Here is a 113,987-nt window from a genome sequence, read left to right as displayed (position 1 = left end):
TCCGGTTGCTGGGCCACCGCCATGCCGCTGGACGCCATGCCGCTGGACGCCAGGGCGCCGGCGGTGAGGGTCAGGGCGGTCAAGAGGCCGCGGGGCGTCATTCGGGTCACCTCCACCGCACCAGAGTGCTGTGATCGGCGGCGGTGTGGGGGTGGAAAGCCTGGCGTTCACCTCATTGTGTGGGGGCGTGTCGGGGGAACGGGTAGGCGGGTGGCGAGGCGGACCGCGTCGTGAGGTGCCACCGCGTCGGTGTCGTTGTCGAAGTACACGTAGACGTCGTGGTCCACGGCCCACGCCTTGATCTTGGCGGCCCACTCGTCCAGTTCGCTGTCGGAGTAGCTGCCGACGTACAGGGCCTGGTTGCCGTGCAGCCGCACGTAGGCGAAGTCCGCCGTGACGTCTTCGAGGTACGGGAATTTGCCGGCGGTGTGGGAGACGACGAGCGCGATGTCGTGCGCCCGCAACAAGTCGTGGAACTCCGGCACCAGGAACGTCGAGTGGCGGACCTCCAGCGCGTGCCGCAGTGGCCGGTCGGTGTCGGTCGTGGTCCAGGCCCGTTCGTCGGGCAGTCGCTCGTCGTGACGCTCGGCGAGCTTGGCCGCGGCCGAGGTGGTGCGGGGGAGGAGGTCGAAGAACGCGGCCAGGCGTCCGGGGTCGTAGCGGAGCTTGGGCGGCAACTGCCACAGGAACGGGCCGAGCTTGGCCTCCAGCGCGAGCACACCCGAGGCGAAGAAGTTGGCCAGCGGGGTCTCCACGTCGCGCAACTGCTTGAGGTGCGTGATGAACCGGCCGCCTTTGACCGCGAAGGCGAAGTCCTCCGGCGTCTGCCGCGCCCACGCCCGGTAGCTGGACGGGCGTTGCAGCGAGTAGAACGAACCGTTCAGCTCCACCGAGGTCATGAGGCCCGAGATGTGCTCCAACTCCCGCCGCTGCACCAGGCCTTTCGGGTAGAACGCGCCACGCCACGCCGGGTAGACCCAGCCCGACGTCCCGATGCGAACCTCACCCGTCATGTCCCAGTGGTACCCATCTGATCCACGCGTACCCCCGTGCCGCGGTGGCAGGCTGCCCAGGCTCAGCTGAGCCGGTCGATCAAGGCGAGGGCGTCGTGCGGTGCCGCGCCGCGCATCGTGTTGTCCAGGTACGCGTAGACGTCCCGGGTGGCCGACCATTCGCGGAATCTGGCGGCCCAGCGGTCGAGGGCGGTGTCGGAGTACGTGCTGATGTACAGCTCTTTGTCGCCGTGGAGGCGGGCGTAGACGAAGTCGGTGGTCAGCTCGCACAGTTCCGGGAAACGGCCTGCCGACTCGGCGACGACGAGCGCGACTCCGTGCCGTGCCAACAACTCCGCCAGTTCGGGCTTGTCCCAGCTCGGGTGCCGGACCTCCACCGCGTGCCGAACCGGTGGGCCGGGCAACAGTTCCAGGAACGCGGCCAGGCGCTCGGGACGCCACGGCAGCGTCGGGGGGAGCTGCCACAGGATCGGCCCGAGTTTCGTTCCCAGGTCGAGCACCCCGGACGAGAAGAATTCCGACACGTCCTTCTCGACGTCGCGCAATCGCTTGATGTGCGTGATCTCCCGATGGCCTTTGACGGCGAACACGAAGTCGTCGGGTGTGCGTTCGGACCACGACTGGAAGTCCGTCGGCTTGCGCAGCCCGTAGAACGAGCCGTTGATCTCCACCGTGCCGAGCCTGCGGGACAGGAACTGCAATTCCAGGCGCTGCTGCAACCCACGCGGGTAGAAGTCACCGCGCCACTCGGGATGGCGCCAGCCGGACGTGCCGATTTTGATCTCACCCACAGTGACCGTGTTGCCCATGAGTAACCGCTGAAACGTGTAGCACAGCTGTAGCACTCCGAGTATGATTGTGTCATGGCTGTCGCAACCACCGGTCACACGATCGGCCAACGGGAACTCCGCAACGACAACGCCGAGATCATGCGGCGGGTCGAGGCGGGGGAGCGCTTCGTGGTGACCCGCAACGGCAAGCCGATCGCCGACCTGGTGCCGCACGCCGAGTCCAGGCCCCGGCACACGCTCGCCGAGACGCAGGCCGAGTTCCGCAAGCTGCCCCGGGTGGACGCGGCGCGTTGGCACGCCGACCGCGTGGCCGACGACGAGTTCTTCGGCGCCGACGACCCGACCGAAGACCCGTGGCGCCGGTGACCAGGCGGATTCTGCTGGACACCGGCGTGGTGATCCGGCTGGAGGACATCGACTTCGGCGACCTCGCCCGCGCCGAGCCCGCGATCAGCGCCGTCACCGCGGCGGAGTTGGCCTACGGGCTGGACGTGGACGACCCGGTCGAGCGGTTCGCCCGCACCGAGCGGTACTACGCCGCGCTGGACCGGTTCGAGGTGCTGCCGTTCGACCTCGCCGCCGCCAAGATCTACGGCACGCTCGCCGCACTGGTCCGCCGCACCGGCCGCAGCGCCCGCCCGCGCCGGATGGACCTGCAGATCGCGGCCACCGCCGCCGCGCACGGCATGCCGGTGTTGACCACCAACGTCAAGGACTTCACCGGACTGGACCGGGTGGTCGAGGTCATCGCCGTCCACCCGGTCGAACACTGACCACCGAGTCGACCACCTCGCGCGGTACTCGTGCGCTATAACGGTGTGCATATCGGAGCCACGGTGGGACGGGCTGCTCAGCGGTGATCCGGGCAGGCCGAACGCGGCATCGACGACTGGGTCGAGGGGATGCGGCAGCGCGCGGACAAGCTGCGGGCGTTGCGCGCCGAGGTGGAGCGGATCCAGGTCACCGAGACCAGCGCGAACGGCGCCGTGGTGGTGACCGCCGACTCCGACGACATCGACGACGTCGCCGGGCACGTGGCCGACGTGCCGAGAGCGGACGGCGGCACGGGGTTCAGCCGCGCGGAGATCGAGCAGATCAAGAACCACGTGTTCGAGGACCTGCACCCGTTGGAGGGCCAGAACGGCGGCACGGTGATGGCACGGTTCGACCCGAACCCCGACATGGCCGAGGCCTGGCTGCGGCTGCGGTCCGGTCGGGCACGGCCGGAGGACGTGGCGCTGTTGGAGCACGAACTGGCCGAGGCCCGATACTGGCAGCAGAACCCGAACGCCTCGTACAAGGACGCCCACGCCGCGGCGAACGAGGTATCGCGGTGGGAGAACCAGATCCCGCCCGTGTCCAACGAGGACTACAGCAAGCCCTGGAGGTAGGCCGTGGCCATGCTCGTGTACCCGCACAAGGCGGAGGAGACCGCGGCCGGCGTGCGCTACCGGTTCCACACCGACTGCGGCGCGGAGCGGTTCCTGGTGCTCGACAAGACGTCCGAGACCATCCAGCCGGACGACGGCAACCGCGACGGCGTGTTCCGCGCGGCGGCGGGAAAGCTGGCCAAGGCGTGGCTGAGCACCCACGAGGCCCCCGACCGCCTGGTGCACCAGAGCTAGAACCCCGCGCCGTCCAGCGCGCCGGTCACCACCCGGTCCACGCGGGCCTGCTGCGGATCACGGGCCAGCGCCTCCGTGCACGGGCAGCGCGCCAGATCGCTGCCGCACAGGTACACCCCGAGCACCCGCAGGCTGCGCGCCGTCTGCCGCAACCGCGCCGCGCCCCTGAGCCGCACCTGCCCGTAGACGGCCTTCGCCAGCTGGTACGGCGCACCGGGCCCGAGATCGACGCACGCCTGGCTGTCCAACTCCTCCGCCACGTGCGCGATGGGCCGGCACCCGCACGCCCGCGCCGACCGCACCAACCGCTGGTCCAGCTTCGCCACGAGCCGCTTGGCCACCTCGTCCCGCCAGGCGCGGTCGGTGCGGAGGAAGGCGACCAGCTCCTCCACGCGCAGGGGATCGGGCTGTGGACGGCGGGCGCGCGCTCTTCGTCGTTGAGGGGTCATGCCACCAACATCGGGCGTTTCAAACCGTTGTGAGGCCCCCTCACCCACCTGCCAGAGGAATGCACTCGCGCGCAGTAACGAGCCGTACGCGCAGAGACACCAGTGCGCCGGCCGCATGAAGCCGGCAACGTGAGCGGTCAGCGGGGCGCTGTGGGTGCTCGGAACAGGGTGCGTCCGAAGGAGAAAGCGATCCCCGCCAACGTCGCGGGCACTGCCGGCAGGACCAGGTAAGCCCACACACCGCCGGTGAACCCGACCTGCCCGCTACCGCTTGTCACCGTCATGACCAGGAGGAACCAGGCCATGACGGTGACGATCACCGAGCCTGCCCAGCCACCCGCCAGCGCGCGCCTGGCCGTCCTCGCGCCGTTGCCGTCGAGGTGCTCACCGTGAACGCAGGACCGTGCCGAAAGCAGGCTCACGCAGGACATCGGTCATGGCAGCAACCCCACTCGGCGCAGCAGTGTGTTCGGATCACTCACCAGGGCGGTGAGTTCGGTGATGGCGGGGCTCTGCGGGCCCTGCGCCAGATCGGTGGGAACGCTGTGGGCCCGTAGGTTCCGCAGCACTTCCAGGAACTCCTGCTGCATCTCGGTCACGCGGGCCGAATGCGTCCAGGCCGGATCGACCTCCAAGTCGAGGACGCGGCCGCGGTGAATCGTGCCGCGCACGTGTCCGCCCCGGCTCTCCATGGTTGTCGGCCGGTCCACGACCTCGGTCATGCGCTGCTGTCAGGACGTCTTGTGCCTCGGGTTCCTTTGGTTCGGATCGAGTGCGCCGGCTCTTCCTCGTCACCCTCTTCGAAGCCGAATCTGAATACGCAGTCCAAGTCTCCCCCTGCTATCCGTGATCAACCAATTCCGCACCGTAGTCGATGGCATGGGCGGTGCGCAGGCGGTTGGCGTTACCGGTCCGGTAGCGGGCGACGTCGGTGAAGTCCGACAGTCACCACTGTGCCCCGGCTGCCGAAGGCAAACCGGGGCACAGTGGGCGAGGAGGCTCAGGCCGGGACCGAGGCCACTCCCGGGGCCAGGAACCGCTTGCCCGTCACCTTCTCCGAGATGCCCGACCGGTCCAGGTACGGGGTGATGCCGCCCAGCCAGAACGGCCAGCCGGCGCCGAGGAGCATGCACAGGTCGATGTCCTGCGCCTCCGCGACCACGCCCTCGTCGAGCATGATCCGGATCTCCTCGGCCAGCGCCTCCAGCGCCCGCGCGAAGACCTCGTCACCGGTCAACGGCTTGTCGCCGAACGACCACAGCGCCTGCACCTCGGGGTCGACGGTCTGCTTGCCGGTCGAGTCCCACTGGTAGACGGCGGTCTTGCCGGCCTGCACGAACGCCTTCATGTTCTCCGACACGCCGAACCGGTCCGGGAACGCGCCGTGCATCGTCTCGGCCACGTGCAGCGCGACAGCGGGGCCGACGAGTTGCAGCAGCACGAGCGGCGACATCGGCAGGCCCAGCGGCTCGGTCGCCTTGTCCGCGACCTCGAACGGCGTGCCCTCGTCGATGGACTTCACGACCTCGCCCATGAACCGGGTCAGCAGCCGGTTCACCACGAACGCCGGCGCGTCCTTCACCAGCACGGACGACTTCTTCAGCTGCTTGCCCACCGCGAACGCGGTCGCCAGCGTCGCGTCGTCGGTCTGCCCGGCGCGCACGATCTCCAGCAGCGGCATGATCGCCACCGGGTTGAAGAAGTGGAAACCCACGACCCGCTCGGGGTGCTTGAGCCCAGAAGCCATCTCGGTGATCGACAGCGACGACGTGTTGGTCGCCAGCACCGCCTCGGCCGAGACGAACTCCTCGACCTCGGCGAACACCTTCTGCTTCACGCCCAGGTCCTCGAACACGGCCTCGATGACGAAGTCCGCGTCCGAGAACGCCGCCTTGTCCAACGACCCCGTGACGAGCGCCTTGAGCCGGTTCGCCTTGTCCTGCGACACGCGCTTCTTGCCGAGCAGCTTGTCGATCTCGGCGTGCACGTACCCGACGCCCTTGTCCACCCGCGCCTGGTCGATGTCGGTGAGCACCACCGGCACCTCCAGCCGCCGCGCGAACAGCAGCGCCATCTGCGAGGCCATCAGGCCCGCGCCGACGATGCCGACCTTGGTGACCTTGCGCGCCAACGACTTGTCCGGCGCGCCCGCCGGCCGCTTGGCCCGCTTCTGCACCAGGTTGAACGAGTACAGCCCGGCCCGCAGCTCGTCGCTCATCACGACGTCCGCCAGCGCCTCGGTCTCGGCCGCGTAGCCGCGGTCCAAGTCGTTGGCACGAGCCAACTCCAGCAGCTCGAGGGCCTTCAACGCGCCCGGCGCCGCGCCCTTGGTCTTGCCCTCGACGATCGCACGGGCCCGCGCCACGGCCGCGTCCCAGCCCGCGCCGCGGTCGATCTCCTTGCGCGGCGGCACGACGTCGCCGCCCACCACGGAGGCCAGCCACAGCAGCGACTGCTCCAGGTAGTCGGCCGAGTCGAACAGCACGTCCGCGATGCCCAGCTCCAACGCCTGCTTGGGGTTGAGCATCTTGTTCTGGTTCAACGCGTTCTCGAAGATCACGGTGACCGCGTCGTTCGGGCCGATCAGGTTCGGCAGCAGCTGCGTGCCGCCCCAGCCGGGGAACAGGCCGAGGAACACCTCGGGCAGCGCGATGGCCGCCGCGTTGGACGCCAGCGTCCGGTAGTGGCACGACAGCGCCAGCTCCAGGCCTCCGCCCATCACCGCGCCGTTGACGAACGCGAAGGTCGGCACGGACGACTCGGTGAACTTGCGGAACACGTCGTGGCCGAGCTGCCCGATCGTCACGGCCTGCGAGCGTTCCGAAGCGCCCTCGACGGCCGTCAGGTCCGCGCCGACGGCGAAGATGAACGGCTTGCCGGTGACCGCGATCGCCGCCGGGGACGCCGCCGCGGCCTCGTCGAACGCCGCGTTCAGGCTCACCAGCGACTGCGGGCCGAACGTGGACGGCCGGGTGTGGTCCAGGCCGTTGTCGATGGTGATCAGGGCGACCTTGCCGGTCACACCGGGCACCGAGATCAGCCGGGTCTTCGCGACCGTCACGACCTCGTCGGGGAAGAGGGCCTTGGCCTCGTCAGCGGTCAACGTGGTCACTTGCCGTCTCCGTTCCAGTGGGGGTTCTCCCAGATGACCGTGCCACCCATGCCGATGCCGATGCACATGGTGGTGATGCCGTAGCGCACGTCGGGGCGCTCGGCGAACTGCCGCGACAGCTGGGTCATCAGGCGCACGCCGGAGGAGGCGAGCGGGTGGCCGGTGGCGATCGCGCCACCCCACTGGTTGACCCGCGGGTCGTCGTCGGCGATGCCGAAGTGGTCGAGGAAGGCGAGCACCTGCACGGCGAACGCCTCGTTGATCTCGAACAGGCCGATGTCCTCGATGGACAGACCGGCGCGCTTGAGGGCCTTCTCCGTCGCGGGCACCGGGCCGACGCCCATGACCTCGGGCTCGACACCCATGAACGAGTAGCCGACCAGGCGCATGCCGACCGGCAGGCCCAGCTCGCGGGCGGTCTCCTCCTCGGCCAGGATGCAGCCGGTCGCGCCGTCGTTCAGGCCCGCCGCGTTGCCCGCGGTGACCCGGCCGTGCGGGCGGAACGGCGTCTTCAGCTTGGCCAGGTCCTCGACCGTGGTGCCCGGACGCGGCGGCTCGTCGGCCGTGGCCAGGCCCCAGCCGTTCTCCGCGGAACGGGTCGCGACCGGCACGAACTCCGGGCCGATCTTGCCGTTCTTCACCGCGTCGGCGTACTTGGCCTGCGAGGCCGCCGCGAAGGCGTCCGTGCGCTCCTTGGTGATGGCCGGGAACCGGTCGTGCAGGTTCTCCGCCGTCGAGCCCATGACGAGCGCGGACGGGTCCACGATCTTGTCGGACAGGAACCGCGGGTTGGGGTCGACGCCCTCGCCCATCGGGTGGCGGCCCATGTGCTCGACACCGCCCGCGATGACGACGTCGTACGCGCCGAACGCGATACCGCTGGCCGACGTCGTCACGGCCGTCATCGCGCCCGCGCACATGCGGTCGACGGCGTAGCCGGGCACCGACTTGGGCAGGCCCGCGAGCAGCGCCGCGGTGCGGCCGATGGTCAGGCCCTGGTCGCCGGTCTGCGTGGTGGCCGCGATGGCCACCTCGTCGACCCGCTCCGGTGGCAGCTCGGGGTGGCGCCGCAGCAGCTCGCGGATCACCTTGACGACCAGGTCGTCGGCACGGGTTTCCGCGAAGATTCCCTTGGGGCCGGCCTTGCCGAACGGCGTGCGCACGCCGTCCACGAAGACCACGTTTCGAACGCGTGCCGGCGCTACTGGTGCGGCCACGGCGTCTCCTCCACTTGTGGTGACGAGTCCCCCGAGCGGCGGGCGCGACTCCTACCGATCGGTAACCCAACTCTAGCCCCTGTTACTGGCGGGTAACCACCGTGGTCGCCCTGTCTCGTGCGTCACAGAACGCGCGGATGGCCAGGAACAGCCCGAACCCGAACGGGGACAGGATGATCGTGAACACCAGCAGCGGGCCCATGAGCAGCGGGTGCAGGCCCAGGCGGCGGCCTTCCCGGAACATCCACGCCCCGATCAGCAGGTCCCACGCGATCACCTGCGCCCAGATCGCGGAGGCGCCCCAGGAGGTGCCCAGGAACTCCCTCAGCGTGTCCAGGTCCGGGCTGCTCATCGTGGCCCACAGTTCGGGGAGGTGGGCGGCGACCAGGACCGTGTAGACGACGAGCGGGGGCACGGCGATCAGCGGGGACGACGTGATCCGGGCCGTGCCCGACCACTTCGGGGCGAAGATCATCAGCCCCCAGAACGGCACGGTGAGCCAGAACGTGAGCTGGAACAGGAACCCGGTCATGCCGGCACCGCCTCCGTCGTGTCGTCCGTCGTGCGCAGAGTCCTCGCGATCACCGTGACGGTCCAGGTCACCACGGCCGGCGCGCCCAGTGCGGTGAGCAGGTCCGGGCGCAGCAGCGGCTGTCCGCGTAGCGCCTGCCACGTCACCAGGGCCGTCAGGCCCGCGTAGCCGATCGCCAGGCCCCAGACGAGCTTCGTGGTCGCACGTCGGCGGAACAGCAGTACGACCAGTGGGATGACCTGGAGGGCGTGGATGCCGACGAAGTGCGGGATGCGCAGGTCGCCGCCTGTGGTGCTCCACCCGGTCAACGCCATCTGCGGGCCGCCGTCCCGCACGCCGACGCTGTGCGCGCCGACGATCCCGGCGGCGACGTCCTCGTCGTTCCGCTGCCCGGTCATGAGGATGCCGAGGGCGAGGCCGATGAGTGCGAGGAACAGGCCCAGTCGGATCGCGAGACCCGTGGTGCGGTCGCTGAACCTGGTGAACAGCAACGCCACCGCGATCACGGCGTGCATGATCCAGAGGGTCAGGATGCTGTAGGTCATGATGTCCCACAGGAGCTCGTCGAACGGCGTGGCGGTGTTGAAGTGGCTCCGCGTGCCCCGGACGACCTGTCCGACGATGACCGCCATCTCGCTGGTCCCCATGAGCGCGACCACCGTGCCCGCCCACCGGGTGGCGCGGCGGAATCGGGTGGTCAGGGTGAGCATCCAGGCGAGCGTGATGGCGTAGAGGCCGAGGGACGCGGCGAACTTGAGCGGTTTGAACCAGATCGGCGACCCGACCAGGATGCGGTCGTCCACGACCAGGCCGACCAGGGAGACCGGTACCAGGGCGGCCATCAGCAGGGCGAAGAGCACCAGCGGTGGGTGCCAACGGAGAATGCGGGTCACAGGTAACTCCCCAGGATGGATAGCGGTGCTTCCTACTATCGGACAGTAGCACTATCCATTCTGGGAAGACCCTCAGGAAGATGGAGCACATGCGCATCGCGGAACTCAGCCGCACGACCGGCGTGCCGGTACCGACGATCAAGTACTACCTGCGGGAGGGGTTGCTCCCGGCCGGTGAGCGGACCAGCCCGAACCAGGCCCGGTACGGCGAGGACCACGAGCGCAGGCTGCGCCTGGTGCGGGCGATGGTCGAGGTCGGCGGGCTGCCGATCGCCGTGGTGCGCGAGGTGCTGGCCGCGCTGGACGACCCGGAGAAGTCGCTGCACAAGTCGCTGGGCACGATCGAGGCGGCCATCGGGCCCGCCGAGCCGTCGACCGACGACGAGGTGGCGGTCCGGCAGGCCGAGGAGTTCATCGCGCGGCAGGGCTGGGACCACAAGCCGCAGGCGCCCGGGTTCCAGGCTCTGGTGAGCGTGCTGGCCACCGCCCGCCAGATCGGGCACCCCGGGTTCGTGGAGCTGCTGGACGACTACGCGCGGGTGGGCCGGACGCTGGCCGAGATGGACCTGGCGTACGTGCTGGGCATGCCGTCCAGGGACGAGGTCCTGGAGGGCGTCGTGGTCGGCTCGTTCCTGGGTGACGCCGCCGTGGCGGCCATCCGCCGACTGGCGCGCCGTGACCTCTCGGCCCGTCGTTCCGCCGAGGTGGACTCCGGCTCGGGTGCGGACGACGCCGCACCCGAGCCACGTCCGGAGTGCTGAACGTTCAACTCGGGTGTTCCGAACGCAGGACAAGCACGTTCCGAACGCAGGACACGCGCTTGGCCGCGCTAGGGGTCGGGGGTCAGGGCCTGGGAGAGGACCTCGGCGGTCAGGTTGACCTGCCAGTTCCGCGCCCCACCCTCACGCAGCGCCGCCGCGACGCCTTCCGGTGAGATGTCCGCCGGCGGCTGCCAGCACGTGCGCCGCACGAGGTCCGGCAACAGCAGGTTCTCGACCGGCAGGGTGTTCGCCTCGGCTACCGCGGTCAACGCGGTTCGGGCCGCGGCCAGGCGGGCTGCCGCAGCCGGGTCCTTGTCGGCCCACCGGTTGGCGGGCGGCGGACCGTCGTGCTGCTGCGACGGCTCCGGCAACTCGGTCCGGGGCAGTGCCGCGGCACGCTGCAACGCGCCCAGCCACACGCCGACCATGCGGCGTTGCGCCCGACCCCGGAACACCGGCAGCGCCGACAGCGCCGCCTCATCGGCCGGACCGCGCACCGCGGCCTCGACCAGCGCCGAGTCCGGCAGCACCCGACCGGGCGCGATGTCGCGTTCGCGGGCCAGCGCGTCCCGCGCCTCCCACAGCGCCCGCACCGCGGCCAGTTGCCGCGGACTGCGGATCCGGTGGATTCCCGACGTGCGGCGCCACGGCTCCGCACGCGGACGCGGCAGGGGAGCCGTGCGGGCGGCCTCGAACTCCTCGAGCGCCCACTCCAGCTTCCCCTGCCGCTTGAGCTCCTGTTCGAGCACGTCACGCAGCTCGACCAGCAGTTCGACGTCGAGTGCGGCGTAGTTCAGCCAGTCGGCGGGAAGGGGGCGGCGCGACCAGTCGGCCGCGCCGTGCCCCTTCTCCAGCCGGTAGCCCAACAGCCGCTCGACGAGCGTGCCCAGCGCCACCCGCTCGAACCCGGCCAGCCTGCCCGCCAGCTCGGTGTCGAACAACGCGCTCGGACGCAGGCCGAGTTCGGCGAGGCACGGCAGGTCTTGCGACGCCGCGTGCAACACCCACTCGGTCCCGTCCAGCGCCTCGACCAGCGGGTCGATTCGACCGCCGAGGGCGATCGGGTCGACCAGCACGGTCCCGGCGCCTTCCCGGCGCAATTGCACCAGGTAGGCACGTTGCGAGTAGCGGTATCCCGAGGCTCGCTCGGTGTCCACCGCAACCGGACCCGTCGCTCCGGCGAGCGCATCAGCGGCACGCCGGAGCGACGGTGCGTCGGCAACGACAGGCGGAACACCGTCAGCGGGTTCCACCAGCGGCACCGGATCAGCACCGGTTGGTTCGGTTGGCTCGTCGGAGGGTACGTCCACGGCGGAAGACCCTACGACGAACGCACCACTCGCGGGTGTGTTCGGCCGGTTCAGTGTGCCGACCTGGTCAGCGGATCACGCCGGCACGCATGGCCAGCGCGACCATCTGAGCCCGATCCCCGGTGCCCAGCTTGCGCCCGATCCGCGACAGGTGGCTCTTCACCGTCAGCGCGGAAAGGCTGAGCGCTTCGCCGATTTCCTTGTTGCTCTGGCCATCGGCGACCAGCTGGAGGACCTCGACCTCACGCGCGGACAGTTCCCGCGGCGTGTTGTCGGTGCCCGGCACCCTCGTGCCCGCGGCGAGCACGGGCGCGACGCTCGGGTCTGCGTAGACGCCGCCGTCGAGGACCCTGCGCACCCCGTCGGTGACCACCATCGGCGAGGCGGACTTCAGCAGGTACGCCTGGGCGCCCGCCTGGAAGGCCGACCTGACCGCGTAGGGGTCGTCGGAGGACGCGAGGACCACGATGCGGGGCCAGCCCTGGGCACGGAGTTCCGTGACCAGGTCGATGCCGGTGCCATCCGGCAGACCCAGATCGAGGATCGCGAGGTCGCACGGTCCGGTGGCGAGTGCCCGCGCCCGAGCCTCCGCAACCGAAGCCGCCTCATGCACTGTCCCGGCTCCCATCTGGGTGAGCCGAGCCGATATCGCCTCCCTCAGCAGTGGGTGGTCGTCGACCACCAGCACTGAAAAAAGCTCCTCCCGCGGGTGCGGGACCATGTTCGCCGGCAACGAGCCGGCTGGCGTGGTACGAACGGCCTGACCTAAGCCGACGGCAGCCACGTCACTACCTCCCTGGAGTCGGTCGTGCCCCCCGACCGGCACCGGGACTTTCGGCCAATCAGCCGCGCCACTGATCGACCGAAAGTGGTGTCGTCTGGGGCAGCGTAGCCGCCCAAGCGGGTCTACGGGACGATCAATCGGGTATCTATCCCGAATGAGTTGTCACTGATGGCCCCCGTTGTCACACGATCGGATGACAACTGAAGAGGTCGCGTAACGCGAGCGGTTCTCACGACGACATCAAGGAGTTGCGGGTGGCGAGCACCACGGGTGAGAGTCGGGCCGAGGAACTGCTGGCCCGCGTGCCGCTGGTGGACGGGCACAACGATCTGCCGTGGGCGTTGCGCGATCTCGTCGCTCCGGGGCAATTCGGTGAAAAGTCAACACGCGTCGATCCGGCCGCGGCCACGTTTGTCGTCGATCTGATGACGCTCCAGTCGGGGTTGCAGACCGATCTGGCGCGGGCACGCGACGGCCGGTTGGGGATGCAGTTCTGGTCCGTGTGGGTCCCTTGCCGACTGGCGGGTGACGCAGCGGTGACCGCCGTCCTGGAGCAAGTGGAGTTGGTCCACGCCCTCGCCGACCGCTACCCCGGGCACCTGCGGATCGCGACGACCGCCGACGAGGCCGAACGGGCGTTCGAGGACGGGCGGATAGCCTCCCTGATCGGCGCGGAGGGCGGACACTCCATCAACGGCTCGCTGGGCGTCCTGCGAGCGCTGAGACGGCTCGGCGTGCGGTACATGACGCTCACGCACAACGAGAACACCGAGTGGGCCGATTCGGCTACCGACGAACCCGTGCACGGCGGGTTGTCGCCGTTCGGGCGGGACGTGGTGCGGGAGATGAACCGGATCGGGATGCTGGTCGACCTGTCCCACGTGGCGGCCTCGACGATGCGGGACGCGCTGGAGGTGTCGTCGCGGCCGGTGGTGTTCAGCCACTCGTCGTGCCGGGCGGTCGCCGATCACCCGCGCAACGTGCCGGACGACGTGTTGACGCAGCTCAAGGGCAACGGCGGCGTGTGCATGGTGACGTTCGTGCCGCAGTTCGTGTCGCAGGCGCACGTCGAGTGGGACACCCGGCTGAAGGACGCGATGGAGGCGGCGGGGGAGAGCCACAACGACCTCGAGGCCCGGCACCGGTTCATCGACTCGTGGTCGGACGGCGGCCCGACACCGCACGTGACCATGGACGACGTGGTCGCGCACCTGGAGCACGCCCGCGAGGTGGCCGGCGTCGACCACATCGGGCTGGGCGGCGACTACGACGGGACGCGCAGCCTGCCGGAGGGCATGGAGGACGTGTCGTGCTACCCGAGGCTGATCGGCGCGCTGCTGGACCGGGGCTGGAGCGAGGACGACTGCGCCAAGCTCGCCGGCCGCAACATCCTCCGCGTGCTCCGCGACAACGACTGACCCCGGCGGGGGTGGTCGGCCGAGCGGGTCAGTGGAGGGTGGTGATGCCCACCGGGGGCAGGCCCACGGCGGTGGCCATGAGGTCGAAGAAGGCGGTGCCGTGGGCGGCCAGGTCGGCGGTCCGGGCGGTCCAGGAGGCGCGCAGTTCCAGGTCGTCGGTGCGGGCCGGGCCGGCGATGTCGCCGAAACGGGCCGACGAGGTCTGGGTGACGGTGCCGCCCAGCGCCAGGAACTCGGCGCCCGCCACCTCCAGCGCCTCCACCAGCCACGACCAGCCCACCTCGGGCAGCAGGGGGTCGGCGGCCAACTCGGCGTCCAACTCCACCCGCACGTACGCGACCAGCCGGAACACGCCCGACCACGCCTCGACCCCGTCGGGGTCGTGCAGCAGCACCAGCCGTCCGGTGGACAGCTCGTCGGCGGGCCCGGTCACCTCCGCGGTCAACGCGAAGGACCAAGGCGCAAGCCGCTGCGGCGGGCGCACCTCGGTCAACTCCAGTTCGGGTCGGGTTCGCACCGACCGGAGCGTCGCCACCGCCCGCTGGAACAGTTCGGGCTCCGTCACACCACGGACTGTAGGCCCCTAAACCTCGGAAAGTGAGCGCGGCACGCCGGGCCTGAAAACGCCTTCCGCCCAACACGTGGGACGATGTCGGGCGAGATGAACGACATCACCGAAGCCCCGTTGCTCGTCGCCGCGCGCGGCGGCCGGCCCTCACGCACGCCGGTCTGGTTCATGCGCCAGGCGGGCCGATCGCTGCCGGAGTACCGCAAGCTGCGCGAAGGCACCGCGATGCTGGACGCCTGCATGGACCCGGAGATGGTCTGCGAGATCACCTTGCAGCCCGTCCGGCGCCACGACGTGGACGGCGCGATCCTCTTCTCCGACATCGTCGTGCCGCTCAAGGCCGCGGGCATCGACCTGGACATCGTGCCCGGCACCGGGCCGGTGGTCGCCAAGCCGATCGCGACCGAGTCGGACGTCCTGGCCATCGCCGAGCTGCACGAGGAGCAGGTGCGGCCGGTGGTCGACGCGATCGGGCTGCTGAACGCCGAGCTCGGCGACGTGCCGCTGATCGGTTTCGCCGGCGCGCCGTTCACCCTGGCGTCCTACCTGGTCGAGGGCGGCCCGAGCAAGCACCACGAGCGCACCAAGGCGCTCATGCACGGCAACCCCGACCTGTGGCACGCGCTGCTCGACCGGCTGGCCGGCATCACCGCCGAGTTCCTGCGGGTGCAGGTGCGCGCGGGCGTGAAGGCGGTGCAGCTGTTCGACTCGTGGGCGGGCGCGCTGTCCGAGCGCGACTACCGCGAGTTCGTCCTGCCGCACTCGACCAGGGTGCTCCAGAGCATCGAGGGCGTGCCGCGCATCCACTTCGGCGTCGGCACGAGCGAGCTGCTGCCCGCGATGCGCGAGGCCGGCGCGGACGTGGTGGGCGTCGACTGGCGCACCCCGCTGGACGTCGCCGTGAAGCGGCTCCAGCAGGCCGCGCCCGAGCTGCCGCTGCCGGTGGTCCAGGGCAACCTCGACCCGGCGCTGCTGTTCGCGGGCCTGCCCGCGTTGGAACGCGAGATCGAGCGGATCAAGCGCGAGGGGCAGGCCGCCGCCGGCCACATCTTCAACCTCGGTCACGGCGTGCTGCCCGACACCGATCCGGACGTGATCACCAGGGCCGTCGAGATGGTGCACCGGACGACATGAGAGCGCTGCGAGTCGCGGTGGTCGGCGGCGGGATCTCCGGCCTGGCCGCCGCGCACCGGCTGCGCCACCTGCTCGGGCCGTCGGCCGAGATCACCGTGGTCGAGCAGGCCGACCGGCTGGGCGGCAAGCTGCGCACCGCCGAGGTCGGCGGGCGCGCCTACGACGTGGGCGCGGAGGCGTTCCTGCACCGCCGCCCCGAGGCCGCCGAACTGGTCGCCGAACTGGGCCTGGCCGACGAGCTGGTCCACCCGACGAAGGCCCCGGCGAGCATCCACGCCGCCGGCGACACCCGGCCCATCCCGGCGCACACCCTGATGGGTGTCCCCGCGTCGGTGGAAGCGGTCCGCCAGGTCCTGTCGCACGAGGGCCTGCGCCGGGTCGCCGCCGAACCCGACCTGCCGCCGATCCGGCTGGACGGCGCGGACGTCGCGGTGGGCGCGCTGCTGCGCGAACGGTTCGGCCCCGAGGTGGGGGACCGCCTGGTCGGGCCGCTGCTCGGCGGTGTCTACGCGGGCCGCACGGAGGTCCTCGGCCTGCGCGCGACCATGCCGCAACTGGCCACCGCACTCGACTCGGGTGTCGGCTCGCTGCTGGCCGCCGCCGCGACCACGATGCCCGCGCCACCCCAACCGAGGGTCACCCGACCGCCCGTCTTCGGCACGCTCCGCGACGGCCTGTCGACGTTGGTCGAACGGCTGGCCGAGGTGACGAAACCCCGGATCAGGCTCGGCCTGCCGGTGCGCGCCCTGATCCGCCGTGGGCACGACTGGCGGCTGGAGATCGGCCCCGCCACCGCGCCGCAACACCTGGACGTGGACGGCGTGGTGCTCGCCGTGCCCGCACCCGCCGCGCGCAAGCTGCTCGCCGACGTCGCGCCCGCCGCGTCCCGCCGCTACGCCGAGGTCGAGGTGGCGTCGATGGCGGTGGTGGCGCTGGCCCTGCCGCCCGGCACCGAGCTGCCCGAGCGTTCCGGCGTGCTGCTGGCCGAGGGCGAGCGGGCACCGGACGGCGTGCCGTTCACCGCGAAGGCGTTCACCTTCTCCAGCCGCAAGTGGGCGCACCTGGCCGGTGAGCCGGTGCTGGTGCGCGGCAGCGTCGGCAGGCACGGCGAGGCGCACCTGTTGCAGCGCGACGACGACGAGCTGGTCACGGCGGTCCGGCACGACCTGGCGCAGCTGACCGGGATCACGGCCGAGCCGATCGACACCGCCGTCACCCGCTGGGGCGGCGGCCTGCCGCAGTACGGCGTGGGTCACCTGGACGTCGTCCAGGCCATCGAGGACGCGGTCGCCGAGGTGCCCGGCCTGGCCGTGGCGGGCGCGACGCTGCACGGCGTCGGCATCCCCGCGTGCATCGCGACGGCGGACGCCGCGGCGGCCCGTGTCGCCGCTCACGTGCTCGGCCGCGTGCGCTGAGTGAGAGGATTGAGGGCATGGCCCGCCTGAACTACAACGAGTTGAACGACACCATCCGCTACACCATGTGGTCGGTCTTCCGGGTCGAGCCCGGTCGCCTGCCCGACGACCGCGGCCCGGCCGCGTCCGAGGCGCAGGAGTACCTGGACGGCCTGGAGTCCAAGGGCGTGGTGGTGCGCGGTGTGTACGACGTGGCGGGTCTGCGCGCGGACGCCGACTACATGATCTGGTGGCACGCCGAGGAGATCGAGCAGGTCCAGCACGCCTACAGCGGGTTCCGCCGCACCGCCGTCGGCCGCGCGTCCACCCCGGTGTGGAGCCAGGTCGCGCTGCACCGGCCCGCGGAGTTCAACCGCAGCCACATCCCGGCGTTCCTGGCGGGCGAGGAAGCCCGCAAGTACGTCTGCGTGTACCCGTTCGTGCGGTCCTACGAGTGGTACCTGCTGCCGGAGGAGGACCGCCGCCGCATGCTCGCCGACCACGGCAAGGAAGCGCGGGACTACCCGGACGTGCGGGCGAACACGGTCTCGTCGTTCGCGCTGGGCGACTACGAGTGGATGCTGGCGTTCGAGGCCGACGAGCTGCACCGCATCGTGGACCTCATGCGGCACCTGCGCGGCACCGAGGCGCGCCGGCACGTGCGCGAGGAGATCCCGTTCTACACCGGCACCCGCGTCCCGGCCGCCGAACTGGTCACGAACCTGCCGTGAGCGCGGCGACGATCCGCTTGGCGTGGTGGCTGCCGATGTGCGCGCCGAACGTGCCGAGCACGATCGACGAGCCGTCCCGGAACGACGACCCGGACGAGGGCGGCTCGATCTTCCGCCAGGACTCGTGGTGACACGGGAGGAGGGGCGCCCGGCCTCGGACGCCCCTCCTCACCGGTCCGCTACTTCGTGATCTTGTAGGCGCGGATCACGGAGTGCTCGAACGTGTTGCCCTTGCTGTCGGAGCCCTTGGCGCGCAGTGATGCGTAGCCTGCTTGGTCGGTGTTGCGCACGAGTGCGGTGTTGCCGATGACGGGGATTTTGGTCCAGGTTGTGCCGTCGTCGAAGGATGCTTCGATCTCGATTTTGCGGACGTGTCCGTTGTCGGCGCCCTGCTGTTGTTCGACGGTCAGCGGGATGCGCAGGACGCGGCCGGCGGGGGTGCTGCCGTTGGCGTCGAGTTTGGGTGTGAACCGGACTACGGACAGGGGCAGTCTGCGGCTTTGTTCACCGGGCACGGTGTCCGAGCGGAACGTCCACGCGCTGGTGACCCGCGATGCGAACTCGGAGACGCCCGGCGCGCGGACGACGTCCACCTCCGCCCGGTAGCGGGCCACGCCGCCGGGCACGGTGAACCGCCCGCCCGGTTCCGCGGTCTCGCCGACCTTCTGCCCGTCCCGGTACAGCGTGGTGCGGGCGGACGAGTAGGCGGACGCGCCGACGTTTCCCCCGCCGTCGTTGAACAGCGGCACGGACACCGTGAGCACGTCGCCGGTCCGACTCAGGTAGTCGAACCGGGTCGGCGGCGCGCCGGGGCCGAACACCGGGAAGTTGAACCGCTCCTCGGCGCGGCTGCCGCCCCGGTAACCGCGGTCCGGCGACGTGAAGTTCGAGACGATGTCGAAGTCGCCCCGGATCTGCAGCATCGACCAGTTCCACTTGACGCCGTCGGCGACGGTCACGTGGTCGACCGCCTCACCGCCCTGCCGCACCGGGAACAGCGCCGCCCAGCCGCCGGAACCGGCGGGCCCGACGGCGTTGCCGCCGTGGATGAACTCGTCGGCGGCGGGGCTGGGGCCGAACTTCGTCCGCACCTCGGCGAGGTCGCCCTTGGCGGGGGTGCGGGTGAAGCCGGTGGGCACCTCGCCGTACTCGATCCACGCGAACCGGTAGTTCACCGGGGTGTCGCCGATCGGCTTGCCCTCGAACTGGGACGTGACCATGACGTTGAGCTGGTCGTCCGGCAGTGCCGGGCCGACGTGGCCGAGCGTCAGGTTCTCCGGGAACCCGCCGAGGAACGCCGCGCCGAAGCCGACCGACCTGCCCCCAAACACGCGGTTGAGGCTGACGTCGCCGATCACCGTGACCGCGTCCGGGTCGGGTGCGGCGATCTTGACCGGTTTGGCGGTGCGGGCGTCGAACGTGATCGTGGCGTCCTTGTCGACGGCCAGGCTCGGCTGCGGCAGCACGGTCATCCGGTGGTCGGCCTCGTCACCGGTCACGATGCTGGCGTAGAGCATGTACTCGCCCTTGGGCAGGCGGGTGGTGACGCTGTTGTCCGTGTCGCCCAGGAACATGAACGTGTCGTTGTCCACGCCCATCACGACACCGGTGTAGACCGTGGGCGCCTGGCCGTTGGCGTCGAGGAAGTCGGTCGTGATCTGGTAGCTCTCGACCTCGCGGTTGACGCTCATCGGTGTGCGCAGGTCGTTGCCGGCGACGACGGTGCCGGAGAACAAGCCGTCGACCGTGCCGACTCTGGTGTCGGCGGTGATCGTCACTTTCGCCTCGCCGCCGGCGGGGACGGTGACGGTTGCCGGGCTGATGGTGAACATGCCGGCGGGTGCGGGCTTGCCGTCCGGTCCCTTGGCGTCGACGGACACGTCGAACGTGACCGGCTCTGTGCCGCTGTTGCGGTAGGTGAGTTCCTTGACGATCGGGGTGTCGTCGGTGTGCGGCCACTGCTGGAGACCCATGGCGAGGCTGGCGGGCTCGGAGGTGACCGTCGTGGTGATCGCCTTGGCCAGGTCGACCCGGCCGGTGCCCTGGTCGAACGCGGTCAGCGCCGGGTTCGCCTTGGCGGAGGCCATGAGCGCGGCCTTGATCTGCGCGCCGGTCCAGTCCGGGTGCTGTTGCGCGATCAACGCCGCCGCGCCGGCGACGTGAGGGGTGGCCATCGACGTGCCGGACAGCGCCACGTGGTTCTCGTCCACCGGCGTGCCGATGCTGCCGGTGGCGGCCTTCGCCGCGACGATGTCCACGCCGGGCGCGGTGATGTCGGGTTTGACCGCCCCGTCGCCGATCCGTGGGCCACGGCTGGAGAAGGGCGCGATGCTGTCGTCACGCTCGACCGCGCCGACGGTGAGTGCGGCGTCCGCGCTGCCCGGTGAGCCGACCGTGCCGGGCCGGCCGGAGTTGCCCGCCGCGATCACGAACAGCGTGCCGCTCTCGGCGGACAGCGTGTTGACGGCCGATTCGAGCGGGTCGATCTCCGGCGAGTCCCCGCCGCCCAGACTGAGGTTGACCACGTCGGCGCCTTGCTCGACGGCCCACTGCATGCCGCCGAGGATCCAGGACTCCGCGCAGCCGTAGAGGACGCAGACCTTGCCGTCGAGGATCTGTGCGTCCGGCGCGACGCCCTTGTACTTGGTGTCGGTGCTGGCGATGGTCGCGGCGACGTGCGTGCCGTGACCGTCCACGTCGGTCGCGTCGGGATCGTCGGTGAAGTTCTGCTCGGCGACTTCCTTGCCGGCGAGGTCGGGGTGCTTGCCGTCCACACCGCCGTCGAGCACGGCGACCTTGACGCCTTGGCCGGTGTAGCCGGCCTGCCAGGCGGTGGGTGCGCCGATCTGGGCGGTGGAGCGGTCGAGGCTGGGCTGGCGCAGGCCGTCCAGCCAGACCTTCGCCACAGCGGGGTCGTTCAGCAGGGCCTGGAACGCTGTCCCCGCCTCGGTTTTCGCGGTCTGCGCGGCCACCGCGTTGACGGCGGGCAGGTCACGCGTGACCGTGGTCCCGGTCGACCGCAGTCGCGCGTCACCGTGCTGGGTGACGATCAGTGGCAGGGTGTCGCGCTTGGCGTCGTCGTAGCCCGCCTCGACCAGCCCGGTCACGTCGAACAGGCGCAGGTCGAGCTTGCCGTTCGCGACCGCGCTCACCGCGTCGCGCGGGACGACGTGCAGGTTGCCGTCTCGGTGGAACGTGTGGAAGCCGACCTTCGTACGGCCGGGACCGGCATGGAACGAGCCGAACGTGGCGCCGTTGAGCACGACCCGGTCACCGGTGATCAGGGTGACGGTCGGTCCGGCGCCGGGCTGGCGCTGCGGTTGGCCCGGTGTCGCGGCGGCAACCCCCGTTGCCGTGCCGGCCGCGAGTACGGCCGCCAGGACGGCGGCCCCCCATCCCAGTCCGCGTCTTCTTGATCTCGACGTCAACTCAGACACCTCCCGAATCTGGTTGTCCGCGTGGCGGAAACGCGCAGTCGGAAGGCGCCGCCGACCCACGGTCGCGGCGATGAACCGGAATGAGACGAAGCCCCCCAACGACTTCGACGCTATCCACCCGTCAGGGTGAGGGCAGCGTCTCTTTGAGGGGAGTTCACCACCCGATCGGGCTAGTCGTTGCTTACTCGTCGTCGTGGGATTAGGGAGAGAGGGCATACGGGTGAGCGAATGCCCCCATCCCGTCACTTGATCTTGTAGGCGCGGATCACGGAGTGCTCGAACGTGTTGCCCTTGCTGTCGGAGCCCTTGGCGCGCAGTGATGCGTAGCCTGCTTGGTCGGCGTTGCGTACGAGTGCGGTGTTGCCGATGACGGGGATTTTGGTCCAGGTTGTGCCGTCGTCGAAGGACACCTCGACCTCGACCCGGCCGACCCTGCCGTTGGCCGCGCCCTCCTGCTGCTCGACCACGAGCGGCACCCGCAGCACCCGGCCGGCGGGCGCGACACCGTTCGCGTCGAGCGCCGGGGTGAACCGGACCACGGTCAACGGCAGCGGCGCGTACCGATCACCCGGCACGGTGTCCGAGCGGAACGTCCACGCGCCGCTGACCTTCGAAGTGAACTCCGCGACGCCCGGCGCGCGCACGGCTTCGGTTTCGAGCCGGAAGTCGGCCGCGCCCGACGGCACGGTGAACAGGCCGCGACCCGGCTGGGTGGTCTCGCCGACCTTCACCCCGTCGCGCAGCAACGTGGTCCGGCCCGACGAGGTCGCCGAGTAGCCGCTGTTGCCGTTCCGGTCGCCGAACAGCGGCAGCCAGAAGTCGACCCGGTCACCGCCCCTGGACAGGTACGGGAACGCGGTGGTGGGCAGGGCAGGCCCGAACACCGGGTGGTGCAACGACTCCCGGTACGTGCGCCCGGCTTGGAGGGTGCGCAGCGGTGTGACCACTTCGGCCTCGATGCCGACGTCCCCGAACTGCGCGAGCGACCACAACCACCGGATGCCCGGCCCTGTGGTGGCGTAGTCGATCGACCTGCCCGGCGTGGTCACCGCCGCGTCGATGGCGAGACCGTTGAAGCCCTCGGGTGTGATCACGAAACCGGCGTAGCCGTACTCCTCGCCGGCCGTGCCGGGACCGAACTCCGACCGGACTTCCGCCAGATCCCGCTTCGCGGGGGCGCGGACCAACCCGGTGGGCACCTTGCCGCGTTCCAGCCACGAAAGCCGGTACGTCACCGGGGTCGTGCCGACCGGGGTGCCGTGGGCCTGCGTGCTCAGCATGGTGGACAGGTCGCCGGCGGGCAGCTCGGGACCGAGGTGCGCCGTCGACACGGTGCCGAAACCGCCCGGGAACAGCGAGCCGGTGGCGATCACCGGACTGCCGTCGCGGTTGCGGCTCAGGAGGATGTCGCCGACCGGCGTCTCCACCTCCGGGTCCGGGAAGGTGATCTCCACCGGCTTGGCCTTGCGGGCGTCGACGGCGATCGTGGCGTCACCGGTGACGCGCAGGCCCGGGTGGGGCAGAAAGGCGGTCTTCGTCTCGTCGGTCGTCACCTCGGACATGACGAAGTACTCACCCTTGGGCAGCCGGGCGGTGGCTTTGCCGCTCTCACTGCTCAGGAACACGGTCTTGTCGTTGTCGAGGCCGGCGACGAACGTGAACTGCGTGGTCGCCGGCTTGCCGTTGGCGTCCACGAAGTCGAACGTGACGTCGTAGCTCTCGACCTCGCGGTTGACGCCCACGGGCACACGCAGTTCGACGCCGCCGCCCGAGGCGACGACGGTGCCGCCGTACGGGCCGTCGACCGTGGCCGCCTTGGTGTCGGCGGTGACGGTCGCCTTGGCCTCGCCACCCGCCGGCACGGTGATCGTGGCGGGGCTGACGGTGAACACACCGGCCGGCACGGGCGCGCCGCCGGGACCCTTGGCGTCGATGGTGAGGTCCAGCGTGACCGGCTGCGCACCGGCGTTGCGGACGGTGAACTCCTTGGTGGTCGGGGTGTCGTCGTCGTGCGGCCACCTCTGCAGACCCAGCGCCAGGCTCGGCGGGGCGGCGGTGACCGTGGTGGTGATGGCCTTGGCGAGGTCGACGCGGCCTGTGCCCTGGTCGAATGCGGTCAACGCGGGGTTGTTCTTCGCCGACGCCATGAGCGCGGCCTTGATCTGCGCTCCGGTCCAGTCCGGGTGTCGCTGTGCGATCAACGCCGCCGCGCCCGCGACGTGCGGCGTGGCCATGGACGTGCCGGAGATCGCCACGTGCTGCTCGCCCACCGGGGTGCCGATCTGCCCGGTGCCGGACTTCGCCGCGACGATGTCCACACCGGGCGCGGTGACGTCCGGCCGGGGCGCGCCGTCGCCGATCCTCGGGCCGCGACTGGAGAAGTCCGCGATGCTGTCGTCACGCTCGACCGCGCCGACGGCGAGCGCCGCGTCCGCGCTGGCCGGGGAGTTCAACGTCTCCGACCCGCCGGAGTTGCCCGCCGCGATGACGAACAGCGTGCCGGTCTGCGCGGACAGCGTCTCGACGGCCTGTTCCAGCGGGTCGACGTCCTCGGTGTCCACGCCGCCCAGGCTCATGTTCACCACGTCGGCGCCCTGGTCGGCGGCCCACTGCATACCGTCGAGGATCCAGGACTCCAGGCACGCGTCGAGGGAGCAGACCTTGCCGTCGAGGAGCTGCGCGTCCGGCGCGACACCCCGGTACTCCCCGCCGGAACTGGCGACCGTGGCGGCGACGTGCGTGCCGTGGCCGACGAGGTCGGTGGTGTCGGGGTCGTCGGTGAAGTTCCGCTCGGCGAGCTCCCGGCCCACGAGGTCCGGGTGGCCCTGGTCCACACCGGTGTCCAGCACGGCCACCTTGACGCCCTGGCCGGTGTACCCGGCCTGCCACGCGGTGGGGGCGCCGATCTGGGCGACGCTGCGGTCCAGGGTCGGTCGGCGGACGCCGTCCAGCCAGATCTTCTTGACGCCCGGGTCGTCGACGAGCGACTGATAGGCGGATTCGGACTTGGCGACCTGTGCGGCCACGGCGCCGACGGCGGGGAGCGCGCGGGTGATCCGGACGCTGTCGCGGGTTTGGGCGCCGGTGATGATCAGCGGGACGTTGTCGCGCCCGGCGTCGTCGTAGCCCGCGTCCACGAGCCCGGTGACGTCGAACAGCCGCGGGTCCAGCTTGCCCTCGGCGAGCGGTCGGGCCGCGTCGCGCGGGATGACGTGCACGTGACCGTTGCGCTGGAAGCGGTGGAACGTGATGTTGTCGCGGTCCCGCCCCGGGGTGACCGAGACGAGCGAGTCGCCCTTGACGACCACCTTGTCACCGGTGATCAGGGTGACGGTGTGGCGTTGGCCGTCGGCTCGGCTCGGTGGTGCGGGCGACGCGGTGCCGGTGGCGGTGGCAGTCGTGGTGCCGGTGGTGAGTCCGGCCGCCAGTAACGCGGCCCCCCCCAGACGACTCCACGCCTCCGTGATCTCGGATTCAACGCAGATACCTCCCGAATCTGGTTGTGCGCGCTGTGGAACGCGCCGCCGGGAGGCGTGGTGCGGTTGAGGTGTACCTGAAACGATGCCGCCCTGAATGACGAGCCCCCCGACACCTGGACGCTATCCACGTCCGGGAGCGGATTCAGCGGCCCAACGTGGTGCGTGCGGGCGGCCGGGTAGCGCAACCGGCGTTGCTCGCCGACGGGTCGGACGATCTTGAAAACGGCGAAGAGGGGCACCCGTTCCGCACGGGCGCCCCTCTTCGGATCAGGCGAATTCGTGAACGTCAGGCGACCTTGTAGGCACGGATCACGGTGTGCTCCAACGCGTTGCCGTTGCTGTCGGTCGCCTTCACCCGCACCGAGCCGTACCCGGCCGCGTTCGGGTTGGCGATCGTGGCCACACCGGCGGCCACCGGCACCGGCGTCCACGTCGTGCCGTCGTCGAACGACACCTCGACGTCGATCCGGTCCACCCGGCCGTTCGGCGCGCCTTCCTGCTGCTGCACGGTCAGCGGCACGCGCAGCGCCTGGCCCTTCGGGGCCGAACCGGCCGCGTCCAACTCCGGCGTGAACCGGACCACCGACAACGGCAGCGGCACGTACTCGTCGCCGGACGCCGTGTCGGAGCGGAACGTCCACGCGGCGCTCACCTTCGTGGCGAACTCCGACGTGCCCGTCGCCCGCACCGCGTCGGTCTCCACCCGGTACGCCGCCGCGCCCGCGGGCACCTCGAACAGCCCGTTGGCCGCGTACGTCGTCTCGCCGACCTTCGTCCCGTTGCGCAGCAACGTGGTCCGGGCCGAGGAGACCGCCGAGTTGCCGCCGTTGCCCGCCCGGTCGGTGAACAGCGGCAGCGCGAAGCTGATGTCGTCACCGTTGCGCGCCAGGTACGGCGACCGCGACTCGGGCAGCGCGGGGGAGAACACCGGGTCGTTGAACCGCTCGTCGTGCTTCCCGCCCCGCTGGTAGGTGCGCTCCGGCGAGGTCAGCGTCGTCTCGACGGAGCCGTCCGCGCCGAACTGCAGGAAACCCCAAGACCACGCCAGATCCGTGGTGACCCGGTTGATCGCCTCACCCGGCGACGCCACGTCCGGCAGCCACGCCCAGCCGCCGACACCGCCCGCGGTGATCGGGTTGCCGCCGTGGCCGAACTTGCGGCCCGCCGGTCCGGGGCCGAACGTCGTGCGTACCTCGGCCAGATCGGCCGCGGCAGGCTCCCGCACGAACCCGGTGGGCAGACTGCCCTGCTGCGACCAGGCGAACCGGTAGGTCACCGGCTTGTCGCCGTCCGGTGCGCCCCGGAACTGCGCGCCGAGCAACGCGGTCACGTCGCCCGCGGCCAGTTCCGGACCCACGTGCGCGATGGACACGTTCGGGCCGAACCCGCCGAGGAACGCGGTGCTCACGCTGGCCTGCCGGTCACCGTGGCTGCGCACCACCGTGACGTCGCCCAGCGCCTCCTCGGCCGCCGCTTCCGGCGCGGTGATCTTCAACGGCTTGGCCGTGCGGGCGTCGAACACCACCGTGGTGTCCGCCGTGACGCTCAGACCCGGCCGGGGCAGCAGCGCCAGCCGCGTGTCGTCGGTCTGCACGTCGGAACTGGTGAAGTACTCGCCCTTGGGCAGCCGCAGCGTGAACGAGCCCTCCGCGTCGTAGGGGAAGACGAACGTGCTGTTGCTCATCCCGATGATCGACGTGTAGTAGTCGGTCGCGGGCGCGCCCGAGCCGTCCAGGAAGCTGAACGCCACGTCGTAGCTCTCCACCTCCCGGTTGACGCTGAGCGCGGTGCGCAGCGGCGTCGGACCGCCAGTCGCCACCACCGAACCGACGTACAGGCCGTCCGCCGAGCCGAACCTGGTGTCGGCGGTGACCGCGGCCGCCGCCTCACCGCCCGCCGGGACGGTCACCTTCGCCGGGGACACACCGATCAGGCCCGCCGGCGCCGACCCGCCGTCGGGACCCTTCACGTCGGCGGTCAACGTCAGCGTGATCGGCGCGGTGCCGTCGTTGCGGTAGGTGACGGTCTTGGTGATCGGGGTGTCGTCGTCGTGCGGCCACCTCTGCAGACCCAGCGCCAGGCTCGGCGGGGCGGCGGTGACCGTGGTGGTGATCGCCTTGGCCAGGTCCACCCGGCCCGCGCCCTGGTCGAACGCGGTCAGCGCCGGGTTGTTCTTCGCCGACGCCACCAGCGCCGCCTTGATCTGCGCGCCCGACCAGTCCGGGTGCTGCTGCGCGATCACGGCCGCCGCGCCCGCCACGTGCGGGGTCGCCATCGACGTGCCGGACATGGCCACGTGGCCGTCACCGACCGGCGTGCCGACGGTGCCGCGGCTCGACTTCGCGGCCACGATGTCCACGCCCGGCGCGGTGATGTCCGGCTTGACCGCACCGTCACCCACGCGCGGGCCCCGGCTGGAGAACGGCGCGATGCCGTCCTGCCGGTCCACCGCGCCCACGGTCAGCGCGGCGTCGGCGCTACCGGGCGAGCTGATCGTCTCCGGGCGCGAGTTGTTGCCCGCCGCGATCACGAACAGCGCACCGGTCCGCGCGGACAGCGTGTTGACCGCTTCTTCCAGCGGGTCGATCTCGGCCGTGTCACCACCGCCCAGGCTCAGGTTGATGACGTCCGCGCCCTGCTCGGCGGCCCACTGCATACCCGCCACGATCGCCGACTCCTGGCAGCCCGCCGCGACGCACACCTTGCCGTCCAACAGGTCCGCGTCCGGCGCGACACCCTTGTACTTCGTGCCGGAGCTCGCGATGGTCGCGGCGACGTGCGTGCCGTGGCCGACGCCGTCGCCGTTGTCCGGGTCGTCGGTGAAGTTCTTCTCCGCGACCTCGTGGCCCGCCAGGTCCGGGTGGCCCTGGTCGACACCGGTGTCCAGCACGGCCACCTTCACGCCCTTGCCGGTGTGCCCGGCCTGCCACGCGGCCGGCGCGCCGATCTGCGCGGTGGACCTGTCCAGGCTCGGCCGGCGCAACCCGTCCAGCCACACCTTGCGCACGCTCGCCCTCGACACGAGCGTGCGCCAGGTGTCCGCCGCCTCGGACTTGACCACCTGCGCGGCGTACGAACCGACCGCGGGCAGGGGATGACCGACGCGCAGACCGGCGGCTGCCGGCTCCTCGTCACCGGTCACGATCAGGGGCAGGTTGTCGCGCCCGGCGTCGTCGTAGCCGGACTCGATCAAGCCGGTGACGTCGAACAGCCTCGGGTCGAGCCGGCCCTGGGAAACCGCTTTCGCCGCGTCGCGCGGCACGACGTGCAGGTGACCGTCGCGCCGGTAGCTGTGGAACACCGTGCGTTCCCGCCCCGGCGCGGCGATCAACGCGTTCACCTCGTCGCCGAGGAGCACCACCTTGTCGCCGGTGATCAGGGTGACCTCGTGGTGCTCGCCCCCGGTCGACGGCGGGCCGTCCTCCGCCCCCGACACCCCTGGACTGCTCGCGGTGAGGCCGGCCGCGATCAGCACGGCCCCCCACGTCATGCCACGCCAACGTTTGCTCTTCAACTCTCGAACCTCCCGGTGAGGTGCCGCGCATGGCGGGACGCGGCCGGAAGGGCGTAGCTACCCGCGGTCGCGGCGGATTTACCGGGAGCGACGTTGCCCTTGACCTCACCGACGCTAGAGGTTTGGTGGAGGACCGACAGCCGCTGATTGGTCGGTAGTTTCTTGACCAATTCAGCCGAGTGAGCGGTTACCTAGCGTTCGGTCACTGAGCCGTCGGAACCAACTGAGATACCTGCCTGCGGCCCACCCGCTGGGCAGTCCGGACCGTTGGGGTAGACCATTTCGGGGCTCACCGCGATCTGGCGGTCGACCAGCACAGATCCGGATTGGTCTAGCAGGCGCACGGTCGCCGTGACGGGCCTGGCGGGCAGCTCCGGGAGGTTCGCGAACCCGGTCATCCCTTCGGTCGGCTCGGTGCGCGCGCCGCACGAGTCGTCCGGGTCGGTGCCGGTGCAGGTGGTCGAGGCGACCTTGCTCGACGGGTGCAGCTCCAAGGCGGGGGTAGCACAGGACGTGTCCCAGCAAACCTCGATCGTCCCCGAAACAACTTCGGGGTGTGTGACGTCCACGCTCACACCCACGGGTGTGCCGATCGCCGTGCAGGGCACACCGTCGCCCGCGTTCGTCGAGCCGCACGCCGTCGCCAATAACAGCACGCCCAGGCCCCAGATCCGTTTCCACATGTCCCTCTGACGGAACCGGACCATGATCAGGTTGCGCGTCGCCACCAACGCTTCTTCGGTGCGGTCGACTCGCCCCGGGCGACGGCCCACTCGGCGAACCGGGCGGCGTCCTCGCGGAACCGCGTGCCGACCTCTTTGGGGTGGGCACGCGCGTAGGCGTCGAACAACGGCCGGAACCGCTCGCCCAACTCGGCGGCCACGTCCGGGCGCAGCATCTCCACGATTCCGCGCCGTTTGTTGAGCAGCGCGCGTTTCTCAATACGCACCCGCTCCTCGTCGAACCCGGCGGGGACTTCGCCGTCGGCGAGCAGCGCCCGCAGCAGCTCGGCTTGAGCCGCGCCCAACCGGTCGCGCTGAGGCTGCGTCACCCCAGCACCGCCCGGATCGCGGCCAGTTCCCCGGCCAGTTCCGCGTCGGCCGGGTAGTCGTCGTCGCGTTCCAGCAGCACGCCGGGCGGGTCGACGCGGGCGCGGAGCTGCGCGAGGACGTCCAGCACTTCGGGGATGACGGCGTGGGCGTGCGTGTCGTGGTAGACGCCCTGGTGCTCCTCGCCGCCCGCTACGTGGACGTAGGCGAGGCGTTCCAAGGGGATCTCGTCCAGGAAGCGGGACACGTCGGTGCCGAGGTTGCGGGCGTTGGCGTAGAGGTTGGCGACGTCGATCAGGAGGTGGCAGTCGGTGCGGTCGACCAGTTCGGCGAGGAACTGGCCCTCGGTCAGCTCGCCGTCCGGCCACTCCAGCAGCGCGGCGACGTTCTCCAGCGCGAGAGGCACCGGCAGGTCTTGTCGGGCGGCCTTGACGTTGGCGACGAGGACGTCCAGCGCGTCGCGGGTCCGGGGGAGCGGCATGAGGTGCCCGGAGTCCAAGCCGCCCGCGCGCACGAAGCAGACGTGATCGCTGACCAGCGGGGCGTCGAGTGCTTCGGCGAGGGCCGCCAGGTGCGCGACCCTTTGCGCGTCTACGGGTTCCGCGCCGCCCAACGACAGCGAGACGGCGTGCGGCAGCACGGGTACGCCGCGTTCCCGGAGCAGCAGAACGGATTCCGGCAGGTGCGAGACGTGCAGGTTCTCCGCGACGACTTCGACGAAATCGACGCCGGGCAACTGCTCGACGGTGAGATCGATCTCCGGCCGCCACCCGATACCGACACCCAGCTTCTCCACGAGCCACCCGCCTTTCCCACCGCTACCGCGCTGATCGTCCGGCCTCGGTTCAGTCACCCCCACCGCCGCCACCGCAACCGCCCCCGCCGCACGACGAGCCGCCGCTGTCCGAGCTGCCGCTGTCACTCCCCGAGCTGCTGGTGGAGCAACCGCCGCATCCGCCGGAGTCCGGCCCGCTCCCACTCGTCCGCCGCCGCAAGGTCGCCGCGGCGGACGGCTCGATGCCCAGCACAGACCACACGTAGCGACGCTCGACCCGGCCCAGCAGCCCGTAGGCCGCCACCAGCACGAGCCGATCCGACGACACCGTGGCCTGCCGCAGCCGCCGCACCGCGAGACGTCCGGCGCCGGTCAGCGGACGCCTCGCCCGTCCGAGCACGAGCGACACCAGCAGCGCACCCACCACCGCACCGCCGGCCACCGCGAACGGCAGGTCCAGCGCGATCTTCGCGAACACCGCGCCCACGGCCGCGGCCACCACCAGCTGCCGTGCCCGCCGCACCGCCCGCCGTCGACCGGGCGAGACCACCAAGCCCCGGGAGATCAGGTGCTGCCGCAGCGCCTGCGCCTCGGCGCTGTCCGCCGTCACGCTGATGAGGTCGCCCAGCGAACGCGGCACCGAGCGGAGCACGCAGGCCTGGAGCGGGGTCCGCGCGCGGCCGTGCCCCTGCACGCCGCTGACCAGGCCCTCACGCGAGATCCGCAGCGCGCCCGCATCGAGCAGCGCCACCACCGCGACCTCGGCCGCCCGGCCCGGACCGCCGGCCAGGAAGGCCTGCTCCTCCGGCTCCAGCGCGTTCTGGCCGAGCGCGTTCTGCCCCGAGCCGTTCTGCCCCGAGCCGTGCCGGCCCAAGCCGTGTTGGCCCAGCCCTGCCTGCCCGTGCCCGGCGTGCCAGGGCTCAGGCGTCGAACCCACCGAAGCCGGCGTCCAGGAATTCGCCACCGTCATCGCCCTCCAACCCGTCGCCCACCAGATATTGGCTGGCCAACCACCCACCCGCGAACCACCCGCCGGCCACCAGCCACCCGTTGCGGCGCTGCCAGCGCTGCGGTTCGACCACCACGGCACGCCTGCGCCGGGGGAGCGGTCCCTGTGACGTTTCCGCAGGTGCGATCGGTTCCGCCCGTTCGCCGTCGAACACCGCCGTCTCCGCCCGTGCCGACCCCCTGAACGGCACGGGCGGGACGGCGGTGCGCGTCAGGCCGTAACGGGCGGTCACCTCGGCCGGGTCGACCGGGGCGAGGCCCGCCGTGGCCTCCTCGTACGCCCGCGCACCCCTCCTGGTCAGGACGGGCGGCGGACCCAACAGCAGCAGAACCGCGAGCCCACCGGTGACGGACAGCGCGGTGACCGTCTCCCACCCGCCAGGACCCGCGAACACCGCCAACACCGCGAGCAACACCAGCGGCACGAGCGCGAGCACCGCCCGCACCAGCCGCCGGCGCGGCGCCACCAGCAGACCACCCGCGACCAGGCGTTGCCCGATCCGCCGGGCCGGACCGCTGGTCGCCGCGCCGACCACGAGTTCGTCCAGATCCCGAGGCCGGTCGAGCCGGGCCAGCACGACCGCCTGCAACGCGGTCACCGGCTGCTCCTCACCGGGCACCGCCGCGACCGTCGAACCGGACACCCGCGCCCGGTTCTCGGCCACCAACCCCGCCACGGCCACCTCGACCGCCCGCACCGGCCCGCCGCCGAGGTAACCGATCTCCTCGAACGTCAGGGGCCGATCGGGCACGGCGCCGGCGACCCGCTTGAGCCGCAGACCGACCACCACCGCCGCGACGAGCGCCGGGCCGTACCACCACAGGAACGTCATGGCGTCACCCTAGGAGCCATCAGCCCGGACGCCGCCGCGATCGGGAAAGGCCGGAAGGAGCCGATCAGCTCCCGCCGCCACCGCCGCAGCCCCCACCGCCACCGCCGCCGCCGCTGCTGCTCCCACCGCTGCTGCCGCAACTGCTGCCGCCGCCCCCGCTCGTGGCGATGAACGCCCCGGCCGAGTGCGAGCCACCGGAGTTCGCACGACGCGTCTGCGGGCGCACCGCGGCGCGCAGCACGACGTTCGGGTGCGCGCTGAAGCCGTTGAGAGCAACCAGCTCGGCGTCGTTCGCCGAGCTGGTCCCTCCCCACCCCCCCGGTGAACTCGCCTGCGCGAGCTTTCGCCACCGCCTTACGGCCCTTCGCGGTGCGCGTCAACGGATTCGCCTTCAACAGCAGCACGATCAGCACGCCGGTCAGCACGAGCTGGAGCGTCAACCACCCCACGGGCGCGCCGATCGCCAGCCCGTTCACCCAACGCAGGAGCCCGACGGCGAGCAGCAGCGCCATCGGCACGACGCCCACCCGCAACCGCGACTTCGCCCGCTCCGGCGTGACCAGGTAGTCCATTTCGGACAGTCGACGTCCGATCGCCCGCGGCGCGTCCTGCTCCGACACCGAGGTGATGAGCAGCGTCGACGTCCGGTAGCGGTAACGGTTCACGTCGGCGAGCACGGCCTGGTCGACCGGGTGGTCGGCCACCGGCGATCCGACGATCCGCACGGCCCCGTTGCGGGCCGGCACCAACGCGCCGGACGAGATGAGACCGGCCACGGACGTCTCGACCACCCGTCGTGGTCCGCCGGTCAGGTAGGCGATGTCCAGCAAGGTCAAGTCGAGCGCACCCGCGGGGGCGCCTCCCCGCGTCCCCCGCAGGCGCACTCGAACCAGGATCGCGAACGCCAGCGACACGGCCAACGCGATCCAGTACAACTCAAGGAATTCCGGGCCTGAAAGCCCCCACGGTCGCTCCACGGTCCACCCCCTGTGGGCCTCGGTGGAACCAGGTCCACCAGCTGAGGAGGCAATCGTGTGCTTCAGGCCACACCCCAGCAAGAGGGCTTTAGCAAGCCTTAGGGTTCCGACCGGGTGATGTCACCAGGACATCAGGAGGACGACGCGCCGTCCACGCCGCCGGAGCCTTCGCCGTCAGTGCCCTTGAAGATGCGCATGATTCCTCCTGGTGTGGATACCGTCATCATTCGGAGTAGCGCGTTCAGTCTGCTTGACCGGAAGGGTTTTCGACCAGACGCAAACTCACCGAGTTGATGCAGTAGCGCTGGTCCGTCGGGGTGTCATAGCCCTCACCCTCGAAAACGTGCCCGAGGTGGCTGTGGCATGTGGCGCACAACACTTCCGTGCGGACCATGCCGTGGGTGCGGTCCTCGCGCAGGATGACCGTGTCCCCGGCCAGCGGCGAGAAGAACGACGGCCAGCCGCAGTGCGAGTCGAACTTGGTGTCGCTGCGGAACAGCTCGGCCCCGCAGGCGCGACACTCGTAGACACCCTCGGTCTTCGTGTCGGTGTACTCGCCGACCCAGGCGGGCTCGGTGCCGGCGTCCCGCAGCACCGCGTACTCCTTGGGGGTCAGGATCTCCCGCCACTCGAGCTCGGAGTGGACCACCTTCGGGGTGGCGCCGACGACAGGTTCCATACCTCCACGTTAGTCGAACGCGTCGGCAGGCCGTCGGTCGAAGAAGGCGGGGGCGGCCGAAGAAGGTCAGTCGAAGAAGACGGACACCAGATCGCCCAGGTAGTACCAGATGCTGACCGCCACACCCAGCAGGATCAGGCTCACCACCACGACCGCGGTGAGCCGGCGCAGACCGCCCGCGCGGTTCGCCGAGTCCGCGAACTGCTCGACGCCCGCCAGCGAGCCCTCGACCGTGAAACCGGGGGGCTGCCGCTGCATCCGGTCGAGGTGCTCGGCGAACGCCCTGGTCTCGGGGTCGTCGGGGTCGAGGCCGATCAGCTCGTCGTCGATGCCGCCCTGCGGGCGTTCGTCCGGTGCGTCGTCGGCTCTGGCGCTGGCCATGGCTTCAGCGTAATGGGCGGTTCAACCGGATGGCAGACTCAACCCACCAGGACTGGGGACGGCTTGATGGCGCCCACCGCCCGACCGTGGCCGAGCACGGGGAACGTGGCCAGCTCGTCCGGCGCGCCGACGCCGAGCCTGCGCAACGCGGCCACCAGCACCACGGCCCGCGCGCGGCTGGAGCCGTCGGCGATCTTGCACGCCACGGCTTCACCGGTCGGCAGGCCGATCGCGTAGACGCCCTCCGCGCCGTCCTTGGCCACCGCGCCGGGGATCGCCCGCATCAGCTTCGTGACGTCGCGGTTCGTGCCGCCGACCCACTCGGGGTGGCGGTTCATCGCCTGGGCGATCCGCCGCTCCGGGCCGTCCGCGGCACGTGCCAGCGTGCTGAACGCCCTGGCCAGGCCCTTCAGGCTGATGCCGAACAACGGCGCGCCGCAGCCGTCGACGCCCTCCGCGCCGATGCGCTCGCCGGCCAGTTCCTCCAGGGTGTCGCGGATGGCGTTCTGGAGGGGGTGGGCCGGGTCGAGGTAGTCGTGGGTCGACCAGCCGTTGACGACGCAGGTCGCGAGCATGGCGGCGTGCTTGCCCGAGCAGTTCATGTACTCGGGGGCCTTGGTGCGGCCTGCCGCGAGGTGGGCTTTGAGGGCGTCCTCGCCGATCGGCAGGTCGGGGGTGCACTGGAGGGCGTCCTCGGCCAGGCCGTGTGCGCGGAGGATGCGGTGGACGCCGTCGATGTGGAAGTCCTCGCCGGAGTGGCTGGCGCAGGCCAGGGCCAGCAGCTCGTCCTGGAGGTCGAGGCCGTGGCGGAGCATGGCCAGCGCCTGGATCGGCTTGTTGGACGAGCGCGGGTAGGTGATGTCGTGCGGCCGGCCGACGGTGAGCACTTCCCGTCCCGTCCGGTCCAGGGCGATCACCGAGCCGTGGTGCACGGACTCCAGGAACCCGCCTCGCCAGACCTCCGCGACCAGTTCGTGTGCCATGCGTCCCTCCCTGCAGCGCTGTCAACTGTCGACAGTTAACATCGTGTCGTCGTTCGGCGCTAGGAGACGTTCGTGACACCTCCCCTGCACATGAGCTTGGCCGGTCAGACCGTGGACGTGCTCCGCGAGCTGGTGCTGACCGGCGAGATCCCGCCCGGGGCGCGGGTGAACGAGGTCGAGCTGGCCCAGCGGCTGGGCATTTCGCGCGGGCCGCTGCGCGAGGCGATCCGGCACCTGGCGTCCGAAGGGCTGCTGGTGCTCGCGCCGCACCGGGGCGCCTCGGTCCCGACGGCCGACGCTGCCGACGTGCAGGCCCTGTTCGAGCTGCGGGCGGCACTGGAATGCGCGGCGGCGGAACTGGCGGCCTCCCGGCGGACCGACGCGGACGTGGTGCGGCTGCGCGCGGTGTGCGAGGAGTCGCGGCGGGCGTACTCGGCGGGTGAACGCTTCCCGTACCGGTTGGACCTGGCGTTCCACCAGTCGTTGCTGGACGCGGCGCGGAGTCCCCGGATCGCGGAGCAGGTGCGGTTGGTGCAGCAGCGGGTGGTGTTGCTGCGCAGCGGGCTGCGGGACGACCCGCCGCACCAGCAGGCGTCGTTGGACGACCACGACGCCCTGGTCACGGCCATCGCCGCCGGCGATCCGTCCCGTGCTTCGGACGTGATGCGCAAGCACCTGGCCCGCGTCTGCGCCCAGATGCTCACCAGCCTCGGCTGACCGGCCGGGTACCGCGGGTCAGTACGTGGCCAGGTGGTCGAGGAGGTGGAGGGTTGTCTCCTCGGCTGCCTCCTCGGGCACGAAGTGGCCTGCCTCGGGCACCACGTCGAACCGGTACGGGCCGGTTGTCCACTGCGCTGTGTTCCGGGCCGTGTCGGGGGAGACGACCTTGTCGTCCTCACCCCACAGGTAGCGGGTGGGCACGGGAACCGGCTGGTAGGCGTCGGTGAAGTCGTTGGCGCGGTACCAGTTCAGGGCTGCCGTCAACGCGCCCGGTTCGGTCAGCTTCCGCACGTACTGCGCCACGCGTTCCGGCGGGATCGCGGACGGCCAGCCGTCGCGCAGCCACGCGGCGTTGTCGGCCAGCAGGACGCGTTCCGCCTCGCCGGGGTCGCGCAGGTGGTCCAGGTGCGACCACCTGCGCCGCTGGTCCGGGTCGGTGCGCAAGGCCTCGGCCAGGGCGCCCGGGTGGGGTGCGGACACGGCCGTCAGCGTGCGCACGCGCAGCGGGAACCTCGACGCCGTGATCCACGCCGTGATCGCGCCCCAGTCGTGCCCGACCAGGTCGAACCTCGTCCACCCCAGCGCGTCCGCGATCTCGACCACGTCCCGCACCGCGTGGTCCAGGCCGTAGGCGGCCACCGGCTTCGGTCGCACGCCCGGCGAGTAGCCGCGCAGGTCCGGTGCGACCGCGCGGTACCCGTGGGCGGCCAACGCCCGCAGCTGGTGTGACCACTCGATCCCGCACTCCGGCACACCGTGCAGGAGCAGCACCTTGCGACCGGCCGCGGGACCGGTCGCGATGGCGTCGAACGTGCCTGCCGGGGTCGTGATGCGGCGACGCGTCAGGTCGGACTCGAAGAGCGCGGGTCGTGATCGCATGCACTCATCGTGCTCGGACGGTCGCGGTCAGTCCCTGGTGTGCGCTCCCGGAGGGCGGGTGGGGGCAGCCCTACCCTCAGCCGAGTGTCCCGGTCACCTTCGCGTGGCCCTTGAGCAGGTTGCGGGCGATGGTGCGGCGCTGGATCTCGTCCGTGCCCTCGTAGATGCGCAGCAGCCGCAGTTCCCGGTACCAGCGCTCGATCGGCAGTTCACGCGTGTAGCCCATGCCGCCGTGGATCTGGAGGACCCGGTCGACGATCTCGTTGGCCTTGATGCCGCCGTAGAGCTTGGCCATGCTCTGCGCCTGCCGCGAGTCGGCCTTCTGGTCGACCAGCCACGCGGCGTGCAGCACGAGCCACCGCAGCGCCTCGATCTCCACCGCCGAGTCGGCGATCATCCACTGGATGGCCTGGTACTCGGCGATGGGCTGACCGAACGTCACCCGGTTCTTGGCCTGCTCGATGGCCATCTCCACCAGCCGTTCGCACGTGCCCAGCGCACGTGCGGGCAGCAGGTAGCGGCCCTGGCCGATCCACTGCATGGCCAGGTGGAAACCGCGACCGACCTCGCCCAGCACGTTCTCCTCGGGCACGCGGACGTTGTCGAACACGAGCGCGGCCGGACCCCACTGGCCCATGGTCGGGATCGGCTCGGACTTCCAGCCCATGTCCCGGTCGACCAGGAAGCACGTGACGCCGCCGTCCGCGCCCTTCTCGCGGTCGGTCACCGCGAACACCATCACGAAGTCGGCTTCGTTGCCCTGGGTGATGAACGTCTTCTCGCCGTTGATCACCCACTCGCCGCCCTCCTTGCGGGCGGAGGTGCGGATGGCCTTCGCGTCCGAGCCCGCGCCGGGCTCGGTGATCGCGAAGCACGACACGCGCTCACCGGAGATGGTGGGCAGCAGGTAGCGCTGCTTCTGCTCCTCGTTGGCGTGGAACAGGATGTTGTCCGCGTAGCCGCCGAAGCGGAACGGGACGAACGTGCGGCCCAGTTCGGCCTCCAGGAGCGCCGTCATCAGCGCGCCGAGGCCCATGCCGCCGTACTCCTGGGGCGTGAGCACGCCGAAGAAGCCCGCCGCCTTGGCCTTGTCCTGGAGTTCCTTCAGCTCGTCACGGGTCAGACCGGGCTGTCCCAAGCGCTCGCGGCGCAGCACCTCCGGTTCCAGCGGCGCCACCTCCTTGCGCACGAAGGTCCGCACCCAGTCGCGGATCTCCTTCTGCTCCTCGTCGAGCGTGAAGTCCATGCAGTCCTCCTCTATGCGAACGCGTTGATGCCGGTCAGCGCCCGGCCGATGAGCAATTTCTGGATCTGGCTGGTGCCCTCGTAGAGGGTCGTGACCCTCGTGTCGCGCAGGTACTTGCCCACCGGGTACTCGTCGATGTAGCCGTACCCGCCGAAGACCTGGATGGCGTTGTTCGCCACCCGGACGGCGGCTTCGCTGGCGTAGAGCTTCGCCATGGACGCCTCCGTGCCGAAGGGTTCGCCCCGGTCGGCGAGGTCCGCGCACCGCCACGTGAGCAGCCGGGCGGCGTCGGTTTCCACCGCCATGTCGGCCAGGAGTTCCTGCACGAGCTGGAAGCCCGCGATGGGCTTGCCGAACTGCTCGCGTTCCTTGGCGTACTCGAGGCTCGCCTCCAGTGCACCGCGCGCGGCGCCGACGCAGCCTGCGGCGACGGACATCCGGCCACGGTCGAGGGACGCCATGGCCAGCTTGAAGCCCGCGCCCTCGTCGCCGAGGCGGTTCTCGTCGGGGACCCGGACCTGGTCGAGGGTGAGTTCGGCGGTGGCCTGGCCGCGCATGCCGAGCTTGCCGTGGATCTCGGTGGCCCGGAAGCCGGGCGAGTCGGTCGGCACGAGGAACGCGGTGATGCCCTTCGGGCCGGGGCCGCCGGTGCGGGCGAAGACCAACGCCACGTCGGCCCACGTCCCGTTGGTGATGAACACCTTCCGGCCGGTGATCAGCCAGTCGTCGCCGTCGCGGACGGCTTTGGTGGCCAGGGACGCGGCGTCGGAGCCGGTGCCGGGTTCGGTCAGGCCGAAGCAGCCCAGTCGACGGCCCGCGCACAGGCCGGGCAGCCAGCGTTGTTTCTGCTGGTCGGTGCCGTGTTTGAAGATGGTCTTGGCGACCAGGCCGAGGGAGACGGAGATGATGCCGCGCACCGCCGAGTCGCCTCGGGCGATCTCCTCCAACACCAGGCAGTAGGCCAGGTTGTCGCCGCCGGAGCCGCCGTGCTCCTCGTCGATGCCCAGGCCGAGGAAGCCGACCTCGCCGAGGGCGGGCACCAGCTCGCGGTCGATGGCCTCGTCCCGGTCCCAGCGCGTGGCGTGCGGGACGATCCGCTCCTCGGTGAACCGGTGGGCGAGCTCCTTGAGCTGCCTGTGTTCGTCGGAGATGCGCAGATCCACCGGGTGGCCTCCTAACCGAACGGTGTTAGGTTATCTAACCTAGGCGCGGAGACGACCACAGGCAAGGGGAGCGGACATGCCGAGGAACCCCATCCTGAGTGCCTCGCGCATCCGGACCGCCGCACTCCACATCATCGACCGGGACGGGCTCGACGGCCTGTCGATGCGCAAACTCGCCGCCGAGCTGGGTGTTCAGGCCGCGTCGCTGTACGGGCACGTGAGCACGAAGGACGATCTGCTGCACGAGGTGGCGGCCGGGATCCTGGAGAAGGTCGACGTGTCCGGGTTCGAGAGCGGCGACTGGCGGCAGGGCCTGCTCAGCTGCGCCCGTTCCTACCGGGCGGCGCTGGCCGAGCACCCCAACATCGTGCCGTTCCTGGCGTACGGGCCGGCGCACCGCGAGGCGTCGCTGCGCCGGCTGGACGTGGTGCACGGCGGGCTGGTGTCGGCGGGGTGGTCGCGGCGGGAGGCGACCATGATCGCGGCGTCGTTGCTGTACCTGGTGTTCGGCGCCGCGCTCACGTCGTTCTCCAGCGGGTTCTCCGAGGACCAGGCGTTCTACCGGGACCGGTACCCGAACCTGGACAAGGCCCACCTGCTGACGTCCGTGGCGCGGGAACTGGACCACGACAGCTTCGAGTTGGCGCTGAACGCGTTCGTCACCGGGCTGGCGGCGCGAGTGCCTGGGTGAGTCGGTGGTTCGTTGGTTAGGCTCGCCCACGTGGCCCAGGCTGTGGAACTGAACGTCGGCGAACGCGTGGTGCGGGTGTCGAACCCGGGCAAGGTCTACTTCCCCGAGCGCGGGATCAGCAAGCTGCAGGTGGTCGAGTACTACCTGGCTGTCGCCGAACCGCTGCTGCGCGTGCTGCGCGACCGGCCGACCACGTTGAAGCGGTTCGTCGACGGGGTGACCGGGGAGGCGTTCTACCAGAAGCGGCTGCCCAAGGGGGCGCCCGAGTGGGTCGAGACGGCGCGCGTCAAGTTCCCGTCCGGGCGGCCGGCGGACGAGGTGTGCCCGACCGAGCCCGCGGTGCTGGCGTGGGCGGCGAACCTGGGGACGTTCGACTTCCACCCGTGGCCCGTGCGGCGGTCGGACACCGATCGACCGGACGAGCTGCGCGTCGACCTCGACCCGCAGCCGGGCACGGACTTCCGGGACGCGGTCGAGGTCGCGATGGTGCTGCGGGAGGTGCTGGACGAGCTGGGGTTCACCGGGTACCCCAAGACGTCCGGCGGTCGGGGCGTCCACGTGGCCGTGCGCATCCGGCCGGAGTGGGATTTCGTGGACGTGCGGCACGCCGTGATCGCGCTGGCGCGCGAGGTGGAGCGGCGGGCGCCGGACAAGGCGACCACGTCGTGGTGGAAGGAGGAACGCGGCGAACGCGTGTTCCTGGACTTCAACCAGGCCGCCCGGGACCGCACCATCGCGTCCGCCTGGTCCGTCCGCGGCACCCCGCGCGCCACCGTGTCGACTCCGGTGACGTGGGAGCGCCTGTCCACTGTGGACCCGGACGAGTTCGACGTGTTCACCGTGCCGAAGTACTTGGCGGACAACGGCGATCCGCATGCGGGCCTGGACGACGAGGCGTTCGGCATCGAGACCCTGCTGGAGTGGTACGAGGCCGACGACCGAGGCGAAATGCCGTACCCGCCGGACTACCCCAAGATGCCCGGCGAGCCGATGCGGGTGCAGCCGTCGCGTAAGAAGGCCGACTGACCCGATATTCGCTCGCGCCGGATCGGGGAGGCGATCTAGCGTCCCGCGCGTGAGCTTCCCGGCGGCGGTTACCGAAGAGCAGTTCGACGCGCTCGACGACGAGGCGTTGCGGCCCGGTGTGGGGGCGTTGTGCGCCCACCTCGGGGTGTCCGGTGACGTCGAGCGGTTCGTGGACGGGTCGTTGCCGGTTTACGCGGTGGGGGATGGGCATGTGCTCAAGTTGTTCCCCACCGTCCACCTGGACGAGGTGGCGATCGAGCGGGACGTGTTGGAAGCCGTGCGGGGGCGGTTGCCGGTGCCGACGCCCGGGTTGTACGCGGCCGGTGAGTTCGGTGGGTGGGGTTATGTCCTCATGGAACGCCTGCACGGCGAGAGCCTGAAGGACGTGTGGCCGCGACTGGACGAGGACGCGCGGCAGGACGTGTCACGGCAGGTCGGTGAGGCGTTGGCCGCGCTGCACGACGTCACGCCGCCGGAGTTGGAGCCGGGCGACTGGGCCGAGTTCGTGCGGGTCCAGCGGGACGGGTGCGTCGAACGGCAGCGGAGGCGGGAGCTCGGGGCGGAGTGGTTGGAGCAGATCCCCGACTTCCTGGACGGTGTGGACCTGGGGCGACCCGAGTTGGTGCTGGCGCACACCGAGGTGATGAGCGCCCACCTGCTCATCGCCGACGGACGGCTCAGCGGCCTGTTCGACTTCGAGCCCGCCATGCGCGCCGCCCGCGAGTACGAGTTCGTCGCCACCGGCGTCTTCCTCACTCGCGGTGACCGGAAGGCCAACCGGGCGTTGCACGACGGGTACGGCCGCACGGTCGACCCGCGCAAGGTGCTCGCCTACACGCTGCTGCACGTCTACTCGAACCTGCCCTGGTACCTGCGCGAGGTGCCGACCCGGGCCAAGACCCTGGACGAGTTGGCGGACCGCTGGTTCGGGCACTGACTTTGCGCCAACCGGCTGTTTCCGGCCTCGGTTCAGCCGCGATCCGACTGGTCCTCTCGTACGATGGACGGCAACGCCGAAGAGAGGGAGGCAAGTCGATGACGCATGCGTATGTGGTGCGGTTCGTCGGCGGCCCTCTGGACGGCCGGGTCGACTCGCACGCCAAGCCGCCCGAGTCGCCGAAGCAGACCGTCACCCACGTTCACCTGCACGGCGGTCCCAAGATCGTGCACCACTACGACCTCCAGTACGCCGTCGAGTACGGCTGCGAGTACCGCCTCCGGGTCGAGGAATAGCGCCAGGCGCCCCCCGGCTCTTGACAGGGTCAGAACGGTCGGCCGTAGACAGACAGCAACCACGGGTTTACCGTTTGCGATGCGTGAGAGCGCTCTCACAGTGCTGTGAGTCCCCTGCTGGAGGTCCCCGTGCGTTCAATCCGCCCCCACCTGGCGGCCGCTGCGGTCGCCGTGGCCGCGGCTGCCGCGATCCCCCTCGCCCTGCCCGGAACGGCCGGCGCCGTGACGGTCGGCGCGGGCAGCTACGCCACCACCCGCCCGGCGGGCGCGGTCGGCCCGTCGAACTCGGACGGCGCGGCCGTGACGCCGAAGGTCACCGCCCGGATGGCCGGCCGCCCGGTCCCGACCAACGACTGGTGGTCGTCACTGGCCTTCCAGCGCTACGCGGGCAACCCCTACTCCGAGAACATGTACGCCCACCCGCTGACCTTCCACGCGGCGGCGCAAGGCCTGGGTGTCGGCTACCCGACCAGCCCGAACGTCACCTCCGACGGCAGGTTCTACGAGTTCATGCACCAGGACGACCTGTTCGTCGGCGTCAGCGGCCTCAACGCGCCGCGCACCGAGGTCGACGGCTGGTCCGACTGGACCGTCACTCCACTGTGGACCGACGGCGCGCGCACCCTGCGCACCACCATCGGCCACGGCTCGCCGTACGTGTACGCGGAGGCGACCGGCGGCGCGGCCAGGGTCGGGTTCAACGGCGCCACCACGATCTGGAGCAACACCGGCACCACGCTCGGCGTCACGGTCAACGGCCGCGACTACGCGTTGTTCGCGCCGAGCGCCTGGTCGGTCGTCGGCGCCGCCGAGGCCACGGCGTCGGCCGGCTTCTTCTCGGTGGCCGTGCTGCCGAACCGCGACGCGCTGCCCCTGTTCCAGCGCTACGCGTTCTCCTTCGTCACCGATACCAAGGTCAACTGGACGTACGACTCGGCGAACGCCCAGCTCAGCGCCACCTACACGGCCGCGACCACGGCCCGCCAGGGCACCCAGACGGGCACCCTGCAGGCCCTCTACCGGCACCAGTGGCTCAACTCCGCCGACAGCGTCACCGCCCACCGCTACACCTCGCCGCGCGGTGAGATGCGGTTGCGCGAGGGCTCGTCGTTCACGACCCGCAGCACGTTCAACGGCGTCCTGCCGGCGCTTCCCCTGTCCTCGGCAGCCGACCGGAACCGGCTGCGGGCCGAGATCGACCAGGAGCTGAACGCCGCCGACCCGTGGAAGGGCGCGGCCGACACCTACTGGACCGGCAAGGCCCTGTGGCGCCTGGCGGCACTCGCGCGGGTGGCGAACCAGATCGGGTACACGGCGGGCCGCGACCGGCTGCTGGCGCTGGTCCGCGACCGGCTCACCGACTGGCTCACCGCGACGCCCGGCGAGGCCGACAAGCACTTCGCCTACGACGCGACGTGGGGCACGCTGATCGGCTACCGCGCGGGCTTCGGCAGCGACGCCGAGCTGAACGACCACCACTTCCACTACGGCTACTACGTGCTCGCCGCCGCCGTGCTCGCGCAGCACGACCCGGCGTGGGCGTCCGACTCCCGTTACGGCGGCATGGTCAAGCTGCTGGTCAAGGACGCGAACAACTACGACCGCGCGGAGACGCGCTTCCCGTTCCTGCGCAACTTCGACGCGTACGCGGGGCACGGCTGGGCGTCCGGCCACGCCGGGTTCGCGCACGGCAACAACGAGGAGTCGTCGTCCGAGGCGATGATGTTCGCCACCGCCGCGGTGCTGTTCGGCCAGGCCACCGGGGACACCGCGCTGCGCGACGCGGGCATCTACCTGCACACCACGCAGGAGACCACGATCGGCCAGTACTGGTTCGACAAGGACAACGCGGTGTTCCCGTCGTCCTTCGGCCACGACACGCTCGGCATCGTGTGGGGCGCGGGCGGCAGCTACAGCACGTGGTGGACGGCGAACCCGGAGGAGATCCACGGCATCAACATGCTGCCGATCACCGGCGGCTCGCTGTACCACGCGGACTACAAGGCCGACATCATCGCCAACGTCAACGAACTGCGCGCCAACAACGGCGGCACCGAGGTCGAGTGGAAGGACGTCATCACCCAGTTCCTGGCGATCGCCGACCCGGCGCAGGCACTGGCCAACTACGGCGGCGGCCTGACCCCGGAGGACGGCGACTCACGGGCACACGCCTACCACTGGGTCACGTCGCTCGACACCTACGGCACACCCGATCTTTCCGTCACGGCGAACGTGCCGACGCACGCCGTGCTGAGCAAGAACGGCGCCCGCACGTACGTGGCCTACAACCCCGGCACGGCGGCGACCACCGTGACGTTCTCCGACGGGCAGACCCTGTCCGTGCCGGCGTCGTCCACCGCGTGGCGCGGGCCGGCGGGCAGCGGCGTGGACTCCGGATCGGGTGGTGTGAACCCCACTACTACTACGACCACGTCCACCACGACGACGACCACGACGGCCCCGCCGCCCAGCCGTGACGCCTTCGGCACCATCCAGGCCGAGTCCTACGACCAGCACAACGGCCTGGTCAAGGAGACCACCACGGACACCGGTGGCGGCCAGAACATCGCCGCCGTCGCCAATGGCGACTGGGCGCTCTACCGGGGCGTCGACTTCGGCACCCGCACCGGGCGGCAGTTCGTCGCCCGCGTCGCCAGTGGCGCGGCCGGCGGTGTCAGCGGTCTGGTGGAGGTCCGGATCGGCAGCCCCACGGCCACGCCGGTCGGCAGCTTCGCCGTCGCCGACACCGGCGGCTGGCAGAGCTGGCGCACCGTGCCCGCCAACATCAGCGGCCTCACCGGCAAGCACGACGTGTACGTCACCTTCACCAGCGGCCAGCCCGCGAACTTCGTCAACGTCAACTGGATCACGTTCGGTTCCTGACCAGCCCACCGCGCCACCACGAACTGCTGTACCACGCCTGTAAGCAAGAAACCCGCCCCCGTGCGAGGTCGCCGTCTGCGGAGCAGCGGCAATTCAAAACTGTCGGTGCGGTAGGGCAAGCTGCACCCGACAGGTCTTGTGCAAGTCGTGGAGGTACCGATGGCGAAGGCGAAGCAGAGCTCGTTGTCCCCCCAGGACATCGACCACTTGCGCGCGGAACTGGCCGCCGGCCGCCCGCCCGCGGTCTGGTTCACCTCCGCCGCGGTCGGGGTGGAGGCCGGGCGGTCGGCGAAGGTGGTGGCGTTCACCGAACCCGCCGAGGGCGACTACATCCAGGTGCGGCCGACGGGGGAGAAGGACGAGCTGTCGTTCTCCCCGGCCGAGCTGACGGTGGAGAAACCAGCTCCGCGCAGACGTGCGCCCGCGCCCGTCGCGGCGAAGGCGGCCGAACCCGAGGCGCCCGCGCCGGTCGAGCACATCTACACGCCCGCGCCGCCGCCCCCGAAGCCCGCTCCCGCGCCCGCACCTCCGGCCGCCGAGCGCAAGCCCGCCGAGCGCAAGCCCCCGGCGCGCAAGCAGGCGAAGCCGGCCGAGGTGACGGTGACGCTGGTGTCGACCGCCGACGGCGAGTGGACGGTCGACGTGCAGTGGGGTTCGAAGCGCACGTTGAAGGCCGCGCCGGTGGCCGCGTCGGCGGTGTCGCAGGCGGCGAAACTGCTGCCCGCGGAGGTCGACGAGGCGGTGGAGAGCGTGCTCAGCGCGGCGCGGGAACGTCATCTCGCCCGCGTGGAGCAGCTGCGGGCGGAGCTGGAGGCGGCGCAGCGGGCGTTGGACGACCTGACCGGCTGACGGAATGCGAACACGTATTGCAACGTATTGATGATTGGCGTTCCGCGATCGGGTGAGGGGACTTCCCCTGGCCGGCGGTAGGGCTGGACGGTGAGGTCGAAATACCTTCGGACCTACCTTCGGTCGCCAGGAGGTCCGCTCGATCCAGGGGAGTCAACGATGGTGGTAGAGAGCACGACGGCGGAGCAGGTCCAGCTCGACGGCTGCGGTTGCTGCAACGGCTGCACCGGCCCCGGCTGCGGGTGTTGCTCCAGCTGTTAGGCCGTGACTGTTATGTCGTGAACGGGAAGTTCCCGGCCCCGGCCGCGCCCCAGCGCGCCGGGGCCGCGGTGTGCTCGCGGGTCAGGGGCAGGGTCAGGCTCAGGGCGGGCAGACGGTGCCGCTGGTCGGCACCTTCGCGTTGACCAGGAACTCCTGGGACGCCGCCGTCGCGCACGCCGACTGCCCGAGCGCGCCGTGCCCGGCGCCCTGCCAGCCGATCACGATGCCGGCCGGCAACGCCTGCGCCGCCCGTTCACTGCCCGCCTGCGGCGTCACCGGGTCGGCGGCCGTGGTGAGGACCAGGATCGGGGGCGCGCCGACCAGCCTCGGCACCTTCGCGGGCTGCGGCACCGGGAACGGACCGCAGGCCAGCAGCTCGCGGGCGAAGTAGGCGCCGAACAGCGGGTGCTTGGTCCGCCAGTCCGCGGCCATCCCGGCCACCCGCTCGGGCGGGATCCGGGTCGTGGTGTCGTTGCAGCTGGTGATGATCTCCGCGTCCAGCCACGGCGGGTCGTCCTCGTCCCGACCGACCAGGAGCGGCTCGACGAACGCGCTCAGCTTGGTCTCGTCGCCGGCCTCCGCGGCCACCAGGGCGTCGGCCAGGGCAGGCCACCGCGACCGGTCCGCCAGACCCGCCAGCACCGCCACCGTCGCCGTGCCCGGCGTCAGGTCGAAGTCACCGCCGCGCAACGGCCGGTCCCGCAACGACCCCAGCAACGCCTTGAACCGGTCCGTCGCCGCCGCGCCCAGCGGGCAGCCCCGGATCACGCAGTCCTTCTGGAACTCCGAGAACGTCTCCTCCGCCGCCACCGCGCGCGTCTCCGCCACGCCCGGCACGTCCAGCGTCGGGTCCGGCGCGCCGTCGAACACCATCCGCCCGATCCGGTCCGGGTAACGGCTGGCGTACACCGTCAGCACCTTCGAACCGTCACCGATGCCGATGGCGTTCAGGTGCGGCACGCCCAGCTCCTCGCGCAGCTGCTCGAGGTCCGCCGCCGCACGCCACGAGTCCACCGCGGGCAGCCGGTTCTCCAGGTCGAGCACGCACTCCCGGCTGGCCAGCGTGTAGGCATCCGCCAACTCCTCGTGCGACTCCTCGCCCGGATCGGCCTCCACGATCCCCACCCGCGCCGCGTCCGGCACGCACTGCACGCCGTCCGACTTGCCGGTGCCCCGCCGGTCGACGCCGATCAGCGTGAACGTGCTCAGCACCTGCGGCGGGAGGCTCGCGGCCAGCCGTGCCGCCTTCAGCGTGCCCGGCTCGCCACCCGCTTCGCCGACCACCACCAGCGGGCTGCCGCCGGTGCCGACGCGCAGCAGCGACATGCCCAGGCTGCCCCGGCCGGGACGGCTCGGCAGGTCCAGCCGCACGGTCAGCCGCGCGCACTCGTAGTCCCAGCCGCCGGCCGGAACCGTGTCACCCATCCGTGCCCTGGTGGAGTCGGTGCACGTCGACCAGGACAGGCCGGGCGACTCGTAGTTCGCCAGCGGCGGCACCTCGCGGGGACCGGCCGGGACGGTGGCGGTCGACGGCTCCTCGCCGTCACCGTGCACGGCGATCACCGGACGGGTCGACGGACCCGCGCTGCACGCGGCCAGCGCGCTCAGAGCCACCAGGATCAAGGTGGCGTGACGCCGACGCGGCACAGCGGTCCCTCGCTCTCTCCACACACCGTTCGGTCTGCCCGAAGGGGCTGGTGTAGAGCCTCACACAGTCCAGGTGAGACTTCGGTGAGCGGGCTGGGGGAGGATGGCCGGGTGGTCATGGTGCACGTCGAAGGCATTCCCGAACGCCGGTACCACCGCTCGGGGCCGTTCGCGCCGGCCGCCAAGGCGTTCGGCGCGATCCCGCCGCCCGCGCTGGTGCTGCTGGGCGTGATCAGCGTCCAGGTCGGCGCGGTGGTGGCGAAGCAGTTGTTCACCCTGGCGGGTGCCGCGGGCACGGTGACGTTGCGGCTCGTGCTGGCCGCCGTCGTGCTGCTCGTGGTGTGGCGGCCGTCGCTGCGGCTGGACCGGCGCACGTACCTGGTCATCGCGGGGTACGGGCTGGTGCTCGGCGTCATGAACCTGACCTTCTACCAGTCGATCAAGCACATCCCGCTGGGCGCGGCGGTCACCATCGAGTTCCTGGGGCCGCTGGCGGTGGCCGTGTTCGGGTCGCGGCGCTGGCTGGACGGGCTGTGGGCGCTGCTCGCGGCGGCCGGTGTGCTGCTGCTGACCAGGGCCGACGGTGGGCTGGCGCTGCCGGGCGTGCTGTTCGCGCTGGCCGCGGCCGTGTGCTGGGCCGGGTACATCCTGCTGACGGCGGCGCTGGGCAGCCGCACGTCGGACGGCAAGGGGCTGGCGTTGGCGATGGTGTTCGGCGCGGCGGTGGCGCTGCCGTTCGGCGTGGCCGAGGCGGGCTCGATGCTGCTCGACCCGGTGGTGCTGATCGCGGGCGCGGCGGTGGCGCTGCTGTCGTCGGTGATCCCGTACTCGCTGGAACTGGAGGCGCTGCGCCGCATCCCGCCGCGCGTGTTCGGCATCCTGATGAGCCTGGAGCCGGGGGTCGCGGCGCTGGCCGGGTTGATCGTGCTGCACGAGTCGCTGCACCCGGCGCAGTGGGCCGCGGTCTTCTGCGTGGTCCTGGCGTCGATCGGGGCGACCCGGACGGCGAGACCCGAGGTGTGAGCGGCCTTAGGTCGGTACCTCGCCGGCCTTCACCGGGAGTTCCGCGGACTTCGGCGGGGGTTCCTCGACGCTCAGCCGCCCGTCGACCAGTTCCCCGCCGCGCTGCTCGAAGATCGTCGCGTAGGTCGTCGAGTACTTGCGGTAGACGGCCAGCAGGTCACCGTCGCCCGTCCCGACCACCTCGGCCCGGAACTCGTCCCTCAACCGGCGCATGGTGTTCACGGCCGCGCGCCGGCTCTGGCTGTGCAGGTAGGGCTTGAACGTCACGTTCAAGCCGCCCACCACCGCCGCCGTGAGCAGCAGCACCTTGCCCAGCACCGTCTCGGACGAGGTGAAACCCACCGCCAGCACGGCGGGCACGAAGATCAATACCACGGTGTAGAGCAGCCCGGTCGTCCGGTGAACGACCCGCCACTGCGACAGCCGGCGGCAGTCGAGCCGCATGCGGTCGTCGAGTTCCTGGATGAGCGCCTCAACGTCAGCCACAATCCGTCACGGTACTCACTCGCGGCGTCACGCGGGGCGAACTTCGCCTCGCAGCACGGATTCCACGTCGTAGCGCGCGGGCTGGTCGAGCTGGTCGTAGCGGCACGACTCGGGCTCGCGGTCCGGCCGCCAGCGGCGGAACTGGCCGTTGTGGCGCAGCCGGGCCGGGGCGACGCCCTCGGTCTGCGTGTACGCGATCTCCAGCACGCGTTCGGGCCGCAACGGCACCCAGTCGGCCTGCTTGCCGCGCCACCGGTTGATCTCGCCGGGCAGGCGGCGGCCGTCCGGCTCCACCAGCCACGGGTGGTCGCCGGACGTGATCAGGTCCTTGAACTCCTGCGCCAGCGCACGCCGTTCGTCCGCCTTGAAGGAGCCGACCACGCCCACGTGGTGGAGGACGCCGGCGTCGTCGTGCAGGCCCAGCAGCAGCGAGCCGACCGCCGTGCCCGGCTCGGTGTCCTTGTGCCAGCGCAGCCCGGCCACCACGCAGTCGGCGGTGCGGGCGTGCTTCACCTTGATCATGCTGCGCTTGCCGGGCGTGTACTCGCCGGCCGCGGGCTTGCCGATGACGCCGTCCAGGCCCGCGCCCTCGAACAGCTCGAACCACTGCAGCGCCAGGTCGGCGTCGGTGGTCGCGGGCGTGAGGTACAGGCCGTCGCCGGGCGTGACCAGGCCTTCCAACGTCGACCGCCGGCTCGTGCACGGCTCGTCCAGCAGCACGTCGTCGCCCACCGCCAGCACGTCGAACGCCACGAAGCTCGCCGGTGTCTGCTCGGCCAGCAGCCTCACGCGGCTCTCGGCCGGGTGGATGCGCTCGGACAGGGCGTCGAAGTCCAGCTTGTCGTCCTTCGCCACGACCAGCTCGCCGTCGACCACGATCCGCGGCGGCAGGGTGCGCAGCAGCGCGGCCTCCGCCTCCGGGAAGTACCGGTTGAGCGGCTTGCCGCTGCGTGACTGCAGGAACACCTCGTCGCCGTCGCGGAACACCAGGCAGCGGTAGCCGTCCCACTTCGGCTCGAACACCAGGTCGACGCCGGTCGGGATGCGGTCGACCGAGTTGGCCAGCATCGGCTGCACGGGAGGGGTCAACGGGAGCGCCACCCGGCCATCCTGCCGGGTGAACCGGCCCGGCGCACGCGTTGACGCTCCCTCTTCGCAAGATCGAGCCGCACCACCGCGGGCAGCACGTCGACACCCAGCGCGGTCCGCGCCCGCGACAGCACCCGCTCGTCCAGTTCACGCCACACCCGCCGGACGTCCGCGCCCTGCCGCAACGTCAACCGCAGCCGCAACGCGGGCGTGCCGACCACGGACACCTTCGCCCCGCCCACCCCGGAGACCTGCTCGGCGTCCGCCTTCACCGCCGCCGCCAACGCCTTGGCGGTGAGCACCACGTCGTGCTCCAGGAGCAGGTCGGGATGCCGTTCCGGGCGCACCGCGCGCCACGCCCACCGCAGCCCGAGGAACACGACCAGCAGACCCGGCACGATCAGCCCGATCCGGACGGGCAGCAGGTGCCGGCGCGCCCAGTCGAGCGCGACCGGGTCGAGCACCGGGCGGTCCACCCAGGACCACTCCGGCACCGGCCACCGCCGGCCGGACCAGTGCCACCCGACCGCGCCGACCACCAGCGCCCCGGCACCGGCCACCGCCAGCCCGAGGAACGGCGACAGCACCCGCAGCAGAACCCGCATCGCCTACTCCACTCGCGGCCGGGTCTCGGCGCGCAGCGCGGACACCGTCACGGCGACCGACCGGACCCGGTACCCGGTGATCCGCTCGACCTCCTCGGTGACGCTGCGCCGCACGTCCGCGGCGGCCGTGCGGACCGGCGCCGGGTAGCGCAGCGCCACCTTCACCGCGACCGCCACGTCACCGCCCGACCCGTCGACCTTCACCGACGCGCCCGGCCGGGTCCCCGGCACCAGGCGGACCGCGTGCGCGACCACCTTCCGCACGACGGACGGGTGGATCTCCAGGGTGCCCCTCACTTGTCGCGGCCCCGGCCGAGCAGATCGGCGAGGTCGATCTCGCCGTCCAGCACCCGGCCGGCGACCAGCCCGATCACCCCACCGCCAGGGTCACCAGGAAGGCGGTGAAACCGCTGGTCGCGGCCAGGCCCAGGACCAGGCCGGCGAGCAGTCCGGTCTGCGTCGCGCTCATCAGCTCTCCTCCTCGGGGTCGACGAGGTCGGACACCACGACGTCCACCGGCACCGGTCCGGCGACCTGGGCCACCTTCGCCCGCAGTTCCGCCACCACCTCGGTGATCGGGCGGCCCAGCCGCAGCACCACCGCGACCTCCACCCGTTCCTCGACCCGCACCCCGACCACGTGCCGTCCCGGCAGGTAGGAGGCGAACACGCCGTCGAGCCGGGCCACGGCCGGGTGCGCGAGCAGGGCGGCCTCGACGTCCTCGGAGACGTGCATCACTCGACCCGGGCCTGCGCCGACTCGGTCTCCTCGTCATCCTCGGGCAGGTGGATGTCGTTGACCGCGATGTTGACCTCGATGACCTCCAGCCCGGTGATCCGCTCCACGGCGGTGATCACGTTGCGCCGCACGGCGCGCGCCAGGTCGACGATGCCCGCGCCGTACTCGACCACGATGTCCAGGTCGATCGCGGCCTGCTTCTCGCCGACCTCGACGGCGACGCCCGCGGTGTTCGCGGTGCCCGCGCCGGGGATCCGCTCGCGCAGGGCGCCGAACGCCCGCGACACGCCGCCGCCCAGGGCGTGCACGCCGGAGATCTCCCGCGCCGCGATGCCCGCGACCTTCTGCACGACCGACGAGGCGATCGTGGTCCTGCCCTGCGCGGTGTCGTCGGCCAGGCGGGCGGGGACGTTCTCGGGCTTGACGGCGGTGGTCTGCGCCATGGGAAGTCCTTTCCGAATCGTCGCGTGCACGTTCGGATGCGGACCGTATCCGGGTCAGGACGTGGATGTGGCGCGCGTCACCGGATCAGGCGTCACCGGGTTTCAGGTCGGACCTGCGGCAACCCGGCCTTGCGATAACGCAGCAGCAGCGCGCTTTCGTGGTGCAGCACGGACTCCAGTTCCATCGACCGCGGTGTCGGCGGCAGCGGCCCGGCCGAGATCCGCCCGGCGTCACCACCGGCGAGCAGCGGGGCGAACGTCACGCACAGCACGTCCACCAGGTCCGCCTCGATCAGCGCGCCGAACACCGTCGGCCCGCCCTCGCAGTCGACCCGGCGCAGCCCGCGCTCGTCGAGCGCCGCCAACGCCAAGCCCATGTCCACGGTCTCGTCACCGGCGACGACCACGTCCGCGCCCGCCGCCGCGAGCGCGTCGCGCCGTTCGACCGGCGCGACGTGCGTGGTGAGGATGATCGGCGGCACGGACGTGCTGGTCAGCAGCGTGGACGTCGGCAGGATCGAGCACCGCGCGGTGACCACGGCGATCGGCGGCACCGGCGCGAGCCCCAGCCGGGCCCGCCGCGACGCGCGGACCTCGCCCGCCTTGACCCCGTGGTAGCCCTCGATCAGGGCCGTGCCCGCGCCGACCAGCACCACGTCGCACAGGTCGCGGCCGAGCATGAACACCTTGCGGTCGGCCTCGTTGCCCAGGCCGCCGGACTTGCCGGCCACCGACACCGCACCGTCCAAGCTGGACACGAAGTTCACCTGCACCCACGGCCGGTCCAGTCCGTCGGGGTAGTCGTAGAGGCGTTCCAGCTCTGTGTCGGTGATCTCGTCACCGCGTGGTGGCCACAACATCCGCACGACCACATCCCAACACGCCGTTACCATCCGAGCATGTCCGCCCCTCCGCGCCTGTCCGACCGGATCCCGCACGTAGCCGCGGACGAACTGGTGGACGCCATGGTGCCGCCGCCCCGGTTCGACGGCGTGCGCTTCGACACCTACCTGCCGAACCCCGAGGAGCCGAGCCAGTCGGCGGCCGTGCGGGCGTGCCGGGAGTTCGCCGAACGCGTGTCCGAGGGCGGCAGCCGGGGCTGGCTCGGTCAGCTGTTCAAGCGGTCCAACGACGACGACGCCAAGCCCGGCCTGTACCTGGACGGCGGGTTCGGCGTGGGCAAGACCCACCTGCTGGCCTCGATCTGGCACGCCGTGCCCGGCCCGAAGGCGTACGGCACGTTCGTGGAGCTGACGAACCTGGTCGGCGCGCTCGGCTTCGCCGAGACGGTGCGCCGGCTGTCGTCGCACAAGCTGCTCGCGATCGACGAGTTCGAGCTGGACGACCCGGGCGACACGATGCTGGTCACCCGCCTGATCAAGGAGCTGACCGGTGCGGGCGTGTCGGTCGCGGCGACGTCGAACACGCTGCCGGACAAGCTCGGCGAGGGCCGGTTCGCCGCCGCGGACTTCCTGCGCGAGATCCAGTCGATGTCGGCGAAGTTCACCGTGGTCCGGGTCGACGGGCCCGACTACCGCCACCGCGGCCTGCCGGACGCGCCGCCGCCCATGGCCGACGAGGACCTGGTGGCCAAGTCCGAGAGCACGCCGGGCAGCACGCTGGACGATTTCGCCGACCTGTGCGCGGCCCTGGCCAGGATCCACCCGTCGAGCTACGGCCGGCTGGTGGACGGGGTGACCGCGGTGCACCTGCGCCACGTCCGGCCCGCGCCCGATCAGGCGGTGGCGTTGCGGCTGGTGGCGTTCGGCGACCGCCTCTACGACCGGGACATCCCGGTGGCGGTGTCCGGTGATCCGCTGTCCGAGCTGTTCACGGCCGAGATGCTGCGCGGCGGCTACCGCAAGAAGTACCTGCGGGCGGTGTCCCGGCTCGTCGCGCTGTCCCGTTGAGCCATTCGCCGCGTTTGCCGGACGAAACCCCCGTTCAGCGGTGGTTTTGCGGTTTTGGCGCCGGGTATCCCACGGCCGTGATGAGCGAAGCGGAACGCCGCACCCTGAGTGAGATCGAGAGCAGACTCGCGGACGAGGAGCCGGGCCTGGCCTCGGCACTCGTCGCCGGGAAACCCCGGCACCCGGTGCTCAGCTACGCCCTCGTGGCCACGTTCACCGGCCTGGGCGTGCTGTTGCTGTTCCTTGGAGCGTTCGGTCCCGCGCTGGCCTCGTTGGGGTTCGGCGCGATCCTCGTCTTGATGCGCGGCTACACGTGGCGTTGAGCGGTGCCCGGTCCTCCGGGCACCGGGTCGCGGCGCGCTCATCCGCAGGCGACCGGTGACCAGGGACCCGCGTCACACTTCGCCGATACCGCCAAATCAGTTGGCCATGAGGCGTGGCCATGCCCCACCATGCGCGGGTGGGATACCTGGACGCCAACGGCCTCGCCTTCCGACTGCCGGACGGCCGTGAGCTGTTCCGCGACGTGTCGTTCAAGGTCGGCACGAACAGCGTGGTGGCGTTGGTCGGCGCCAACGGCGTCGGCAAGACCACGTTGTTGCGCATCCTGTCGAACGAGTTGGTGCCCACCGCGGGCAGCGTCCGCGTGCAGGGCGGCCTGGGCGTGATGCCGCAGTTCGTCGGCTCCGTCCGGGACGAGAGCACCGTCCGCGACCTGCTGCTGGCCGCGTCACCCGCGCCGCTGCGGGCCGCCGCCGCGGAACTGGACGCCGTCGAACTCCAGCTCATGGAGACCGACGACGAGCCGACCCAGATGCGCTACGCCGACGCGATCACCGCGTGGGGCGAGGTCGGCGGCTACGACGCCGAGGTGCTGTGGGACACGGTCACGGTGGCCGCGCTGGGCGTCCCGTTCGACCGGGCCCGGTTCCGCGAGGTCCGCACCCTCTCCGGCGGCGAGCAGAAACGCCTGGTCCTCGAAGCGCTGCTGCGCGGGCCGGAACAGGTGCTGCTGCTCGACGAGCCGGACAACTACCTGGACGTGCCGGGCAAGCGGTGGCTGGAGGAACGGCTGGGCGAGACCGGCAAGGCAGTGCTGCTGGTCAGCCACGACCGGGAACTGCTCGACATCGCCGCCACCCACGTCGTCACGGTCGAGGCGCACTCCGCGTGGACGCACGCCGGTTCGTTCGGCACCTGGCACGCCGCCCGCGCGTCCCGCATCGAACGCCTCGCCGAGCTGCACCGCCGCTGGAACGAGGAGCACGAGCACCTCAAGGAACTCGTCCGCACCCTGCAGATCCAGGCCCGGATCAGCGAGGTGATGGCCGCCAAGTACCGGGTCATGCGGGCCAAGCTGGAGCGGTTCGAGGAGGCGGGCCCGCCGCCGGAGCTGCCGACCGACGAGAAGGTGACGCCCCGGCTGCGCGGCGGTCGCACCGGCGTGCGCGCGATCACCTGCCAGAACCTCGAGCTGACCGGGCTGATGAAGCCGTTCGACACGGAGATCTTCTTCGAGGACCGGGTCGCCGTGCTCGGCTCGAACGGCTCGGGCAAGAGCCACTTCCTGCGGCTGCTCGGCGGCGGCGACGTCGCACACACGGGCGTGTGCCGCCTGGGCGCGCGCGTGGTGCCGGGCCTGTTCGCGCAGACCCACCAGCACCCGGAGTGGATCGGCCGCACGCTGGTCGACATCCTGTGGCACGGCTCGGACGGCCGCGCGGGACGCGACCGGGGCGCGGCGATGGCGGTGCTCAGCCGCTACGGCCTGGGCAAGCAGGGCGACCAGCGGTTCGAGACGCTGTCCGGCGGGCAGCAGGCGCGGTTCCAGGTGCTGCTGCTGGAGCTGTCCGGCGCGACGCTGCTGCTGCTCGACGAGCCGACCGACAACCTCGACCTGAACTCGGCCGAGGCGTTGCAGGACGCCCTGGAGGGGTTCACCGGCACCGTCGTCGCGGTCACGCACGACCGGTGGTTCGCCCGCGGGTTCGACCGGTTCCTGCTGTTCCGGTCGGACGGCGAGGTGGTCGAGGTGGACGAGCCGGTGTGGGACGAGGCGCGGGTGAAGCGGGCCCGGTGAGCGCTCAGGCCGTGCGGGTCGCGGTGTCCTCGGACGTCGTCGGCTCGGCGCCTTGCTCGACCAGGTGAGCGGCTTCGAATTCCCGCTCCAGCACCCACAGCCCCTCCTCGCGCCGCCACGACGTCAGCGACCCGTTGGGCACCACCGAGTTGCGCGCGAACGCCGCGATGTCCCGCTCCGGCAGGCACTCCAGCAGGTAGCGCAGCAGGTACGCGGTGATCTCGTGCCCGAACAGCAGCACCCGCCGACCGTCCAGGTCCCGCAGCAGCGACCGCAGCCGCAACGCCACGTCCGCCCACGACTCGCCGCCGGGCGGCCGGTAGTAGAACTTGCCGAGCCGCCGCTCGCGCGCCGACTCCTCCGGGTACCGCTTGGCCACGCCGTGGGTGGTCAGCAGGTCCAGCACGCCCAGTTCGCGGTCGCGCAGCCGCTCGTCCACCAGCGTCCGCGGGTGCCCGCGCAGGGCGAGCCGCGCGGTGTCGATGGTCCGCCGGTACGGCGAGGACACCACCAGGTCCGGCCACTGCTCGCGGGGCATCGTGGCGAACCACCGCCCCAGCGCCCGGCCCTGCCGCTCGCCTTCGGGGGACAGCGGCACGTCCGCGTCGCGCAGCGGGATGTCGATCATCTCGTGCCCGGCCGCCTCCGCGGCGTGCCACGCCACGTTGCCGCTGCTCTCGCCGTGCCTGATCAGCCCTATCCAGTCCACCCCAAGAGAATCCACCCCAGCCAACTTAGCCGCACGGCGCCGCTCGGGCACTCCCTGGCGTTCACCTCGGAGCGGTAGAACTTGCGTCCGTGGACCACGTGGACGCGTACTGCGAGCGCCTTGCGCCGGGGCTCTGGGCCGAACCGCTCAACGCCGTGAGCAACGCCGCCTTCCTGATCGCCGCGGCACTGCTGTGGTGGCGCCACCGGCCGCGGCCCAAGAGCCTGCGGGCGCTGCCGGTGCTGCTCGCCCTGGTCGGGTTGGGCAGCCTGAGCTTCCACACGGTGGCCGACACGCTCACCAACTGGTTCGACGTCGGCTTCATCGCGGTCTACGTGATCTGGTACCTGATCGTGTTCGCGCACTACTACCTGAACGCCCGGTGGGTGCTCGCGTGGTTGGCCGCGCCGGCGTTCGTCGTCCTGGCGGTGGCCACCGGTCCGCTCACCTCGGTCGTCCCCGGCGGTTCGGGCATCTACCTGGCGCCGTTCCTGTCACTGCTGATCATCGCGGTGATCGCGTGGGCGCGCGGCCTGCCGTGGCACGACCTGGCGCGGGCGGCGGGCGTGTTCGTGGTGTCGGTGACCCTGCGGACGCTCGACCAGCCCCTGTGCGGGGCGTGGCCGAGCGGCACGCACTACTTCTGGCACCTGTTCAACGCGGTGGTGCTGTTCCTGGTGGCCCGGCAGGTCATTCGATTTCAGCAGGCAGCCGACCGGACCTGACCGCCGCCGCCAGCGCCTCGTGGTCGGCACTGGTCTGGTCGGCGTAGTCCAGCGCGTACCGGGCGATCGCGTCGTCCAGGTCCTCGCCGTCCTCGCAGTACCCGGCGAGCAGCCGGGGGTCCACCGACCGGCTGTGCGCGCGGGCCAGCAGCGCGCCCGCGAGCCGGCCGTAGTCGTCCAGGTCGTCCCGCTTCAACGTGGTCGCGTCGATCTCGCCCTTGCGGTTGCGGAACTGGCGGACGATGAACGGGCGTCCCTCGATCGTGGTCCAGCCGAGCAGGATGTCGGTCTCCGCCTGCACGAGCCGCGCGCCGTGCACGATCCGCTTGCCCTCGTGCTTCACCGCCGGTGCGTCGAGGAACGGGGCCAGCGTCGACGGTCGCGCCTCCTTGGCCTGGAGGACCAGTGCCTCGTCACCGTTGCCGTGCAACAGGATCAGGTAGTTGCGCCAGCCGACGCTGCCGGTGCCGACCACGCGGAACGCCACGTCCGACACGCCGTAGCGCATGATCAGGTTGAACCGCGACTCGCGCAGCGTGTCCACATAGGACGGCAACGCGTCGACGACGGATTGCGCGACGTCCGGGGAGATCCGGGTCAGCACCGGGGGATCGGAGACGAACCGGATGTGCTCGCCCTCGCGCCGGGTCCACTTCGCCGCCACCCGGGCGCTGGTGTTCTTGCGCGCCTTGGACGCGGCCTTGCTGAAGTTGTCCAGCAGGTCGTCGGCCTTGGTCTTGGTCAGCACCGACTCGTCGAACAGCGCGCTCCACGAGTCCAGGAACGGGATCTCGGCCAGGTGCCGTGCCGCGTCCCGGTAAGCGCGCACCGCGTCGGACGCCGCGTCGCGGCAGCCCTTCTCGGACACGCCGCCTTCCCGGCCCGCCAGCACCAGCGACGTCGCCAACCGCTTGAGGTCCCACTCCCACGGGCCGGGCAGCGTCTCGTCGAAATCGTTGATGTCCATCACGATCTTGCCCTCGGGCGTGCCGTAGAGGCCGAAGTTCGCCGCGTGCGCGTCACCGCACAGCTGCGCGTCCAGCCCGCTGCGCGCGCCGACGGCGAGATCGCCCGCCATGAGCCCGGCGCTGCCCCGGAAGAACGCGAACGGCGAGGCGAGCATCCGGCCGGTCCGCAGCGGCACCAGCTCCGGCAGCCGGCCGGCGTTCGACGTGCCCATGAACTCGACCACGGTCGGCCGGTCCGGCGCGAGCGGCATCTTGCGGTGCGCCTCGTGGCTCACCGCCGCCCGCAGCTCGCGGCCGCGCGCCAGGACTTCTCCAGGTTCCGCCCACTGTCCCAGCGCGACAGCCGCTTCGGCCCGCTTCGGTTTCATGGCCGCTGCTCCGCAGACGGCGGCGAGGCCGCCTGGAAGTCGGCAGTTCGAGCCTGATTTTCCGACGATCGAAAAGCGTGATCGCCGGAAAACGAGTCTCGACCTACCGACGCGGCCTCGCAGGGGTTCACCCGAGCACCTTAGCGATCGCGTCCAGGCCCTGGTCCAACTCCTCACGCGTGATCACGAGCGGGGGAGCGACGCGCAGGGTGGTGTCCTGGGTCTCCTTGCACAGCACGCCGAGCCCGGCCAGCGCCTCCGACGCCTCACGTCCGCGCGGCCCGCCGGGCGCGATCTCCACGCCGGCCCACAGCCCGCGCCCGCGCACCTCGGCGACACCGTGCCCGATCAGCTCGCCGAGCCGGGCGTGCAGGTGGTCGCCCAGTTCGCGGGACCGCTCCTGGAACTCGCCGGTCGCCAGCAGCCGCACCACCGCCCGGCCGACCGCGCAGGCCAGCGGGTTGCCGCCGAACGTCGACCCGTGCTCACCGGGCCGCAGCACGCCCAGCACCGCGCGGCTGCCGACCACCGCGGACACCGGCATGATCCCGCCGCCCAACGCCTTGCCCAACGTGTACAGGTCGGCCCGCACGCCGTCGTGGTCCAGCGCCAGCAGGTCGCCGGTGCGACCGAGGCCGGACTGGATCTCGTCCGCGATCAGCAGCACGTTGTGCTCGTCGCACAGCGCCCGCGCCCCCGCCAGGTAGCCCGCCGGCGGCACGACCACGCCCGCCTCACCCTGGATCGGCTCCAGCAGCACGGCCGCCGTCCGCTCGGTGATCGCGTCCCGCAGCGCGTCCAGCGACCCGTAGTCGACGATCTTGAACCCCGGCGTGAACGGGCCGTAGTCGTTGCGCGCGACGGCGTCGGTGGAGAACGACACGATCGTGGTGGTGCGGCCGTGGAAGTTCGACCCGGCGACCACGATCTCGGCGGTGCCGTCCGGCACGCCCTTCACCCGGTACGCCCACTTGCGGGCCACCTTGATCGCCGATTCGACGGCCTCCGCGCCGGAGTTCATCGCGAGCACCATCTCGGTGCCGGTCAGCTCCGCCAGCTCGCGGCAGAACAGGCCGAACTGGTCGTGGTGGAACGCGCGGCTGGTCAGCGTGACCCGGCCCAACTGCTCCACCGCGGCGGCCACCAGGTCCGGGTGGCGGTGCCCGAAGTTCAGCGACGAGTAGCCGGACAGGAAGTCCAGGTACCGGCGTCCCTCGACGTCGGTGACCCACGAGCCCTCGCCGTGGGAGATCACGACCGGCAGCGGGTGGTAGTTGTGCGTGCTCCATTCCTCGTCGAGCGCGATGAACTGCTGGGAGGTGGGAGCGACGGTGGCGGTCATGTCACCAGGCTAAGGGGCCTGCGCCAGCGATTTCATCCGTCAGCTGTTGCGCGTCCGGGGTCTTCGTTGCGCAATCGATCTGTTTCGCGGCGATCCGTTGTGCGGCGCGTACGGCGACGACCAGCCGGTTACCCTCCGACGATGGCCAAGAAGTCCGCGCAGGTCCAGTCGATATCGGAGGCTTTCCGGGTGAACCCGGAGGAGTTCGACCTGGCGAAGGTCGACCCGGCCGCGACCACGGTCGGTCCGCAGTCGAAGGTCGAGGCCGCCGATGACGTGGCGGCGATCGGGGACGAGCTGGACCGGCTCCAGGAGGCGCTGTACGCGGAGGGCGTGGGCGGCGGGCGTCGGCGGGTGCTGCTGGTGCTCCAGGGCATGGACACCTCCGGCAAGGGCGGCACGATCCGGCACGTCGCGGGCCTGGTCAACCCGCAGGGCCTGCACATCGCCTCGTTCAAGAAGCCGACCCGCGCCGAGATGCGGCACGACTTCCTGTGGCGCATCCGCCGCCAGGTGCCGCTGCCCGGCTACATCGGCGTGTTCGACCGCTCGCACTACGAGGACGTGCTGGTCACGCGGGTGGACAACCTCGTGCCGGCGGCCGAGTGGCGTCGCCGGTACCGGCAGATCAACGCGTTCGAGGCGGAACTGGCCGGGCAGGGCGTGACGACGGTCAAGTGCTTCCTGCACATCTCGCCGGAACGGCAGCGCGAACGGCTCATCGCCCGCCTGGAGGACCCGCTCAAGCAGTGGAAGTACAACCCGCAGGACCTCCAGGCGCGGGCCAAGTTCTCCCGCTACCAGTTGGCCTACCAGGACGCGCTGGTCAAGTGCGCGACGTCGGACGCGCCGTGGTTCGTCGTGCCGTCGGACCGCAAGTGGTACCGGAACTGGGTGGTCGCCCGGCTGCTGCTGGAGACGCTGCGCGACCTCGCGCCCGAGTACCCGGGGCCCTCCTACGATCCGGGCGTCGAGTTGGCCCGGCTCCGGGAATCCGACCCGTTGCGCTAAATGCAATCTTCGTTGCGCCTCTTGCTTCCGTGTGATGGTCCAGGCCACTGTGGGACCCGCCGTGGGCGGTCGAGCGGAGGTTCGGTGTGGTGGTGGACAGGCGGCGGTTCCTGGGGGCTGTCGGCGTGGGAGCGGGGTTGTTGATGACCGAGGGTGTCGCTCGAGCGGACGAGGGTGGAGCGGACGGGTCACGCGCGGAGGTCCGCGTCTACCTGGGCACCTACACGTCGTGGCCGGGCGGTGGCACGGGCATCGGGCTCGGTCTGTACGACACCGCGACCGGCGGGCTGCGCGTCACCGGCGTGGTGGAGGACGTGCCCAACCCGTCGTTCGTGATCGGCGCGGGACGGCGGGTGTACGCGGTCAACGAGCAGTCCGACGGCGAGGTCACCGCGCTGGCGGTCGGTCCGGACGGCGTGCCCAAGGTGATCAACAGCCAGAGCACCGGCGGCGCGGACCCGTGCCACCTGGCTCTGCACAAGGGTTTCCTGCTGTCGGCTAACTACAGCTCGGGCAGCGTGGCCGTGCACCCGGTGCGACCCGACGGTGGGCTGGGCGAGCGCACCGACCTCGCGGTGCACCGGGGCAGCGGGCCGGACCCGGAACGGCAGGAGGGGCCGCACGCGCACCAGGTGCTGCCCGACCCGGCCGGCGAGTTCGTGCTGGCGGTCGACCTGGGCACCGATTCGGTCTACAGCTACCGGCTGGGCGACCGGGGCGGGCTCACCCTCGCCGGCACCGCCCGCGTGCACCCAGGCGCGGGACCGAGGCACCTGGCGTTCCACCCGTCCGGCAGGTTCGCCTACATCGCCAACGAACTCGACTCCACGATCGTGGTGGCGACCTACGACCGGGGTGTGCTCAAGCCCGGCCCGAAGGTGAGCACGCTGCCCGCCGGCGCGCCGACCACGCCGCGCAACTACCCGGCCGAGATCCTCGTGTCGGCGGACGGTCGGTTCGTCTACCTGTCCAACCGGGGCCACGACAGCGTGGCCGTGTTCGCCGTCGAACGCGGCGGCGCGGCGTTGCGGCTGGTGGAGGCGGCGCCGGTCGGCGGGAAGTTCCCCCGGCACATCACGCTCGACGCGGCCGGGCGGTTCCTGCTCGCGGCCAACCAGAACTCGGACGACATCACCACGTTCGCGGTCGACCGGACGACCGGGAAGCTGCGTCCGGTCGGCACTGTCGACGCGCCGATCCCGGTGTGCGTCGCACTGAAGGGGTAACTCCCGACGGGTTAACTTCGGCCTGGCGCACCGTCCACAGTGGTATGCCGGGGGGCATGAGGATGCTGGCGTTCGCACTGCTGATGGCCCTGACCCCCGCACCGGCCGCGCCGGAGCTCGTCGCGTTGGGTGACTCCTACGCGGCGGGCACCGGCGCGGGCGACGAGGCGATCGACGACTGCCGGCGGAGCCCGCACGCCTACCCGAGACTGTGGGCGCAGCGCAACGGCGCGTCGCTGGTGATGAGCGCCTGCGCGGGGGCCGACACGGCCGCGGTGGCGCGGCAGGCGGAGCGCATCACGCCGTCGACCACGCTGGTCACCATCACCGCGGGCGGCAACGACGCCGGGTTCCGCGACGTCATGACGACCTGCACGACCGGCGACGACGACGAGTGCGTGAGCCGGGTCGGCGCCGCCGAGCGGTTCATCCGGGACCAGCTGCCCGGCCGGCTGGACGCGCTGTACGGCGCGGTGCGCGGCCGGACGTCGGCCGAGGTCGTCGTGCTCGGCTACCCGCGGCTGTTCTCGTTCGAGTCGTGGTGCCTGATGAGCGGGAAGAAGCGGGAGGCGGTGAACCGGGCGGCCGACGTGCTGACCGAGGTGATCGGGAAGCGGGCACGTGCGGCCGGGTTCGAGTTCGCCGACGTGCGCAAGGCGTTCGACGGGCACGGCGCGTGCTCCGACGAGCCGTGGGTGAACGGCCTGGTGCTGATCCCCGTCGACCGGTCCTACCACCCGAACCGGGCCGGTCACGAGTCCGGCTACCTCCCGGCGTTGACGGCGGCGGCCCGGTAACCGGTTGGCGGTCACGGCCGTCGATTGACCATGATGCGGGGCGTGAACTCCACGAATGGTCTGCGCCGAGTCGCGGCCACCCGCTACGTCACGCCCTTCCGGGAGGGCGGTTCGCTCCCCGGGCTGGTCGAAGCCGACGACCTGGGCATGTACGTGCTCAAGTTCCGCGGCGCGGGCCAGGGCGTGAAGGCGCTGATCGCCGAGATCGTGGTCGGCGAACTGGCCCGCCGCCTCGGCTTCAAGGTGCCGGAGATCGTGCTGGTCGAGCTCGACCCCGAGATGGGCCGGTCCGAACCGGACCAGGAGGTGCAGGAGCTGCTGAAGGCCAGCGGCGGGCTGAACCTGGGGTTGGACTACCTGCCCGGCTCGTTCGACTACAACCCGGTGGTGCGCGAGCCCGCCGCCGATCTCGCCACCCGGCTGCTGTGGCTGGACGCGCTCACGCTCAACGTGGACCGCAGCTGGCGCAACCCGAACACCCTGCTGTGGCACCGGGAGCTGTGGCTGATCGACCACGGCGCCTCGCTGTACTTCCACCACTCGTGGCGGCCGGACCGGTTCCCGGCGGCGAGCTACCGGTTCGACGCGGCCGACCACCTGATGCTGCCGTTCGCGGGCGACCTGGCCGAGGTGGACGCCGAGCTGTCCGCCCGCGTCACACCCGAGCTGGTGCGCGAGGTGCTGGCGCTGGTGCCGGACCAGTGGCTCGCGCAGGACGAGACGTTCGGCACACCGCCCGCCGTGCGCGAGGCGTACGAGTCGTTCTTCACCGCCCGCCTGGCCGCGCCGCGCACGTGGGTCGACGCGCTGGAGGCCGCCCGTGCCGCACGTGTTTGAGTACGCGGTGCTGCGCGCCGTGCCACGGCAGGAGCGCGGCGAGTTCGTGAACGTCGGGGTGCTGGTCTACTGCCCGGCGCTGGACTTCCTCGGCGCCCGCGTGCACGTGGACGAGGCGCGGTTGCTGGCACTGGACCCGTTCCTGGACGTGGAGGTGCTGCGGGCGAACCTGGAGCACCTGGGGTTGTCGTGCGACGGCGCGCCGACGGCGGGCCCGGTGTCGCGCACGTCGCCGGGGCAGCGGTTCCGCTGGCTGACCGCGCCGCGCAGCACGATCATCCAGACCTCGCCCACGCACACCGGCCTCACCGAAGATCCGGAGGCCGAGCTGAACCGTCTGCTGGCGGTTCTCGTGCTCCCTCTGGAGCACTAAGGTGGCAACCTCTCGCCGCGCACCGCGTCTTTAGGTGCGAGCAGTGACCGACACACGGACGGGGCCGTTGATGAGCGCCGGATACCAGCAGGGCGGGTATCAGCAGGGCGGATACCGACAGGGCGGGCAACCGCGACAGGCCGGATACCAGCAGGGCGGTCCGCGGCAACGCGGCCCTCAGCCGGGTGGGTACCGGCAGGACGGGTACCGGCAGCAGGCCGGACCGCGTCCGGCGGTCAAGCGCCGCAAGCCCAGAATCGGGCGGATCATCTCGATCGTCCTGGTCGTGCTGCTGGTGCTGGGTGTCGGCATGTGGTTCTACGTCGACTCCTCGCTGCGCCGGATCGACGCCCTGACCGACTACGAGGACAGGCCGGCCGACACACCGGGCACCAACTGGCTGCTCGTCGGGTCGGACGCGCGTGACGACCTGACCGAGGCGCAGAAGGCCGAACTGTCCACAGGTGACGCGGGCGGTCAGCGCACGGACACCATCATGCTGCTGCACATCCCGGAGGGCTCCGGGAACTCCACATTGGTGAGTGTGCCGCGCGACTCCTATGTGGACATCCCGGGCAACGGCAAGAACAAGATCAACGCGGCGTTCGCGTTCGGCGGCGCGCCCTTGCTGGTGCAGACCGTCGAGGGCGCCACGGGCATCCGCATCGACCACTACATGGAGATCGGCTTCGGCGGGTTCGCCGGGATCGTGGACGCGGTCGGCGGCGTGGACATGTGCATCGAGGAGCCGATGCAGGACCCGTTGGCGGGCCTCGACCTCCAGACGGGCTGCCAGGAGCTGGACGGCGCGCAGGCGCTCGGCTTCGTGCGCTCGCGGGCGTTCGCCACGGCCGACCTCCAGCGGGTGGAGAACCAGCGCAAGTTCCTCGCCGCCCTGTCGGAGAAGGCGACGAGCTTCGGCACGCTGGCCAACCCGTTCAAGGCGTTCCCGCTGCTGTTCGCGGGCACGGACTCGATCTCGGTGAACTCCGACGACCACCTGCACAACCTGGCGGGCATGGCGTTCGCCATGGGCGGGGGAGTGGACACGGTCACCGTGCCGGTGGGCGGCACGCCGACCGTGCCGGGCGCGGGGTCGGTCGTGCAGTGGGACCGGGAGAACGCGCTGCGCCTGTTCGGCGCTCTGGAGAAGGACGAGGCGGTTCCGGCCGACCTGCTCCCGCAGCCGAAGTAGCGGACAGTCAGTCGAAGGTCGGGCCGCCGGGCACTCGCGCCCGGCGGCCCGACCGTTTTCTACGCCGTTTTCTACGCCGTGGTGACCGGGATGTCGGCGACGCCGAGCCGCCGCACCGCCCGTGGCACGACGAACGCGCCCGCGAGGATCATCCCGGCGGCCACCACGCACGCCACCCACCAGTTCGCGCCGTCGTACAGGGCGCCCGCCACCAGGCTGCCGATCAGCGCGCCGACCAGGCACGCCGCCTCGTACACGCCCATGGCCCGGCCGACCCGACCGTCGGACGCCTCGGCGATCACGGCCTGCTGCACCGGCATCACCGCCGCCCACGCCAGCCCGCTGAGCACCCACAGCGCCGCGATCACGTACGGGTTGGGCGCCCACGCGAGGCTCGCCGCGAACACGCAGCTGGCCAGTGACGCGACCGTCAGCACCCGGCGGCGGCCGAACCGCAGCACGTACCGGTGCAGGTACTCGGCGGCGGCGCTCATCGCGATCGCGCCGGGCAGGAACACGAGCGCGACCTCCTGCACCTCGAGGCCGAACCCGCGTTGCAGGTGCAGGAGCAGCAGCAACCCGACGGCCGCCTCCGCCGCCGTGGTCATCACCACCGCGAACAGCATCGGCCGCAACCGCTTGCCCACCGCGCCGAGCCCGGCCGCCGCCACGCCCTCACCGGTGCGTTCCCGGCGGCGCGGCGCCGACATCAGGAACACCGCCGCCGTCACGCACGCCGCCGCGCACGCCCAGAACACGCCCGCGAAACCGATGACGCCCAAGGCCGTCATCCCGACCACGAACGCCACCCAGGACCCCGTCTCCTGGGCGGAGAGCAGGCGCGGGAACACCGCCGAGTCCTCGGCCAGCCGTTCGCTGACGATGGCCCGCACGGCGACCCACAGCAGCGCGCCCCCAGCGCCGCCGACCGCCGCCGCGCCGTACGCGAGCGGTGCGCTCTGCGCCAGCGCGTACCCGGCGCAGGACAACGCGTAGAGCAGTGCGCCGATGGCGGCGGTGTGCCGTCGTTCCCAGCGGTCCGCCAGCACGCCCGCGAACGGCCGCACGACCACCGACAACGCCATCTCGACCGCCATCAGCACGCCGACCTCGGTCGCGCTCAGCCCGATGGTCGCGCCCGCCCACAGCGGTAGCACGAAGTCGATCAGCTCGGTCGGCCCGTTGGTCAGCGTCGCCGCCGTCAACGTGCGCCGTTCCCGTCGAACCCCCGGTGTCTTCGCGTCCCCCACGTCGTCCCCCAAACCCCGAACATCGTTCGTTCAACTCCGAACGGTATACTGAGTTTCACCATGAACGCAAAGGAAGACGCGCAGCGGCGAGTGCTGGAGCTGCTGTGGAAGGACCCCCGCCGCCCGGCCCGGGGCCCGCAACGGGGCCTCACGATGGAACGGATCGTGGCCGCCGCGATCCAGGTGGCGGAGACCGAGGGTCTGGCCGCGCTGTCCATGCGTCGGGTGGCGGTCGAGTTGGGCGTCGGCACGGCGTCGCTCTACACGTACCTGCCGGGCAAGGCCGAGCTGGAAGCCCTGATGGTCGAGGCGATCGGCGCCGACGACCCGCTGCCGGACGACTGGCCGGGCGACTGGCGCGACAAGCTGGAGGCGTGGGCCCGCACCGACCGCGAGACCTACCGCAAGCACCCGTGGATGCTGCACGTCGTCGCCACCGCCCGCGCGCCGGGCCCGAACATGCTGCGGTGGCTGGACTCGGCGTTGCGGGTGCTGGAGGGTGTCGGGCTGACCGAGGCCGAGAAGGTGGCGGTGATCGAGTCGATCGACGCCTACGTGCGCGGCCAGGTCCGGCTGAGCCTCGACCACCCCGAGCCGAGCCCCGACGAGGTGCGCGAACGCGACGCCGTGCTCGGTGAGCTGGTGGACTTCGCGCCCTACCCGGCGCTGGTCGCGGCCGTGCGGGCGGGCGTCTCGCCGTACGCGGAGGACAAGTTCGAGTTCGGGCTCCGGCTGATGCTGGACGGCGTCGAAGCCCTCATCGCCGGCCGCGCGGCAGGGTGACCCACGCGCGCGGCCGGCCCTGGTGGTCTCAGTCCTCGGCGGGGCCGGTCTGCTGCTCGGCCTCGGTCGCGGCCTCGGTCGTGCTGTCCGCGGCGGTCTGCGCGGTGGCGGTCTGCACTGCCTCGGCGGCCTCGCTGACGAGGATGATCCCCTCGAACTCGCGCAGCAGGTCGTCGTAGATCGGCGTGAGTGACACTTGGTAACCCCCAAAACGTGGTTCGTCCCCCGAACGGGCCAAAGCAGCCTACCTATGGCCGCACCCTCGCTTCACCCGGTATTCGACAACTGGATCACCGCCGCGCTAACTGTTGGCTAAACACACCTGCCGCCCACACGTTGTGGCGACCGCTCACATGGGCGGTGAACCGCAGGTCACCTAGCGTTTCCGGTCATGACGAGTGTCACCGGTCACAGCGACGACCTGTCCGGTCGCACCGCCCTGGTCACCGGCGCCGGCAGCGGCATCGGGCGGGCCTGCGCGGTCGCCCTCGCGCGGGCCGGGGCGAAAGTGCACCTCGTCGACCGCGACGCCGAGTCGGTCGCCGACGCGGCCCGCGAGACCGGCGGCACCGAGCACGTGGTCGACCTCGCCGCCGAAGACCCCGCCCGGGACCTGCCCACCGAGGTCGACATCCTGGTCAACAACGCGGGCCTGCAGCACGTCGCCCCGATCCACGAGTTCCCGCCCGAGAGGTTCACGCTCCTCCAGCGGGTCATGGTCACCGCGCCGTTCCTGCTCGCCCGGCACGTCCTGCCGCACATGTACCAGCGCGGCTGGGGACGGGTGGTGAACGTCTCCAGCGTGCACGGCTCCCGTGCCAGCGCGTTCAAATCCGCCTACGTCGCCGCCAAGCACGGCCTGGAAGGGCTGAGCAAGGTCATCGCCCTGGAAGGCGCGCCGCACGGCGTCACCAGCAACTGCGTGAGCCCCGGCTACGTGCGCACCCCGCTGGTCGAGAACCAGGTCGCCGACCAGGCCCGCGCGCACGGCATCGAGCCCGAGCAGGTGCTCGCCGACGTGATGCTCACCCGGCACGCCATCAAGCAACTCGTCGAACCCGCCGAGGTGGCCTCCGTCGTGCTGTGGCTGTGCGGCGCGCACTCCGGCCACGTCACCGGCTCGACGTTCACGATCGACGGCGGCTGGACCGCCCAGTAAGCCGCCCAGTAAGCCTCGTCCCCCCACCCCCAACGAAGTGGTGACCGACATGAGCAACGCCGCCCCTCCGCAGCCGAAACCCACCTTCGCCAAGGTCGTCATAGCCAGCCTCATAGGCACGACCATCGAGTGGTACGACTTCTTCCTCTACGGATCCGCCGCCGCCCTGGTGTTCAACAAGCTGTTCTTCCCCACGGCGGACCCGCTCACCGGCACCCTGCTCGCGTTCACCACCTACGCGATCGGCTTCCTGGCCCGTCCGCTGGGCGGCCTGGTGTTCGGCCACTTCGGCGACAAGCTCGGCCGCAAGAAGCTGCTCGTGCTCAGCCTGGTGCTGATGGGCGGCGCGACGTTCGCCATGGGCCTGCTGCCCACGTACGCCGCGATCGGTGTCGGGGCGCCGCTGCTGCTGACGCTCCTGCGGCTGGTGCAGGGCTTCGCGCTGGGCGGCGAGTGGGGCGGCGCGGTGCTCATCGTGTCCGAGCACGGCAGCGCGGAACGGCGCGGTTTCTGGGCGTCGTGGCCGCAGGCGGGTGTGCCGATGGGCAACCTGCTGGCCACCGCCGTGCTCGCGGTGCTGGCCGGCGTGCAGAGCGACGAGGCGTTCCTGTCGTGGGGCTGGCGCGTGCCGTTCCTGCTGTCCGGTGTGCTCGTCCTGATCGGACTGTGGATCCGGCTCAGCGTGTCGGAGTCGCCGATTTTCCTCGAGGCGCAGAAGAAAGTCGAGGCAGGGAAGATCCAGGAGAAGCCACCGATCGTGTCGGTGGTGCGCGACCACTGGCGCGAGGTGCTGATCGCGATGGGCGCGCGCATGGCGGAGAACGTCTCGTACTACGTGATCACCGCGTTCATCCTGGTCTACATCACGTCGGAGCTGGGCATGTCGCGTTCGACCGGCCTGAACGCGGTGCTCATCGCCTCGGCCGTGCACCTGGTGACGATCCCGCTGTGGGGCGCGCTGTCCGACCGCATCGGCCGTCGCACCACGTACCTGATCGGCGCGGTCGGCATCGGCCTGTGGATGTTCGCGTTCTTCGCGCTGCTGGACACCAGGTCGTTCCTGCCGATCACGCTGGCCGTGACGGTCGGACTCCTGCTGCACGGCGCGATGTACGGGCCGCAGGCGGCGTTCTTCTCCGAGCTGTTCGGCACGAAGGTCCGCTACTCGGGCGCGTCCATCGGCTACCAGCTCGCGTCGATCGCGGCCGGCGCCGTGGCACCTCTGATCGCGACCGCACTGCTCTCCGCCTACGACAGCACGTTCCCGGTCGTGCTGTACGTGCTCGGGATGTGCGTGCTGACCGTGATCGCGGTCTTGGCGGCGAAGGAAACCAAGGGCACGTCGTTGAACCGAACCGTCACCGAGCCGGCATCGGTGTCAGCATGAGGGCATGAGCGAGGCGGACGCGGTGGAGCACCTGCTGGAGTTGCTCGACCTGCTCGCGACCGACGCGGGCAGTGAGCGGCTGGCGGCGGTGCTCCCCGCGGCGCGTGCGGCGGGGGTGCCGGATCGCGAGTTGGACCGCATCGCCCGCGCCACGGAGTGGGCGTTGCGGATCCGCCGCACGCTCACCGCTCACCGCCGCCGTGAAGCCGAACTGGAAGCGCTCTTCGATACCGCGAACGACCTGGCCGGCGTGCGCGACCCGGACGCCGTGCTGCGGTCGATCGTCCGACGCGCCCGGCTGCTGCTGGGTGCGGACATCGCGTATCTGAGCATGAACGAACCGGGCGAACGCGGCACGTACATGCGGGTGACGGACGGCTCGATCTCCGCTCTGTTCCAACAAGTCCGGCTCGGTATGGGCGAGGGACTCGGTGGGCTGGTGGCACAGACCGCGCAGCCTTACGTGACCGCCGACTACTTCGCCGACGACCGGTTCAACCACACCGGCCCGATCGACGCGGCGGTGCGTGACGAGGGCCTGGTCGCGATCCTCGGCGTGCCGCTGAAGCTCGACCGCCGGGTCATCGGCGTGCTCTACGCGGCCAACCGGTCGCCGCGCCAGTTCCCGCCCGACGAGGTGGCGCTGCTGTCGTCGCTGGCCGACCACGCCGCCATCGCGTTGGACACGGCGCACCTGCTGGAGGAGACCCGCGCCGCGGGCGAGACGATCCGCGCGCACAACGAGGCCATGCGCCGCGCCGAGGACGCCCACGACCGGCTCACCGACCTGGTGCTGCGCGGCGCGGACGTGCCCGAGGTGGCCGCCGCCGTGGCCAAGGTGCTCGACGGCGGGATCGTGGTGCACGACAACGACGGCGCCGAGTTGGCCCGCATCGGCACGTCCCGCGCCCTCGCGCCGCGGACCGCGGTCAACGCCTCCCGCGCCAGCGGCCGGGCCATCCCGCAGGACGGCACGTGGGTGTGCGCCGTGCTGGCGGGCCGTGAGCTGCTGGGCAGCATCACGCTCACCGACCGCCCGGATCTCGGTGACGCCGACCGCAGGCTGTTCGAACGCGCGGGCGTCGTCACCGCCCTGCTGCTGCTCCTGCGCCGCACGGTCGCGGAGGCGGAGAACAAGGTGCGCGGCGAGCTGATCACCGACCTGTTGACGTCCGCGGTGGATTCGGTCGCGTTGCGCGCCCGTGCCCGCCGGGTCGGCGTCGAGCTGGCCGCCGACCACGTGGTGCTGGTCGCGGACGGCCCACGTGACCGCCTGCTCGCCGCCGCCGCGCACCACGCGTCCGCCGGTCGTGGGCTGGCGGGCGTGCACGGCGAACACGTCGTGCTGGTGCTCCCGGGCGCGGATCTGGCGTGCGCGGCGAGGGACGCGGCGCGGATGCTGGGCAAGGCGGTCGGCCTGCCGGTGACCGTCGGTTCCGGTGGACCGGCGCACGGCCCGGAAGGCGTCGCCGCCGCGCACGCCGAGGCCGTGCGGTGCCTCAAGGCGCTGCTCCAACTGGACCGCAAGGGCACCGGCGGCACGTTGGCCGACCTGGGGTTCGTCGGCGTCCTGCTGGGCGACCGGGCCGACATCGCCGGCTACGTCCGCGCCACCCTCGGCCCCCTGCTGGACTACGACGCGAGCCGAGGCACCGAACTGGTCCGCACGATCACCGCGTACTTCGCGTGCGGCGCGAACCTCAGCCGTGCCAAGGACGAGCTGCACGTGCACGTGAACACGGTCGTGCAGCGCCTGGACCGGGTGGCGAGCCTGCTGGGCGAGGACTGGCAGTCACCGGAGCGGGTGCTGGAGGTCCAGCTCGCGCTCAGGCTGATGAAGGTGCTGGGCTCGTGATGGTGCTGGTCCAACCGTGCACTGGTGTGGATCGGCCAGCGCGACTTCGGATCATGATCGGCAACCCGCGGGACCCCGATATCGTACAGCCGTATTGCTACGGTCGTCCTACCCGGTACGGCGGCCCCGATGCCATGTCCCCCCACTCGGATTGGGATCTCGACATATGCGCGCCAGCCTGCGTGACGACCTGAAAGCGGCTCTCAAGGGCCGGAACGTCGTCGCCATCACCGCACTCCGTTCCGCCTTGGCGGCGATCGACAACGCCGAGGCCGTCCCCACCGACCACTCGTTGGACGGCGTCACGGGGAATGAACACGTTGCGGGAGCGGCAAGCGGCCTGGGTGCGGCAGAAGCGGAACGTCGTCACCTCACCGAGGCCGATCTGCGGTCGATCGTCGAAAACGAAATACGGGAGCGCTCGGTCGCCGCGGAGGAGTACGACCGGCTCGGCCGCACCGACCTCGCCGACCGACTCCGTGCCGAGGCCGAGGTGCTGAGCCGGTACCTGCCACCGGTTCTTTGACGACTCCGGTTCTTTGACGACTCCGGGTCCCGCCGCTCGGCCGCCCCCAGAGCACACCGAGCGGCGGGACGCTGCGGTTACGACAGCGCGCACTCCGTCGTGCTCACCGCCGCCGGGCGGGGGACGGTTGCCGACGCGGGTGGTCGCGTGCCCGACAGCCAGCCCTCCAGCGCGGTGAACGCCGAGCGGTGGCACGGGGTCAGCGGCCGGAGGCGGTCCGGGAACGCGTCGAACAGCGAGTCCACGTGCGTGCCTCCCTCGATCCGGTAGTAGCGGAACAGCGCGCCGCGTCCGGCCCGGCGCACCATGTCCGCGTACACGTCGGAGTCCTGGGAGATGGGCAGCAACACGTCCAACGTGCCGTGCAGGGTGAGCAGCGGCCTGCCGATCCGCCCGGTCAACGCGATCCGCGAGACGGCCCGCTGCGCCTCCGGTCGCGAGAAGTAGTCGTAGTCCGCGTCGCACAGCGGCGTGCCGGGCGCGCAGAACGGCGTGCCCGCCTCCTGCGCGCCGTCCCAGGTCGGGTCCAGTTCCTCGCGGTAGATCCGCTGGGTGAGGTCCCAGTAGTACTGGTGGTGGAACGGCCACAGGAACTCCGACTCGGCGGGGAACCCGGCCGCCGCCACCGCCGCCTTGTCACCGGTCGCGTACCCCGTCAACGCGGGCGGCAGGAACGTCAGCAGGTTCGGGCCCCGCGCGGTCCACAGGGTGCCCTCCCAGTCCACGCCGCCGTCGTACAGCTCGGGGTGGTTCTCCAGCTGCCACCGCACCAGGTAGCCGCCGTTGGAGATGCCGGTGGCCAGGGTCCGGGACGGCGGCCGGCAGTACCGCTGCGCCACCACGGCCTTCGCCGCGCGGGTCAGCTGGGTGACCCGGTGGTTCCACTCCACGATCGCGTCACCGGGCCGCGTGCCGTCCCGGTGGAACGCCGCACCGGTGTTGCCCTTGTCGGTCGACGCGAACGCGTACCCGCGGGCCAGCACGAAATCGCTGATCGCGCGGTCGTTGGCGTACTGCTCCCGCACACCGGGGGAGCCCGCCACGACGAGGCCGCCGTTCCAGCGCTCCGGCAGCCGGATCACGAACTGCGAGTCGTGCGCCCAACCGTGGTTGGTGTTGCCGGTCGAGGTGTCGGGGAAGTAGCCGTCCACCTGCACCCCCGGCACGGGGGTCGGCGCGGGCAGGCCCGCCGGGGTGAGGCCGGCCCAGTCGGCGGGATCGGTGTGCCCGCCCGCGGTGGACAGGTCGGCGTGGGTCAGTTCCTGGTGCGCGGCACCGGGAACGCGCAGGGGCCCGCATCCTTGGGCGGACGCGGGAACGGCCTGCGCCGTCGTCGCGAGGAGCGCTGCGATCAGCGGAACGGCGATGTTCACCCGTGGCACGGTAAGACGGCCCGCCTTGCGGCGTAATGGGTCCGGTCGCCATGCCGGGCCGCGCGGTTGTGGTGTGGTGCGCCATCGTGCCGCCCCACAAGGCCTTCTACGGTCGAGAAGCGGACAAGGAGGTCCGCACATGCGCAAACCGACGTTGGTCGCCCTGTTGACGACCGCGATGTTGACCGCGTTGACGATCACGCCGCAGGCTCACGCCGCGAGCGTCACCGAAGTCCCGGCGTTCGGGTCGAACCCCGGGAACCTGAAGATGTTCCGCTACGTGCCGGACGGCCTGCCCGCCGGACGGCCGCTGGTGGTCGTGCTGCACGGCTGCACCCAGGACGTCGGCTACGGCACGTCCAGCGGGTGGGTGTCGCTGGCGGAACGGCTCCGGTTCGCCGTCGTGCTGCCGCAGCAGCAGAGCGCGAACAACTTCAGCAAGTGCTTCAACTGGTTCCAGGCCGCGGACACCACCCGCGGTCAGGGCGAGGTCGCGTCGATCGCGTCGATGGTGACGCGGATGAAGACCGACTTCGGCACGTCCACCACCTACGCGACCGGCCTGTCGGCGGGCGGTGGGATGACGTCGGCGCTGCTCGCCACTTACCCGGACGTGTTCGCGGGCGGCGGTGTGGTGGCCGGGCTGCCGTTCGGCTGCGCCACGACCATGATCGACGCCTACGGCTGCATGAACCCGGGCAAGGACCTGACCGCCCGGCAGTGGGGCGACAAGGTGCGCGCGGCGAGCGCCCACCGGGGTCCGTGGCCGACCATGACCGTGTGGCACGGCACCGCGGACTACACCGTCGCGGTGGCCAATCAGCGGGAGATCGTCGATCAGTGGACCGACGTGCACGGCGCCGACGCCACGGCGGACGTCACCGACACCGTGGCGGGTTACCCCCATGCGGTCTATCGCAACAGCGTCGGGTCACCGGTCGTGGAAACCCACACCGTCACCGGTATGGGGCACGGTCAACCCGTGGATCCCGGCACGGGGCCGCAGCAATGTGGGGCTGCGACGGCGTATGTGCTGGACGTCAATGCCTGTGCGGCGTGGTACCTCGCCCAGCGGTGGAACCTTTAGTCCCACGATCGGGTGTGTTTTGTGGGTCCATGCAGGGGTAGCTGAGTTGCCCCAGCGAAGTTCGCACTGCCAGGTGATTTACGTTCACCCGCCGTGAGGTGTCTGCTTCCGGGGTGACTGAGCAACGGCGCTCTACGCGCATCGAGCAGGAGTGGGACCTGATCCGGCGCATTCAAAACCTCGCCCATCGAGCCGAACGCACCGCGTTCGACCATTCGAACCTCGTCGGTCCGCCACCGTCCCAGCAGCACCTGGACATCCTGGCGGAGATCCGTGCGCTCACCGAGCAGGCGGTGGCGCAGCGGATGCCGAGATCGAAGACGTCGAAGACTCTGCCCCGCCAGGCGGAGCCGGTCGAGGACAAGAAGGTCTCCGCACCCGTCCGTTGACGCCGCCGCGGGCTGGGCCTGCCTCCCAGCCCGCACGGAGTCCGCACCGCGGCGGTCCTGGCGACTGGCGACGGCGACTAGCGACTGGCGACTAGCGACGGCGGACGAGCTTCACCAACCCCTTGAACGTCTCCTCCAGGCCGGAGGAGAACGGGTTGTCGTTGACCAGGTACGTCCAGGTGGTGTTCGGGCGCTGCACGCCCGCCTCGGCCAGGTGCGCGCCGTCGGCGTCGATCTTCACCTTGGCGAAGGTCTCCTCGGCCTCGTCCCACGCGTCCGGGATGATCTTGTGGTAGGCCGGGATGGCCTCGCGGTGGAACTCGTCCAGCGGGTTCTGCCGTGCCAGCGCCCGCAGGTGGATGCCCTCCCGCAGGTCGGTCAGGAACGTCAGGTGATCGCTCCACCGCTGGTCCAGGTGGTGCAGCGCGATCAGGCGGGCCGCGGAGACCTTGATCTCCTCGTCCAGGTCCGCCAGCTCGTGCACCCGGTCCGGCTTGCGCTCGGACAGCTCCTGCCAGGCCAGGTCGGTGCGCACCAGCTTGTCCCGGTACTCCAGCATCAGCTGGCGCTGGTGCTCGATCAGCTTGTTGTAGCGCCAGGTGTTGCGGTGGATCTCCAGGTGCACGCCCTCGGCGATGCGCTGCGCGTGCTCCACGGTGTGCAGGGTGCCCGCGTCGGTGATCCGGCCGTCCTCGTCCACCTCGGCCGGCTCGTCGTGGTCCGGCACGTACTGGGTGACCAGCTCGTCCTGCAACGAGGAGAAGAACACCGAGCCGCCCGGGTCGCCCTGGCGTCCCGCGCGACCGCGCAGCTGGTCGTCCAGCCGGCTGCTGGAGTGCCGGCCGGTGCCGATCACGTAGAGGCCGCCGAGCTCGGCGATGCGCTCCCGGTCGGTCGAGTCGTGCCCGCCGAGCCGGATGTCCGTGCCGCGGCCCGCCATCTGGGTGGACACGGTGATCCGCTCGAACGAGCCCGCGTCGGCGATGATCGAGGCTTCCTCGGCGTCGTTCTTCGCGTTGAGCACCACGCAGCTCAAGCCGGCCTCGGCGAGCTTGCGGGACAGGCGCTCGGACTCGGCCACGTCGAGGGTGCCGACGAGGATCGGGCGGCCGGTCTCGTGCACTTCCTTGATCTCGGCGACGATCGCGGCTTCCTTCTGCTCCAGCGTCGCGTACAGCCGGGGCGCCTCGTCCTCCCGGATCGTCTCCACGTTCGGCGGGATGACCAGCACTTCCAGCTGGTAGAAGTCGCGCAGCTGCTCGGCGACGGCCACCGCCGTGCCCGTCATGCCGCACACCGACGGGTAGCGGCTGAGCAGCGCCTGGACGGTGATCGAGTCCAGCACCTCGCCCGCGTCCGTGGTGGCCACGTTCTCCTTGGCCTCGACCGCCGCCTGGAGGCCGTCCGGCCAGCGCTGGAGCTTCGCGATCCGGCCGCGGGTGTCGTTGATCAGGTGCACCTTGCCGTCGCGGACGATGTAGTCCACGTCCCGGTGCAGCAGGACCTGCGCGTGCAGGGCCACGTTGACCTTGCTCAGCGTGGTCGAGACGTGCTCGTCGGAGTACAGGTCGATACCGCCGAGCGACCGTTCGACCAGCTCGCTGCCCGCGCCGGTGAGGTAGACGTTGCGCTCTTCGTCGTCGATCTCGAAGTGCAGGTCGCGGCGCAGCCGCTTGACCAGGTCGGCCAGCGCCGGGTCGACCGCCGGGCCCGCCGTGGAGCCCGCCAGGACCAGCGGCACGCGCGCCTCGTCGACCAGGACCGAGTCGGCCTCGTCCACCAGCGCGACGCGCGGCTTGGGCACGATGATGTCGGCCTCGTCGGTGGCCAGCCGGTCGCGCAGCACGTCGAAGCCGATCTCGGAGACCGAGGCGTAGGTGACCTCGGCCTGGTACGCGGTGCGGCGCTCCTCGGGCTTGGAGCTCTGGTCGATCCAGCCGACGCTCACGCCCAGCAGCTCGTAGAGCGGGCCCATCCACTGGGCGTCGCGCTGGGCGAGGTAGTCGTTGACCGAGACGACGTGCACCTGGTCGCCGCGCAGCGCGAAACCGGCCGCGGCGATGGCGCCGGAGAGCGTCTTGCCCTCACCGGTGGCCATCTCGACCACGTGGCCCTCCAGGAGGCCCAGGGCACCGAGGATCTGCACGTCGAACGGGCGCAGGCCCAGCGCGCGGTCGGCGGCCTCGCGGCCCAGCGCGCAGACCTCCACCAGTTCGGGACGGCCGAACTCGGGCTTCTCGCGCAGCTTGGCGGCCGCGGCGGTCAGCTCCTCGTCGCTCAGCTCTTTCACGCGCTCCGCCTGCTCGTTGACCTCGTCGAGCAGCTTCCGGTAGGGCGTGAGGTCGGCGGAGCCTGGCTTCTGCGCGAACCGGCGCAGCCGCTGCTTGAACCGTCCCAGGAGAGTCGTCACGGACCGGCAACGTACGGCACGTCCCCAACGTTCCGCACGTCACCCGTTTGACAGTTCACGATTACCCCGCGACTCGTCACTCACCGTGACGGCTTTCCCCTGGCCTGGTCGTGAGGAGGGTGGTGATCCAGCGCCGGGTGTCCGCCGGGTCGATCACGTCGTCGATCTCGAACGCGGACGCCACGTTGAGGGCCTTGCCGTGTTCGTAGGCGGCCGACACCATCGCCGTGAACGCCTCCTCGCGCTGCGCCGGGTCGTCGATGGCGTCCAGTTCGCGCCGGTACCCGAGCCGCACCGCACCTTCGAGGCCCATCGGGCCGAACTCGCCGCTCGGCCACGACACGGCGAACAGCGGCACCTTCAGGCTGCCCGCCGCCATCGCCTGCGCGCCCAACCCGTACGCCTTGCGCAGCGCGACGAACCCGAACGGCACGTCGAGGTTCGCGGCGGTCACGAGCATCCCGGTCAGGCGCCGCACGGTCGCGGTGCGCTCGGCGTCCGGTCCGACCATGAATCCCGGCGTGTCGCACAGCGACAGCACCGGCAGGGCGAACGCGTCGCACAGCCGGAGGAACCGCGCCGCCTTGTCCGCCGAGTCGGCGTCGATCGCCCCGCCGAGGTGGCCGGGGTCGTTCGCGATCAGCCCCAGCGGCCGGCCCTCGACCCGGACCAGGGCGGTGACGATGCCGCGCCCGAACTCCCGCCGCAGCTCCAGCACCGACCCGGTGTCGGCGAGCGTCTCCACCACGGTCCGCACGTCGTAGGCGCGCACCCGGTTCTCCGGCACGAGGTGCCGCAGCAGCCGCTGGTCGGCGCACTCCCAGCCGTCGGTCGACCACCCGTCGGTCGACCACCTGTTGGCAGGCCCCTGGAAGTACGAGAGGTACTTCTTGGCCACCGCGACGGCCTCGGCCTCGTCGGACACGAGCACGTCGATCACGCCGTTGGGCACCTGTACGTCCACCGGCCCGATCTCCTCGGGCCGGAACACGCCGAGCCCGCCGCCCTCGACCATCGCCGGGCCGCCCATGCCGATGGTCGCGTCACGGGTCGCGATGACGACGTCGCACGTGCCCAGCAGCACGGCGTTCCCGGCGAAGCACCGGCCGGACGCGATGCCCACCAGCGGCACCCGCCCGGAGAGCTTGGCAAACAGGTGGAACGCCATGCAGTCCAGCCCGCTGACGCCGCCGTGGTCGGTGTCGCCCGGCCGACCGCCGCCGCCCTCGGCGAACAGCACCACGGGCAGCCGCCGCTGCTCGGCCAACGCGAACATCCGGTCCTTCTTGGCGTGGTTGCGCAGACCCTGGGTGCCCGCGAGCACCGTGTAGTCGTAGGACATCGCGACGACCTGGCCGCCGTTCACCGTGCCGACGCCCGCGACCAGCCCGTCCGCGGGCGTGCGCTCGACCAGTTCGTCCAACGACCGCCGGCGGCGTTGCGCGGCGATGGCCAGCCCGCCGTACTCCACGAAGTCGGTGCACAGGTCGCTGATGTTCTCCCGGACCGTGCGCCGCCCGGCCGCGTGCCGCTTCGCCTCCGCCTCGGGACGGGAGAAGTCGTGCCGTGCCAACGTCTCCGCGAGATCCGGCCGCACGTCGTCCAGGTCGACCGCGACGGCCTTCTCCTCCACCGCGACGTCCACCCCTTCGGCCAGCAACGCGCCTTCCGCCACCGTGTCGCCGACCTCGACCAGCACCCGCGCGTCGCCGATCGGCACGACGTGCTGCATCTTCATCGCTTCCACGACGACCGCGCCGGACTCGATCGCCACGACGGTGCCCTGCACGGGAGCGCGCGCTCCGGTGTCCTCGCGCGGCAGTGAGTCCACCAGTCCCGTGTGTGCCTTCAGGACATCCGGGTGGTCCAGGAGCCCGCGCAGGAAGCCGATGTTCGTCTTCGCACCGTCCACAATGAACTCGTCCAGCGCGCGGCGGGCGCGGCGCAGTGCGGTGTCCAGGTCGTCGGCGTGCACCACGACCTTCGCCAGCAACGGGTCGAAACCGAGACCCGCCCGGTAGCCGACCGAGGCGTGCGTGTCGACCCGGACACCCGGTCCGGACGGCGGCACGAACGCCGACAGCCGTCCCGTCGAGGTCAGGCTGACGCGCAGTTGCAGCGCGCTGCCGCGCGGCGTGTGCGTCAGGTCCGGCTCGACCTCGGTCGCCAGCAGCAGTTGGGCGCGCACCAGGTCCAGCCCGGTGACCTGCTCGGTGACGGTGTGCTCGACCTGGAGCCGGGGATTGGCCTCCAGGAACGCGAACCGGCCGTCCGGCGCGACCAGGAACTCCACCGTGCCAAGCCCGGTGTACCGGACGGCGCGCGCGATCGTCGCCGCCGCCTCGTGCAGCGCGGCGCGCAGGTCGGGGGAGAGGTCCGGCGCGGGCGCGACCTCGACCAGCTTCTGGTGCCTGACCTGCAACGAGCAGTCGCGGTCGCCCAGCACCGTCGTGCCGACCAGCTGCACCTCGACGTGCCGGGCCGGTTCGAGCAGTTCCTCCACGAACACGGTGTCGTCGCCGAACGCGGCCAGCGCCTCGGCCCGGCACCGCTCGACCGCGCCGGAGAGGTCGGCGAGCCGCCGCACCACCCGCACGCCCTTGCCGCCGCCACCGGCGACGGCCTTCACCACCACCGCGCCGTGCGCGCGGAAGAACTCCTCGAACCCGTTCTCGGCGCCCGCGAGCACCGGCACGCCGACCTCCGCCGCGAGGGCGCGTGCCCGGCTCTTGTCGCCGAGCAGTTCGAGCACCTCGGGTGGCGGTCCGACGAACGTGAGCCCGGCATCGGCGCAGCGCCGGGCGAACCCGGCGTTCTCGGCCAGGAACCCGTAGCCGGGGTGCACCAGATCGCACCCGTCCGCGGCGGCGAGCACGGCGTCCACGTCCAGGTAGGAGCCCCGGAGCCGGACCGCGCGGTCGGCGAACCGGCCGTGCGCGTCGTCGGAGTCCGTGACCAGGGCGACGGTGCGCCAGCCGAGGTCGGCGGCGGCGCGGAGCACCCGGACGGCGATCTCTCCTCGGTTGGCGACGAGCAGCGTGGGCACCTTCAACCTCCTGAGCGACCGCTTAGTATGTGACCGCCGTCGCATACTGGCATCTGCGCTTAGCGTTCGTCCAGAGGGAACCGATCCACCTACCGAGGCGTCCTTGGGACAATCCGCCCAAGGGCGTGACCCAGAAGCAGGCCAGGAGGCACCACCGTGGTTTTCAAGAGGATGTTGCGCGCGTTCGGAGTCGGCGGTCCCTCGGTGGACACGGTGCTGGCCAACCCGAACGTCCGGCCGGGCGAGCTGCTGACCGGTGAGGTCCGCATCGCGGGCGGCGACCACCCGGTCGACATCGACCAGGTCAAGCTGTCCCTCGTCACCCGGGTCGAGGTGGAGAGCGGCGACAACGAGCACAACCGCAACGTCGAGTTCGCGCGGATCGTCGTCGGCCAGCGGATCGCCGTCGCGGCGGGGCAGAACCTGGTGCTGCCCTTCCAGTTCCCGGTGCCGCTGGAGACGCCGCTGACCGTCGTGCACGGGCAGCCGCTGCACGGGATGACGATGGGGCTGCGCACCGAGCTGGAGGTGCGCGGCGCGGTCGACCCCGGTGACCTCGACCCGGTGGCCGTGCACCCGATCGGGTCGCAGGAGCACGTGCTGAACGCGTTCGGCGCCCTCGGGTTCCGCTTCCAGCGCGCCGACAACGAGTCGGGGCGCATCCACGGCGTGCCGCAGCAGCTGCCGTTCTACCAGGAGATCGAGTTCCTGCCGCCGGCGCAGTTCCTGGGCAAGATCAGCCAGTTGGAGCTGACGTTCGTGGCGGACCCGCACCGGCTGTACGTGGTGCTGGAGGCGGACCGCCGCGGCGGGTTGTTCCGGCAGGGCGGTGACTCGTTCGGGCACTTCGCCATGTCGCACGATGAGGTGATCCGCACGGACTGGGCGGCGCTGCTGCACCAGTGGATGGACCAGGCCGCGGGCAGGCGATCCTCCGGCGGTTACGGCATGCACGGCGGTCACCACGGCGGTCACGGCGGTCACGGCGGCCACCACGGCGGTCACCACGGCGGGGGAATCGGCGCCGGTGGTGTGGTCGCTGGAGCTGCGGCCGGCGTGTTCGGTGGGATGATGATGGGCGAGGCCCTCGACGAGATCGGGGACTTCTTCGAAGGCGACTAACCTTCAGGAGGCACAGTGGGCATCGGCGGTGTGATCAGTGCTCTGATCGTCGGCCTCATCATCGGTTTGCTGGGCAAGCTCGTGGCGCCGGGCAAGCAGGCCATTCCCATCTGGCTGACCATCGTGGTCGGCATCGTGGCGGCGTTCCTGGGCACGTTCGTGGCTCGGGCTCTCGGCGTGGAGGACACGCCCGGCATCGACTGGATCGAGATCATCGCGCAGGTGGTGATCGCCGCTGTCGGCGTCAGCCTCGTCGCGGGGTTCTACGGCAAGAAATCCATCCGCTAGCCCCCGACCGGACCAACAGGGCCTCCCGGAACGTTCCGGGAGGCCCTGTGCCGTCCGCGGGAAAAGTGAGGAAGGATCACAGGTATGGCCAACGAGCCCTCCATCGACGACCCGAGCGGTTCCGAGGCCCCGCGTGGCATCCTCGACGGCTTCGGCGCCTACCGCACCACGAGGCCGGACCACTACCGCGACCTGTTCGCACGCGGGATGGTCGTGCTCGACACCGCCACCCTGCTCGACTTCTACCGCTGCACCGCCGCCACGCGCGCCGACTTCCTCCACGCACTGAGACGCCTCCGCGACCGCCTGTGGGTGCCGCACCAGGTGCTCGCCGAGTTCTGGCGCGACCGCGAAGCGGCGCTCGGTGACGTCGAGAGGGCGACCGGGCAGGCGACGGCCGCCCTGCGGAAGGCGGAATCCCAGGCGTTGCAAGGCCTGCGGGCCTGGGCGAACCGGGTGTCGCTCGCACCCGAGGAGCTGACGTCGCTGGAGCATGGCCTCCGGGACGCGCACGCGCACGTGGTCACGCGCCTGACCGAGGTCACCAGGCAGGACTTCGTCACCGTGGTGGACACCGAGGAGGACCAGGTCGTCGCCGACCTCGACGGCCTGCTCTACGGCCGCGTCGGCGCCCCGCTGCCGCCGGACGAGCACCGGGCGGCGGTGACCGAGGCCGCCAGTCGGGCGTTCGGCGACTACCTGGTGTGGAAGCAGCTGCTGGTGGAAGCGACCCGGCGCAAGCAGGACGTCCTCCTCGTCACCGGTGACACCGAGGAGGACTGGTGGCGCCTGGACAAGAACGACAACCCCAAAGGGCCGCGGCCGGAGCTCTACGAGGAGATGCGGGCGGTGGCCGGGGTCAGGTTGTTCATGATGCGGCCGGACACCTTCCTCCGGCACGCGAAGGAGCAGTTCGGTCTCCCGGTGCGGGGGGAGTCCATCGACGACGTCGAACGCTCCCTCCGGAACCAGCCCGAATCCCTGGCGCTGGAGATGCTCGCGGTCGACTTCACCGACGTCTTCGGGAAGCGGGGCTTCACGCCGGTGCTCGCGGCGAACAAGGACGGTTACGTGATCATGTCGGCGGGCGAGGCGGGTGACCGGTGCCGCGCCTTCGTCGTCAACCCGCCGCTGGGGACGCCGGCCGGTGCCGTGAAGTGGATCCGCAGGGTGCTGCGCCGGCACGCGGAGGAGGGGAGCGACGACGTGGTCGTGCTCCCGGGTCGGCGCGGCGACGGGCTGCTCAACGGCCTGGACAACGTCGGCGTCGCGACCGTCTGGCAGACCGGGGACGGTTGGGCGGGCACCGAACTCGCCCACGAGCAGGGTTGGGTCGAGCAGCCCGCCTAACGCCCCGCCGTGCCGACCATGCGCAGCACCAGGTCGGCGTAGAGGTCGCCGATCTCGGCGGGGGTGCGACGGCCGGAGGGCTGGTACCACCGGGCCACGTCGATGCACAGCGACAGCACCGCGAGAGTCGCCCCGCGCACGTCGGGCACGTCGAACACGCCCGCCGCCACGCCGTCCTCGACCATCCCGCGCACCGCCGCCTCGATCCGCCGGCGCAGCTCCACCACCTCGGCCAGGTGCTCCGGCGTCAACGCGCTCAACTCGTACTGCACGACCCGCGCCGTCGTGTGGAACTCGGCGTGCCAGGACGCGAAAGCGCGCACGGCAGCCGCCAGCCGGGCCGCCGGATCGTCCTCCGACACGGCCGTGAGCACCGACAACGACGTCCCGTGCCCGATCCGCGAGATCTGGAACAGCAGTTCCTCTTTGGACCGGTAGTGGATGTACACCGCGGCTGGCGACATGCCGGCCTGCGCCGCGATGTCACGCGTCGTGGTGGCGTGGTAACCGCGCACCGAGAACGCGGCGGCGGCGGCGATCAGCATCCGCCTGGCCGCCGGCGGCGTGACCGAGGACCATGTCTCATCCAGGAGCGCGAACTCACCCTGGGTCGAAGTCATGCACTCTCCTTGACACGAGCCCGAACGATACCGCAGGCTAAGCACACGCTTAGATCTAAGCAACCGCTTAGTATGGAGGACGTGAGAGTGCGCCGCACGCTGTTCGAACCCGACCACGAAGCGTTCCGCGAGTCCGCGCAGGCGTTCGTCGACCGCACCCTCAAGCCGAACTACGAGAAGTTCGTCGAGCAGCGCCACATCGACCGCGACGTGTGGCTCGAGGCCGGCAAGCAGGGTCTGCTCGGCCTGGAGGTCCCCGAGGAGTACGGCGGCAGCGGCGCGAACGACTACCGGTTCAACGCCGTGCTCGGCGAGGAGGTGTCCAAGGCCAGCGCCGGCATGGCGTCCTGCCTGGGCATCCACAGCGACGTCGTCGCCCCGTACCTGGTCGACCTGTGCACCGAGGAGCAGAAGCAGCGCTGGCTGCCCCGGTTCTGCGCGGGCGAGATGACGACCGGCATCGGCATGACCGAGCCCTCCGGCGGCTCCGACCTGGCCGCGCTCAAGAGCAACGCGGTCAAGGACGGCGACGACTGGATCCTCAACGGCTCCAAGACGTTCATCACCAACGGCTTCTCCGCCGACATGATCGTGGTCGCCGCGCGCACCAGCCCGGAGAAGAAGGCCAGGGGCATCACCCTGTTCGCGGTCGAGACCGGCATGAAGGGCTTCGAGCGCGGTCGCAAGCTGGACAAGGTCGGCCAGCCCGAGTCCGACACCGCCGAGCTGTTCTTCGAGGACGTCCGGATCCCGGCGGAGAACGTCATCGGCGAGGTCGACCAGGGCTTCATCTACATGATGGAACGCCTGCCGCAGGAACGCCTCGGCGGCGCGATCTCCAACCTGGCACACGCCAGGCAGGTCCTGGTCGAGACGATCGCCTACGTGAAGGAGCGCAAGGCGTTCGGGCAGGCCATCGGCTCGTTCCAGTACAACAAGTTCACCCTCGCCGAGCTGGTCACCAAGATCGACGTGACGCAGGCGTTCCTGGACCAGTGCACCGACGCGCACACCCGGCGCGAGCTGAGCGCCGTGGACGCGGCCAAGGCCAAGTACTGGAGCGCGGACGTGCAGAACGACGTCATCGACGCGTGCGTGCAGCTGCACGGCGGCTACGGCTACATGACCGAGTACCGCGTGGCCCGTGCCTGGATGGACGCGCGGGTGACCAAGATCTGGGCCGGTTCCAACGAGATCATGAAGGAACTCATCGGCCGCGACCTGGGCCTGTGATCGTGTCCGAACAACCACCACGCGAGGTCGCGTCGGTCGTTCGTGACCGACTTCCAGGCGACCGAGCCCGCCGTCTGCGGAGCAGCGGCAATTCACACAGAGAGCGGATCTGATGGGAATCCTGGACAAGTTCCGGCTGGACGGGCAGGTCGCGATCGTCACCGGCGCGTCCTCCGGCCTGGGCGTGGCGTTCGCCAAGGGCCTGGCCGAGGCCGGCGCGGACGTCGTGCTCGCCGCCCGGCGGGTCGACAAGCTCAAGGAGACCGCGCAACTGGTCGAGAACGCCGGACGGCGCGCGCTGATCGTGCGGGCCGACGTGGCGCAGCCGGACGACTGCCGCGAGGTCGCGCGTGCCGCCGCCGAGTTCGGCCCGGTGCACGTGCTGGTGAACAACGCGGGCGTGGCGTCGGCGGTGCCCGCGTCCCGTGAGACGCCCGAGCAGTTCCTGGGCGTCATGGACGTGAACCTCAACGGCGCGTACTGGATGGCGCAGGCGGCGGCGGCCGTGATGACCGACGGCGGGTCGATCATCAACGTGTCCAGCGTGCTCGGCCTCGTCTCCGGTGGTCTGCCGCAGGCCGCGTACTCGGCGTCGAAGGCCGGTCTGCTCGGTCTGACCCGCGACCTGGCGCAGCAGTGGACCGGCCGCAAGCGCATCCGGGTCAACGCGCTCGCGCCCGGCTACTTCGCCTCCGAGATGACCGACCAGTACCCCGAGGGCTACCTCGAATCGCACATCTCGCGGCTGCCGATGGGCCGGGTGGGCGATCCGGAGGAGCTGGCGGCGGCGGTCGTGTTCCTCGCTTCGGCGGCAGGCGGTTACACCACCGGCGCGACGTTCGTGGTCGACGGCGGTGCGACGATCGGGAGCTGATCCCCGCTGGGGGTGATTCCCCGACTTGTAACCCACTCCGGCGGCACGGCGATCTAGCCTGGTACCAGGGGAGATCGCCGTCCGCACGGGGGAGTGGCGTGGTCGCGAAGAGCTCTGCCGAAGAACCGACCTTCACCGTCACCGAGCCGCCCAGATCCATTTTCCGCCGCAAGCGCTTCCTGCTGCCGTTCGGCATATCGGCGGGCGTCGCGTCGGCGGGTGCCATCGCGTTGTTCGTTTCGGGAACGGTCGCGCTGCCGTTCCAGGAGATCACCGTCGTGCGGGCGATGATGGCATCCAAGTCGGTGTTCTTCCAGGACACCGAGGTCCGCCGGATCCTGATGGCCAACCGCATCGAGGTGCGGGTCACCGACTCGGGTGGTTCACGGGAGCTCATCAGGGACAGGCAGAACCGGGTCCGCGAGTTCGACTTCGTGATGCCCTCCGGCCAGGTCGCCGGCGAGTTGATCCGGGACCGGTTCGGCGGCCGGGTGTACTTCCCGTTCTCCAGCCCGCTGGTGCTGGGCGCGTTCAGGGAGTACGCGGAAGCCCTGGAGAGCGAGGGAATCGCGGAACCGCAGAAGAGCGGGGAAGACAACCTCTACTACACCCTCGACATGGGCCGGTTCGTCAAGCTGTCTTTGCCTGCGGACGGGAGATCGTCGGCGGCGACCTGGGACGGGTTGAAGAAGCCCGTCGACAACCGCAACCAGATCGTCGCGCAGACGCCGAGCCCGTGCGTCTCCTACTCGGGTTCGGCCTGGCTGGGCCTGGTCGCGTTCGCCGAGAACAATTTCGTCGTCCCGAAAGAGCAGACCGCCCTGGCCGTGGCGGAGCGGATCAAACCGGTGTTCGAGATCGAGGGCCTGCACGCCTCGGCGATCGGCACCGCGTTCTTCCACCCCGACGGCCGCACCGCCGCCCCGGTCGGCGTCATGTACGAGCACCAGTACTTGGCGCACCAGCTCGACACGGTGGCGCGGACCGGCAAGCCGGACTACGAACGCGTGCTGCTCTACCCCGACACGAACCACCGCACCGAGCCGTGGCTTATCGCGTTCAGCCCGGCGGGCGAGCGGGTCGGCGACCTGATCCGCAACGACCCCGGCCTGCGCCGCCGCGCCCTCGAACTCGGGTTCCGGCTGGACAACCAGGATTCGACCGCGCTCAACGGTCTGCTCAACGAGCGCGGTCTGCCGGAGCCGGTGCTGAGCAGCACGGAAGGGTTCCTGCCCAAGCCGCCGGACCTGGAGGCGATGATCAGGGAGGTCGGCCGCTGCCCTGAGATCCAGGTGCCGATATGAGGCTGACGGCGGTCCTCTTGTCGGTGGCGGTCCTTTTGTCGGTGGCGGTGCTGGGCGGGTGCACGTCCGGCACGCCGGAGTCGACCACGTTGACCGTGCTGGCCAGTTCGGAGCTGGCGGACCTCGCGCCGGTGCTGGCCGACCTGCGCCGCGACACCGGGGTGGAGCTGGAGCTCGACTACCGGGGCACCGTGCGGGCCGGCGAGGAGCTGGCGGTGGGCGTCGACCACGACCTCGCGTGGTTGGCCACGAACCGGTACCTGCAGCTGAAGAACGCGGACCTGCCGCTGTCCACCACCACGATGCTGTCGCCGCTGGTGCTGGGCGTGAAGGCGGGCAAGGCGGGGGTGTTGCACGGGGCGTCGTGGGCGGATGTCGCGGGTCGTGCGGCGGCGGGGGAGCTGCGGTTCGGCATGGCGGACCCGAGGGTGTCCGGTAGCGGGATGGCGGCGTTGATCGGGGTGGCGACGGCCGCCGCCGGGACGGGTGCCGCGCTGCGTCCCGAGGACGTGACCTGCGACAAGCTCCAGGGCTTCCTCACCGGACGGGTGTTCGGCGCGGCCGGCGCGGCCGAGGTCGTGGACGAGTACGTGAAGCGGCAGGACGAGGTGGACGCCGTGGTCGCGTACGAGTCGACGGTGCTGTCGCTGAACGCGTCCGGGCAGCTGCGCGAACCGTTGGAGGTCGTGTACCCGCGGGATGGGATCGTGCTCTCCGACTATCCGTTGATGCTGCTCGAACCCGACAAGCGCGCCGCGTACGACCGGGTTGCGCAGTGGCTGCGGTCGCCGTCCGCCCAGCGGGCGATCATGGAACGCACGTGGCGCCGGCCGGTGGACCCGCAGGTCGAGCGCACGGAGAAGCTGCGTGAGCCCATCGGCACCGCGCTGTACTTCCCGGGCACGCAGGAGGTCGTGGACATCCTGCTCGCCGCCTACGACCGGGCCGGCGCGCCGGGGCGGGTGGTGTTCGTGCTGGACCACTCGACGTCCATGGCGGGCGGGCGGATCGCCGGGCTGCGGGAGGCGTTCGCGACGCTGAGCCGGGCGGGCGGGTTCGACCGGTTCCGGGTGGGGGAGACGGTCGTGCTCGTGCGGTTCGCGGGGACCGTCATGGAGGAGCGCAGCGTCGTGGTCCAAGGGGTGGCGGACCTGGAGGCGCTGGCCGGTGCGCTGGCGTCGGCCGGGCTGGCGGACGACGGCACCGCGATCTGGTCGGCGCTGGACCACGCCTACCGGATCGTCGGTGACGGCACGGTGGTGCTGATGACCGACGGCGAGAACAACGCCGGGATGAGCGCGGACGAGTTCCTGGCCGCGTGGCCGGACCCGCCGGCGCGCACGTACGCGATCCGGTTCGGCGAGGCCGACCCGGTGGAACTGGACCGGGTGGCACGGGCGACCGGTGGGCGGGTGGTGGACGCCGGTGCGGGGTCGCTGTTGGAGGCGCTGAGGGAGATCCGTGGCTGTCGATAGGGAACTCTGGTGGTCGGTGTGGTGGCCGTGGGCGGTCTTGTGGATCGCCACCGCGCTGGCACTGGTCGTGGCGGTCGGGGTGGCCGTGTGGGCGTGGCGGGTCAGGCGCCGCTACCTCCCGGGCGAGGTGCCGGGCGTGCCCATCTACCTCGATGACAAGGCGGTCATCGGCATCTACCAGGTGGGCCGGTTCGGTGACGCCATCACCAAGGAGGTCATCCAGCGGGTCGGCTACACCAAGGACGGCAAGATCGCGCTGCCGGGCCTCGATGCGGCCGCCGGGGCGGCCCACAGCCACGAGGTGATCAAGACCTACATGGAGACGCACGAGCCGATCGCGGTGATCGGCGTGCTGATGGCCGCGCTGGAGTCCGCCGACGGGGTGGTGCACGTGGACCTGCGCCGGCTCACCCTGCGCCGCAACACAGCGCTGGAGCAGCACCTGCGTTCCCTGGACGGCCCGCCCATCTCGGCCAGGCTGCGGTGGATCGATTCGTACGTGTCCGTGAAGGGCACGTTCCGGATGGACTCCGAGCGCGACGGCACGACCGTGTTCCTGGCCGCGTTCGGCGCCCAGGACAACCCGGAGGAGGGCCCGCAGATGAGAATCGCGTGCAACAGCGCCGGCCTGCGTGACGAGCTGGTGCCCGAAGGCGCGTTCAACGCTCGCTGCCTGGGGCGGGTGCAGGCGTGGAAGGCGGAGGAAGGGCACCTGGTCATCCGGCCGATCGCCATGTTCCAGTGATCGGGCGTGCCATGCTTGGCCCATGGCATCGGTACCGGAGCGGTTGATCGACGCCGCGACGCGGTTGTTCGCCGCCAAGGGCTTCGACCGGGTCGCGGTGCAGGAGATCGTGGACCTGGCGGGCGTCACCAAGGGCGCCATGTACCACTACTTCGGGTCCAAGGACGACCTGCTGCACGAGATCTACGGCAGCCTGCTGCGGATGCAGACGGAGCGGCTGGAGCACTTCGCGTCCGGGTCGGCGCCGGTGGCCGAGCGGCTGCACGCGGCGGCGGTCGACGTCGTGGTGACGTCGGTGGACAACTTCGACCAGGCGCGCGTGTACTTCCGTTCGGCCGACCACCTGGCCGAGGACAAGCGGCGGGAGATGCGGGCGGAGCGGCGGCGCTACCACGAGCGGTTCCGGTCGCTCGTGGAGGAAGGGCAGGCGGCGGGCGTGTTCCGGACCGACGTGCCGGCGGACCTGACCGTGCACTACTTCTTCGGCACGGTCCACCACCTCGGCCAGTGGTACAGCGCCGACGGGCCGTTGTCGGCGAAACAGGTGGGCCGTCACTTCGCCGACCTGCTGCTGGCGTCGTTGCGTCCCGTGGAGGGCTCGTCGTGAAGTCTCACCTGCACCGCTACCTCCGGACCGCGCGTGAGGCGCTGCTGTGGAAGCTGGACGGCCTGTCGGAATACGACGTGCGGCGACCGTTGACGCCGACGGGCACGAACCTGTTGGGCCTGGTCAAGCACCTGGCCGGGGTCGAGGTGGGGTACTTCGGCGACACGTTCGGCCGACCGTTCGCCGAGCCGTTGCCGTGGATGAGCGACGATGCGGAGCCGAACGCCGACATGTGGGCCACGGCCGACGAGTCGCGCGAGGACATCGTTGCCCTCTACCAGCGGGCCTGCGCGCACGCGGACGAGACGATCGACGCGCTCGACCTCGACTCACCCGGCACGGTGCCGTGGTGGCCGAAGGAGCGTGAGGCGATCACCCTCCACGTCGTCCTGGTCCACATGATCGCGGAAACCAACCGCCACGCCGGACACGCCGACATCGTCCGCGAACTCATCGACGGCACAGCGGGCCTCCGCCCGGACGCCGACAACCTCGCCCCGGTCGACGCCACGTGGTGGGAGCAGTACCGGGCCAACCTGGAACGCGTAGCCCGCGAGGCCAACGCCTGACCGTCGCGCACAACGCCCGCACCCAGTGGCGTGGTGGGCAGCGGGCGAAAGCCAGCACCTGCAGCACTTGTCCACAGCCCGCGCTTCCTCGCCCGGCTTTGTCGGTCCCTTGTGGCAGGCTGAAAGCAGGGGTCCCCTTGGCGAGGACCCCTGCGCAGCCGGTGGCGGTGGACCCCGTGGGCCGGTGGGTCAGGGGACCAGCAGGACGACGGTCTCCGCTACGCACCCGGGCTTCGGGTTGCCCTCGATCTCCACGGTCACCTTCACCACCGCCTGCTTGCCCTGCGGCACGTCGGTGATCTCCGCCAACTCCGCGCCGGCCCGCACCCGCGACCCGACGACGACCGGGCTCGGGAAGCGCACCTTGTTCAGCCCGTAGTTCACGCCCATGGACAGGCCCTGCACCGTGTAGATGTCCCGCACCAGCATCGGGATCAGCGACAACGTCAGGTACCCGTGCGCGACCGGCGCGCCGAACGGACCGCGTGCGGCCTTCTCCAGGTCCACGTGGATCCACTGGTGGTCGCCCGTGGCGTCGGCGAACAGGTTGATCTCGGCCTGCGTGATCTCGTGCCACCCGCCGTGACCGAGGTGCTCGCCCTTGGCCGCCGCCAACTCGTCGAGGTTCGCGAATACCCGCATGTCAGTCCTTCGGTCCGCCGGCGACGTAGACGACCTGACCGGACACGAACCCGGCGCCCTCGCTGACCAGGAACGACGCCGTGTGCGCGATGTCCTCCGGCGTGCCGACGCGGCCGACCGGGATCATCGCCGCCGCGCCCTTCTTGAAGTCCTCGAAGTCGACGCCGACCCGCGCCGCCGTCGCGGCGGTCATGTCGGTCGCGATGAACCCCGGCGCGATCGCGTTCACGGTCACGTTGAACTTGCCCAGCTCGATCGCCAACGTCTTGGTGAACCCCTGCAGGCCCGCCTTGGCCGCCGAGTAGTTCGCCTGACCCCGGTTGCCCAGCGCCGACGTGCTCGACATGTTGACGATGCGGCCCCACTTCGCCGCCGTCTGGAACTTCTGCACCGCCCGGCTCATCAGGAACGAGCCGCGCAGGTGCACGTTGATCACCGCGTCCCAGTCGTCGTCGGTCATCTTGAACAGCAGGTTGTCCCGCAGGATGCCCGCGTTGTTGACCAGGACGGTCGGCGCGCCCAACTCGTCGGCGACCCGCTGCACCGCCGCGTCGACCGCCGCGCTGTCGCTGACGTCGACACCCACCGCGATGGCCGTCCCGCCGGAGGCCTTGATCTTCTCCACGGCGTCGGCACAGCTGCCCTCGTCGAGGTCGAGCAGCGCGACGGCCAGGCCGTCCTGCGCGAGCCGCGTGGCTACGGCGGCGCCGATGCCGCGTGCGGCACCGGTGACGATGGCCACCCGTGCGTCCGTCTCGGCCACGGTCAGTCCTCCTTGATCTGCGGGCCTAAGCAACCGCTTAGTAACCTACCTGGCAGGGTCGCCTTGACGCCAGAGCGCGTCAGGAGAACCATACCGACTGGTCGGAATGTCAGCCAGAGGAGGCGCGGTGGAGTTCTCGGGCAAGGTCGCACTGGTCACCGGAGCCGCGAACGGCATCGGGGCGGGGGTGGCGCGCAGACTGGCCGCCGCCGGCGCGTCCGTCGTCGTCGCCGACGTGGACGACGATCGGGGCAAAGCCGTCGCCGACGAGGTGGACGGCGTGTTCGTGCACTGCGACGTCAGCGATCCCCGGCACGGCGAAGCGGCGGTGACGACGGCCGTGGAGCGGTTCGGCGGGCTCGACATCGCGGTCCTGAACGCGGGCATCGGCACCGGGTTCGGCCTCGGCGACGACTTCGACCCCGAGCGGTACCGCAAGGTCATGGGGATCAACTTCGACGGCGTGGTGTACGGCGTGCACGCGGCGTTGCCCGAGCTGAAGAAGCGCGGCGGGCGCATCGTCGCCACCGCCAGCATGGCCGGCCTGATGGCGATGCCCATGGACCCCCTGTACGGCGCGAACAAGGCCGCCGTCGTCGGGCTCGTCCGCGGCCTGGGACCGGTGCTCGCCACCGACGGCGTCACCGTCAACGCCGTGTGCCCGTCGTTCGCCGACACCGCGATCATCTCCGGCTTCAAATCCGCACTGGTGTCCTCCGGCATGCCGGTGATGAGCGTGGACGACGTGGTCGACGCGTTCGTCGCCGTGTTGCGCGACGGCAAGCCAGGCGAATGCTGGTTCGTGCAGGCCGGACGTCCCAGCGCGCCGTTCACCTTCCCCAACCCGCCCGGCCCGCGCACCGCCACCGGCGAGCGCGTCTCCATCGACCACGACCCGATCACCGACCCGATCACCACCGACCCGATCACCACCGAGGAGAACTGACACCCGTGCGCGCCATCCAGATCACCGAGTTCGGCGGACCGGAAGTCCTCAACGAGGTCGAACTCCCCGATCCCGTCGCGGGGCCCGGCGAACTGCTCGTCGAGGTCAGCCGCGCGGGCCTCAACTACGCCGACACCCACCAGGCCGAGAACTCCTACCTGGCCAAGATGCAACTGCCGATGGTGCCCGGCGGCGAGGTCGTCGGCACGGCGGGCGACCGCCGCGTGGTCGGCCTGACCAACCACGGCGGGTACGCGCAGAAGGCCGTCGTGCCCGAGGCGACCGCGTTCGACGTGCCCGAAGGCGTGGACGACCTCACCGCGTTGAGCATGGTCGTGCAGGGCGCGACCGCGTGGCTGCTGCTGCGCCGCAGCGCGCACATGGAGCCGGGTGAGACCGTCGTCGTGCACGCCGCCGCGGGCGGGGTCGGGTCGCTGGCCGTGCAGCTGGCGAAGAAGTGGGGCGCGGGACGCGTCATCGCCACCGCGAGCACCGAGGACAAGCGCAAGCTCGCGCTGGACCTGGGCGCGGACGTCGCCGTCGACTCCACCGCGGAGAACATGACCGACGTGCTGCGCGAGGCCAACGGCGGGCGGCGGGTCGACGTCGTGCTGGACATGACCGGCGGCGCCGTCACCGACCAGAGCGTGGCCGCGCTCGCGCCGTTCGGGCGGCTCGCGTTCTACGGCATGGCCAGCCGGCAGAGGCCGACCCCGGTCGACCCCGGCCGGCTGCTGTCGCACTCGACGGCCATCGCGGGCATGTGGCTGCCGCACGCGTTCAAGCTGCCCGGTCGCGTCGTGCACCGGGCCATGGCCGAGCTGTTCGACCTGGTCCTGGCGGGTGACCTGCGTGCCGTGCCGGGCGGCGAGTACGGGCTGTCCGAGGTGCGCAAGGCGCACAAGGACCTGCGGGCCCGCCGCACCACCGGCAAGCTGGTGCTGGACCCGTCACGCTGAGGCGTCGCGCTGAGGTATCGCGCTGAGGCGTCGCGGAAACGGGGGCCGCTCGTCGATCGGGTGGCCCCCGTTCCCGGATGTCCGGTCGGTCAGTCGCTCAGTTCGGCCAGTGCGGCCTTGACCTTCGCGAGCTCGGCCTCCAGCTCTTCCATCCGCGTGCGGTGCTGGGTACGGGCTGCCTCGATGACCTCGTCGATACCGCCGGCGATGTCGTCGTGCAGCTCCTTGGCCGCCCGCGACACCGCCGCCGCCGAGATGACGAGACCCTGCACGACCCGCTTGGTGCCGTGCACCAGGTCGGCCTGCCACTCGCCGTCGGCGGTCCCGGTGACGGTCAGCGTGAGCTCGACCGTGCGGGTCTTCTTGGCCGTCGACTTGGGCCGCTTCGTCGCGGGCTTGGCCTCGGTCTCTTCCTGCGGCACGGGTGCGACCTCCTGCTGCACGGGTGCGGCGGGCGCCTCGGCGTCCACCTTCTCTTCCTGCTCCACGAGCGTGTCCGCCTCCACGTTCTCGTTTCCTCTCTGCGCATCCGGCTCGACCCGGCGTGATCATAGAACACGTGTTCGATGATGGGTCGATCGCCCCGCACAGCGTAGGGTGTCGAGCTTGTGAGCGGTTGGAGGGACTTCTCCGCTCGCCGGTTCTTGGACCGGCTGAGCGACGAAATGGGTATCGCGGCGGTCTTGACGCCCGGCGTGTTGGCGCCCGGTGTGCTGGCCGTCGTCGACCAGCACGGTGCGGCGGTGCGCGACATCCTCGCGTTCGGCGTGCCCGCGGCGGCGGTGGCGGGTGTGGTGCTGCTCGCCGGCTACGCCAAGGGCGTGCTGGACGAGGCGACGGCGCAGGGCTGGGCGCCGCCGTCGATCGTGGACTGGGCGAACGCGGACTGGACGACGCTGAGACTCGCCGCCGTCTGCCACCTGGCCCGCCGCGACGAGCCGGCCCTCGAGGCCTAGGTCGCGGCGTCGTCGCACCGGCCGACCGACCGGACGTCGCGTCACAGCGTGCTCGGCAACCGGAATTGTCGGACCCCTCGGGCAGAATAAAAGCAGGGGTCCCCTTGGCGAGGACCCCTGCGAAGCGTTCGATCCGATCTGGCGTGTGTTCTACCGCGTGCGGTTGCCGAATGCGGTTACCGCTGCTCACCCGGCGGGTACTGGCCCGGCTGCGGCTGGACCGGTTGGCCGACCGGCGGGGTCGGCATGTTCGCCGCGTGTGCCGGGGTCTCGGTGACCCGGGTCGTCTGCTCGCCGGCCGCCGTCGGCGCGACCTGCGTCCGCTGCACGTCCTCACGGCCGCGCTGGTAGGCCTCGGCCTGCGCCTTGGCCTGCGGCACCTCGTTCTCGGCCCTCGTCAGCCAGCCGTCCCAGCGCTGCTGCATGGGCCTGATCAGGCCACCGCCGACGCCGACGACCGCGATACCGCCGATCGTCGCGAGGATGGTGATCAGGATCGGCGTGGTGACGGTGGTGGCGACACCGATCTGGTTCAGCGCCGCGATCACACCGAGAGCGATGATGAACCACGAGGCGATCTTGCCGAGCGTCGGACCGTAGGTGAGCCCACCGAGCGCACGCGTCGCGATGTCCTGCACGGCCCGCGCGATGGCGGCGGCGACCACGATGATGACGATCGCGACGATCGCCCGCGGCAGCCAGGCCACGATCTGGTTCAGCAGGTCGCTCACCGGGTTCGCCCCGAACAGCCCGAACGCGATCTGCAGCGCGATCAGCAGCACCGCGTAGTACACGAGCTGCGCGACCAGCCCCGAGGCGTCGAACTTCGAACGCTCCAACGCTTCGTTGATGCCACCGCGCTGCACGGCGCGGTGGAAGTGCACGCGCTCCAGCACCTTGTTCACCGCGGAGCGCAGCACCCGGGCGACGATCCACCCGATGAGCAGCACGACGAGGAACCCGGCGAGCTTCGGCAGGAAGGTCACCACGGAGCGCAGGGCGTCACCGGCGGCGTCACCGATGCCTTGAGCCTGCACCGTCTGCACGGCGAGCAGGGCTTTCATCGTCTTCGACCTCCTCGGACGACCGGTTCGTCTCTGCCAAACCGGTTACCCGATGTGGTCGGGTCAAACCTCGGGGGTCGGCGGCAGCCGCACGGTGCGGTCCACCTCGACGTGCGAGACGCCGGGCACGGCGCCGAGCAGGTCGCCCACCTCGGGAGCGACCCGCCCGGTCACCACGCCCAGCGTCTCCAGCACGTTCTCCACCACCATCCCGGCGTCGCGCAGCGCGGACACCACGGTGGGCAGGTCGGCCAGGTTGTCGTCGGCTACCGAGACCACGACCTTGTCCACGGCGCCTCCGTCGGTGATCCGGCTCCTCGGTGCACTAGGGAGCTTGCACCAATCCTGCACCCACATCCGTGGAAGGCAAGCCCAGCCGACGGGCGGACTGCGACAACCTCGCCCACAGCTCCCACCCGCGCGAGCCGTACTTCTCCGCGATGAGCGCGGCGATGCCCGCGACGTGCGGCGTCGCCATGCTGGTGCCCTGGATGCGCTTGTGCATGCCGAGGCCGCCGTCCTCCTTGTTCCAGCTGGAGTAGATGTCCACACCCGGGCCGACGAGGTCGATCTGGCCGATGGTGTCGACGGTCCCGCAGGAGAAGAACGCGATCGCCCGCTGCACGTCCACCGCGCCGACGGAGAGGATCGACGGGCAGTTGGCCGGGTGGCCCACCGGCGCGAGCTTGCCCGGCCGGTCGCTCTCGTTGCCCGCGGCCGCGACGATCAACGAACCCTTGCCCATCGCACGCGTGGCGGCCTGCTCGAAGATCTGCGAGTGCGGCGTGCCCGCCCGCACGGCCGCGCCCAGCGACATCGAGATGACCGCGCAGCCGTTGGCGATGGCCCACTCGATACCGGCCAGGATGCCGCTGTCCGTGCCGCTGCCCTTGTTGGACAGCACCTTGCCCGCGTAGATCTCGGCCTCGTAGGCGACGCCGTATCCCGGACCGCCGCTGGCCGCCTGACGCGGACCCGCGGCGGAACCGATGCAGTGCGTGCCGTGACCGTGCGCGTCGTCCACCGACTCGCCGGTGATGAACGACTGCGTCATCACGACGCGGCCCGCGAAGTCCGGGTGCGCGACGGTGAAACCGGTGTCGAGCACGGCGACGCGCACACCCTTGCCGGTGGACTTGCTGAGGTTCGCGCCCACGGCCTGGAGGCCCCAGGTGAACACGGACTCGTCCACGGCGGGCGCCGCGGCCTCGTCGGTGCCCGTGTCCGGCGGCGCGGAGTAGGCGTGCACGATCCGCTCGGCCTCGACCACGGAGATCGGGCCCGGCGACTCGGCGGCCTGGGTCAGCTGCGCGACCTGGTCCGGTGTCGCGTCGACCACGGCGATGCCCAGGTCCTGGAAGATCAGGCCATCGGCCGCGGCGAGCTCTTCGGTGCTGGCGGCGTCCGCGGTGCTGGCGGCGTTGATCCCGGCGACCCGGTTCATCTCCCGCGCGCCCGCCGCGACGGACTTGTCCTCGAGGAGCACGAGATAGCGGCCAGTGGTCTCGGCGCCCGTTGGTTGTGACATGACGGTCCCCTTCGGGGTTGGACGACAGTCAGGTGTAACCCCGGATCACGCTCGTGCTCAATCGGCCGTAAGAGTTGGCCGCGTGAGTCGAACGTGGTTCGTATGCCTAGTGGAGGCTCCGAACGGCGAAGAGATACAGGTCAGGCCGCCGCAGGCTCGGCACCACGCTTTCGAGTGAACTTTCTCGCCACCGGTTCCACCACCCGTGCCGCGACCGGCCCGAGAACCGCCATCAGGAGCACGTACGCCGTCGCCAGGGCCGCCAACCGCCCGTCCACCGCGCCGGACGCCACGGTGAGCGACGCGATCACGATGGAGAACTCGCCACGCGCCACCAGCGCCGCGCCCGCCCGCGCCCGGCCCATCCGCCCGACGCCCTGCCGCCGTGCGGCCCACCACCCGGTGGCCACCTTCGTCAACGTCGTGACCACGGCCAGCGCCACCGCCAGCCCCAGCACGGGCGGGATCGACGCCGGATCCGTGTTCAGGCCGAACACCACGAAGAACATCGCCGCGAACAGGTCGCGCAGCGGCTCCAGCATCCGGGTGGCGTTCTCCGCCGTCGACCCCGAGATCGCGATGCCCAGCAGGAACGCGCCGACCGCCGCGGACACCTGCAACTGCGACGCCACACCCGCGACCAGCAACGCCGCGCCGAGCACCTTGAGCAGGAACACCTCCGGGTCCGGGCTGTCCACCAGCGCCGACACGTACCGGCCGAACTTGAGCGCGATGATCAACACGACGGTGATCGCGGCCAACGAGATGCCCACCGCGCTCAACCCGCCGAGGAAGCTCACGCCCGCCAGCAGGGCGGTCAGGATCGGCAGGTAGACCGCCATCGCCAGGTCCTCGAACACCAGGATCGACAACACCACCGGCGTCTCCCGGTTGCCCAGCCGGCCCAGGTCGCCGAGCACCTTCGCGATGATCCCGGACGACGAGATGTAGGTGACGCCGCCCATCGCCAGCGCGCCGACCGGACCCCAGCCCAGGATCAGCCCGGCGATCACGCCCGGCGTCGCGTTCAGCACGATGTCCACCACACCGGCCGTCCACGACCGCTTGAGGCCGGTCACCAGCTCGGCGGCCGAGTACTCCAGGCCGAGCAGGAGCAGCAGCAGGATCACGCCGATCTCGCTGGAGATGTGGGTGAAGTCCTCGATGCCGTGCAACGGCACCAGGCCGCCCTGGCCGAACGCCAGGCCGCCGATCAGGTAGAGCGGGATCGGGGAGATGCCGATCCGCCACGCCATCTTGCCGAGCAGGCCCAGCCCGAAGAAGACCGCGCCCAATTGGATGAGTGCGATTGCGGTGTTGTGCAAGGTGCTCAGCCACCGCCCAGCAGCTCGCCCGCCTCGGCGAGACCGGACGTGGTGCCGACCACGACGACGAGGTCGCCGCCCGCGAAGACGAAGTCCGGCCGCGGCGACGGGTGCACCGCGCCGCCGCGCACGACGGCCACGATGGACGCGCCGGTGCGGGTGCGCAGCTCGGTCGCGGCCAGCGCGGCGCTGTCGAACCGGGAGCCGGGCACGATCGGGAACTGCCTGGTCGAGATGCCCGCGACGTCCCGGTGCTGCTCTTCGAGCAGCGCGACCAGCTGCGGCGCGCCGAGCAGGCCCGCCAGGGTGCTCGCCTCGGCGGGCGTCAGCGCTATCGACGCCACGCAGTCGTCCGGGTCGTCCGGGTGCGAGACGATCAGGTCGAACTTGCCGTCGCGGTGCGTGATCACCCCGATCCGACGGCCTGCTCGGATCATGAAGTCCTGGCGGGTGCCGATCCCCGGAAGCGGCGTCACCTCGACGTTCATCCACCCGATCATAATCGGGTGATGGGACGTGTCGGGGCGATCAGCCGGGGATGGGTGGTCCGCGACCGCGTGCCCGGACCGGACGTGGACGAGTTCGCCGAGCCCGAGCGGATCGTCGCCGCGCTGGCCCGCGCCCGTCCCGGCACGCTGCTCGCCGTGCAGCACCCGCACCGCACGCCCGCCGCGCTGGCCGCCGGGTCGAGCCTGTTCGACGCCCTGCCGCACGCCCGCGCCGAACTCGCCCACCTGCGCCGCAACGCCTACCGCGAGGTGCGCGACGTCGTTGCGCCGTACCGCGTGGACGGCCCGGACGGCACCGCGTACGGGCTGCTGTGCATGGTCGACCCGGCGGCCGTCGGGCACACCGAGGACGTCTACCCCGACGTGGTCGCCGAACGCGCCCGCGTGCTGTCCGGCCTCGGCTGCGTGACCAGTGCGGCGATGCTCGTGCCGGTCGCCCGCGAGGTCGGGCTGACCCGGCTGGTGGCGGAGGTGGACGACGAGCCGGCCGTGTCCGTGGTCGATCCCGGTGGGCGGCGGCACTGGCTGTGGCTGGTGGGGCCGGGCGACCGCCAGGACGCCCTGCTGGCCGCCGCCGGCGAGCACCCGTTGATGGTGGCCGACGGCAACCACCGGGTGGCCGCGTCGGCCGGGCTGTCCGGGCTGTTGGCGCTGGTCACGGCCGGTCCCGACCTGCGGATCGGGCCTATCCACCGGGCCGTCGTCGGCACCGGGCTGTCGTTGGCGGACCTGACCGTCGCGTGGCGTGCGGTCGGGCTGACGGTGACGCCGGTCGACGCCGCGACCCGCCCGTCACCGGGGGTGGTGGTCGCGGTGGCCGGCACCTCCGCCGTTCGCGTCGAACTGCCGTCGGACGGCGTGGACCACGCGTTCGTGGAGGCCGTGCTGCTGGACAAGGCGCTCGGGCTCGACCCGGAGAGCCCGCACGTGCGCCCGGTGACCGGTGACGTCCCGGTGGCCCCCGACGGCGCGGACCTGGACGCCGTCCTGCTGATGGCACCCGTGCCGCTGGCCGACGTGCTGGCCGTGCACGCGGAAGGCGGCCGGATGCCGCGCAAGAGCACCTACTTCACCCCGAAGCCGCGCAGCGGCCTGCTGCTGGCGGATCTGGACTGACCTGGGCACGGACTGGCCCTGATGCGGGTGTGACGTGCCGCACCAGGCACAATTGGCGGTTGACGACCGTCGCGTTGAGGAGGAAAACCCGTGGGACACGGTGAGCTGCGTGGCGTTGTGGCCCTCGACGGGCCCTCCGGCACCGGCAAGTCCTCCGCAGCACGCCGACTCGCGGCCACTCTCGGCGCGCGCTACCTGGACACCGGCGCGATGTACCGCGCGATCACGCTGGCCGTGCTGCGCGCCGGCGTCGACCTCACCGACCAGGCACGGGTCGCCGAGGTCGCCCGTGCGGCGCCGGTCGTCCAGGGCACGGACCCGGACCGCTCCACGACGTTCCTGGACGGCGAGGACGTCGGCACGGAGATCCGCGGCCCCGAGGTGACGCTGGCCGTGTCACCGGTCTCGGCCGTGCCCGCGGTGCGCGAACTGCTGGTCGCCGAACAGCGCCGGATCATCGCGACCGCGTTGGACGAGGCGGGCGGCATCGTGGTGGAGGGCCGTGACATCGGCACCGCCGTCGTGCCCGACGCCCCGCTCAAGGTCTACCTGACCGCCGACGCCGAGGCCCGCGCCCAGCGCCGCGCCAAGCAGGACACCGCCTCCGGCCGCGAGTCCACGTTGGACGCGACGCTCGCCGACGTGCAGCGCCGCGACGCCTACGACTCGTCGCGCGCGGTGTCGCCGCTGCGTGCCGCCGACGACGCGGTGGTGCTCGACACGACGTCGCTGGACCTCCCCGGCACGCTGGACGCGCTGCTGGAACTGGTGGACGACCACGGCCTGATGGCCCGGACGAGCGGACGGGTGCGCGGGTGACCGACCAGCTCCCCGAGGGCTCGGCGCCCTGGCTGCACGACATCGGCCGGTGGATCTCGCGCGGGCCCTTCCGGACGCCGTTCCGCGTGCGGGTGCACGGCGTCTCGCGGATGCCGCTGGCAGGCCCGGTGGTCGTCGTGGCGAACCACAGCTCGATGGCGGACGGGCCGATATTGTTCGGCGTCCTGCCCCGGCGTGTGGTGTTCTTGATCAAGCAGGAGATGTTCAAGGGCGTGGTGGGCACGCTGCTGCGCAAGATCGGCCAGCTGGCCGTGCGGCGCGGCGAGCCCGACCGGGCGCCGCTGCTGGCCGCGCAGAAGGTGCTGCGGGCCGGTGGCGTGGTCGGCGTGTTCCCCGAGGGCACCCGCGGCACGGGCGACGTGACCGAGGCCCAGAAGGGCGCGGCGTGGCTCGCCCGCTCGACCGGCGCGGTCGTCGTGCCCGTCGCGTGCCGGGGAACCCTGCGCCCGGCCGGAACCGGACGCCGGTTCCGGCCCGTGGTGGACGTGCTCGTGGGTGAGCCGTTCGAGCTGCCGACCGACAAGGGTCGCCAGGCGCTCGTGAAGGCCACCGAGCAGGTCCGCGACCGCTTGGCCACGTTGGTGGCCGAGCTCGACAGCCAGCGAGGAGAAGCAAGATGACGGACTTGGACGGCACCTGGGCGGACGAGTCCGACTGGACCGCGTTCGACGAGACGGTGGAGGGCGAAGAGGGCGGCGCGCCGCCGATGCCCGTGCTGGCCGTGGTCGGCCGGCCGAACGTGGGCAAGTCGACCCTGGTCAACCGCATCATCGGCCGCCGTGAGGCGGTCGTGCAGGACGTGCCAGGCGTCACCCGTGACCGGGTGGCGTACGACGCGTTGTGGAACGGGCGCAAGTTCACCGTGGTCGACACCGGCGGCTGGGAGCCCGACGCCGTCGGCATGATGGCCGCGGTCGCCGCGCAGGCGGAACTCGCCATGGCCACCGCCGACGCGATCCTGTTCGTGGTGGACGCCACCGTCGGCGCGACGACCAACGACGAGGCCGCGGTGAAGCTGCTGCGCCGGTCCAAGCGGCCCGTGCTGCTGGTGGCGAACAAGGTCGACGACGAGCGGCTGATGGCCGAGGTCGCGTCGCTGTGGTCGCTGGGCCTCGGTGAGCCGATCCCGGTGTCCGGCCTGCACGGACGCGGTTCGGGCGACATGCTCGACGCGATCCTCAAGGCGCTGCCGGAGACGCCGCGCGAGACGTTCGAGGCGGTCCGCGGCGGCCCGCGCCGGGTGGCGCTGGTCGGCCGGCCGAACGTCGGCAAGTCGTCCCTGCTCAACCGGCTCAGCGGCGAGGACCGGTCCGTCGTGCACGACGTCGCGGGCACCACCGTCGACCCGGTCGACTCCCTCGTGGAGCTCGACGACGAGCTGTGGCGGTTCGTCGACACGGCCGGCCTGCGCAAACGGGTGAACTTCGCGTCCGGCGCGGAGTACTACGCGTCGCTGCGCACGAAGGCCGCGATCGAGTCCGCCGAGGTGGCGATCGTGCTGCTGGACGCGTCCGAACCGATCAGCGAGCAGGACCTGCGGGTGCTGACCATGGTCGTGGAGTCGGGTCGGGCGTGCGTGCTGGCGTTCAACAAGTGGGACCTCGTGGACGAGGACCGGCGGCACGCGATGGTGCGTGAGCTGGAGCGGGGCCTGGTCCGGGTGCCGTGGGCGGAGAAGGTGAACATCTCCGCGTTGACGGGACGCGCGGTGCGCAAGCTCGCGCCCGCGTTGCGGACGGCGTTGAACTCCTGGGACACCCGGGTGCCCACCGGACGGCTGAACTCGTGGCTGACCGACCTGATCGCCGCCACCCCGCCGCCGGTGCGCAGCGGCAAGCAGCCGAAGGTGCTGTTCGCCACCCAGGCGAGCACCCGTCCGCCGACGTTCGTGCTGTTCACGACGGGTTTCCTGGAGGCCGGGTACCGGCGGTTCATCGAGCGGAAGCTGCGCGAGGAGTTCGACTTCGCGGGCAGCCCGGTGCGCATCTCGGTGCGGGTGCGGGAGAAGCGCCCGAAGAAGTGATCGGTTGCTCCGGCAGGCGGAATGCGGTTGCCTGGCGTCGTGCCGGTGCGATTGGTCCTCGCTGACGATGAAGCGCTGCTCCGCCGAGGGCTGAAGGTGTTGCTGGAGGCCGACGGCCGGGTCGAGGTGGTGGCGGAGGCCGCGGACGGCGTCGGCCTGCTGGACGTCGTGCGCCGGTTCCGGCCGGACGTGGCGCTGGTCGACGTGCAGATGCCGGGCATGGACGGTCTGGCGGCGTTGAAGGCACTGCTGGCGTGGCCGGACCCGCCCGCGTTGGCGGTGCTGACGACGTTCGACCTGGACGATTACGTGGCGACGGCGTTGGAACTGGGAGCCCAGGGCTTCCTGCTCAAGGACGCCGAGCCCGACGCCCTGGTCCGCGCGGTGCTCGACCTGGCCGCCGGGGGAGCGGTCCTGGACCCCAGGATCACCGCGCGGCTCCTGCCCAAGCTGCGTGCGGCCCGCCTGCGCGACAACCCGCACCTCGACGGCCTGAGCGCCCGTGAACGCCAGGTCCTCACCCTCTTGGCGAGCGGGCAGCCGAACAGCGCCATCGCCGCGTCGCTGGGCCTCAGCGAGGCGACGGTGAAGAGCTACGTCTCCACCGTGCTCACCAAGCTGGGGGTCGAGAACCGAGTCCAAGCCGCCCTCGTCGCGCACCAGGTGGGCACGTGGTGATCTTCCTCGAGTTCCTGGTCGTCACGGTGCCCGCCGCGATGGTCCTGCTGGCCGACTACGTCCCGTACACGTGGTCGATCCCCACAGCGCTAGCGGCGTGCCTACTCCTCCCGATACGCCGTTGGAAACCCTGGACAGCGGCCCTGATCTGCATGCCAGGCCTCATCGGAGGACTCGGCTGGCCACCCACCGTCGTCGCCATGTACCGCATAGGCCGCAAGTCCTCGGTACCAGTGATGATCACCTGGGTGACTCTCGCAACCATCCTCCCGTCCACCCTGGTGGTGGTCACCCAGTCCCTGGCCCCCGCCGCCGCCCTCCTGACGTTCACGTTCAGCCTCTTCATGGCCGGCGCCCCCACCGCCTTGGGCGCCCTGATCACCACCAGACGCGAACTGACCGCGAGCCTCACCGAAGCCTCCCGCGCCCGAACCGCCGAGCTGGAGGCACGCGAACACGGCGCCAGGGCCTCCGAACGCGCCCGAATCGCCCGGGAGATCCACGACGCCGTAGGCCACCACGCAACCCTCATCGCCGTCGAGTCGGCAGCCCTGGCAGCCACCACCGAGGACCCGAAAACCCGCGACACGGCCCTACGCCTTCGAGCACTGGCCAAGGAAGCCCTGGCCGAGATGCGAGCGGCACTGGGCCTCCTCAACACCGAACCAACCCCGGGCTTCGAAGGCATCGAGTCCCTCATCGACCGAGCAAGATCAGCAGGCCTGACCGTCACCTACGAAGACCAAAGCGGCCAACCACCACCACCCGCCACAGGCCGCGCGGTGTACCGAATCATCCAGGAAGCCCTGACCAACGTCACCAAACACGCCCCCGGTGCCGCGGTCCAAGTGCGACTGTCTAAAAAGGACGGACGCCTGCGGGTCTCGATAGTCAACGGTCCACCCACAACCCGAACACCGCCACCAGAGCAAGGCGGCCACGGCCTACACGGTCTACGAGAACGCGTGAGCCTGGTAGGCGGCACCCTGACCACCAACACCCGACCAGACGGCAGCTTCGCGGTGGAAGCGAACCTACCCTCGGGTCCGTCGAAAGTTGACGCAGATGACTCGACTTTCGGCGGTAGTGCACGAAACCCGGCGAACGCATAGTAGGCAGGGCGTCGATCCGGGGGAGCGGTTGAGGCCGAGGGGAGCACAGAGGCCCGCCAAGAGGTGGGCCTCTGTCATTCCCGCAGGTAGACCGCCTGATCGCCCAACCCGGGGGGCCGCGTCGGGGGCTCGTTGCGAGTGCGCTAAGCTATCCGCGCACCCCACAACGGGATGCGGCCGGGACGTGGCGCAGTTTGGTAGCGCACTTGACTGGGGGTCAAGGGGTCGCAGGTTCAAATCCTGTCGTCCCGACGGTCTGAAGAAGCCCCGCTGATCTAGGTAAAACACCTGATCAGCGGGGCTTTTTCGTGCCCGGATGTGGATCATGTCCAAGATCGTCACAGCCTGGTTTTGTGGACCATTTGTGGACCGGGGGCTGTGAGACGTGGTTAGACGGCGCGCAGCCGCGGGGTTTGCGTGGACTTCTGGAGGTGCTGGGAGAGCAGCGCGCCCGCGTCGGTGACCGATCGGCGGTCGGGATGCAGGTAGCGCTGTGTGGTGGTCAGAGACCCGTGTCCGGCGATCTTCTGGAGGTGGTGGACCGGCACGCCCGCGTCGGCCATCCACGTCAGCCCGGTGTGGCGCAGGTCGTGGCGGCGTAGGTGTTCGTATCCGAGCTTGTTGACGACGTCGTCCCAGTGGGTGGCGTCGCGGAGTACGGCGGTGGTGATCCGGCCGCCTCGTGGGCCGGTGAACAGGCGTGCGTCTCCGGTGCCGTCCGTCTCGGCGATTCGTCGTTCCACGAGTTCGCGGATCTCTTCGATGATGGGGACGCGGCGTGCGCGTTTGCCCTTGGTGCCTTTGTCGATCAGTCCGCCCGGTCCGTTGGTGGTCTGGCGCCGCACGTTCCAGGTCCACTCGGTGGTGTCGAGGTCTTTTACGCGGCAGCCGGACACTTCGCCAATGCGTGCCGCGGTGCACGCGGCGAACAGCACGACGTCGCGCCAGCCCTCGTACTCGTTCGAGGAACTGGCGACCAGCGCATCGGCAAGGTGGGTGAGCGCCGTCCAGTCGGCCAGCGCGAGGGATCGCGGGTCGTCCAGCTCGTCTTCGGCGCGGGCGTACTCGCGCTGCCATCCGGTGATCCTGGCCGGGTTGCGGTCGATGATCTCGTCGCGCAACGCCTGTTCCATGACGCGGACTAGGACGGCGATGCTGTTCTTCACGGTCGAGCGGCTGTGCTCGTCGGCGATCCAGCCGTGTACGGCGCGGTCGACGACGCCGTGCGTGACCATCTGGACGGGGATGTGCCCGATGGTCGGCACGACGCGTTTGCGCCATCCGGCCAGGTAGGGATCGGTGGTCTTGGCTTCCAGGCCGCGGAGCGCCAACGGCATGTTGGCGTTGCCGTAGTCGGTGAGCGTCATCTCTCCGGCGCTGGGGTCCACTCCGCCGGCCGCCGCGCGCTTCATGGCGTCGATCCAGGCTTGTGCCTGCTCTTCAGTCATGCACGACTTGGACAACGAAGGGCGTTTGCCGGTCGCGGGGTCGGTCCAGCGGACGCGGGCGCGGTAGGGCGTCGGACGGTCGGGGAGGTGCTCGATGTCGTCGGACAGTTCGACGCCGATCGGTGGACGTCGTCCGGGCTTGGGCATGGCTGGGGCTCCTTGGGCCTCCGCAGAATCCGCAGAATCCGCAGAATTGACCGGATGTGGTCGTTTGTGCTGGTAGGCAGGTTGTGGGGTGATCATGGTCAGACTCCGCAGAATCTCCGCAAAACCTCCGCAGAATTCACGGGGCCGGTCGCGGCCGGGGTGGGCGGCTGCCGGACCTGCCCTCGTCGGGTGCTCCAGGTGATCCGCGTGCTGGGCACCCGGTGGGTGGGGCCTGGTGGATTCTGCGGAGGTTTTGCGGAAGTTCTGCGGAGAGCACGGCCGTTCGGGGCGCACCCTGCTTGATCTGCGGAAACAGGTCGGTCGGCGGGATTCTGCGGATTGTGCGGATTCTGCGGAGGGTCACGACTGGTCTCCGGCCCGGTGGGTGGGGTGGACGTAGTACGTCGGGGACGGCTTGCGGCCGGGTCCACGTCGTTCGGGCGGCGGGCTGTGGTGGATGTGGCCGTGCTGTTCGAGCAGGTCCAGGGCGGGGGTGAGGTCACCGACCTTCTTGAACCTGGCGCGGTTCATCGCGGTGAACAGCTCCCGGACGGTGAACGAGGTGGGGTGGGTACGCTCGATCCAGTCCAGGACTACCTGTGCGTCGTCGATGACGGGGTCGCTGCCCATGCGGTCGAACGCGGCGAGGGCGTGGGCGGCGGCGTAGTCGGTGATGCGGCGTGCTGCGGTGAAGGTGTCGGTGGTGATGGCACCGGCCCAGCTGGTGGGGTTGTGGGCGAGGTGGAGCAGGGCGGCGATGCGCGCGGTGAGCCCGGCCTGTTTGCCGCCCCAGTCGCCGAGGTGTGCCCAGGAGCCGGTGACGGGGTGCAGGCGGGGTTCGATCTCGTCTTGCAGGTCGGCCATGAGGTCGTCGGCGGCCGGGGTGAACACGAGCACGGCGGGGTCGGTCCACTCGGCGAGTTCGCGTACCAGGGACCGGATGCGGGTGTCGTAGGCGTCGGCGATTTCGGGCGCCGCAGGGGTGGGGCGGGAAATGCGGCTGCCCACGGTGTTGACGGGCAGGGAATACATGATTCGGGCCAGCAGCCCGGTTCCCCGGAACGCTTCGTTGCGGGCCAAACCGTCCAGGATCGACGGCTGGACGGTCAGGCCCAACGTGATCGCGGGTTCCTCGACGGCGGTGGCTTCCCGTCCTTGCCGGTCCACCAGGTGGAGGTCACCGGCGTGGCCTTTGAGGAACACGTCCAGGTTCGGCGATCCCGAGTAGCGGCCGGCGAGCGTGCCGAACAGCCCGCCTTCGGCCGACAGCACGGCGATCCGGCCGCCGTGGTCGGCCAGCAGAGTCGCGACGACTTCCGGCGTGGCGTCGTCGGCGATCAGCCGCGGGGTGATCGGCATGGCGCTCTTGTCGACCTGCATGGCGGCGTTCACCGCGGCTTCCAGCGCGGCGTCACGGTCGGACAGGTCGGCCGACAACACGGCCTTTTCCGCGCGGGCGGCGAACTCTTCGGCGGCGCGTCGCCCGATACGGGCTGACTCGATCTCTGCTTTCGCCTCGGCGACGAGTTCCTTCTCCACCGCGCGGATCGGCCGGGTCATCGCCTTGAACACGGCGGATTTCCGTGATGCGGGCGGGAGCACGACGACGGAGTAGAGGTTGACCGGCTCATCCCAACCGGGCCGCACCTGGACCCGCACCCGCCCGCCGGCCGCCGTGGACAACGCCACCAGGGCGAGGCATCCGGCGAGATCGGGCGGGGTCTGGGTGAGGTTGGCGACTGCGGTGACGTGGTCGGCCAGCCACGTCGGGAACGCGTCGATCGGGAAGGGCGGGACGGCGCGGCTGGTGCCCAGTGGCATCGGCGCTTCCCACTCTGGCGCCGGGGTGGTGGTGTCGGTTTCGGGAACGGCGTGCAGTGTTCGTGTGGTGCTCATGCTGCGCCGTCCCGTTCGTCGCGGTCTGTGGTGATGATCAGGCGGCCGATGTGTTCGGCGACGGTGGGCACGACGGCGTTGCCGAGTCCGCGACGTCGGTCCACCCCGGCGGAAACCCCATAAGCCACTCCATGAGGTCGGGGTTGACCGGTCCACGGCCGTCCCGGTTGCGCACCGCGTCGGTGAGGTTCCAGTGGTGCCGGTCGCGGCCCAGGACTCCACCGCGACTGGCATCCGATGCTCGTGGTGTGGGCCAGTCCGAACAGCCGCTCACGTGGGTGTGGGGCACCCACTGCACAAGCGGAGGTACGGCCGATGCGGTGTCGGTAGCCGGCTCGAACAAGGTCGGCGTGGACGATGTGAAGTCCACGGGTGAGCAGACCGGGCACGTTTTCCCACAGGACCCATCGGGGCCGTAGGGCGAGGATGACGGCGAGCATTGCGGGCCATAGCCACCGGGGGTCGTCGGTGCCGAGACGCCGTCCGGAGTCGCTGACGGGCTGGCAGGGAAACCCGCCGGCGACGACGTCCACGACGGGCCGCTGTTGGGACTGCCACCACTCGGCGGCGGTGCGGACGTCGTCATGGCGGGGGACCTCCGGCCAGTGTCGGGCCAGCACGCGCTGGCAGAACGGGTCGATCTCGACTTGGCCCACTACGTGCATCCCGGCGCGCTCCAGGCCCAGGGACAGGCCTCCGATTCCGGCGAACAGCTCCAGGACGTTCACGCGGCACCTCGGCGGGTTTGGTCGGCGGGTGCGGTGCGTGGGCGTTGCTGTCCGGCGCGCAAGCCCTTCTCGATCACGCGGCGGATCTCGCGTTCGGTGCACCGGCACGGTCCGTTGATCATGTGGGTAGCGGCTGCGTACAAGGCTTGTTCGGCTTGAAACGCAGGGAGCATCCCGCCACCGACGAGTTGGCCCAGTTGCCCGGATGCGGCGTACAGGACGCTGTTGTGCTCGTTGGGTGCGGCTTGTGCGACGTATCGGCACTCGCCCCGGACAGCGGCGTCGACGTAGGCGGGCAACCGCTGTGAGGCGATCTGAGGGGCCGCTGTGGTGGTCGTGACGGGCTTGGGGGACAGGCGGTGGACCAACCAGGTGGGCAGATCGGCCACGGGGAGGTCTTCCACGAGTTCGTATCGGCCGGTCGGGGTGGTCGATCCGGGGGCGACGACGTAGCCGCCCCAGCCGCGGGTGTCGACCTTCCACCCGAGTCCGTTGCCGGTGGCTCCCTGGGTGTTGCGCAGCTGCGTGCCTTCGGGTGCGTGGAAGTAGAGGTGCCGGCCGCCGCTGGGGGTGTCGACGGTCAGCGTCTCCCACGGCACCGGCTGACCGGCCTGCTGGCAGACCACGGTGAACACGTCGCGTCCGTCCCGGACCCCCTCCCGTTTCCAGCCGTCCGGGGGCACGTCGGCGGGTGAGTCGAGGGTGTCCATGTCCACCACGAGCAGCCCGCTTCGTCCGGCCGCGATGCCGACGTTGCAGCCGCTGTAGCGGCGGCTGTTCCAGAACCACCGCACTTGGTCGGGGTCGTTCATGGCTCGCTGTTCCCATCCCTGGTGGGTGGTGGCGCAGATTCCCGAACGCGGACAGTCGTCCTCGCCGTGCAGAGCGGGCGGCTTCTTCGAGTTGGGCCGGATGGGGAAGACGTGCCAGCCCCGCGCGACGGCATCGAGGGCGACGGTGAGCATGTCGTTGGTGTGCACGGTGGTGGTCTCCTTCCGGTGGTCGGGGCGTGGTGGCCGGGCAGGGTCGCTGCCCGGCCACCACGCGAGGGTTCTCGCCTGTCTTGTGGTGCGGTCAGGTGTTCTTGGACCTGTTTCTGCGGGTCGCGAGTTCACGGGCACGCTCGGCGCAGGTCTGGACCGGGTGGAGCTCGCGGCGCAGGGTGCGGGCGAGGATGACGGCCTTGCTGAGGGCGTATTCGGTGTCGCGGTGGGCGGTGATGGCGGCGTTAGTGGTGGACCGTTGGGCCAGGCGTGCGGCAGCGGTGGTGCACCGGCTGGTCAGATTGATCAGGCGGGCGGTGATGTGCGTCAGCGCGGTGACGATCGCGGGCAGGGCGGCGGGGTCGGTGACAGGGTGGCCGTTGTCGGACAGACGGGTCGCTGCGGTCTCCAGCAGGTCGCGGACGTCCTCCCCCGTCATGGGCGAGCGCTCTCCCGGTCCCGGTTCCCGTGTGCTGTGCGCCTTCCAGGCTGTTTCGTGTGCGCGCATCAGCGCTTGGCGCACGTCGCGTGCGGCGCTGCGGGCGTTGGACGTGGCTTGGTGGATGTCGTGGTGGACTTCGGCGGTGGTGCGGTCGTCGGTCTGCTCGGACAGGCCGCGGGCGCCGGTGGCGCAGTTGCCGAGCACAAGTGCCACGCCGCGGGCGATCTCGGCTAGGTGGCCCACCGCTGCTGCCAGGCGGGTCCGGTTGACGTGGCCGAGGTCGCCCGTCACTCGGTAGGCCTGATCGAGTGCGCTGGCTGCGTCGGTGAGCCTGTCATGGGTGTCCTGCTCGTGCCGGTTCATCTGTTCCTCCTGTGTGGACGGTCAGGCGTGGACGTGGTGTATGAGGGGGCGTTCGACCAGCCGAGCGGCCAGGCGCTCGATGCGGTCCCAGGACCGGACCACCAACAGGGCCGCTTCGCGTTCGATCTCGCGGTAGGTGGGGCGTTCGGTGCGGGTGATGCGGGCCAGACATTCCCGTGCCACGCCGCGGTCGTGTGCGCTGCTGGCGTGCACGTCGTGAGAGACGGCGGCGACGGGCACGCCGTGGACTTGGAGCCAGTGCAGTTCGGTGGGCACACCGACGAGCAGGGCGGTCGCCGCGGCGCGGATGCCGTCGTTGGTGTCGGGGAAGTTCATGTCCACGTCGCCGAACCAGCTGGCCGGGCCGGTCTTCCGTATGCGGATCTTCGGTACCCGGCCGCCCAGTCGGAGCGTGATGACGGCGTGGGCTGCCTCGTGGTGGGAGATCATGCCCAGCGCGTGGCCGGCGGTCCGGTCGGTGGTCGTCTCCACTGCGGAATCCCTCTCTCGTGGACGGTGGTGTGCTGTTCAGATCCGTCGCAGCCGCTTGACCTCGATCAGCGACCCGCCCGCGTCGGCGGCGGCCTGCTCGAAACTGCGGGCGTTGAGGAACGGCATCGGTCGGGGCCAGTCCGACCAGAGCCACCCACCGGGGCACGGGACGAGGTAGCGGCCTTGGCCCCACCGGGCGTCCGGCTGGGCCGTCCAGATGGACAGGTGTTCGGGGGTGGGGTCTCCGGGGTTCCACACGGCGGCGTCGGCAGGGATCTCGGGCTGTTCGGTGCTCATGTGCCGTTCCTTTCAAGAAGACCCACGACAGATGGTCACTGTGCGTAGCGTCAGATGGGCGCGGAAGGTGGAGCCAACGAGTCGTCAGCCTGATTCAGAACGTTGTTATGAAAGGTGTTTCGCGCGCGCACGTGCGCGCGCACGCATTGGGGGCGGGTGCGGGCGTGTCTGACGTGACGTCGCGTCAGGCGTCAGGCACGCCCGCCTGCGTTCACGCTGCGTTACTCATCGGGAGTGCGTAGCGGATCGCGTTGCCGTCCGTCCCCGCTTCGACCAGCAAGCCCTGTCGGGCGAAGTCGGAGAGCACTCCGGACAGCCACTGCCGGGATCGGTCCAACAGCTTCGGGTCCGGCAGGTCCCGCACGGTGATCGCCGTCTGGCCCTGTGCGGCCAGTTCCTCGATCGCGTGGCGGATCATCTCCAAGGCCTGCTTGCGGGTCGGCCGTCCACCGGACAGCGCCATGTCCGGGTCGTCGGGCAACTCCGCATCCGGGTCCGTGTCCAGGTCGGGTTCGTGGTCGATCGGCAACGCGTCCAGCTCGTCGTCGGAGGGCAACGGCAGCGCGTCCAGGTCGCTGTGGTCGACCGGCCCGGAGGCGGGTCGCTGTACGGGCACGGGCGTCCCCTTCGTTGTCGAGGTGCTGCCGGTGCGGGCCGACAGTCCGAGGATCTTCGCTGTGGGCGCCCACAACGGCGGGCGGATGCCCTGGTGAACCCCGATTTCGGTGGCCATCTCGTCGTCGGTGACGTCGAAGGTGCGCCCCGGCACGGCAAACCGCTCCTCCGCGATGCCGGGGCCTTCGAGGTAGTTGCAGCCCGGTCGGCGGTTCTGCCACCGGTCCGGGCGCGCCCCGGCGTCGATCGTCTCCTCGGACAGGGTGAACGCGGCGTCCTCGATGTCCTTCACGCCGAAGCACCACACCCCACCGAGCTGGGACCGGATGTCGGTGGACATCTGCCGGAAGCTGGCCTTCTGCAACGACAGCACCAGCGAGATACCCGCGGAACGGGCTTCCTGCGCGATGCGGGTCACGGTCGCGGCGTCCTCCAACACCCGAGGCGCTTCCTCGACCCACAGCACGAGGTAGGGCATGCCGTGCTTGGCGAACACCTCCGGCGTCCACTGGTCGTAGCCCCACTTGCCGAGCTGGGAGGCCCGGTCGGTGATCGCGTCCGGGACTCCGGCGACGAGGTTCTTGCACGCCTGGTGCCCGGTGACCACGTGCGCGTTGTCGCCCAGGAACCCCACGGTCTGCTCGCCCTTGGACGGGTCCAGCACGATCAGGTTCGCGTCACGGCGGGTCAGGATCTCGGTCCAGGTCAGCTTCGCGCCGTGGGACTTGCCCGACCCGTTCATGCCCTGCACCACGTAGTGGGTCGCGTTGCGCCGGCTCTTCTTGTCACCGGGCAGGAACAGCTGCTGCGGGTCGTTGTCCTCGTACAGGCCCGGCACCACGGCGTCCACGATCGAGCCACCGGGCGCGGACGGGCCGGGCCACGGCTGAGGGTGGCGCAGGACGTCCTGCGGGACGATCGCCATCGTGGCGCGGCTGAGGTTGTCCGGGTCACCCACGATCCGTACGGACCCCTTGTGCAGCCCGAGCACCTGCGCCACCTTGTCGGCCTTCTGCTGGACGTCCTCGACGCTTACCTCACCGGCCGGGAGCGCCAACGGCACGGACACCTTGTTCGGCGCGACCGCCACCGGACCGGTGCGGACCCCGGCGAGCTTGATCTTCTCGAACAGCCCCGACGCGCCGTGCTCGTCGCCGCCGCTGGACAACACACGGCGGATGTTCCACGACAGCGCGACTGCGGCACCGCCGTAGAGGCACAGCCCCACCATCGGCTGCGTCCACGGCGCGACGATTGAACACGCGGTCAACCACAGTCCGCCCAGCCCGGTGG

General features: G+C 71.0%; 114 protein-coding genes, 1 tRNA gene and 1 pseudogene (1 of these 116 cut by a window edge). 55 read left to right on the top strand and 61 right to left on the bottom strand.

What is annotated here, in order from left to right; all coding sequences use genetic code 11:
- The 3 genes from FM051_RS10655 to FM051_RS10645 form a co-directional block, all read right to left on the bottom strand.
- Positions 1-101: the beginning of a peptidase inhibitor family I36 protein gene (locus FM051_RS10655; protein ID WP_158842770.1), read on the bottom strand. Its footprint begins 280 nt before the window's first position; the window shows 101 of its 381 coding nt (coding positions 1-101); it begins with the start codon at positions 99-101; its stop codon lies off the left edge, out of view.
- Between the two features lie 66 nt (positions 102-167).
- Entirely contained in the window at positions 168-1,013 is an 846-nt protein-coding gene (locus tag FM051_RS10650; RefSeq protein WP_158842769.1) for a DUF72 domain-containing protein, read from the bottom strand.
- A gap of 62 nt (positions 1,014-1,075) precedes the next feature.
- Complete coding sequence (locus FM051_RS10645; protein ID WP_158842768.1) at positions 1,076-1,822, bottom strand: DUF72 domain-containing protein; 747 nt, start codon at positions 1,820-1,822, stop codon at positions 1,076-1,078.
- 54 nt (positions 1,823-1,876) lie between these two features.
- Between FM051_RS10645 and FM051_RS10640 the strand changes: the two genes are divergently transcribed.
- From FM051_RS10640 to FM051_RS10625, 4 genes are all read left to right on the top strand, one after another.
- The gene (locus FM051_RS10640; protein WP_158842767.1) at positions 1,877-2,170 is read left to right on the top strand and encodes a type II toxin-antitoxin system Phd/YefM family antitoxin; all 294 of its coding nucleotides are present in this window, start codon (positions 1,877-1,879) and stop codon (positions 2,168-2,170) included.
- Positions 2,167-2,577 (top strand): type II toxin-antitoxin system VapC family toxin, encoded by a 411-nt coding sequence (locus FM051_RS10635; protein ID WP_158842766.1) that lies wholly within the window; start codon positions 2,167-2,169, stop codon positions 2,575-2,577. The genes FM051_RS10640 and FM051_RS10635 overlap by 4 nt, the downstream gene beginning before the upstream one ends.
- A gap of 129 nt (positions 2,578-2,706) precedes the next feature.
- Positions 2,707-3,195, top strand: coding sequence for a hypothetical protein (locus FM051_RS10630; protein ID WP_158842765.1), 489 nt, complete (start codon positions 2,707-2,709; stop codon positions 3,193-3,195).
- 3 nt (positions 3,196-3,198) lie between these two features.
- Positions 3,199-3,429, top strand: coding sequence for a hypothetical protein (locus tag FM051_RS10625; RefSeq protein WP_158842764.1), 231 nt, complete (start codon positions 3,199-3,201; stop codon positions 3,427-3,429).
- Here the strand turns inward: FM051_RS10625 and FM051_RS10620 are convergent.
- The 7 genes from FM051_RS10620 to FM051_RS10590 form a co-directional block, all read right to left on the bottom strand.
- Positions 3,426-3,878, bottom strand: a complete 453-nt coding sequence (locus FM051_RS10620; protein ID WP_158842763.1) for a hypothetical protein — start codon at positions 3,876-3,878, stop codon at positions 3,426-3,428. The two genes, FM051_RS10625 and FM051_RS10620, sit on opposite strands and share 4 nt — an antisense overlap.
- Positions 3,879-4,015: 137 nt before the next feature.
- The gene (locus FM051_RS10615; RefSeq protein ID WP_158842762.1) at positions 4,016-4,300 is read right to left on the bottom strand and encodes a hypothetical protein; all 285 of its coding nucleotides are present in this window, start codon (positions 4,298-4,300) and stop codon (positions 4,016-4,018) included.
- Between the two features lie 12 nt (positions 4,301-4,312).
- Positions 4,313-4,600 carry a hypothetical protein gene (locus FM051_RS10610; RefSeq protein WP_158842761.1) on the bottom strand — a complete coding sequence of 96 codons (288 nt, stop codon included), beginning with the start codon at positions 4,598-4,600 and terminating at the stop codon, positions 4,313-4,315.
- A gap of 278 nt (positions 4,601-4,878) precedes the next feature.
- Positions 4,879-6,990: a 3-hydroxyacyl-CoA dehydrogenase NAD-binding domain-containing protein gene (locus tag FM051_RS10605; protein ID WP_158842760.1), complete on the bottom strand. Its 2,112-nt coding sequence runs from the start codon at positions 6,988-6,990 to the stop codon at positions 4,879-4,881.
- The gene (locus FM051_RS10600; protein ID WP_158842759.1) at positions 6,987-8,207 is read right to left on the bottom strand and encodes a thiolase family protein; all 1,221 of its coding nucleotides are present in this window, start codon (positions 8,205-8,207) and stop codon (positions 6,987-6,989) included. Before FM051_RS10600 ends, FM051_RS10605 begins: the two co-directional genes overlap by 4 nt.
- An 82-nt stretch (positions 8,208-8,289) precedes the next feature.
- Positions 8,290-8,739, bottom strand: coding sequence for an ABA4-like family protein (locus FM051_RS10595; RefSeq protein WP_158842758.1), 450 nt, complete (start codon positions 8,737-8,739; stop codon positions 8,290-8,292).
- Positions 8,736-9,632, bottom strand: a complete 897-nt coding sequence (locus tag FM051_RS10590) for a hypothetical protein (protein WP_158842757.1) — start codon at positions 9,630-9,632, stop codon at positions 8,736-8,738. Before FM051_RS10590 ends, FM051_RS10595 begins: the two co-directional genes overlap by 4 nt.
- Positions 9,633-9,712: 80 nt before the next feature.
- Between FM051_RS10590 and FM051_RS53090 the strand changes: the two genes are divergently transcribed.
- On the top strand, positions 9,713-10,393 hold the full coding sequence (locus tag FM051_RS53090) for a MerR family transcriptional regulator (RefSeq protein WP_274383534.1): 681 nt from the start codon (positions 9,713-9,715) through the stop codon (positions 10,391-10,393).
- Positions 10,394-10,461: 68 nt separating this feature from the next.
- Here the strand turns inward: FM051_RS53090 and FM051_RS10580 are convergent, their stop codons facing one another.
- The gene (locus tag FM051_RS10580; protein WP_158842756.1) at positions 10,462-11,703 is read right to left on the bottom strand and encodes a ribonuclease D; all 1,242 of its coding nucleotides are present in this window, start codon (positions 11,701-11,703) and stop codon (positions 10,462-10,464) included.
- 67 nt (positions 11,704-11,770) lie between these two features.
- The gene (locus FM051_RS10575) at positions 11,771-12,487 is read right to left on the bottom strand and encodes a response regulator (protein WP_015099292.1); all 717 of its coding nucleotides are present in this window, start codon (positions 12,485-12,487) and stop codon (positions 11,771-11,773) included.
- Positions 12,488-12,741: 254 nt separating this feature from the next.
- Here FM051_RS10575 and FM051_RS10570 point away from each other — a divergent pair, with 254 nt between their 5' ends.
- Positions 12,742-13,905 carry a dipeptidase gene (locus tag FM051_RS10570; protein WP_158842755.1) on the top strand — a complete coding sequence of 388 codons (1,164 nt, stop codon included), beginning with the start codon at positions 12,742-12,744 and terminating at the stop codon, positions 13,903-13,905.
- Positions 13,906-13,933: 28 nt separating this feature from the next.
- Here the strand turns inward: FM051_RS10570 and FM051_RS10565 are convergent, their stop codons facing one another.
- Positions 13,934-14,470: a DUF3000 domain-containing protein gene (locus FM051_RS10565; RefSeq protein ID WP_158842754.1), complete on the bottom strand. Its 537-nt coding sequence runs from the start codon at positions 14,468-14,470 to the stop codon at positions 13,934-13,936.
- An 84-nt stretch (positions 14,471-14,554) separates the two neighbouring features.
- On the opposite strand from FM051_RS10565, the gene hemE reads away from it, so the two are divergent.
- The 4 genes from hemE to FM051_RS53085 are packed head-to-tail and all read left to right on the top strand — an operon-like array spanning position 14,555 to position 17,863.
- Positions 14,555-15,607, top strand: coding sequence for a uroporphyrinogen decarboxylase (hemE, locus tag FM051_RS10560; protein ID WP_158842753.1), 1,053 nt, complete (start codon positions 14,555-14,557; stop codon positions 15,605-15,607).
- The gene (gene hemG / locus FM051_RS10555) at positions 15,604-17,022 is read left to right on the top strand and encodes a protoporphyrinogen oxidase (protein ID WP_158842752.1); all 1,419 of its coding nucleotides are present in this window, start codon (positions 15,604-15,606) and stop codon (positions 17,020-17,022) included. Before hemE ends, hemG begins: the two co-directional genes overlap by 4 nt.
- Before the next feature lie 17 nt (positions 17,023-17,039).
- The gene (gene hemQ, locus FM051_RS10550) at positions 17,040-17,732 is read left to right on the top strand and encodes a hydrogen peroxide-dependent heme synthase (RefSeq protein WP_158842751.1); all 693 of its coding nucleotides are present in this window, start codon (positions 17,040-17,042) and stop codon (positions 17,730-17,732) included.
- The gene (locus FM051_RS53085) at positions 17,729-17,863 is read left to right on the top strand and encodes a hypothetical protein (RefSeq protein ID WP_274383533.1); all 135 of its coding nucleotides are present in this window, start codon (positions 17,729-17,731) and stop codon (positions 17,861-17,863) included. Before hemQ ends, FM051_RS53085 begins: the two co-directional genes overlap by 4 nt.
- 48 nt (positions 17,864-17,911) lie before the next feature.
- On the opposite strand, the gene FM051_RS10545 is transcribed toward FM051_RS53085, so the two are convergent.
- The 12 genes from FM051_RS10545 to FM051_RS10490 form a co-directional block, all read right to left on the bottom strand.
- Positions 17,912-21,169 (bottom strand): S8 family serine peptidase, encoded by a 3,258-nt coding sequence (locus tag FM051_RS10545; protein ID WP_238412285.1) that lies wholly within the window; start codon positions 21,167-21,169, stop codon positions 17,912-17,914.
- Positions 21,170-21,411: 242 nt separating this feature from the next.
- Entirely contained in the window at positions 21,412-24,477 is a 3,066-nt protein-coding gene (locus tag FM051_RS10540; RefSeq protein WP_158842749.1) for a S8 family serine peptidase, read from the bottom strand.
- A 457-nt stretch (positions 24,478-24,934) separates the two neighbouring features.
- Positions 24,935-28,138 (bottom strand): S8 family serine peptidase, encoded by a 3,204-nt coding sequence (locus FM051_RS10535; protein WP_158842748.1) that lies wholly within the window; start codon positions 28,136-28,138, stop codon positions 24,935-24,937.
- A 215-nt stretch (positions 28,139-28,353) separates the two neighbouring features.
- Positions 28,354-28,890 carry a hypothetical protein gene (locus FM051_RS10530; RefSeq protein WP_158842747.1) on the bottom strand — a complete coding sequence of 179 codons (537 nt, stop codon included), beginning with the start codon at positions 28,888-28,890 and terminating at the stop codon, positions 28,354-28,356.
- A complete protein-coding gene (locus FM051_RS10525; protein ID WP_158842746.1) occupies positions 28,872-29,213 on the bottom strand; it encodes an SCO6045 C-terminal-like domain-containing protein in 342 nt (113 codons plus the stop codon). The genes FM051_RS10530 and FM051_RS10525 overlap by 19 nt, the downstream gene beginning before the upstream one ends.
- Positions 29,210-30,007 (bottom strand): MbnB/TglH/ChrH family RiPP precursor modification enzyme, encoded by a 798-nt coding sequence (locus tag FM051_RS10520; RefSeq protein ID WP_158842745.1) that lies wholly within the window; start codon positions 30,005-30,007, stop codon positions 29,210-29,212. Before FM051_RS10520 ends, FM051_RS10525 begins: the two co-directional genes overlap by 4 nt.
- A gap of 49 nt (positions 30,008-30,056) precedes the next feature.
- Positions 30,057-30,923, bottom strand: a complete 867-nt coding sequence (locus tag FM051_RS10515) for a TIGR04222 domain-containing membrane protein (RefSeq protein ID WP_158842744.1) — start codon at positions 30,921-30,923, stop codon at positions 30,057-30,059.
- Positions 30,907-31,827, bottom strand: a complete 921-nt coding sequence (locus FM051_RS10510) for a TIGR04222 domain-containing membrane protein (RefSeq protein WP_158842743.1) — start codon at positions 31,825-31,827, stop codon at positions 30,907-30,909. Before FM051_RS10510 ends, FM051_RS10515 begins: the two co-directional genes overlap by 17 nt.
- The gene (locus FM051_RS10505) at positions 31,824-32,804 is read right to left on the bottom strand and encodes a TIGR04222 domain-containing membrane protein (protein ID WP_158842742.1); all 981 of its coding nucleotides are present in this window, start codon (positions 32,802-32,804) and stop codon (positions 31,824-31,826) included. The genes FM051_RS10510 and FM051_RS10505 overlap by 4 nt, the downstream gene beginning before the upstream one ends.
- Positions 32,805-33,045: 241 nt before the next feature.
- Positions 33,046-33,483: a peptide-methionine (R)-S-oxide reductase MsrB gene (msrB, locus tag FM051_RS10500; protein WP_158842741.1), complete on the bottom strand. Its 438-nt coding sequence runs from the start codon at positions 33,481-33,483 to the stop codon at positions 33,046-33,048.
- A gap of 66 nt (positions 33,484-33,549) precedes the next feature.
- On the bottom strand, positions 33,550-33,864 hold the full coding sequence (locus FM051_RS10495) for a hypothetical protein (RefSeq protein ID WP_158842740.1): 315 nt from the start codon (positions 33,862-33,864) through the stop codon (positions 33,550-33,552).
- Positions 33,865-33,902: 38 nt separating this feature from the next.
- Entirely contained in the window at positions 33,903-34,847 is a 945-nt protein-coding gene (locus FM051_RS10490) for an asparaginase (protein WP_158842739.1), read from the bottom strand.
- Positions 34,848-34,919: 72 nt separating this feature from the next.
- Between FM051_RS10490 and FM051_RS10485 the strand changes: the two genes are divergently transcribed.
- A complete protein-coding gene (locus FM051_RS10485) occupies positions 34,920-35,564 on the top strand; it encodes a GntR family transcriptional regulator (RefSeq protein WP_158842738.1) in 645 nt (214 codons plus the stop codon).
- Positions 35,565-35,582: 18 nt separating this feature from the next.
- Here FM051_RS10485 and FM051_RS10480 read toward each other — a convergent pair whose 3' ends face one another.
- The 3 genes from FM051_RS10480 to FM051_RS10470 form a co-directional block, all read right to left on the bottom strand.
- Entirely contained in the window at positions 35,583-36,446 is an 864-nt protein-coding gene (locus FM051_RS10480) for an alpha/beta fold hydrolase (protein ID WP_158842737.1), read from the bottom strand.
- A 76-nt stretch (positions 36,447-36,522) separates the two neighbouring features.
- Complete coding sequence (locus FM051_RS10475; protein WP_158842736.1) at positions 36,523-37,692, bottom strand: acyl-CoA dehydrogenase family protein; 1,170 nt, start codon at positions 37,690-37,692, stop codon at positions 36,523-36,525.
- An 11-nt stretch (positions 37,693-37,703) separates the two neighbouring features.
- Positions 37,704-38,855 (bottom strand): acyl-CoA dehydrogenase family protein, encoded by a 1,152-nt coding sequence (locus FM051_RS10470; protein ID WP_158842735.1) that lies wholly within the window; start codon positions 38,853-38,855, stop codon positions 37,704-37,706.
- 76 nt (positions 38,856-38,931) lie between these two features.
- On the opposite strand from FM051_RS10470, the gene FM051_RS10465 reads away from it, so the two are divergent.
- The 6 genes from FM051_RS10465 (at position 38,932) to FM051_RS10440 (ending at position 45,537) form a co-directional block, all read left to right on the top strand.
- Positions 38,932-39,546 carry a TetR/AcrR family transcriptional regulator gene (locus FM051_RS10465; protein WP_158842734.1) on the top strand — a complete coding sequence of 205 codons (615 nt, stop codon included), beginning with the start codon at positions 38,932-38,934 and terminating at the stop codon, positions 39,544-39,546.
- Between the two features lie 30 nt (positions 39,547-39,576).
- Positions 39,577-40,572, top strand: coding sequence for a non-homologous end-joining DNA ligase (gene ligD, locus FM051_RS10460; RefSeq protein ID WP_158842733.1), 996 nt, complete (start codon positions 39,577-39,579; stop codon positions 40,570-40,572).
- Between the two features lie 49 nt (positions 40,573-40,621).
- The gene (locus FM051_RS10455) at positions 40,622-41,509 is read left to right on the top strand and encodes an aminoglycoside phosphotransferase family protein (RefSeq protein WP_158842732.1); all 888 of its coding nucleotides are present in this window, start codon (positions 40,622-40,624) and stop codon (positions 41,507-41,509) included.
- A 98-nt stretch (positions 41,510-41,607) separates the two neighbouring features.
- On the top strand, positions 41,608-41,805 hold the full coding sequence (locus tag FM051_RS10450) for a hypothetical protein (protein ID WP_158842731.1): 198 nt from the start codon (positions 41,608-41,610) through the stop codon (positions 41,803-41,805).
- Positions 41,806-41,934: 129 nt separating this feature from the next.
- A complete protein-coding gene (locus FM051_RS51630) occupies positions 41,935-44,688 on the top strand; it encodes a glycosyl hydrolase (RefSeq protein WP_158842730.1) in 2,754 nt (917 codons plus the stop codon).
- 159 nt (positions 44,689-44,847) lie between these two features.
- Positions 44,848-45,537, top strand: a complete 690-nt coding sequence (locus tag FM051_RS10440; RefSeq protein WP_158842729.1) for a DUF6319 family protein — start codon at positions 44,848-44,850, stop codon at positions 45,535-45,537.
- A gap of 360 nt (positions 45,538-45,897) precedes the next feature.
- Here FM051_RS10440 and FM051_RS10435 read toward each other — a convergent pair whose 3' ends face one another.
- The gene (locus FM051_RS10435) at positions 45,898-47,412 is read right to left on the bottom strand and encodes an alpha/beta hydrolase (RefSeq protein ID WP_238412284.1); all 1,515 of its coding nucleotides are present in this window, start codon (positions 47,410-47,412) and stop codon (positions 45,898-45,900) included.
- A gap of 150 nt (positions 47,413-47,562) precedes the next feature.
- Between FM051_RS10435 and FM051_RS10430 the strand changes: the two genes are divergently transcribed.
- A complete protein-coding gene (locus FM051_RS10430; protein ID WP_158842789.1) occupies positions 47,563-48,468 on the top strand; it encodes an EamA family transporter in 906 nt (301 codons plus the stop codon).
- A gap of 6 nt (positions 48,469-48,474) precedes the next feature.
- Here FM051_RS10430 and FM051_RS10425 read toward each other — a convergent pair whose 3' ends face one another.
- From FM051_RS10425 to FM051_RS10390, 7 genes are all read right to left on the bottom strand, one after another.
- Positions 48,475-48,954, bottom strand: coding sequence for a hypothetical protein (locus tag FM051_RS10425; protein WP_158842727.1), 480 nt, complete (start codon positions 48,952-48,954; stop codon positions 48,475-48,477).
- Positions 48,955-48,981: 27 nt separating this feature from the next.
- Positions 48,982-50,055, bottom strand: a complete 1,074-nt coding sequence (locus FM051_RS10420; protein WP_158842726.1) for an ATP-dependent DNA ligase — start codon at positions 50,053-50,055, stop codon at positions 48,982-48,984.
- Positions 50,040-50,648, bottom strand: a complete 609-nt coding sequence (locus FM051_RS10415) for an alkaline shock response membrane anchor protein AmaP (RefSeq protein ID WP_238412283.1) — start codon at positions 50,646-50,648, stop codon at positions 50,040-50,042. Before FM051_RS10415 ends, FM051_RS10420 begins: the two co-directional genes overlap by 16 nt.
- Positions 50,649-50,651: 3 nt before the next feature.
- Positions 50,652-50,945 (bottom strand): Asp23/Gls24 family envelope stress response protein, encoded by a 294-nt coding sequence (locus FM051_RS10410; protein WP_158842725.1) that lies wholly within the window; start codon positions 50,943-50,945, stop codon positions 50,652-50,654.
- A gap of 171 nt (positions 50,946-51,116) precedes the next feature.
- Positions 51,117-51,383 (bottom strand): hypothetical protein, encoded by a 267-nt coding sequence (locus tag FM051_RS10400; RefSeq protein ID WP_158842724.1) that lies wholly within the window; start codon positions 51,381-51,383, stop codon positions 51,117-51,119.
- Complete coding sequence (locus FM051_RS10395; protein WP_158842723.1) at positions 51,383-51,829, bottom strand: Asp23/Gls24 family envelope stress response protein; 447 nt, start codon at positions 51,827-51,829, stop codon at positions 51,383-51,385. Before FM051_RS10395 ends, FM051_RS10400 begins: the two co-directional genes overlap by 1 nt.
- A 92-nt stretch (positions 51,830-51,921) precedes the next feature.
- Positions 51,922-52,689 (bottom strand): pyrimidine reductase family protein, encoded by a 768-nt coding sequence (locus FM051_RS10390; protein WP_158842788.1) that lies wholly within the window; start codon positions 52,687-52,689, stop codon positions 51,922-51,924.
- Positions 52,690-52,728: 39 nt separating this feature from the next.
- Between FM051_RS10390 and zapE the strand changes: the two genes are divergently transcribed.
- From zapE to FM051_RS10375, 3 genes are all read left to right on the top strand, one after another.
- Entirely contained in the window at positions 52,729-53,739 is a 1,011-nt protein-coding gene (gene zapE, locus FM051_RS10385; RefSeq protein ID WP_158842722.1) for a cell division protein ZapE, read from the top strand.
- Positions 53,740-53,819: 80 nt separating this feature from the next.
- Complete coding sequence (locus FM051_RS10380; protein ID WP_238412290.1) at positions 53,820-54,062, top strand: DUF3040 domain-containing protein; 243 nt, start codon at positions 53,820-53,822, stop codon at positions 54,060-54,062.
- 137 nt (positions 54,063-54,199) lie between these two features.
- Positions 54,200-55,819: an ABC-F family ATP-binding cassette domain-containing protein gene (locus FM051_RS10375; protein WP_158842720.1), complete on the top strand. Its 1,620-nt coding sequence runs from the start codon at positions 54,200-54,202 to the stop codon at positions 55,817-55,819.
- 4 nt (positions 55,820-55,823) lie between these two features.
- Here the strand turns inward: FM051_RS10375 and FM051_RS10370 are convergent, their stop codons facing one another.
- On the bottom strand, positions 55,824-56,543 hold the full coding sequence (locus FM051_RS10370) for a histidine phosphatase family protein (protein WP_158842719.1): 720 nt from the start codon (positions 56,541-56,543) through the stop codon (positions 55,824-55,826).
- A 74-nt stretch (positions 56,544-56,617) separates the two neighbouring features.
- Between FM051_RS10370 and FM051_RS10365 the strand changes: the two genes are divergently transcribed.
- Positions 56,618-57,253 carry a hypothetical protein gene (locus FM051_RS10365; protein WP_158842718.1) on the top strand — a complete coding sequence of 212 codons (636 nt, stop codon included), beginning with the start codon at positions 56,618-56,620 and terminating at the stop codon, positions 57,251-57,253.
- On the opposite strand, the gene FM051_RS10360 is transcribed toward FM051_RS10365, so the two are convergent.
- Together FM051_RS10360 and rocD are read right to left on the bottom strand one after the other, a co-directional pair.
- On the bottom strand, positions 57,219-58,589 hold the full coding sequence (locus FM051_RS10360; protein ID WP_158842717.1) for a DUF2252 domain-containing protein: 1,371 nt from the start codon (positions 58,587-58,589) through the stop codon (positions 57,219-57,221). The genes FM051_RS10365 and FM051_RS10360 overlap by 35 nt on opposite strands.
- A 127-nt stretch (positions 58,590-58,716) precedes the next feature.
- The gene (gene rocD / locus FM051_RS10355; protein ID WP_158842716.1) at positions 58,717-59,931 is read right to left on the bottom strand and encodes an ornithine--oxo-acid transaminase; all 1,215 of its coding nucleotides are present in this window, start codon (positions 59,929-59,931) and stop codon (positions 58,717-58,719) included.
- Between the two features lie 141 nt (positions 59,932-60,072).
- Between rocD and FM051_RS10350 the strand changes: the two genes are divergently transcribed.
- The 6 genes from FM051_RS10350 to FM051_RS10325 all read left to right on the top strand — a co-directional run bounded on the left by FM051_RS10350 (position 60,073) and on the right by FM051_RS10325 (position 65,370).
- Positions 60,073-60,942 (top strand): PPK2 family polyphosphate kinase, encoded by an 870-nt coding sequence (locus tag FM051_RS10350; protein ID WP_158842715.1) that lies wholly within the window; start codon positions 60,073-60,075, stop codon positions 60,940-60,942.
- Between the two features lie 143 nt (positions 60,943-61,085).
- Positions 61,086-62,168, top strand: a complete 1,083-nt coding sequence (locus FM051_RS10345) for a lactonase family protein (protein ID WP_238412282.1) — start codon at positions 61,086-61,088, stop codon at positions 62,166-62,168.
- 56 nt (positions 62,169-62,224) lie between these two features.
- Positions 62,225-62,965 carry an SGNH/GDSL hydrolase family protein gene (locus FM051_RS10340; protein ID WP_158842713.1) on the top strand — a complete coding sequence of 247 codons (741 nt, stop codon included), beginning with the start codon at positions 62,225-62,227 and terminating at the stop codon, positions 62,963-62,965.
- A 42-nt stretch (positions 62,966-63,007) separates the two neighbouring features.
- Complete coding sequence (locus FM051_RS10335) at positions 63,008-63,802, top strand: HipA family kinase (RefSeq protein WP_238412281.1); 795 nt, start codon at positions 63,008-63,010, stop codon at positions 63,800-63,802.
- Positions 63,786-64,175 carry a DUF3037 domain-containing protein gene (locus FM051_RS10330; RefSeq protein ID WP_158842712.1) on the top strand — a complete coding sequence of 130 codons (390 nt, stop codon included), beginning with the start codon at positions 63,786-63,788 and terminating at the stop codon, positions 64,173-64,175. The genes FM051_RS10335 and FM051_RS10330 overlap by 17 nt, the downstream gene beginning before the upstream one ends.
- A 43-nt stretch (positions 64,176-64,218) precedes the next feature.
- The gene (locus FM051_RS10325; RefSeq protein WP_238412279.1) at positions 64,219-65,370 is read left to right on the top strand and encodes an LCP family protein; all 1,152 of its coding nucleotides are present in this window, start codon (positions 64,219-64,221) and stop codon (positions 65,368-65,370) included.
- A 71-nt stretch (positions 65,371-65,441) separates the two neighbouring features.
- Here FM051_RS10325 and FM051_RS10320 read toward each other — a convergent pair whose 3' ends face one another.
- Positions 65,442-66,632: an MFS transporter gene (locus FM051_RS10320; protein ID WP_238412277.1), complete on the bottom strand. Its 1,191-nt coding sequence runs from the start codon at positions 66,630-66,632 to the stop codon at positions 65,442-65,444.
- A 48-nt stretch (positions 66,633-66,680) separates the two neighbouring features.
- On the opposite strand from FM051_RS10320, the gene FM051_RS10315 reads away from it, so the two are divergent.
- Complete coding sequence (locus tag FM051_RS10315) at positions 66,681-67,403, top strand: TetR/AcrR family transcriptional regulator (RefSeq protein ID WP_158842711.1); 723 nt, start codon at positions 66,681-66,683, stop codon at positions 67,401-67,403.
- A gap of 28 nt (positions 67,404-67,431) precedes the next feature.
- On the opposite strand, the gene FM051_RS10310 is transcribed toward FM051_RS10315, so the two are convergent.
- A complete protein-coding gene (locus tag FM051_RS10310; protein WP_158842710.1) occupies positions 67,432-67,599 on the bottom strand; it encodes a hypothetical protein in 168 nt (55 codons plus the stop codon).
- A 195-nt stretch (positions 67,600-67,794) separates the two neighbouring features.
- Between FM051_RS10310 and FM051_RS10305 the strand changes: the two genes are divergently transcribed.
- The 4 genes from FM051_RS10305 to FM051_RS10290 all read left to right on the top strand — a co-directional run bounded on the left by FM051_RS10305 (position 67,795) and on the right by FM051_RS10290 (position 72,330).
- Positions 67,795-68,562 carry a 3-hydroxybutyrate dehydrogenase gene (locus FM051_RS10305; protein ID WP_158842709.1) on the top strand — a complete coding sequence of 256 codons (768 nt, stop codon included), beginning with the start codon at positions 67,795-67,797 and terminating at the stop codon, positions 68,560-68,562.
- Positions 68,563-68,611: 49 nt separating this feature from the next.
- Entirely contained in the window at positions 68,612-69,949 is a 1,338-nt protein-coding gene (locus FM051_RS10300) for an MFS transporter (protein WP_158842708.1), read from the top strand.
- Positions 69,950-69,953: 4 nt separating this feature from the next.
- Positions 69,954-71,804, top strand: a complete 1,851-nt coding sequence (locus FM051_RS10295) for a helix-turn-helix domain-containing protein (protein ID WP_158842707.1) — start codon at positions 69,954-69,956, stop codon at positions 71,802-71,804.
- 247 nt (positions 71,805-72,051) lie between these two features.
- The gene (locus FM051_RS10290; RefSeq protein WP_238412276.1) at positions 72,052-72,330 is read left to right on the top strand and encodes a GatB/YqeY domain-containing protein; all 279 of its coding nucleotides are present in this window, start codon (positions 72,052-72,054) and stop codon (positions 72,328-72,330) included.
- A gap of 77 nt (positions 72,331-72,407) precedes the next feature.
- Here FM051_RS10290 and FM051_RS10285 read toward each other — a convergent pair whose 3' ends face one another.
- Positions 72,408-73,703, bottom strand: coding sequence for an alpha/beta hydrolase family protein (locus FM051_RS10285; protein ID WP_274383531.1), 1,296 nt, complete (start codon positions 73,701-73,703; stop codon positions 72,408-72,410).
- Between the two features lie 139 nt (positions 73,704-73,842).
- Between FM051_RS10285 and FM051_RS10280 the strand changes: the two genes are divergently transcribed.
- Together FM051_RS10280 and FM051_RS10275 are read left to right on the top strand one after the other, a co-directional pair.
- Positions 73,843-74,790 (top strand): extracellular catalytic domain type 1 short-chain-length polyhydroxyalkanoate depolymerase, encoded by a 948-nt coding sequence (locus FM051_RS10280; RefSeq protein ID WP_158842704.1) that lies wholly within the window; start codon positions 73,843-73,845, stop codon positions 74,788-74,790.
- Between the two features lie 113 nt (positions 74,791-74,903).
- Positions 74,904-75,179: a hypothetical protein gene (locus FM051_RS10275; protein ID WP_158842703.1), complete on the top strand. Its 276-nt coding sequence runs from the start codon at positions 74,904-74,906 to the stop codon at positions 75,177-75,179.
- Positions 75,180-75,270: 91 nt separating this feature from the next.
- Here FM051_RS10275 and secA2 read toward each other — a convergent pair whose 3' ends face one another.
- Both secA2 and FM051_RS10265 read right to left on the bottom strand, forming a co-directional pair.
- Positions 75,271-77,589, bottom strand: coding sequence for an accessory Sec system translocase SecA2 (secA2, locus tag FM051_RS10270; protein WP_158842702.1), 2,319 nt, complete (start codon positions 77,587-77,589; stop codon positions 75,271-75,273).
- A gap of 76 nt (positions 77,590-77,665) precedes the next feature.
- Positions 77,666-80,635, bottom strand: coding sequence for an acetyl-CoA carboxylase family protein (locus FM051_RS10265; RefSeq protein ID WP_238412275.1), 2,970 nt, complete (start codon positions 80,633-80,635; stop codon positions 77,666-77,668).
- A 156-nt stretch (positions 80,636-80,791) separates the two neighbouring features.
- On the opposite strand from FM051_RS10265, the gene FM051_RS10260 reads away from it, so the two are divergent.
- From FM051_RS10260 to FM051_RS10250, 3 genes are all read left to right on the top strand, one after another.
- On the top strand, positions 80,792-81,757 hold the full coding sequence (locus FM051_RS10260) for a sporulation protein (protein WP_158842700.1): 966 nt from the start codon (positions 80,792-80,794) through the stop codon (positions 81,755-81,757).
- A gap of 15 nt (positions 81,758-81,772) precedes the next feature.
- Positions 81,773-82,045 carry a GlsB/YeaQ/YmgE family stress response membrane protein gene (locus FM051_RS10255; protein WP_158842699.1) on the top strand — a complete coding sequence of 91 codons (273 nt, stop codon included), beginning with the start codon at positions 81,773-81,775 and terminating at the stop codon, positions 82,043-82,045.
- Positions 82,046-82,129: 84 nt separating this feature from the next.
- Positions 82,130-83,395: a PIN-like domain-containing protein gene (locus tag FM051_RS10250; protein WP_158842698.1), complete on the top strand. Its 1,266-nt coding sequence runs from the start codon at positions 82,130-82,132 to the stop codon at positions 83,393-83,395.
- Here FM051_RS10250 and FM051_RS10245 read toward each other — a convergent pair.
- Positions 83,392-84,015: a TetR/AcrR family transcriptional regulator gene (locus tag FM051_RS10245; protein WP_158842697.1), complete on the bottom strand. Its 624-nt coding sequence runs from the start codon at positions 84,013-84,015 to the stop codon at positions 83,392-83,394. The two genes, FM051_RS10250 and FM051_RS10245, sit on opposite strands and share 4 nt — an antisense overlap.
- Positions 84,016-84,102: 87 nt before the next feature.
- Between FM051_RS10245 and FM051_RS10240 the strand changes: the two genes are divergently transcribed.
- The 7 genes from FM051_RS10240 (at position 84,103) to FM051_RS10210 (ending at position 90,822) form a co-directional block, all read left to right on the top strand.
- Positions 84,103-85,248 carry an acyl-CoA dehydrogenase family protein gene (locus FM051_RS10240; protein WP_158842784.1) on the top strand — a complete coding sequence of 382 codons (1,146 nt, stop codon included), beginning with the start codon at positions 84,103-84,105 and terminating at the stop codon, positions 85,246-85,248.
- Positions 85,249-85,360: 112 nt separating this feature from the next.
- A complete protein-coding gene (locus FM051_RS10235) occupies positions 85,361-86,122 on the top strand; it encodes an SDR family NAD(P)-dependent oxidoreductase (RefSeq protein ID WP_158842696.1) in 762 nt (253 codons plus the stop codon).
- A gap of 98 nt (positions 86,123-86,220) precedes the next feature.
- Entirely contained in the window at positions 86,221-87,426 is a 1,206-nt protein-coding gene (locus FM051_RS10230; RefSeq protein WP_158842695.1) for a hypothetical protein, read from the top strand.
- Positions 87,423-88,901: a vWA domain-containing protein gene (locus tag FM051_RS10225; RefSeq protein WP_202918768.1), complete on the top strand. Its 1,479-nt coding sequence runs from the start codon at positions 87,423-87,425 to the stop codon at positions 88,899-88,901. Before FM051_RS10230 ends, FM051_RS10225 begins: the two co-directional genes overlap by 4 nt.
- Complete coding sequence (locus FM051_RS10220) at positions 88,888-89,646, top strand: hypothetical protein (RefSeq protein WP_158842694.1); 759 nt, start codon at positions 88,888-88,890, stop codon at positions 89,644-89,646. Before FM051_RS10225 ends, FM051_RS10220 begins: the two co-directional genes overlap by 14 nt.
- A 22-nt stretch (positions 89,647-89,668) precedes the next feature.
- Positions 89,669-90,253, top strand: a complete 585-nt coding sequence (locus tag FM051_RS10215) for a TetR/AcrR family transcriptional regulator (protein WP_158842693.1) — start codon at positions 89,669-89,671, stop codon at positions 90,251-90,253.
- A complete protein-coding gene (locus tag FM051_RS10210) occupies positions 90,250-90,822 on the top strand; it encodes a DinB family protein (protein ID WP_158842692.1) in 573 nt (190 codons plus the stop codon). The genes FM051_RS10215 and FM051_RS10210 overlap by 4 nt, the downstream gene beginning before the upstream one ends.
- A gap of 189 nt (positions 90,823-91,011) precedes the next feature.
- Here FM051_RS10210 and FM051_RS10205 read toward each other — a convergent pair whose 3' ends face one another.
- On the bottom strand, positions 91,012-91,464 hold the full coding sequence (locus tag FM051_RS10205; RefSeq protein WP_158842691.1) for a MaoC family dehydratase: 453 nt from the start codon (positions 91,462-91,464) through the stop codon (positions 91,012-91,014).
- A 1-nt stretch (position 91,465) separates the two neighbouring features.
- Positions 91,466-92,227, bottom strand: a complete 762-nt coding sequence (gene fabG, locus FM051_RS10200; RefSeq protein ID WP_158842690.1) for a 3-oxoacyl-ACP reductase FabG — start codon at positions 92,225-92,227, stop codon at positions 91,466-91,468.
- Positions 92,228-92,333: 106 nt separating this feature from the next.
- Between fabG and FM051_RS10195 the strand changes: the two genes are divergently transcribed.
- Both FM051_RS10195 and FM051_RS10190 read left to right on the top strand, forming a co-directional pair.
- Positions 92,334-93,173 (top strand): SDR family NAD(P)-dependent oxidoreductase, encoded by an 840-nt coding sequence (locus tag FM051_RS10195; RefSeq protein WP_158842689.1) that lies wholly within the window; start codon positions 92,334-92,336, stop codon positions 93,171-93,173.
- Positions 93,174-93,178: 5 nt separating this feature from the next.
- Positions 93,179-94,132: a quinone oxidoreductase family protein gene (locus tag FM051_RS10190; RefSeq protein WP_158842688.1), complete on the top strand. Its 954-nt coding sequence runs from the start codon at positions 93,179-93,181 to the stop codon at positions 94,130-94,132.
- Between the two features lie 89 nt (positions 94,133-94,221).
- On the opposite strand, the gene FM051_RS10185 is transcribed toward FM051_RS10190, so the two are convergent.
- On the bottom strand, positions 94,222-94,638 hold the full coding sequence (locus FM051_RS10185; RefSeq protein WP_158842687.1) for a DUF6319 family protein: 417 nt from the start codon (positions 94,636-94,638) through the stop codon (positions 94,222-94,224).
- A 102-nt stretch (positions 94,639-94,740) separates the two neighbouring features.
- Between FM051_RS10185 and FM051_RS10180 the strand changes: the two genes are divergently transcribed.
- Positions 94,741-95,088, top strand: coding sequence for a DUF6401 family natural product biosynthesis protein (locus FM051_RS10180; protein WP_158842686.1), 348 nt, complete (start codon positions 94,741-94,743; stop codon positions 95,086-95,088).
- Positions 95,089-95,264: 176 nt separating this feature from the next.
- Here the strand turns inward: FM051_RS10180 and FM051_RS10175 are convergent, their stop codons facing one another.
- The 5 genes from FM051_RS10175 to FM051_RS10155 form a co-directional block, all read right to left on the bottom strand.
- Positions 95,265-96,152, bottom strand: a complete 888-nt coding sequence (locus FM051_RS10175; RefSeq protein ID WP_158842685.1) for a mechanosensitive ion channel family protein — start codon at positions 96,150-96,152, stop codon at positions 95,265-95,267.
- Positions 96,153-96,215: 63 nt separating this feature from the next.
- Positions 96,216-96,443 carry a hypothetical protein gene (locus tag FM051_RS10170; RefSeq protein ID WP_158842684.1) on the bottom strand — a complete coding sequence of 76 codons (228 nt, stop codon included), beginning with the start codon at positions 96,441-96,443 and terminating at the stop codon, positions 96,216-96,218.
- Positions 96,444-96,477: 34 nt separating this feature from the next.
- Positions 96,478-97,680 (bottom strand): S8 family serine peptidase, encoded by a 1,203-nt coding sequence (locus tag FM051_RS10165; RefSeq protein WP_158842683.1) that lies wholly within the window; start codon positions 97,678-97,680, stop codon positions 96,478-96,480.
- A 140-nt stretch (positions 97,681-97,820) separates the two neighbouring features.
- On the bottom strand, positions 97,821-99,005 hold the full coding sequence (locus FM051_RS10160) for a cation:proton antiporter (protein WP_158842682.1): 1,185 nt from the start codon (positions 99,003-99,005) through the stop codon (positions 97,821-97,823).
- Positions 99,006-99,010: 5 nt separating this feature from the next.
- Positions 99,011-99,493, bottom strand: a complete 483-nt coding sequence (locus FM051_RS10155) for a cation:proton antiporter regulatory subunit (protein WP_158842681.1) — start codon at positions 99,491-99,493, stop codon at positions 99,011-99,013.
- A gap of 21 nt (positions 99,494-99,514) precedes the next feature.
- Here FM051_RS10155 and FM051_RS10150 point away from each other — a divergent pair, with 21 nt between their 5' ends.
- From FM051_RS10150 to FM051_RS10120, 7 genes are all read left to right on the top strand, one after another.
- Positions 99,515-100,630: a DUF1015 family protein gene (locus FM051_RS10150; protein ID WP_158842680.1), complete on the top strand. Its 1,116-nt coding sequence runs from the start codon at positions 99,515-99,517 to the stop codon at positions 100,628-100,630.
- A 90-nt stretch (positions 100,631-100,720) separates the two neighbouring features.
- Entirely contained in the window at positions 100,721-101,449 is a 729-nt protein-coding gene (gene cmk, locus FM051_RS10145; protein WP_158842679.1) for a (d)CMP kinase, read from the top strand.
- Entirely contained in the window at positions 101,446-102,090 is a 645-nt protein-coding gene (locus FM051_RS10140) for a lysophospholipid acyltransferase family protein (protein ID WP_158842678.1), read from the top strand. The genes cmk and FM051_RS10140 overlap by 4 nt, the downstream gene beginning before the upstream one ends.
- Positions 102,087-103,493: a ribosome biogenesis GTPase Der gene (gene der / locus FM051_RS10135; protein ID WP_158842677.1), complete on the top strand. Its 1,407-nt coding sequence runs from the start codon at positions 102,087-102,089 to the stop codon at positions 103,491-103,493. Before FM051_RS10140 ends, der begins: the two co-directional genes overlap by 4 nt.
- 21 nt (positions 103,494-103,514) lie before the next feature.
- The gene (locus FM051_RS10130) at positions 103,515-104,171 is read left to right on the top strand and encodes a response regulator (protein WP_158842676.1); all 657 of its coding nucleotides are present in this window, start codon (positions 103,515-103,517) and stop codon (positions 104,169-104,171) included.
- A 38-nt stretch (positions 104,172-104,209) separates the two neighbouring features.
- Entirely contained in the window at positions 104,210-105,283 is a 1,074-nt protein-coding gene (locus FM051_RS10125; protein WP_158842675.1) for a sensor histidine kinase, read from the top strand.
- Between the two features lie 178 nt (positions 105,284-105,461).
- Positions 105,462-105,535 (top strand) — tRNA-Pro (locus FM051_RS10120).
- Positions 105,536-105,672: 137 nt separating this feature from the next.
- Here FM051_RS10120 and FM051_RS10115 read toward each other — a convergent pair.
- The 8 genes and pseudogenes from FM051_RS10115 to FM051_RS10085 form a co-directional block, all read right to left on the bottom strand.
- Entirely contained in the window at positions 105,673-106,878 is a 1,206-nt protein-coding gene (locus FM051_RS10115; RefSeq protein ID WP_158842674.1) for a tyrosine-type recombinase/integrase, read from the bottom strand.
- Positions 106,879-107,238: 360 nt separating this feature from the next.
- The gene (locus tag FM051_RS10110) at positions 107,239-108,774 is read right to left on the bottom strand and encodes a YfjI family protein (RefSeq protein WP_158842673.1); all 1,536 of its coding nucleotides are present in this window, start codon (positions 108,772-108,774) and stop codon (positions 107,239-107,241) included.
- A gap of 305 nt (positions 108,775-109,079) precedes the next feature.
- A pseudogene (locus tag FM051_RS51625) lies at positions 109,080-109,439 on the bottom strand (DNA cytosine methyltransferase); the annotation flags it as partial.
- Between the two features lie 59 nt (positions 109,440-109,498).
- Positions 109,499-110,482, bottom strand: a complete 984-nt coding sequence (locus FM051_RS51620) for a bifunctional DNA primase/polymerase (RefSeq protein ID WP_238412274.1) — start codon at positions 110,480-110,482, stop codon at positions 109,499-109,501.
- Between the two features lie 94 nt (positions 110,483-110,576).
- Positions 110,577-111,290, bottom strand: a complete 714-nt coding sequence (locus FM051_RS10100) for a hypothetical protein (RefSeq protein ID WP_158842672.1) — start codon at positions 111,288-111,290, stop codon at positions 110,577-110,579.
- Positions 111,291-111,311: 21 nt separating this feature from the next.
- On the bottom strand, positions 111,312-111,782 hold the full coding sequence (locus tag FM051_RS10095; protein WP_158842671.1) for a hypothetical protein: 471 nt from the start codon (positions 111,780-111,782) through the stop codon (positions 111,312-111,314).
- Between the two features lie 36 nt (positions 111,783-111,818).
- Positions 111,819-112,079 carry a hypothetical protein gene (locus FM051_RS10090; protein ID WP_158842670.1) on the bottom strand — a complete coding sequence of 87 codons (261 nt, stop codon included), beginning with the start codon at positions 112,077-112,079 and terminating at the stop codon, positions 111,819-111,821.
- 211 nt (positions 112,080-112,290) lie between these two features.
- Positions 112,291-113,987, bottom strand: a 1,697-nt coding sequence (locus tag FM051_RS10085) for an FtsK/SpoIIIE domain-containing protein (protein ID WP_238412273.1), incomplete at its 5' end; no start/stop codon positions are given.

The organism is Saccharothrix deserti, assembly GCF_009769385.1.
Taxonomy (GTDB): domain Bacteria; phylum Actinomycetota; class Actinomycetes; order Mycobacteriales; family Pseudonocardiaceae; genus Actinosynnema; species Actinosynnema deserti.
Note: the sequence above shows the minus strand (reverse complement) of the source record. Positions and strands in the feature narration are given on the sequence as shown.

Bases quoted from the DNA above. Each gene is read 5' to 3' on its own strand.
- FM051_RS10650 (WP_158842769.1), bottom strand. From the start codon at position 1,013: ATGACGGGTGAGGTTCGCATCGGGACGTCGGGCTGGGTCTACCCGGCG.
- FM051_RS10645 (WP_158842768.1), bottom strand. From the start codon at position 1,822: ATGGGCAACACGGTCACTGTGGGTGAGATCAAAATCGGCACGTCCGGC.
- FM051_RS10640 (WP_158842767.1), top strand. From the start codon at position 1,877: ATGGCTGTCGCAACCACCGGTCACACGATCGGCCAACGGGAACTCCGC.
- FM051_RS10630 (WP_158842765.1), top strand. From the start codon at position 2,707: ATGCGGCAGCGCGCGGACAAGCTGCGGGCGTTGCGCGCCGAGGTGGAG.
- FM051_RS10620 (WP_158842763.1), bottom strand. From the start codon at position 3,878: ATGACCCCTCAACGACGAAGAGCGCGCGCCCGCCGTCCACAGCCCGAT.
- FM051_RS10610 (WP_158842761.1), bottom strand. From the start codon at position 4,600: ATGACCGAGGTCGTGGACCGGCCGACAACCATGGAGAGCCGGGGCGGA.
- FM051_RS10595 (WP_158842758.1), bottom strand. From the start codon at position 8,739: ATGACCGGGTTCCTGTTCCAGCTCACGTTCTGGCTCACCGTGCCGTTC.
- FM051_RS53090 (WP_274383534.1), top strand. From the start codon at position 9,713: ATGGAGCACATGCGCATCGCGGAACTCAGCCGCACGACCGGCGTGCCG.
- hemE (WP_158842753.1), top strand. From the start codon at position 14,555: ATGTCGGGCGAGATGAACGACATCACCGAAGCCCCGTTGCTCGTCGCC.
- hemG (WP_158842752.1), top strand. From the start codon at position 15,604: ATGAGAGCGCTGCGAGTCGCGGTGGTCGGCGGCGGGATCTCCGGCCTG.
- hemQ (WP_158842751.1), top strand. From the start codon at position 17,040: ATGGCCCGCCTGAACTACAACGAGTTGAACGACACCATCCGCTACACC.
- FM051_RS10535 (WP_158842748.1), bottom strand. From the start codon at position 28,138: ATGACGTGGGGGGCCGTGCTGATCGCGGCCGGCCTCACCGCGAGCAGT.
- FM051_RS10510 (WP_158842743.1), bottom strand. From the start codon at position 31,827: ATGACGTTCCTGTGGTGGTACGGCCCGGCGCTCGTCGCGGCGGTGGTG.
- msrB (WP_158842741.1), bottom strand. From the start codon at position 33,483: ATGGAACCTGTCGTCGGCGCCACCCCGAAGGTGGTCCACTCCGAGCTC.
- FM051_RS10495 (WP_158842740.1), bottom strand. From the start codon at position 33,864: ATGGCCAGCGCCAGAGCCGACGACGCACCGGACGAACGCCCGCAGGGC.
- FM051_RS10490 (WP_158842739.1), bottom strand. From the start codon at position 34,847: ATGGCACACGAACTGGTCGCGGAGGTCTGGCGAGGCGGGTTCCTGGAG.
- FM051_RS10480 (WP_158842737.1), bottom strand. From the start codon at position 36,446: ATGCGATCACGACCCGCGCTCTTCGAGTCCGACCTGACGCGTCGCCGC.
- FM051_RS10475 (WP_158842736.1), bottom strand. From the start codon at position 37,692: ATGGACTTCACGCTCGACGAGGAGCAGAAGGAGATCCGCGACTGGGTG.
- FM051_RS10465 (WP_158842734.1), top strand. From the start codon at position 38,932: ATGCCGAGGAACCCCATCCTGAGTGCCTCGCGCATCCGGACCGCCGCA.
- FM051_RS10450 (WP_158842731.1), top strand. From the start codon at position 41,608: ATGACGCATGCGTATGTGGTGCGGTTCGTCGGCGGCCCTCTGGACGGC.
- FM051_RS10440 (WP_158842729.1), top strand. From the start codon at position 44,848: ATGGCGAAGGCGAAGCAGAGCTCGTTGTCCCCCCAGGACATCGACCAC.
- FM051_RS10430 (WP_158842789.1), top strand. From the start codon at position 47,563: ATGGTGCACGTCGAAGGCATTCCCGAACGCCGGTACCACCGCTCGGGG.
- FM051_RS10415 (WP_238412283.1), bottom strand. From the start codon at position 50,648: ATGCGGGTTCTGCTGCGGGTGCTGTCGCCGTTCCTCGGGCTGGCGGTG.
- FM051_RS10400 (WP_158842724.1), bottom strand. From the start codon at position 51,383: ATGCACGTCTCCGAGGACGTCGAGGCCGCCCTGCTCGCGCACCCGGCC.
- FM051_RS10395 (WP_158842723.1), bottom strand. From the start codon at position 51,829: ATGGCGCAGACCACCGCCGTCAAGCCCGAGAACGTCCCCGCCCGCCTG.
- FM051_RS10390 (WP_158842788.1), bottom strand. From the start codon at position 52,689: ATGTTGTGGCCACCACGCGGTGACGAGATCACCGACACAGAGCTGGAA.
- zapE (WP_158842722.1), top strand. From the start codon at position 52,729: ATGTCCGCCCCTCCGCGCCTGTCCGACCGGATCCCGCACGTAGCCGCG.
- FM051_RS10380 (WP_238412290.1), top strand. From the start codon at position 53,820: ATGAGCGAAGCGGAACGCCGCACCCTGAGTGAGATCGAGAGCAGACTC.
- FM051_RS10360 (WP_158842717.1), bottom strand. From the start codon at position 58,589: ATGAAACCGAAGCGGGCCGAAGCGGCTGTCGCGCTGGGACAGTGGGCG.
- rocD (WP_158842716.1), bottom strand. From the start codon at position 59,931: ATGACCGCCACCGTCGCTCCCACCTCCCAGCAGTTCATCGCGCTCGAC.
- FM051_RS10350 (WP_158842715.1), top strand. From the start codon at position 60,073: ATGGCCAAGAAGTCCGCGCAGGTCCAGTCGATATCGGAGGCTTTCCGG.
- FM051_RS10345 (WP_238412282.1), top strand. From the start codon at position 61,086: ATGACCGAGGGTGTCGCTCGAGCGGACGAGGGTGGAGCGGACGGGTCA.
- FM051_RS10340 (WP_158842713.1), top strand. From the start codon at position 62,225: ATGAGGATGCTGGCGTTCGCACTGCTGATGGCCCTGACCCCCGCACCG.
- FM051_RS10315 (WP_158842711.1), top strand. From the start codon at position 66,681: ATGAACGCAAAGGAAGACGCGCAGCGGCGAGTGCTGGAGCTGCTGTGG.
- FM051_RS10305 (WP_158842709.1), top strand. From the start codon at position 67,795: ATGACGAGTGTCACCGGTCACAGCGACGACCTGTCCGGTCGCACCGCC.
- FM051_RS10300 (WP_158842708.1), top strand. From the start codon at position 68,612: ATGAGCAACGCCGCCCCTCCGCAGCCGAAACCCACCTTCGCCAAGGTC.
- FM051_RS10295 (WP_158842707.1), top strand. From the start codon at position 69,954: ATGAGCGAGGCGGACGCGGTGGAGCACCTGCTGGAGTTGCTCGACCTG.
- FM051_RS10280 (WP_158842704.1), top strand. From the start codon at position 73,843: ATGCGCAAACCGACGTTGGTCGCCCTGTTGACGACCGCGATGTTGACC.
- FM051_RS10250 (WP_158842698.1), top strand. From the start codon at position 82,130: ATGGCCAACGAGCCCTCCATCGACGACCCGAGCGGTTCCGAGGCCCCG.
- FM051_RS10245 (WP_158842697.1), bottom strand. From the start codon at position 84,015: ATGACTTCGACCCAGGGTGAGTTCGCGCTCCTGGATGAGACATGGTCC.
- FM051_RS10235 (WP_158842696.1), top strand. From the start codon at position 85,361: ATGGGAATCCTGGACAAGTTCCGGCTGGACGGGCAGGTCGCGATCGTC.
- FM051_RS10225 (WP_202918768.1), top strand. From the start codon at position 87,423: ATGAGGCTGACGGCGGTCCTCTTGTCGGTGGCGGTCCTTTTGTCGGTG.
- FM051_RS10215 (WP_158842693.1), top strand. From the start codon at position 89,669: ATGGCATCGGTACCGGAGCGGTTGATCGACGCCGCGACGCGGTTGTTC.
- FM051_RS10205 (WP_158842691.1), bottom strand. From the start codon at position 91,464: ATGCGGGTATTCGCGAACCTCGACGAGTTGGCGGCGGCCAAGGGCGAG.
- FM051_RS10195 (WP_158842689.1), top strand. From the start codon at position 92,334: ATGTCAGCCAGAGGAGGCGCGGTGGAGTTCTCGGGCAAGGTCGCACTG.
- FM051_RS10175 (WP_158842685.1), bottom strand. From the start codon at position 96,152: ATGAAAGCCCTGCTCGCCGTGCAGACGGTGCAGGCTCAAGGCATCGGT.
- FM051_RS10165 (WP_158842683.1), bottom strand. From the start codon at position 97,680: ATGTCACAACCAACGGGCGCCGAGACCACTGGCCGCTATCTCGTGCTC.
- FM051_RS10155 (WP_158842681.1), bottom strand. From the start codon at position 99,493: ATGAACGTCGAGGTGACGCCGCTTCCGGGGATCGGCACCCGCCAGGAC.
- FM051_RS10150 (WP_158842680.1), top strand. From the start codon at position 99,515: ATGGGACGTGTCGGGGCGATCAGCCGGGGATGGGTGGTCCGCGACCGC.
- der (WP_158842677.1), top strand. From the start codon at position 102,087: ATGACGGACTTGGACGGCACCTGGGCGGACGAGTCCGACTGGACCGCG.
- FM051_RS10130 (WP_158842676.1), top strand. From the start codon at position 103,515: ATGCGGTTGCCTGGCGTCGTGCCGGTGCGATTGGTCCTCGCTGACGAT.
- FM051_RS10125 (WP_158842675.1), top strand. From the start codon at position 104,210: ATGGTCCTGCTGGCCGACTACGTCCCGTACACGTGGTCGATCCCCACA.
- FM051_RS10115 (WP_158842674.1), bottom strand. From the start codon at position 106,878: ATGCCCAAGCCCGGACGACGTCCACCGATCGGCGTCGAACTGTCCGAC.
- FM051_RS10110 (WP_158842673.1), bottom strand. From the start codon at position 108,774: ATGAGCACCACACGAACACTGCACGCCGTTCCCGAAACCGACACCACC.
- FM051_RS10100 (WP_158842672.1), bottom strand. From the start codon at position 111,290: ATGAACCGGCACGAGCAGGACACCCATGACAGGCTCACCGACGCAGCC.
- FM051_RS10090 (WP_158842670.1), bottom strand. From the start codon at position 112,079: ATGAGCACCGAACAGCCCGAGATCCCTGCCGACGCCGCCGTGTGGAAC.